96 protein-coding genes, 1 tRNA gene and 1 pseudogene (2 of these 98 cut by a window edge) are annotated in these 115070 nt (G+C 72.4%); 32 read left to right on the top strand and 66 right to left on the bottom strand.

Going from position 1 to position 115070, the window contains the following annotated elements; translation table 11 throughout:
- Together AC3CHW_RS18730 and dacB are read right to left on the bottom strand one after the other, a co-directional pair.
- Positions 1 to 863, bottom strand: the 5' portion of a protein-coding gene (locus AC3CHW_RS18730; protein WP_381160689.1) for a zinc-dependent metalloprotease. The gene continues 277 nt to the left of window position 1, outside the view; 863 of the gene's 1140 nt are visible here — the first part of the coding sequence; it begins with the start codon at positions 861 to 863; its stop codon lies beyond the left edge, outside the window.
- A 267-nt stretch (positions 864 to 1130) separates the two neighbouring features.
- Positions 1131 to 2789 (bottom strand): D-alanyl-D-alanine carboxypeptidase/D-alanyl-D-alanine endopeptidase, encoded by a 1659-nt coding sequence (gene dacB, locus AC3CHW_RS18725; RefSeq protein WP_488467214.1) that lies wholly within the window; start codon positions 2787 to 2789, stop codon positions 1131 to 1133.
- A gap of 86 nt (positions 2790 to 2875) precedes the next feature.
- Between dacB and AC3CHW_RS18720 the strand changes: the two genes are divergently transcribed.
- Positions 2876 to 3373 (top strand): inorganic diphosphatase, encoded by a 498-nt coding sequence (locus tag AC3CHW_RS18720; RefSeq protein ID WP_176166200.1) that lies wholly within the window; start codon positions 2876 to 2878, stop codon positions 3371 to 3373.
- 238 nt (positions 3374 to 3611) lie between these two features.
- Here the strand turns inward: AC3CHW_RS18720 and AC3CHW_RS18715 are convergent, their stop codons facing one another.
- Together AC3CHW_RS18715 and AC3CHW_RS18710 are read right to left on the bottom strand one after the other, a co-directional pair.
- Positions 3612 to 5333: a threonine/serine exporter family protein gene (locus AC3CHW_RS18715; RefSeq protein ID WP_398608056.1), complete on the bottom strand. Its 1722-nt coding sequence runs from the start codon at positions 5331 to 5333 to the stop codon at positions 3612 to 3614.
- 450 nt (positions 5334 to 5783) lie between these two features.
- On the bottom strand, positions 5784 to 7343 hold the full coding sequence (locus AC3CHW_RS18710) for a DedA family protein (protein WP_488467213.1): 1560 nt from the start codon (positions 7341 to 7343) through the stop codon (positions 5784 to 5786).
- A gap of 238 nt (positions 7344 to 7581) precedes the next feature.
- Between AC3CHW_RS18710 and AC3CHW_RS18705 the strand changes: the two genes are divergently transcribed.
- On the top strand, positions 7582 to 7950 hold the full coding sequence (locus AC3CHW_RS18705) for a YbjQ family protein (RefSeq protein WP_488467212.1): 369 nt from the start codon (positions 7582 to 7584) through the stop codon (positions 7948 to 7950).
- A 110-nt stretch (positions 7951 to 8060) separates the two neighbouring features.
- Here AC3CHW_RS18705 and AC3CHW_RS18700 read toward each other — a convergent pair whose 3' ends face one another.
- Positions 8061 to 8843, bottom strand: a complete 783-nt coding sequence (locus AC3CHW_RS18700) for a MerR family transcriptional regulator (RefSeq protein WP_488467211.1) — start codon at positions 8841 to 8843, stop codon at positions 8061 to 8063.
- Positions 8844 to 8965: 122 nt separating this feature from the next.
- Here AC3CHW_RS18700 and leuE point away from each other — a divergent pair, with 122 nt between their 5' ends.
- On the top strand, positions 8966 to 9739 hold the full coding sequence (leuE, locus tag AC3CHW_RS18695) for a leucine efflux protein LeuE (protein WP_488467210.1): 774 nt from the start codon (positions 8966 to 8968) through the stop codon (positions 9737 to 9739).
- A 180-nt stretch (positions 9740 to 9919) separates the two neighbouring features.
- On the opposite strand, the gene AC3CHW_RS18690 is transcribed toward leuE, so the two are convergent.
- Both AC3CHW_RS18690 and AC3CHW_RS18685 read right to left on the bottom strand, forming a co-directional pair.
- Positions 9920 to 10354, bottom strand: coding sequence for a DUF2267 domain-containing protein (locus AC3CHW_RS18690; protein ID WP_398608061.1), 435 nt, complete (start codon positions 10352 to 10354; stop codon positions 9920 to 9922).
- 295 nt (positions 10355 to 10649) lie between these two features.
- Positions 10650 to 11084 carry an Hsp20/alpha crystallin family protein gene (locus AC3CHW_RS18685; RefSeq protein WP_398608062.1) on the bottom strand — a complete coding sequence of 145 codons (435 nt, stop codon included), beginning with the start codon at positions 11082 to 11084 and terminating at the stop codon, positions 10650 to 10652.
- A 162-nt stretch (positions 11085 to 11246) separates the two neighbouring features.
- On the opposite strand from AC3CHW_RS18685, the gene AC3CHW_RS18680 reads away from it, so the two are divergent.
- Entirely contained in the window at positions 11247 to 11927 is a 681-nt protein-coding gene (locus tag AC3CHW_RS18680; RefSeq protein ID WP_488467209.1) for a type III effector protein, read from the top strand.
- Positions 11928 to 12204: 277 nt separating this feature from the next.
- Here the strand turns inward: AC3CHW_RS18680 and hemC are convergent, their stop codons facing one another.
- Positions 12205 to 13140 (bottom strand): hydroxymethylbilane synthase, encoded by a 936-nt coding sequence (gene hemC / locus AC3CHW_RS18675; protein ID WP_488467208.1) that lies wholly within the window; start codon positions 13138 to 13140, stop codon positions 12205 to 12207.
- Between the two features lie 205 nt (positions 13141 to 13345).
- Here hemC and AC3CHW_RS18670 point away from each other — a divergent pair, with 205 nt between their 5' ends.
- Positions 13346 to 13960 carry a nucleotidyltransferase domain-containing protein gene (locus tag AC3CHW_RS18670; protein ID WP_488467207.1) on the top strand — a complete coding sequence of 205 codons (615 nt, stop codon included), beginning with the start codon at positions 13346 to 13348 and terminating at the stop codon, positions 13958 to 13960.
- A 328-nt stretch (positions 13961 to 14288) separates the two neighbouring features.
- Complete coding sequence (gene wrbA / locus AC3CHW_RS18665; RefSeq protein WP_398608066.1) at positions 14289 to 14909, top strand: NAD(P)H:quinone oxidoreductase; 621 nt, start codon at positions 14289 to 14291, stop codon at positions 14907 to 14909.
- 109 nt (positions 14910 to 15018) lie between these two features.
- On the opposite strand, the gene AC3CHW_RS18660 is transcribed toward wrbA, so the two are convergent.
- From AC3CHW_RS18660 to AC3CHW_RS18650, 3 genes are all read right to left on the bottom strand, one after another.
- Positions 15019 to 15885 carry an ABC transporter permease gene (locus AC3CHW_RS18660; protein ID WP_488467206.1) on the bottom strand — a complete coding sequence of 289 codons (867 nt, stop codon included), beginning with the start codon at positions 15883 to 15885 and terminating at the stop codon, positions 15019 to 15021.
- A complete protein-coding gene (locus AC3CHW_RS18655; RefSeq protein WP_488467205.1) occupies positions 15882 to 16943 on the bottom strand; it encodes an ATP-binding cassette domain-containing protein in 1062 nt (353 codons plus the stop codon). The genes AC3CHW_RS18660 and AC3CHW_RS18655 overlap by 4 nt, the downstream gene beginning before the upstream one ends.
- Positions 16944 to 17099: 156 nt before the next feature.
- Positions 17100 to 17762: a PadR family transcriptional regulator gene (locus AC3CHW_RS18650; protein ID WP_488471099.1), complete on the bottom strand. Its 663-nt coding sequence runs from the start codon at positions 17760 to 17762 to the stop codon at positions 17100 to 17102.
- 118 nt (positions 17763 to 17880) lie between these two features.
- On the opposite strand from AC3CHW_RS18650, the gene AC3CHW_RS18645 reads away from it, so the two are divergent.
- A complete protein-coding gene (locus tag AC3CHW_RS18645; protein WP_488467204.1) occupies positions 17881 to 18654 on the top strand; it encodes a bleomycin resistance protein in 774 nt (257 codons plus the stop codon).
- A gap of 92 nt (positions 18655 to 18746) precedes the next feature.
- Here the strand turns inward: AC3CHW_RS18645 and AC3CHW_RS18640 are convergent, their stop codons facing one another.
- The 3 genes from AC3CHW_RS18640 to AC3CHW_RS18630 form a co-directional block, all read right to left on the bottom strand.
- Positions 18747 to 19298, bottom strand: coding sequence for a DinB family protein (locus AC3CHW_RS18640; protein WP_176162517.1), 552 nt, complete (start codon positions 19296 to 19298; stop codon positions 18747 to 18749).
- 313 nt (positions 19299 to 19611) lie between these two features.
- Positions 19612 to 21069: an aldehyde dehydrogenase family protein gene (locus tag AC3CHW_RS18635; RefSeq protein WP_459249576.1), complete on the bottom strand. Its 1458-nt coding sequence runs from the start codon at positions 21067 to 21069 to the stop codon at positions 19612 to 19614.
- Between the two features lie 86 nt (positions 21070 to 21155).
- A complete protein-coding gene (locus AC3CHW_RS18630) occupies positions 21156 to 22019 on the bottom strand; it encodes a helix-turn-helix domain-containing protein (protein WP_187089241.1) in 864 nt (287 codons plus the stop codon).
- A gap of 305 nt (positions 22020 to 22324) precedes the next feature.
- Between AC3CHW_RS18630 and AC3CHW_RS18625 the strand changes: the two genes are divergently transcribed.
- A complete protein-coding gene (locus AC3CHW_RS18625; protein WP_488467203.1) occupies positions 22325 to 22894 on the top strand; it encodes an ATP-binding protein in 570 nt (189 codons plus the stop codon).
- Positions 22895 to 23805: 911 nt separating this feature from the next.
- On the opposite strand, the gene AC3CHW_RS18620 is transcribed toward AC3CHW_RS18625, so the two are convergent.
- From AC3CHW_RS18620 to rpmG, 5 genes are all read right to left on the bottom strand, one after another.
- Positions 23806 to 24045 (bottom strand): DUF397 domain-containing protein, encoded by a 240-nt coding sequence (locus tag AC3CHW_RS18620; RefSeq protein ID WP_176162521.1) that lies wholly within the window; start codon positions 24043 to 24045, stop codon positions 23806 to 23808.
- Between the two features lie 104 nt (positions 24046 to 24149).
- Positions 24150 to 24386, bottom strand: a complete 237-nt coding sequence (gene rpsR, locus AC3CHW_RS18615) for a 30S ribosomal protein S18 (protein ID WP_176162522.1) — start codon at positions 24384 to 24386, stop codon at positions 24150 to 24152.
- 343 nt (positions 24387 to 24729) lie between these two features.
- On the bottom strand, positions 24730 to 25941 hold the full coding sequence (locus AC3CHW_RS18610) for a GTP-binding protein (RefSeq protein WP_488467202.1): 1212 nt from the start codon (positions 25939 to 25941) through the stop codon (positions 24730 to 24732).
- Positions 25941 to 26195: a type B 50S ribosomal protein L31 gene (locus AC3CHW_RS18605; RefSeq protein ID WP_488467201.1), complete on the bottom strand. Its 255-nt coding sequence runs from the start codon at positions 26193 to 26195 to the stop codon at positions 25941 to 25943. The genes AC3CHW_RS18610 and AC3CHW_RS18605 overlap by 1 nt, the downstream gene beginning before the upstream one ends.
- 64 nt (positions 26196 to 26259) lie before the next feature.
- Entirely contained in the window at positions 26260 to 26424 is a 165-nt protein-coding gene (rpmG, locus tag AC3CHW_RS18600; RefSeq protein WP_176162525.1) for a 50S ribosomal protein L33, read from the bottom strand.
- 101 nt (positions 26425 to 26525) lie between these two features.
- Between rpmG and rpmB the strand changes: the two are divergent.
- The 6 genes and pseudogenes from rpmB to AC3CHW_RS18570 form a co-directional block, all read left to right on the top strand.
- Positions 26526 to 26741 (top strand): annotated as a pseudogene (rpmB, locus tag AC3CHW_RS18595) (50S ribosomal protein L28); the annotation flags it as partial.
- 2 nt (positions 26742 to 26743) lie between these two features.
- A complete protein-coding gene (gene rpsN, locus AC3CHW_RS18590; RefSeq protein ID WP_488467200.1) occupies positions 26744 to 27049 on the top strand; it encodes a 30S ribosomal protein S14 in 306 nt (101 codons plus the stop codon).
- Between the two features lie 203 nt (positions 27050 to 27252).
- The gene (locus AC3CHW_RS18585) at positions 27253 to 28974 is read left to right on the top strand and encodes a bifunctional 3'-5' exonuclease/DNA polymerase (RefSeq protein WP_488467199.1); all 1722 of its coding nucleotides are present in this window, start codon (positions 27253 to 27255) and stop codon (positions 28972 to 28974) included.
- A 291-nt stretch (positions 28975 to 29265) separates the two neighbouring features.
- Positions 29266 to 30294 (top strand): rod shape-determining protein, encoded by a 1029-nt coding sequence (locus AC3CHW_RS18580; protein WP_398608080.1) that lies wholly within the window; start codon positions 29266 to 29268, stop codon positions 30292 to 30294.
- A gap of 365 nt (positions 30295 to 30659) precedes the next feature.
- Positions 30660 to 31007, top strand: a complete 348-nt coding sequence (locus AC3CHW_RS18575) for a hypothetical protein (RefSeq protein WP_488467198.1) — start codon at positions 30660 to 30662, stop codon at positions 31005 to 31007.
- Positions 31008 to 31098: 91 nt separating this feature from the next.
- Positions 31099 to 31554, top strand: coding sequence for a tellurite resistance TerB family protein (locus AC3CHW_RS18570; protein WP_398608082.1), 456 nt, complete (start codon positions 31099 to 31101; stop codon positions 31552 to 31554).
- Between the two features lie 217 nt (positions 31555 to 31771).
- Here AC3CHW_RS18570 and AC3CHW_RS18565 read toward each other — a convergent pair whose 3' ends face one another.
- From AC3CHW_RS18565 to AC3CHW_RS18440, 26 genes are all read right to left on the bottom strand, one after another.
- A complete protein-coding gene (locus AC3CHW_RS18565; RefSeq protein WP_488467197.1) occupies positions 31772 to 33157 on the bottom strand; it encodes an aldehyde dehydrogenase family protein in 1386 nt (461 codons plus the stop codon).
- Between the two features lie 3 nt (positions 33158 to 33160).
- Positions 33161 to 35557: an aminotransferase class III-fold pyridoxal phosphate-dependent enzyme gene (locus AC3CHW_RS18560; RefSeq protein ID WP_488467196.1), complete on the bottom strand. Its 2397-nt coding sequence runs from the start codon at positions 35555 to 35557 to the stop codon at positions 33161 to 33163.
- Positions 35558 to 35953: 396 nt separating this feature from the next.
- Positions 35954 to 36460, bottom strand: a complete 507-nt coding sequence (locus AC3CHW_RS18555; protein ID WP_398608085.1) for a DUF2867 domain-containing protein — start codon at positions 36458 to 36460, stop codon at positions 35954 to 35956.
- A gap of 149 nt (positions 36461 to 36609) precedes the next feature.
- Positions 36610 to 38421, bottom strand: a complete 1812-nt coding sequence (locus AC3CHW_RS18550) for an acetyl/propionyl/methylcrotonyl-CoA carboxylase subunit alpha (RefSeq protein WP_488467195.1) — start codon at positions 38419 to 38421, stop codon at positions 36610 to 36612.
- Between the two features lie 182 nt (positions 38422 to 38603).
- On the bottom strand, positions 38604 to 38885 hold the full coding sequence (locus tag AC3CHW_RS18545) for an acyl-CoA carboxylase epsilon subunit (protein ID WP_187087961.1): 282 nt from the start codon (positions 38883 to 38885) through the stop codon (positions 38604 to 38606).
- Complete coding sequence (locus AC3CHW_RS18540; RefSeq protein WP_187061895.1) at positions 38885 to 40492, bottom strand: acyl-CoA carboxylase subunit beta; 1608 nt, start codon at positions 40490 to 40492, stop codon at positions 38885 to 38887. Before AC3CHW_RS18540 ends, AC3CHW_RS18545 begins: the two co-directional genes overlap by 1 nt.
- Before the next feature lie 29 nt (positions 40493 to 40521).
- Positions 40522 to 41598: an ACP S-malonyltransferase gene (gene fabD, locus AC3CHW_RS18535; RefSeq protein WP_398608088.1), complete on the bottom strand. Its 1077-nt coding sequence runs from the start codon at positions 41596 to 41598 to the stop codon at positions 40522 to 40524.
- Positions 41599 to 41608: 10 nt separating this feature from the next.
- On the bottom strand, positions 41609 to 43183 hold the full coding sequence (locus tag AC3CHW_RS18530; RefSeq protein WP_488467194.1) for an MFS transporter: 1575 nt from the start codon (positions 43181 to 43183) through the stop codon (positions 41609 to 41611).
- A gap of 29 nt (positions 43184 to 43212) precedes the next feature.
- Positions 43213 to 44022 (bottom strand): alpha/beta fold hydrolase, encoded by an 810-nt coding sequence (locus AC3CHW_RS18525; RefSeq protein WP_176162538.1) that lies wholly within the window; start codon positions 44020 to 44022, stop codon positions 43213 to 43215.
- Complete coding sequence (locus AC3CHW_RS18520; protein WP_398608090.1) at positions 44019 to 45062, bottom strand: beta-ketoacyl synthase N-terminal-like domain-containing protein; 1044 nt, start codon at positions 45060 to 45062, stop codon at positions 44019 to 44021. Before AC3CHW_RS18520 ends, AC3CHW_RS18525 begins: the two co-directional genes overlap by 4 nt.
- Positions 45059 to 46351, bottom strand: coding sequence for a beta-ketoacyl-[acyl-carrier-protein] synthase family protein (locus AC3CHW_RS18515; protein WP_488467193.1), 1293 nt, complete (start codon positions 46349 to 46351; stop codon positions 45059 to 45061). The genes AC3CHW_RS18520 and AC3CHW_RS18515 overlap by 4 nt, the downstream gene beginning before the upstream one ends.
- A complete protein-coding gene (locus tag AC3CHW_RS18510; protein ID WP_277321349.1) occupies positions 46351 to 46827 on the bottom strand; it encodes a 3-hydroxyacyl-ACP dehydratase FabZ family protein in 477 nt (158 codons plus the stop codon). The genes AC3CHW_RS18515 and AC3CHW_RS18510 overlap by 1 nt, the downstream gene beginning before the upstream one ends.
- 52 nt (positions 46828 to 46879) lie before the next feature.
- Positions 46880 to 47398 (bottom strand): ApeI family dehydratase, encoded by a 519-nt coding sequence (locus AC3CHW_RS18505; RefSeq protein ID WP_488467192.1) that lies wholly within the window; start codon positions 47396 to 47398, stop codon positions 46880 to 46882.
- Positions 47395 to 48147, bottom strand: coding sequence for a 3-oxoacyl-[acyl-carrier-protein] reductase (gene fabG, locus AC3CHW_RS18500; RefSeq protein ID WP_308118261.1), 753 nt, complete (start codon positions 48145 to 48147; stop codon positions 47395 to 47397). The genes AC3CHW_RS18505 and fabG overlap by 4 nt, the downstream gene beginning before the upstream one ends.
- Before the next feature lie 41 nt (positions 48148 to 48188).
- A complete protein-coding gene (locus AC3CHW_RS18495; RefSeq protein ID WP_176162543.1) occupies positions 48189 to 48335 on the bottom strand; it encodes a hypothetical protein in 147 nt (48 codons plus the stop codon).
- 14 nt (positions 48336 to 48349) lie between these two features.
- Positions 48350 to 48991 carry a 2-hydroxychromene-2-carboxylate isomerase gene (locus AC3CHW_RS18490; protein ID WP_398608093.1) on the bottom strand — a complete coding sequence of 214 codons (642 nt, stop codon included), beginning with the start codon at positions 48989 to 48991 and terminating at the stop codon, positions 48350 to 48352.
- Positions 48988 to 50784 carry an alpha/beta fold hydrolase gene (locus tag AC3CHW_RS18485; RefSeq protein ID WP_488467191.1) on the bottom strand — a complete coding sequence of 599 codons (1797 nt, stop codon included), beginning with the start codon at positions 50782 to 50784 and terminating at the stop codon, positions 48988 to 48990. Before AC3CHW_RS18485 ends, AC3CHW_RS18490 begins: the two co-directional genes overlap by 4 nt.
- Positions 50781 to 51698 (bottom strand): beta-ketoacyl synthase N-terminal-like domain-containing protein, encoded by a 918-nt coding sequence (locus AC3CHW_RS18480; RefSeq protein WP_488467190.1) that lies wholly within the window; start codon positions 51696 to 51698, stop codon positions 50781 to 50783. Before AC3CHW_RS18480 ends, AC3CHW_RS18485 begins: the two co-directional genes overlap by 4 nt.
- The gene (locus AC3CHW_RS18475) at positions 51691 to 52902 is read right to left on the bottom strand and encodes a beta-ketoacyl synthase N-terminal-like domain-containing protein (RefSeq protein ID WP_488467189.1); all 1212 of its coding nucleotides are present in this window, start codon (positions 52900 to 52902) and stop codon (positions 51691 to 51693) included. Before AC3CHW_RS18475 ends, AC3CHW_RS18480 begins: the two co-directional genes overlap by 8 nt.
- Positions 52886 to 54058: a beta-ketoacyl synthase N-terminal-like domain-containing protein gene (locus AC3CHW_RS18470; RefSeq protein WP_359330830.1), complete on the bottom strand. Its 1173-nt coding sequence runs from the start codon at positions 54056 to 54058 to the stop codon at positions 52886 to 52888. The genes AC3CHW_RS18475 and AC3CHW_RS18470 overlap by 17 nt, the downstream gene beginning before the upstream one ends.
- A complete protein-coding gene (locus AC3CHW_RS18465; RefSeq protein WP_176162549.1) occupies positions 54055 to 55266 on the bottom strand; it encodes a beta-ketoacyl-[acyl-carrier-protein] synthase family protein in 1212 nt (403 codons plus the stop codon). Before AC3CHW_RS18465 ends, AC3CHW_RS18470 begins: the two co-directional genes overlap by 4 nt.
- A gap of 5 nt (positions 55267 to 55271) precedes the next feature.
- Entirely contained in the window at positions 55272 to 55532 is a 261-nt protein-coding gene (locus AC3CHW_RS18460) for an acyl carrier protein (protein WP_176162550.1), read from the bottom strand.
- 527 nt (positions 55533 to 56059) lie between these two features.
- On the bottom strand, positions 56060 to 56587 hold the full coding sequence (locus AC3CHW_RS18455) for a 3-hydroxyacyl-ACP dehydratase FabZ family protein (protein ID WP_232544131.1): 528 nt from the start codon (positions 56585 to 56587) through the stop codon (positions 56060 to 56062).
- 176 nt (positions 56588 to 56763) lie between these two features.
- Positions 56764 to 57144 carry a 3-hydroxyacyl-ACP dehydratase FabZ family protein gene (locus AC3CHW_RS18450; protein ID WP_187062451.1) on the bottom strand — a complete coding sequence of 127 codons (381 nt, stop codon included), beginning with the start codon at positions 57142 to 57144 and terminating at the stop codon, positions 56764 to 56766.
- A 629-nt stretch (positions 57145 to 57773) separates the two neighbouring features.
- The gene (locus AC3CHW_RS18445; protein ID WP_488467188.1) at positions 57774 to 58673 is read right to left on the bottom strand and encodes a recombinase family protein; all 900 of its coding nucleotides are present in this window, start codon (positions 58671 to 58673) and stop codon (positions 57774 to 57776) included.
- A gap of 531 nt (positions 58674 to 59204) precedes the next feature.
- On the bottom strand, positions 59205 to 59942 hold the full coding sequence (locus AC3CHW_RS18440) for a hypothetical protein (protein ID WP_488467187.1): 738 nt from the start codon (positions 59940 to 59942) through the stop codon (positions 59205 to 59207).
- A gap of 1009 nt (positions 59943 to 60951) precedes the next feature.
- On the opposite strand from AC3CHW_RS18440, the gene AC3CHW_RS18435 reads away from it, so the two are divergent.
- Positions 60952 to 61857, top strand: a complete 906-nt coding sequence (locus tag AC3CHW_RS18435; protein WP_488467186.1) for a GNAT family N-acetyltransferase — start codon at positions 60952 to 60954, stop codon at positions 61855 to 61857.
- Between the two features lie 145 nt (positions 61858 to 62002).
- Here the strand turns inward: AC3CHW_RS18435 and AC3CHW_RS18430 are convergent, their stop codons facing one another.
- Together AC3CHW_RS18430 and AC3CHW_RS18425 are read right to left on the bottom strand one after the other, a co-directional pair.
- Complete coding sequence (locus tag AC3CHW_RS18430) at positions 62003 to 63094, bottom strand: alpha/beta hydrolase family protein (RefSeq protein ID WP_488467185.1); 1092 nt, start codon at positions 63092 to 63094, stop codon at positions 62003 to 62005.
- 320 nt (positions 63095 to 63414) lie between these two features.
- Positions 63415 to 64368 carry an NAD(P)-dependent oxidoreductase gene (locus tag AC3CHW_RS18425; RefSeq protein WP_488467184.1) on the bottom strand — a complete coding sequence of 318 codons (954 nt, stop codon included), beginning with the start codon at positions 64366 to 64368 and terminating at the stop codon, positions 63415 to 63417.
- Between the two features lie 203 nt (positions 64369 to 64571).
- On the opposite strand from AC3CHW_RS18425, the gene AC3CHW_RS18420 reads away from it, so the two are divergent.
- Positions 64572 to 64901: a winged helix-turn-helix transcriptional regulator gene (locus AC3CHW_RS18420; protein WP_398608103.1), complete on the top strand. Its 330-nt coding sequence runs from the start codon at positions 64572 to 64574 to the stop codon at positions 64899 to 64901.
- A 520-nt stretch (positions 64902 to 65421) separates the two neighbouring features.
- Here AC3CHW_RS18420 and AC3CHW_RS18415 read toward each other — a convergent pair.
- The gene (locus tag AC3CHW_RS18415; protein WP_488467183.1) at positions 65422 to 66018 is read right to left on the bottom strand and encodes a TetR/AcrR family transcriptional regulator; all 597 of its coding nucleotides are present in this window, start codon (positions 66016 to 66018) and stop codon (positions 65422 to 65424) included.
- Between the two features lie 109 nt (positions 66019 to 66127).
- Between AC3CHW_RS18415 and AC3CHW_RS18410 the strand changes: the two genes are divergently transcribed.
- Positions 66128 to 67060, top strand: coding sequence for an SDR family oxidoreductase (locus AC3CHW_RS18410; protein ID WP_488467182.1), 933 nt, complete (start codon positions 66128 to 66130; stop codon positions 67058 to 67060).
- A 15-nt stretch (positions 67061 to 67075) separates the two neighbouring features.
- On the opposite strand, the gene AC3CHW_RS18405 is transcribed toward AC3CHW_RS18410, so the two are convergent.
- The 7 genes from AC3CHW_RS18405 to AC3CHW_RS18375 form a co-directional block, all read right to left on the bottom strand.
- Entirely contained in the window at positions 67076 to 67996 is a 921-nt protein-coding gene (locus AC3CHW_RS18405) for an RNA polymerase sigma-70 factor (protein ID WP_488467181.1), read from the bottom strand.
- 142 nt (positions 67997 to 68138) lie between these two features.
- The gene (locus AC3CHW_RS18400; RefSeq protein WP_217189662.1) at positions 68139 to 68657 is read right to left on the bottom strand and encodes a carboxymuconolactone decarboxylase family protein; all 519 of its coding nucleotides are present in this window, start codon (positions 68655 to 68657) and stop codon (positions 68139 to 68141) included.
- A 243-nt stretch (positions 68658 to 68900) separates the two neighbouring features.
- A complete protein-coding gene (locus AC3CHW_RS18395) occupies positions 68901 to 69461 on the bottom strand; it encodes a DinB family protein (protein WP_398608108.1) in 561 nt (186 codons plus the stop codon).
- 173 nt (positions 69462 to 69634) lie between these two features.
- Positions 69635 to 70852 carry an ATP-grasp peptide maturase system methyltransferase gene (gene tgmC, locus AC3CHW_RS18390; protein ID WP_488467180.1) on the bottom strand — a complete coding sequence of 406 codons (1218 nt, stop codon included), beginning with the start codon at positions 70850 to 70852 and terminating at the stop codon, positions 69635 to 69637.
- Entirely contained in the window at positions 70839 to 71816 is a 978-nt protein-coding gene (gene tgmB, locus AC3CHW_RS18385) for an ATP-grasp ribosomal peptide maturase (RefSeq protein ID WP_488467179.1), read from the bottom strand. The genes tgmC and tgmB overlap by 14 nt, the downstream gene beginning before the upstream one ends.
- Positions 71816 to 72079, bottom strand: coding sequence for a putative ATP-grasp-modified RiPP (gene tgmA, locus AC3CHW_RS18380; RefSeq protein ID WP_488467178.1), 264 nt, complete (start codon positions 72077 to 72079; stop codon positions 71816 to 71818). The genes tgmB and tgmA overlap by 1 nt, the downstream gene beginning before the upstream one ends.
- Positions 72080 to 72180: 101 nt before the next feature.
- On the bottom strand, positions 72181 to 72558 hold the full coding sequence (locus tag AC3CHW_RS18375; RefSeq protein WP_488467177.1) for a hypothetical protein: 378 nt from the start codon (positions 72556 to 72558) through the stop codon (positions 72181 to 72183).
- Positions 72559 to 73291: 733 nt separating this feature from the next.
- On the opposite strand from AC3CHW_RS18375, the gene AC3CHW_RS18370 reads away from it, so the two are divergent.
- Entirely contained in the window at positions 73292 to 73561 is a 270-nt protein-coding gene (locus AC3CHW_RS18370; RefSeq protein ID WP_488467176.1) for a hypothetical protein, read from the top strand.
- Positions 73562 to 73735: 174 nt separating this feature from the next.
- Here the strand turns inward: AC3CHW_RS18370 and AC3CHW_RS18365 are convergent, their stop codons facing one another.
- Positions 73736 to 74587: a hypothetical protein gene (locus AC3CHW_RS18365; protein WP_488467175.1), complete on the bottom strand. Its 852-nt coding sequence runs from the start codon at positions 74585 to 74587 to the stop codon at positions 73736 to 73738.
- A gap of 1073 nt (positions 74588 to 75660) precedes the next feature.
- Positions 75661 to 77013: a PP2C family protein-serine/threonine phosphatase gene (locus tag AC3CHW_RS18360; RefSeq protein ID WP_488467174.1), complete on the bottom strand. Its 1353-nt coding sequence runs from the start codon at positions 77011 to 77013 to the stop codon at positions 75661 to 75663.
- Positions 77014 to 77320: 307 nt separating this feature from the next.
- On the opposite strand from AC3CHW_RS18360, the gene AC3CHW_RS18355 reads away from it, so the two are divergent.
- Together AC3CHW_RS18355 and AC3CHW_RS18350 are read left to right on the top strand one after the other, a co-directional pair.
- Complete coding sequence (locus tag AC3CHW_RS18355) at positions 77321 to 77563, top strand: DUF1266 domain-containing protein (RefSeq protein ID WP_488467173.1); 243 nt, start codon at positions 77321 to 77323, stop codon at positions 77561 to 77563.
- A gap of 198 nt (positions 77564 to 77761) precedes the next feature.
- The gene (locus tag AC3CHW_RS18350) at positions 77762 to 79915 is read left to right on the top strand and encodes a protein kinase domain-containing protein (protein WP_488467172.1); all 2154 of its coding nucleotides are present in this window, start codon (positions 77762 to 77764) and stop codon (positions 79913 to 79915) included.
- Between the two features lie 132 nt (positions 79916 to 80047).
- Here the strand turns inward: AC3CHW_RS18350 and AC3CHW_RS18345 are convergent, their stop codons facing one another.
- The 4 genes from AC3CHW_RS18345 to AC3CHW_RS18330 all read right to left on the bottom strand — a co-directional run bounded on the left by AC3CHW_RS18345 (position 80048) and on the right by AC3CHW_RS18330 (position 84893).
- Complete coding sequence (locus tag AC3CHW_RS18345; protein WP_398608116.1) at positions 80048 to 80392, bottom strand: hypothetical protein; 345 nt, start codon at positions 80390 to 80392, stop codon at positions 80048 to 80050.
- 315 nt (positions 80393 to 80707) lie between these two features.
- On the bottom strand, positions 80708 to 81433 hold the full coding sequence (locus AC3CHW_RS18340; RefSeq protein ID WP_488467171.1) for a response regulator: 726 nt from the start codon (positions 81431 to 81433) through the stop codon (positions 80708 to 80710).
- Positions 81430 to 82647, bottom strand: a complete 1218-nt coding sequence (locus AC3CHW_RS18335; RefSeq protein ID WP_488467170.1) for a sensor histidine kinase — start codon at positions 82645 to 82647, stop codon at positions 81430 to 81432. The genes AC3CHW_RS18340 and AC3CHW_RS18335 overlap by 4 nt, the downstream gene beginning before the upstream one ends.
- Before the next feature lie 5 nt (positions 82648 to 82652).
- Positions 82653 to 84893 (bottom strand): MMPL family transporter, encoded by a 2241-nt coding sequence (locus AC3CHW_RS18330; protein ID WP_488467169.1) that lies wholly within the window; start codon positions 84891 to 84893, stop codon positions 82653 to 82655.
- A 697-nt stretch (positions 84894 to 85590) separates the two neighbouring features.
- Between AC3CHW_RS18330 and AC3CHW_RS18325 the strand changes: the two genes are divergently transcribed.
- The 7 genes from AC3CHW_RS18325 to AC3CHW_RS18295 all read left to right on the top strand — a co-directional run bounded on the left by AC3CHW_RS18325 (position 85591) and on the right by AC3CHW_RS18295 (position 95708).
- On the top strand, positions 85591 to 87105 hold the full coding sequence (locus tag AC3CHW_RS18325; RefSeq protein ID WP_488467168.1) for a glycoside hydrolase family 3 protein: 1515 nt from the start codon (positions 85591 to 85593) through the stop codon (positions 87103 to 87105).
- Positions 87106 to 88143: 1038 nt separating this feature from the next.
- A complete protein-coding gene (locus AC3CHW_RS18320) occupies positions 88144 to 89175 on the top strand; it encodes a phytanoyl-CoA dioxygenase family protein (protein WP_488467167.1) in 1032 nt (343 codons plus the stop codon).
- Positions 89176 to 89189: 14 nt separating this feature from the next.
- A complete protein-coding gene (locus tag AC3CHW_RS18315) occupies positions 89190 to 90500 on the top strand; it encodes a DUF6271 family protein (protein ID WP_488467166.1) in 1311 nt (436 codons plus the stop codon).
- 18 nt (positions 90501 to 90518) lie between these two features.
- On the top strand, positions 90519 to 91769 hold the full coding sequence (locus tag AC3CHW_RS18310) for a type III PLP-dependent enzyme (RefSeq protein ID WP_488467165.1): 1251 nt from the start codon (positions 90519 to 90521) through the stop codon (positions 91767 to 91769).
- Entirely contained in the window at positions 91770 to 92339 is a 570-nt protein-coding gene (locus tag AC3CHW_RS18305) for a GNAT family N-acetyltransferase (RefSeq protein ID WP_488467164.1), read from the top strand.
- Positions 92340 to 92344: 5 nt separating this feature from the next.
- Positions 92345 to 93718 (top strand): MFS transporter, encoded by a 1374-nt coding sequence (locus AC3CHW_RS18300; protein ID WP_488467163.1) that lies wholly within the window; start codon positions 92345 to 92347, stop codon positions 93716 to 93718.
- A gap of 199 nt (positions 93719 to 93917) precedes the next feature.
- Positions 93918 to 95708, top strand: coding sequence for a hypothetical protein (locus tag AC3CHW_RS18295; protein ID WP_488467162.1), 1791 nt, complete (start codon positions 93918 to 93920; stop codon positions 95706 to 95708).
- Here AC3CHW_RS18295 and AC3CHW_RS18290 read toward each other — a convergent pair.
- Entirely contained in the window at positions 95650 to 96081 is a 432-nt protein-coding gene (locus tag AC3CHW_RS18290; protein WP_488467161.1) for a hypothetical protein, read from the bottom strand. The genes AC3CHW_RS18295 and AC3CHW_RS18290 overlap by 59 nt on opposite strands.
- Positions 96082 to 97128: 1047 nt before the next feature.
- Here AC3CHW_RS18290 and AC3CHW_RS18285 point away from each other — a divergent pair.
- Positions 97129 to 99342 (top strand): tetratricopeptide repeat protein, encoded by a 2214-nt coding sequence (locus AC3CHW_RS18285; protein WP_488467160.1) that lies wholly within the window; start codon positions 97129 to 97131, stop codon positions 99340 to 99342.
- A gap of 535 nt (positions 99343 to 99877) precedes the next feature.
- On the opposite strand, the gene AC3CHW_RS18280 is transcribed toward AC3CHW_RS18285, so the two are convergent.
- Positions 99878 to 103009, bottom strand: a complete 3132-nt coding sequence (locus tag AC3CHW_RS18280) for a DEAD/DEAH box helicase (RefSeq protein ID WP_488467159.1) — start codon at positions 103007 to 103009, stop codon at positions 99878 to 99880.
- A 593-nt stretch (positions 103010 to 103602) separates the two neighbouring features.
- Between AC3CHW_RS18280 and AC3CHW_RS18275 the strand changes: the two genes are divergently transcribed.
- From AC3CHW_RS18275 to AC3CHW_RS18260, 4 genes are read left to right on the top strand one after another with little or no spacing between them, the layout of a single operon-like run.
- Positions 103603 to 104805: a PD-(D/E)XK nuclease family protein gene (locus AC3CHW_RS18275; RefSeq protein WP_488467158.1), complete on the top strand. Its 1203-nt coding sequence runs from the start codon at positions 103603 to 103605 to the stop codon at positions 104803 to 104805.
- Entirely contained in the window at positions 104802 to 105962 is a 1161-nt protein-coding gene (locus tag AC3CHW_RS18270; protein ID WP_488467157.1) for a restriction endonuclease-related protein, read from the top strand. The genes AC3CHW_RS18275 and AC3CHW_RS18270 overlap by 4 nt, the downstream gene beginning before the upstream one ends.
- Entirely contained in the window at positions 105959 to 109225 is a 3267-nt protein-coding gene (locus AC3CHW_RS18265; protein ID WP_488467156.1) for a hypothetical protein, read from the top strand. Before AC3CHW_RS18270 ends, AC3CHW_RS18265 begins: the two co-directional genes overlap by 4 nt.
- Positions 109219 to 111714 (top strand): RNaseH domain-containing protein, encoded by a 2496-nt coding sequence (locus tag AC3CHW_RS18260; RefSeq protein ID WP_488467155.1) that lies wholly within the window; start codon positions 109219 to 109221, stop codon positions 111712 to 111714. Before AC3CHW_RS18265 ends, AC3CHW_RS18260 begins: the two co-directional genes overlap by 7 nt.
- Positions 111715 to 111732: 18 nt before the next feature.
- Here AC3CHW_RS18260 and AC3CHW_RS18255 read toward each other — a convergent pair whose 3' ends face one another.
- From AC3CHW_RS18255 to AC3CHW_RS18245, 3 genes are all read right to left on the bottom strand, one after another.
- Positions 111733 to 112968, bottom strand: a complete 1236-nt coding sequence (locus tag AC3CHW_RS18255; RefSeq protein WP_488467154.1) for a toll/interleukin-1 receptor domain-containing protein — start codon at positions 112966 to 112968, stop codon at positions 111733 to 111735.
- A gap of 795 nt (positions 112969 to 113763) precedes the next feature.
- Positions 113764 to 113840, bottom strand: a tRNA-Thr gene (locus tag AC3CHW_RS18250).
- Between the two features lie 125 nt (positions 113841 to 113965).
- Positions 113966 to 115070, bottom strand: the 3' portion of a protein-coding gene (locus AC3CHW_RS18245) for an alpha/beta hydrolase (protein WP_488467153.1). Its footprint extends 614 nt past the window's final position; 1105 of the gene's 1719 nt are visible here — the last part of the coding sequence; its start codon lies beyond the right edge, outside the window; its stop codon occupies positions 113966 to 113968.

Here is a 115070-nt window from a genome sequence, read left to right as displayed (position 1 = left end):
GACGGCCCCACGCCGTCCATGACGAAGTCCGCGTGCCCTTCGAGCAGCGACATCACGGCCGTCAGCCGGGCCAGGATCTCGCGCTGGGTCGGGGTCTGCACCAGCTCCACGATGCTGCGCCCGCCGCGCTCGACCGGGCCCCCGTCGGGGTGCTCGGGGCGGTTTCCGGTCAGCGACTGGGCGGCCTCGCGCAGCCGCTCCAGGAGGGTGGCCGGGTCGACGTCGGTCTCGCCGAGGAACGCCTGGATCTCGGACTCCAGGTGGTCGCGCAGCCAGGGCACGGCCGTGAACTGGGTGCGGTGCGTCTCCTCGTGCAGGCACACCCACAGCCGGAAGTCGTGCGGGTCCACGTCCAGCTCCCGCTCGACGTGCACGATGTTGGGCGCGACGAGCAGCAACTGGCCACCGCCGGTGCCGCCCGGCAGGTCGCGGCTGGCCGGCGCGAACGTCTCGTACTGGCCGAGCACCCGGGAGGAGAGGAACGAGAGCAGCATGCCCAGCTCGACGCCGGTCACCTTGCCGCCGACGGCGCCGAGCACGGCCCCGCCCGGCGTGGCGGAGCGGCGGCTCTGCATCTTGTCGAGCAGCGGCCCGAGCACGGCGCGGAACCCGGCGACGTTCGCCCGCACCCAGCCGGCCCGGTCCACGACCAGCACCGGCGTGTCCGCGAACTCACCGCCGGCCGGCGCCATCCGGGTGAACGCGCGCACGTGCTCCTCCGACGCCTTGGCGTGCCGGCGCAGTTCCTGGACCGCCGCCCGCGCCTCGTCCTGGCTCACCTCGGGACCCGACCGCGCGAACCGGATGGCGGTCGCCACCGCGAGATTCCAGTCGACCATCTCGACACCACCGATGCTCGTCATGGCTTCACGGTACGTGGGCCTCCCCGATGTGGGGTAGCGAACGATGTTTCCGCTCGGCTGGCGGACATCCCGGCGGCCGGCCCCGACACCCCGCGTGGCCTGCGCCCCGACCGCCCGCCCGGCCCGGCCGACCCGCGCCGGGAGCGGCCGGCGCGTCGGCGGCGGGTCGGGGCGGCGGCGGGTCGGGGCGGCGGCGGAGCAGGACGGCGGTGTGCGGGCTCGGCGGCGGGGTGGGTCAGCGGCGGGGTGGGTCGGCGGTGGGCTGGCTCAGCGGCAGCCGCAGTTGGCCACCGCCGAGGCCAGCCGGTCGAGCACGCGCTGGGCCGCGGCCGGGTCGGTGCTGCCGTTGGTGAGGAAGGCGAAGGTCAGCAGCCGGCCGTCGGCGTCCACGACCGTCCCGGCCAGGGTGTTGACCCCGAACAGGGTGCCGGTCTTGGCCCGTACGACGCCCCGGCCGACGGACTCCTCCCCGTACCGGTCGCGCAGCGTCCCGGTGAAGCCCGCGACGGGCAGCCCGGTGAGCACGGGGCGCAGTGCGGGCTGGTCCGGGCCGGCCGCCCGCGCCAGGAGCTGGGCCAGCAGCCCGGCCGAGACCTTGTCGGCGCGGTCCAGGCCGCTGCCGTCGGCGAGGTGGGCGCCGGCCACGGGCAGGCCGAGCCGCTTGAGCCGGGCGGTGACCGCGGCGCGCCCGCCGGCGAAGCTGGCCGGGTGCCCGGTGGCGCGGGCGGTGTGCCGGGTCAGGGCCTCGGCGATGTCGTTGTCGCTGTACGTCAGCATGCGCTCGACCAGCGATGACAGCGGCTGGGAACGGACGCTGGCCAGCGTCCGCCCGGGCCCGTCGGCGCCGCCCCCGCGCGGCGTGCCCCCCTCGCCGCCCTTGCCGTCCTCGGCGCCGCCCTTGCCGTCCTTGCTGCCCTTGCCGTCCTCGGCGCCGCCCTTGTCGCCGCCCTTGGCGTCCTTGCCATCGCCCTTGTCGCTGGCGCCGGTGGGGCGGGGGTCGCCGGTGACCTTGACGCCGCGGTCGCGGAGCAGCCTGGCGAAGGCGCGGGCCGCCTCGGCCGCGGGGTCCTTCACCCGGTCGGCGGGGCCGCGGTCGGAGTCGTCGCGGCGGCCCTCGTCCACCATGAGCGCCGTGACGGGGGCGAGGTTCTCGTTCGGCAGGATCGGGTGCCGGCTGGTGCCGGTGTACAGCGAGGTGTCGTAGTCGAGCCGGACCGTGTGCTCGCCGCGGGCGCGCAGCGCGCGGGCGGTCTGGTCGGCCAACTGGCGCAGGCTGGCGGGGTGCGATCCGTCGGGGCCTCGGGTGGCCCGGGCGGTGAGGGTCGGGTCGCCGCCGCCGACCAGGACGATGCGGCCCGGGGCGTTCGGGGCGGCGGTGACGCGGGTGGTCAGGCGGTGGCCGGGGCCGAGGGCGGAGAGCGCGGCCACGCCGGTGGCGATCTTGATGGTGGAGGCGGGGATGGCGCCGGTGCCCGCCTTGGCCCCGTAGAGCTGCCGCCCGGTCGCCACGTCCACCACCGCGCCCGCGCGCAGCGGCCCGAGCGCGTCGTCCCGCAGCAGCGGTTCGAGGGCGTCGGCGAGGCCCGGCCCGGTGGGCACCGGGACGGACCGCTCGCCGGTGTCCGGGTTCGGGGACGCGAGGGGCGCGCCGAGCGGGGCGAGTACGGGGGACGCGCCGGGCGCCCGGGCCGGGTCCGGGCCGGGCCGGCCGTCGTCGCCCGGGTGCGCTCCGGAGGCGGCCCGCTGGCGCTCGGCCGTACGCTGGCCGGAGTCCCAGGGACCGGCCGCGACCACGCAGGTCGCCGCGACCGCGAGGCCGACCACGGCGGAACCCGCCGCGAGCAGACCCGTTCGACGCTGCTCCACGGTGGCCGCCCGCCACGGGTCAAACCACCCGCTCAACCGCCATCTGGCCTCGTCAGGCATCTTCGAGCAGCCCCTTTCGCAACCACACACCTGCGTGAGGGACACTTAACCACCCGAACTATGTGCTGATCATGGAGGAGCCACCCGTGGAGTTCGACGTCACCATCGAGATCCCGAAGGGTTCGCGGAACAAGTACGAGGTGGACCACGAGACGGGTCGCATTCGCCTCGACCGTCGACTCTTCACCTCGACCAGTTACCCGGCCGACTACGGATTCGTGGAGAACACCCTTGGCGAGGACGGTGACCCGCTGGACGCGCTGGTCATCCTCGACGAGCCGACCTTTCCCGGTTGTCTGATCAAGTGCCGCGCGATCGGCATGTTCCGGATGACGGACGAGGCCGGCGGCGACGACAAGCTGCTCTGTGTTCCCGCGTCCGACCCGCGCGTGGAGCACCTGCGCGACATCCACCACGTCTCCGAGTTCGACCGCCTGGAGATCCAGCACTTCTTCGAGGTGTACAAGGACCTGGAGCCCGGCAAGTCCGTCGAGGGCGCCAACTGGGTGGGGCGTGCCGAGGCCGAGGCCGAGGTCGAGGCGTCCATCAAGCGCCTTGAGGCGTCCGGCGGCGCCCACCACTGACGCTCCGGCGCGCCAGGCGCCGCGCTGGCCGGCGCGGCTCCGGCGCCCGCGCTGCCCGGCCTGGCCGGGCAGCGCACTGAGCCAGCACAGCGCCGATGGGCGGGACCCGAGCCGGGTTCCGCCCATCGGCGTGCCGGGCCGGCCCGGCGGCGCCCGGCCCCCGCTGGCGCCCGGCCGCCGGCCGGGACGGCGGCCACCCGCCGGAGCCCGAGGTCGTACGGGCGCGGCCACGTCCGGGCTAGAAGCCCCGCGTCCGCTTGGCCGCGCGGCGCAGCGGGCCGCCCACGTCCGTGCCGGGCACCGGCGCCCGCAGGAAGAGGCGGGCGATCTCGTTGCCGAGGTTCACTCCGATGGCGATGGCCAGCGCCAGCGAGGCCGCGCGGGTGAGCGAGGCGATGCCGGAGTCCATGTTCTTCTGGGCCAGCGCGAGCAGCCCGAAGTACGTCGCGCTACCTGGCAGCAGCGGCCCGATCGCGGCCGTGACGTACGGCAGCGCCGACGCGTACCGGTAGCGGGACAGCAACTGGCCGAAGAGGCCGACCAGGCCGGCGGCGGCGGCGGTGGAGGCCACCGCGGGGATGCCGGCCACGTCGTGCATCGAGCCGTAGACCAGCCAGGCCACGCCGCCGTTGAGCGTCGCGAACAGCACCGTGGAACGTTCCTGCTGGAGCAGTACGCAGAACGCCAGGGCCAGCAGCATGGCCGAGAAGAGCTGTACGACGGGCCGTTCGTCGCCGCGCAGCGCCGCCTCCGGGTTGAAGTTGGCGCCCAGCCGCAGGCCCACGTACAGCACCGTGAGCACCCCCACGACGATGCCGACGATCAGGTACATCACCTCGAGCAGGCGCGCGGCGGCGGTGATGTAGTAGCCGGTCAGGCCGTCCTGGACGCCGGCGACCAGCGCTCGCCCGGGGATCAGCGCGAACAGCCCACCGGTGATCACGGCCGAGCCCTGCACGTTGGCGTGGGCCAGGCTGAGCGCGACGCCTATGGCGCCCGGCGGCATCGCCGCCGCCACGAACTGGTAGAACTCCGGCAGCCCGCGCCCGGACGCCAGCCAGGCCAACCGGTCGCCGAGCATCGCGCCCAGCGCCGCCGCGACGAACACCAGCCAGCCGCCGCCGACCAGCAGGCTCGCCGCGCCCGCCAGCGCGCCGGAGGCCACGGTCAGCGCCCAGCCGGGGTACGGGTGCCGGTTACGGCGTATCTCGGCGAGGCGCCGGTACGCCTCCTCGGTGGTGAAGTCGTCCTGCGAGGTGATGTCGTCGACGAGCCGGAAGACCGCCGCGAGCCGCGTGTAGTCCACCGCTCTGCGCCGCACGGTCCGGCTGGCCGTGATCGGGTCGTCCACCAGCGAGGGCTGGTACGAGATGGACAGCAGCGTGAAGGTGACGGTCGGCTCGCAGCGTTCGAGGCCGTACGCGTGGGCCACGCCGAACATGGCCGCCTCGACGTCCTCGGCGCCCTCGCCGCCGGCGAGCAGGATCTCGCCGATCCGCAGCGTGATGTCGAGCACGCGGGGGACGGCGTGCACGGACTCCTCGTGCTTCTCGACCCGCTCGGGCGCCGGGCGCTCGCCCACCGGCATGCGCAGCATCGTGCGCATCCGGTCCTGCCAGGGCGTCTCCTTGGTCAGCCGGATGACGGGGATGCCGTGCGGGGGCGTGAACGCCGGGCCACGCGGGGCGCCGCGCGGCGTGCCGTGCCCGGAGGCGGTGCTGCCGATCGGCCCGCCGGTGGGCTGGTCGGCCGAACCGGGTGGCACGAACGCCGAGCCCTCGGCCTCGTTCGGCCCCTCCACCACCTCCGGCGGCAACCCGCTCGGTAGGGCGAACTCCGACGTCGGGTGCTCGTCCTCGGTCGGGTGGGAGGGCATCGGCAGACCGAGCGGCGGCGTGAACGCGCTGTGCGCCTCATCCGACTGAGGCTTGTGCTCCCCCGCCTCGTCTATGTCACCCATGCCCGACCTGCTTTGCGACTGTGACGCCACGTGCCCTCTCTCCTCGCCCGCCTTCCGTACCCTCGCCGACGCCTGATCATCGGCCCGGGGCACCCAGTGTGCAACGTCTTCCCGCGTCGGCCCGCGTCACCCGCCCCCGTCGGCGCGGGTGGCGGTACGGGCACGCTCCGTGACGGTGCCGACGCGCGGTGACGGCGCCGCGCGCTGTGATGATGGTTGCCCCGCCCGCGCCCCTCAGCAGCCTCAACGCGCCCGGCCGCGCCAGCACTGGGGGGTGGTCGACCCGCTAGGGGGCGGCCGGCCGCGCCCGCTCGCCGCCCCGCGCGGACGCACGAGCGCCGCCCGCCGGGGCGGGCCGTGGCGCACGGCGAGGGCGGGTCCAGGCCACCCGCCGCCGCCCATGCGTCGGCCCCCGGAGCACCGCCCCGGGGGCCGTGGGAACGCGTGGGTTCAGCGCCGCGCGTGACGCCCGTACGAGCCGGGCGGGTCCTGCGGACCGGGCGGGTCCTGCGGGTCGTACGGGCCCTGCGCGCCGTGGCCGCTCTGTCCGGCGTACGGGTCGTGCGGGTCCCGACCGCCCTGCCCGGCGTACGGGTCCTGCGCGGGGTGCGCGCCGTCGGGCTGGTAGGACCGCTGGTCGTGGGCCGGGTCGTAGGCCGCCGCGCCGGCGCCGTACCCCTGCGCCTGGCCGCCGCCGGGCGTCGGCTGCGCGGCCTGGCCCGGGTGCGCCCCGTAGCCGGGCTGAGCGCCATGGTCCGGCTGCTGGCCGTACCCCTGTCGCGGCTCGTACGCCCCCTGGTAGTCACCCTGCGGCACCACCTGGTCCGGGTAACCCGGCTGGGCCTGGTGACCCTGTTGGCCCTGGTAGCCCTGCTGGGGCTGGTGGATGTGCGGTGCCGGCTGGCCCTGGCCTTGGCCCTGGTAGCCGGGGCCGGGCTGGGGCTGCTGGCCGTGGCCGGCCGGGTAGCCGCCCTGGGCCCGTGGGGTCTGGTAGCCAACACCGGGGTTGTGCTGGGCCGGCGCGGGCCGCTGGCCCGAGTGCTGCGGGTAACCCTGCTGGGCCGGCCCGCCCGGGTGACCCTGCCCCGACTGCCCGGGCCGCTGCTGCTGGGCCTGCTGCTGGCCCGGCTGGCCCTGGTACTGCCGCGGGTGCTGCTGGCCCGGGTGCTGCTGCTGGCCCTGGTGCGGGCGCTGGCCCTGCTGCGGGGTGGCGCCGCCGGGCTGGCCGAACACGTCGGCGCGGGCGCCGCCGGGGCCGCCGAGGCCAGGGCCCGAGGGGCCGCCGCCGATCGGCTCACCGGGGGTCTGGGGCGTGTCGCCGGCGGCCTCGGTGGTGGAGGGCGCGGCGGCCCTGGACGCCGTGGCGCCGCCGTCGGCCGCGGCGGCCTTCTTGTTCTGGCTGCGGGCGCGCAGCACCTCGATGATGATCGGCAGCACCGAGAGCAGCACGATGCCGATGAGCATCGCCTCGATGTTGGAGTGCACCCATTTGACCTTGCCGAGCGCCGCGCCGAGCAGCGTGACGCCCGCGCCCCACAGCACGCCGCCGATGATGTTGAACGTGATGAACGAGCGGTAGTTCATCCGGCTCACGCCCGCGATGATCGGCGTGAAGGTCCGCACGATCGGCACGAAGCGGGCCAGGACCAGCGACTTGGGCCCGTACTTCTCGAAGAAGTCGTGCGCCTTCTCGACGTTCTCCTGTTTGAAGAGCTTGGAGTCCGGTCGTTTGAAGAGCGCGGGTCCCACCTTGCGGCCGAAGAGATAGCCGGCCTGGTCGCCGGCGACGGCCGCGACCACCACCAGGAGGCAGACGAGCCACAGGTTCATGTCGATCATGTCTGTGGTGACGAAGAGGCCGGTGGTGAACAGGAGCGAGTCACCCGGCAGGAAGAAGCCGATGAGCAGGCCCGACTCGGCGAAGACGATGGCGAGCACGCCGTAGATGCCGAACTGGTCGATCAGGTGGTCCGGGTCCAGCCAACTGGGGCCGAGCGCGAGAGTGGTCACGGGTGACGAGGCTCCTGGATCAGGGGGTGCAGGCGACGCGTGGTGCCCGGCCGCGGTCGGAGGAGCGGAACTGAGTGCGGCTGGGTTCGGATAGTCGGCCCAAAACTATCAACGCCAGACGCCGAGTACCGGTTCCAGGCCGGCCAACCCGGAGCGCCCCGCGTGCGTCATCTCACGCGGACGGGAAACCCGCACCTCACGCGCCCCAACCGGCGCGCACCTCACAGAAAGTAGGCGCATGGGCATCGAAGAGTACGGCGGCGGCCAGCAGGAGCACTCCGACGTCCTGGTCGTGACGACGAACGACGTACCGGGCCACGACGTCCAGCGGGTCATCGGCGAGGTCTTCGGGCTCACGGTCCGCTCCCGCCACCTGGGCAGCCAGATCGGCGCCGGCCTGAAGTCCATGGTCGGCGGCGAGCTGAAGGGGCTGACCAAGACACTGGTCGAGACCCGCAACGAGGCGATGGAGCGGCTGGTCGAGCAGGCCCGGGCGCGCGGCGCGAACGCGGTCCTGATGATGCGCTTCGACGTGGCGTCCGGCTCCGACGTGGGCACGGAGGTCTGCGCGTACGGCACCGCGGTCGTGCTCACGCCCAGGGTCTGACGGCCCGCCCCCGCCCCGCCGGACGCGCTGCCGCCCGGCGGGGCCCGGCCGACACCGACCGGGCCCCTGGACTGGCCGCCGCGCCCGCCCGCACCTGCCCCGGCGCGCGGCTAGGCGCCCTCGCGCCCGCCCTCGCCGCCGTGCCGCTCCGCGTTGGCCACGATGGCGTCCCGCAGGTAGCGGGCGAGCCCCGGGGCGACGGCCTCGTAGGTGGCGGTGAACCGCGGGTCCATGACGTACATCTCGCCCAGCGCGGTGTGCGTCCCGTACGAACAGTCGTAGTACCAGCGGCTGATCCGCTGCCGGTGCTCCTCCGCCAGGTCCATCGCGGCCGGGGACCCGGCCGGTTGCCCGGCGCGCAGCACGGCGACGGCGCGCCGCTCCCAGTCCGCCTCCTCCTCCTTGATCCGCAGCCAGTCCTCCTTGGTGTACGCGGCGGTCCTGCGCCGCGACTGCGCGTACGCCTCCGTCTGGCCCCAGCGGCGCTCCACCTCCGCCGCGTGCGCGTCGGGGTCGTGGTCCCCGAAGACCTCGAACTTCTCCTCGGGGGTCAGGTCGATGCCCAGTGTTCTCGCCTCCATGGCGCGTTCGACGGCGGCGACCATGGCCTGGAGCCGGTCGACCCGGGCGGTCAGCAGACCGTGCTGGCGCCGCAGGTGGGCCCGCGGGTCGGCGTCCGGGTCGTCCAACAGGGCCGCCACCTGATCGAGCGGGAAGCCGAGCTCGCGGTAGAACAGGATGCGCTGGAGCCGGTCGAGATCGGCGTCGGCGTAGCGGCGGTGGCCCGCCCGGCTGCGGGCGCTCGGCGCGAGCAGCCCGATCTCGTCGTAGTGGTGCAGCGTGCGCACCGTCACCCCGGCGAACCCGGCGACCTGTCCCACGGTGTAGCCCATCACCCCGCCCTTCCGGTTTCTCGGTACGCCGTCCACGGTGCGTCCTCACGCCGCGTGAGGTGCAAGCCCGCATGGCGGAAAGGGCTTGGGCGCGGGTCGGGCCGGATGGCATCCTGCGCTCCATGCTGGGGATAACGGACCTTCCGACCTACCTCGCGGGCCTCGCGCTGATCATTCTGCTGCCGGGCCCGAACTCGCTCTACGTGGTCTCCGTCGCCGCCCGCCGCGGCCCGCGCGTCGCGTACCAGGCGGCCGGCGGCGTGCTGTGCGGCGACACCGTGCTCATGGTGCTGTCGGCGGGCGGCGTCGCCTCGCTGCTGAAGGCCAGCCCGGTGGCGTTCACGATCGTGAAGTTCGCGGGAGCGGGCTATCTGACCTGGCTGGCGATCGGGATGCTGCGCGGTGCCTGGGCGCTGTGGCACCGGCGCGCGGAGCGGGCCGACCTCGCGGACGCGGCGCGCGGCGCGGACGGGGGTGCCGCCGCGGCGCGCGGCGCGGACGGGGGCGCCGCCACCGCGCTCTCCACCGACGCCACGGAGGCCGCCGGCGGGACGGCCGGGCAGGGGGCGGCGGTGAAGGCCCGGGCCTCCGGCGAGCGGCCGTTTCGGCGGGCGCTCGTGGTGAGCCTGCTCAACCCCAAGGCGATCCTGTTCTTCATCTCGTTCTTCGTGCAGTTCGTCGACCCCGACTACCCGCACCCGGTGCTGTCGTTCGTCGCGCTCGGCGCCTGGGCGCAGTTGTTCAGCATCACCTACCTGTCGATCCTGATCTTCAGCGGCACGTTCCTCGCGGCGACCTTCCGCCGCCGCAAGCGGCTGACCGCCGGCCTGTCGGCCGGCGCGGGCGCCGCCTTCCTCGGCTTCGCCGTCAAGCTCTCGCTGGCCAGCGCCGGGTAGCGCGGCCGGCGGGCCGGCGGGCCGGTGGGCCGGTGGGCCGATGACGGGCCCTCGCCCCCGTATCGCCCGCCCCGTACCGCTCGCCCCGCGTCATCCGCCCCGCCCCGCCCGGTCGGCCGAGTCGGGCGGGGGCCCGGTCGGCGCGGCCGGTGCGGGAGGCGGCGTGGGACGCGGCGCGGGTCAGGCGGACTGGGTCAGCTCGGCCCGGCCGAACAGCAGCGCGTACCCGGACGGAAGCTGCGCGAGGATGCGGTCCAGGAGGATCGGGCCGGCCACCTGGCCGACGACGGAGAGGACGGCCCCGGCGTCCCAACGGGTGGTGGCCAGCGTGCCCCCCGTACGCGTGGACAGGTCCTTGACGAACGCCCAGCCGGTCAGCGGCTTGAGGGCGGGGATCTCGTCGGTGAGGACGGTGGCGGCCTCGGTGGGGAGGCAGGCGGCGAGGTCGACGCGTTCGTCGCCGGTGAGCTGGCGCCCCAGGGCCGCGAGCACCGCCCGCGTCACGTCCTCGGCCCGCTCCCGGGTGGGGTACGCACCTTCGTAACGGATCTTCTCCAGCATCTGGTGAAACGTCATGCCGGTGGGGGCACTGGCCGGTTCACGCAGCGAAAGCATGAGGGGTCGCCTTTCTCGTCGTGTGGCGTCGCACTGCGCGAGGGCCGACCGGGCAAGCGCCGGCCGGCCCTCGCTGAGGTGAAAGGGAACTACGAAGGGGGATCTACGAAGGGGAACTGCGAAGGGGGAATCTCCGCGCGACCGCGCGGGACGTGCCGCGCGAGGCGTGCCGCGCGGGGTGCGGGGCCGCGAGGACGCGGCCCCGACCGACGACCGCGACGGGTTCGTGCCGCGCGGGAGGCGCCCGGCCCCGGGAGGCGGGCGCGGGTCCCGCGCGCTCGGCACGGGGGCGGACTCAGCCGCTCAGCTCCTTGTTCTCGCTCGCCCCGCCGATCTCGATCCGGCGCCGCTTGGCGCGCTCGGCGATCGGAATCCGCAGGGTCAGCACGCCCGCCTCGTACTCCGCCGAGATGTGGTCGGTGTCCAGCGTGTCGGCCAGCACCAACTGGCGCGAGAAGACGCCGAGGGGCCGCTCGGACAGCTCCATCCGCACGTTGTCCGCCTGCACGGCGGGGCGGCGCTCGGCCTTGACCGTCAGCATGTTGCGCTCGACGTCGATCTCGATGGCGTCCTTGGCGACACCGGGCAGGTCGAAGACGATCACGTACGTCTCGCCCTCGACGTAGGCGTCCATCGGCATGGACGAGGGCCGGGACCAGGTGCCCGAGACGCCGGCGAACTGCTGGGCCAGTCGGTCGAGTTCACGGAAGGGGTCAGTGCGCATCAGCATCGAGGAAACACCTCCAGGACTGGGACGAACTGCCAGTGCGCTTCGGCTGACACCGTTGTAACATGTCATCCAAACGATGACAAGCGGAGTGTCGTCCATCCGATGACGCCGACGGCGTCCCTTTCCGCGACACCCAGTGAGACGCTCAGCGAGAGGACTCCCGTGACCCCTCCTTCCGCACCACGCGAGCCCGCCGCGCCCGGCGATCCGCCCTCGTTCTTCGCCGCCGCGGCGGCGCTGGACACGATCAACGAAGCCGTCCGCACCGCCCAGCGCGACACACCCACCGACGACGGGACGGCGCGCGAGCACGGCCAGGCCAGCGCCGACCAGGCGCTGGCCGCGCTCCTGCTCCTGCGCGAGCTGCGCGAACAGCTCGCCGGATGGGAGTCCGCCCTGATCGAGACGGCCCGCGCCGCGGGGTCGAGCTGGGCGGACCTCGCCCACCCGCTGGGCGTGGCCAGCCGCCAGGCCGCCGAACGCCGCTACCTGCGGGTACGCCCCGGCTCCCCCGGCACCACCGGCGAGCAGCGGGTGCGGGCCACCCGCGAGGGTCGGGCCGCCGACCGCTCCGTCACCGCCTGGGCCCGTACCAACGCCGCGGAACTGCGCCAACTAGCGGGCCAGATCACCGCCCTCACCGATCTGCCCAGCCCGGCGCGCGCCCCGCAGTCCCGGATCGCCGACGCCCTCGGCGACAACGACGCCGCCAACCTGATCACACCGCTCACCGACGCCCACCCGCACCTCAAGGCCGACCACCCCGACCTCGCGGCCCGCATCGACGCCATCACCCACCACACCGACCGGCTCCGCAGCGAGGGCGGCAGACCCGCCGACTGACCGCCGGAGCCGGCCGCCCGGTCCGCCCGGTGCGTGACGGGCGCCGGGGTACGCCAGGTATCCGGGGCCCGCCAGACGTCCGGGGCGCGTCGGACGACGGCGGTGTGTCGGACGACGGCGGTACGTCGGACGACGGCGGTACGTCGGGATGCGTCGGGCGTCGGGTCACGTCGGGCGACGGCGGTACGTCGGGCTGCGTCGGGCGTCCGGGGCCGCGGCCGGCGGCGGGGGCGCGTCGACCGGGCGAGGCGCGGTGCCCACCCGGCACGGGTGCGGCTCAGTGCGGGATGGAGTCGATCAGCTCGCGCGCGCCCTGCCGAAGCAGGGCCACGGCCACCGAGGTGCCGAGCGTCGCGGGGTCGAGCGGGCCGGCCCATTCGTGGGCGTCGAGCACGGTCTTGCCGTCCGGCGTGAAGACCCGGGCGCGCAGCGAGAGCCGCCCGTCCCGCTCGGCCCTGGCGTACCCCGCGATCGGGGAGTTGCAGTGGCCCTGGAGGACGTGCAGGAGCATCCGCTCGGCGGTGGTCTCGCGCCAGGCGTCGGCGTCGCCGAGGCCGGCCACGGCCTCGATCGTCGCGCCGTCGTCCTCCCGGCACTGGAGGCCGAGCACGCCGGCGCCGATCGGCGGGCACATCGTCTCGACCGACAGCACCTCGCTGGCCAGCTCCGGGCGGCCGATGCGGGCCAGCCCCGAGACGGCGAGGAGCAGCGCGTCCGCGTCGCCGGCGGCCAGCTTCTCCAGCCGCCGGTTGGCGTTGCCCCGCATCGGTACGCAGGTCAGGTGCGGGTGCGAGACGGCGAGTTGGGCGACCCGGCGCACCGACGAGGTGCCGATCCGGGCGCCGGCCGGCAACTGGTCCAGGGCCAGCCCGTCCGGGTGCACCAGCGCATCCCGGATGTCGTCGCGCTTGAGGTACGCGGCGAAGACCGTGCCCGCGGGCAGCGGCCGGTCGGCCGGCACGTCCTTGACGCAGTGCACCGCCAGATCGGCCTCGCCCGCCAGCAGCGCCGCGTCCACCTCCTTGGTGAACGCCCCCTTGCCGCCGAGCTTGGCGAGGTCGCCCAGCCATCGGTCGCCGGAGGTCGTGACCGGCACCACCGTGGTCCGGATGTCGGGCCGCAGCGCGCCCAACTCCGCGCGTACCCGCTCCACTTGGGCCAGTGCCATGGGCGAGGAGCGGGAAACGATGCGGATCAGCTCAGCGTCGGCCATGTCATCCACGATAGGCCGTCACCGGCCGCGCGCCGCCCCGCGCCGCCCCGGCCGGCCCCGGCGGCTTCGCCCCAGCCGGCAGGGGGCGCACGCCCGCGCGGGCCGGCTCCGCGCGAGGCTCGGCCCCGCCCGCCGGGATCAGCCCGCACCGAGTCCCGCATCCGGGCCCGGGTCCAGGTCCGTCCTCGCGCGCGAGGATGGGGCCATGGTGCGGACCGAGACCCCGTGGGGGCCGTGGGAGCCGGAGACGCCGGCGGAGGTCGCGCGCCGGTTCGCCGGCGTGCCGACGCCGTGGTGGATCGCCGGCGGGTACGCCATCGAGCTGGCGGCCGGGCGCGCCGTCCGGGACCACGCCGACATCGACGTCCTGCTGCTGCGTCGGGACCAGCTCGCGGCGCAGCGCGCGCTGGCCGGCTGGGAGTGGTGGGCCGCCGACCCGCCGGGCACGCTGCGCCGCTGGGCGCCGGGCGAACTCCTGCCCGCCCCGGTCCACGACGTCTGGTGCCGTCCGGGGCCAGCGGAGCCCTGGCGCGTTCAGCTCATGATCGACGAGGCGGTCGGCGCTACGTGGATCTCCCGGCGCGATCCCGGGGTGCGGCTGCCGCTGGCAGCGCTCGGCCGCCGCACGCCGACCGGCGTCCCGTACCTCACCCCCGAGGCGCAGCTCTACTACAAGGCCGCCGCGCCGCGCCCCAAGGACGAGCGGGACTTCGCCGCCGCACTGCCCCACCTGACCCCGCCCCAACGGGCGTGGCTCTCCCGCGCCATCGCCCGCACCCGACCGGCCCACCCGTGGCGCGCCCGCCTGGCGGCGACCTAGCGACGACCTGGCGACGACACGGCGGGAGGCGCGACGGGTCGGCGTCGCGGCGGCGGGCGCGACGGACGCCCGCCACAAGCGAGCCCGGCGCGGCCGTACGCGAGCCCCACAAGCGGGCCCGACGCGGCCGTACGCGAGCCCCACAAGCGGGCCCACCCCGCCCCGCGCGTGGGCCGTACGCCCGGCGCGCCTGAGCCGTACGCCCAGCGCGCGTCAGCCGTACGCCCGCCACATGTCGCCCATCGCGCGCAGCAGCGGGCCCGTGCAGCGATATGCCCGTATTGTCTACTCGCGGCAAGGGAGAGCAGACCCGAGGGAGCATCGCGTCATGAGCACACCCGCATCCGTGAACGTCGCCGTCATCTACTACTCGTCGACCGGCACGGTCCACGCGCTCGCGAAGGAGATCGCCGACAGCGCGGAGCGGGCGGGCGCCGAGGTGCGGCTGCGCCGGGCGGCCGAACTGGCCCCGCGCGCGGCCGTCGAGTCCAACCCGGCGTGGGCCGCGCACGCGGACGCGACCGCCGACATCCCCGAGGCCACCGGCGACGACATGATCTGGGCGGACGCGGTGATCTTCGGCTCGCCCACCCGGTACGGCAACGTCACGTCGCAGCTCAAGCAGTTCATCGACACGCTCGGCGGCCTGTGGCAGCAGGGCAAGCTGGCCGACAAGGTCTACAGCGGCTTCACCTCGTCGGCCACCACGCACGGCGGCCAGGAGTCCACGCTGCTCGCGCTCTACAACACCATTCACCACTTCGGCGGCATCCTGGTCGCCCCCGGCTACACCGACCCGTCGAAGTTCGTGGACGGCAACCCGTACGGCACCTCGCACGTCGGCGGCCCGGAGACGCCCATCGACGACAACGCCCGCACGGCGGCCCGCGTCCAGGCCGAGCGCGTGGTCCGCTTCACCCGGGCGATCAAGCGGGGCCTCGCCGCCTGACCCGACCGGCGCCGCCGCCCCGAGCCGCCCGGGGGGGGCGCGGCCCACCCGGCACAGCCCGACCGCGCGGCCGGGCCCAGGTCAAGGCCCGGGCCCGGCCGCGCCGGTGTCAGCCGCCGAGGCGCTGGTAGCGCCGCACGGCCAGCGGGGCGAACACCACGATCAGCGCCAGCGGCCAGACGACGGCCAGCAGGCCCGCGTGGTCCGCGGCCCAGGAGTCGCCGCCCCAGCCGGGGTTGTCGAACAGGTCGCGGACGGCCGTCGCGGTGGCGGACATCGGGTTCCACTCCGCGATGGCGCCCAGCCAGTCCGGCATGGTGTCGGCCGACGTGAACGCGTTGGACAGGAAGCCGACGGGCCAGACCAGGATCTGCACCGCCTGCACCAACTCCGGCTTCCCGGCGGCCATGCCCAGGTAGATCCCCACCCAGAGCATCGCGAAGCGCAGCAGGAGCAGCAGCCCGATCGCCGCGACGCCGGCGGCGAACCCGCCGTGCCAGCGCCAGCCCATCAGCAGCCCCGCCACCAGCAGCACCGACACGCTGACCAGCGACTCGATCATGTCGGCCGCGCTGCGCCCGACGAGCACCGCCGACCTGCTCATCGGCATCGCCCGGAAGCGGTCGAGCACGCCCTTGTTGAGGTCCGTGGTGACCGACACCATCGTGGACTCGATGCCGAACGCCATGGTCAGCGCGAGCATCCCGGGGAACAGGAACTCCTTGTAGTCCCCTCCCCCGGCGACGTGCATGCCGCCGCCGATGAAGTACGCGAACATCACCAGCATCATCACCGGGAAGACCAGCCCCACGACGAGCTGCACCGGCTGCCGGGCCCAGTGGGCCAGCTCGCGCCGGGTCATCGTCCAGGAGTCGGTCAGCGCCCAGCCGAGCCGCCCCGCCAGCCCCGTGGGCCGCGCCATCATGGTCAGCTCCCGCGCGTCCGTCCCCCGCGCGTCCGTCGCCGTCGCCGTCATTCCGCCGCCTCCCCTTCGTTCCGTACGCCCCGCTCGCCCGCCGCCGCCCCCGCCAGGGCGGCCCCCTTCTCCGCCCGGGAGCCCTTCTCCGTCCGGGAGCCCTCCTCGTCCGGGCGCGCGCCCGTCAGGTGCAGGAAGACCTCGTCGAGGGTGGGGCGGCGCAGCGCGATGTCCCTGGCCTCGATGCCGGCCGCGGCCAGCGCCCGTACGGTCTCGGTCAGCGCCGCCACCCGGTCCGCGACGGGGGCGCTGACGCGCAGCGCGTCCTCGTCGGTCTCGACGCCGTCCGCGCGCGCCGCCATGGCGAGGACGGACGCGGCGGCCGGGAGGTCGTCCGCGTGGTGCAGCACCACGTCGATCCGGTCCCCGCCGATGGTCGACTTCAGCTCGTCCGCGGTGCCCTCGGCGATGGCGCGGCCGTGGTCGACGACCGTGATGCGGTCGGCGAGTTGGTCGGCCTCCTCCAGGTACTGGGTGGTGAGCAGCACCGTCGTGCCGTCGCCGACCAGCGAGCGCACCGCGTTCCACACCTCGCGCCGCCCCCGTGGGTCGAGCCCGGTGGTGGGCTCGTCCAGGAAGAGGACCTGGGGGCGCATGATGAGCCCTGCCGCGAGGTCGAGCCGGCGCCGCATGCCGCCGCTGTACTGCTTGATGGCCTTCTTCCCGGTCTCGGCCAGGCCGAACTGCTCAAGGAGTTCGCCGGCCCGCCGCCGGGCCCGGCCGGCCCCGAGGTGGTAGAGCCTGCCGAACATCTCCAGGTTCTGGAAGCCGCTCAACTCCTCGTCCACCGCCGCGTGTTGCCCGAGCAGCCCGATCCGGTACCGCACCTCGTCGGGGTGGGTCGCCACGTCGAACCCGGCGACGCGGGCCCGCCCGCCGTCGGCCCGCAGCAGCGTCGCGAGCACCCGCACGCTGGTCGTCTTGCCGGCGCCGTTCGGGCCGAGCACGCCGCGTACGGTGCCGCGCGGCACCACCAGGTCGAGCCCGTCCAGGGCCCGGTGTTTCCCGTACCGCTTCTCCAACCCCTCGACGACGATCGCGTGATCGTGGTCAGCCAATGCCTTCCCCTCCAGCCGCCGACTGCGGGACGCCGCCGCCCCGCACTCCAGTAGTCAAGTTTGACTAGGAGCGCAGAAGGTACTGCCCGCCCGCGCGGTTAGTCAAACTTGATTACCGAACCCGCGCCCCCGTCGCACCCCGGGGGCGCCCGGCGGCTACTCGCCCCGCGGCGGCCCGCCCGCCGCCGCGTCGCCCGGGTGCGGGACCGTGCCGTACGGGTTCTCGACGCCCTCCGGGAGCACCGCCCGGAACCGCTCGCCCTCGCCCGCCATGACGTACGCGCCGCCCTCGAGCCGCTCGATCAGGGCGCGCGTCCAGGCCGTACCGCTGTCCACGGCGGACAGCCACAGCTCCATGATCTCGGCGATGTGCCCGATCGACTCGGCACCCTCGGCCGGCACGTACGACTCCGTCACCGCGTCGTGCCAGTCCTCCAGGCCCTTGAGGCGCTGCCGCAGGAGTGCGATGGCCTCCTCGCGCGGCAGGTCCACGATGAACCCGACGCCCGCGCTGAGCACGTCGAGCTTGGGGTTCCAGCTCGACAGCGCCTCCCTGAGCAGGGCGAAGAAGACCTCTTCCCCCTTGTCGGTCAGCTCGTACTCGGTGCGCGGCGGGCCGCCCGCCGTGCTCGGCGCGACGTCGTGGGCGAACAGCAGGCCCTGCTTGGCCATCTGCTTGAGCGCGTGGTAGATCGACCCGGGCTTGGCGTTGGACCACTCATGGGCGCCCCAGAACTCCAGGTCGTTGCGCACCATGTAGCCGTGCGCGCGCCCGTGCTGCCGCACCGCCCCGAGCACCAGCAACCGCATCGCCGACATCGCCCGCCACCCCATCTCCACGCCACACACGCGCCCGCTTGTCAACACCAAGATTAGACGGCCGCCGAAGAGCTATTCAATTTTGACTAGTCCCGCTCCGGCTGGGAAGCTCGCCGGCATGACGGAGACGACCACGCCCGTGTTCCCGTGCCGCTCGATCCCGGAAACCCTCGACTTCTACCGCGCCCTCGGCTTCGAGGTCAGCTTCGAGCAGACCAGCCCCAACCCGTACGCGGTGGTCCAACGCGGCGCGATAGCCCTGCACTTCTTCGGGATGCGCCGACACGACCCGGCCACCTCCTACAGCACCTGCCTGATCTCCACCGAAGCCGTGGACGCGTTACACGCGGCGTTCCGCGCCGGCCTGCGGGCGGCGTACGGCAGGGTGCCCACGCGCGGCATCCCGCGGATCGGGCCGCTGCGGGACACCACGTACGGCGTGCGGCAGTTCCTGGTGACCGACCCCGGTGGCAACTGCCTGCGGATCGGCCAGCCGACCGGCGAGAGCCGGGAGCACGGGCCGCAACCGGACGGGGCGTTCGCTCGCGCGCTGCACCTGGCGGCGCTGCTCGGCGACGCCAAGGGCGACCACCGGCAGGCGGCTCGCGTGCTCGACCGGGCGCTGGCCAGGGCGGAGGCCGCCGCGCCCGAGGAGCCGGGCGCCGACGCGGCCGGGGAGCGGCCGACGGCGCCGGAGTGGGTGGCCGCGCTGGTGCTCCGCGCCGACCTCGCGATCCGGCTGGACGAGCCGGAGCGGGGCGCGGAGTCGCTCCGCCGGGCCGACGACATCACGCTCACGCCCGAGGAGCGGGCGAGCGTGCGCGACGCGCTGCGCCGGGCCGACGAACTGCGCGAGGAACTCGGCGGCGAAGCGGGCGCCGGGCCGGCCTAGTTCGCCCCCGGTGACCGGCCGGGCCGGCCCCGGCGCGGGCGGGCGCCCCGTACGCGAGGGGGTACGGGGCCCGCCCGGCGCGGGCGCGCGGCTCACACCGCGCCGTCGCCCGCCTCGTCCACCAGCACGAACGCGGTCTTCCCGTCGATCGCCTCCCGGATGATGTCCGCGTGCCCCGCGTGCCGGGCCACCTCCTGGATCATGGTCAGCAGAATCCAGCGCGCGGAGCGGTCCCGGTCCTGCGGGTACCAGGGCGCCTCCGGCAGCGTGACGACGACGTCCAGGTCGGGCAGCGAGTTGACGTACTCCTCGGTCTGCCGGGCGACCTTCTCGTAGTACGCGAGCAGACCGGCCACCGTCTCCTCGCCCACCCGGTCGAAGGACTCGTGCCAGTTCTCGAACGTCCGCTGCACGGTCTCCTCCGGGCGCCCGGCGAGCGTGCCCATGATCCAACCCTGCTCCACCTCGGCCACGTGCTTGAGCAGGCCGAACAGCGACAGCTCGCTCACCGTCGGCTTCTGGGTCGCCTGTTCGTCGGTCAGTCCGAGCAGGGCCCGCCGGATGCCGCCGCGCTGGGCGGCGAGGTAGTTCAGCAGCGCGGTGCGCTCGTCGCCGCGGGGCTCGGCGTCAACGAAAGTGGGCATGGGGTCCGCCTCTCCGGTGGGGCTCTCCGATGGGGCCGGTGCGTTCCCCGGCCTCGTTGAAGAACACGCTACGCAGCCTTGCGGACAGGTTCTGTCCGCAAGCGGACGCGGCCCGAAGCGCCTTGTCAGCGCCGTCCTCCTACCGGGCCCGCGCCCGCCCCGCCCCGCCCCCGCCCATACGACGGCCCCGCCGGGACCGAGGTCCGGGCGGGGCCGGGGATGCGGGTGGGGCCGGGGATGCGGGTGGGGCCGGGGATGCGGGTGGGGCGCCGGGCGCGGGTGGTGTGGGACGGGCCCGGTGCGCCGGAGCGGGTCAGAAGGGGAAGCTGGTGCGGCCGTGCTGGATGGAGATCCACTTCGTGGTGGTGAAGCAGTCCACCATCGCCTCACCGTTCAGCCGCCCGACGCCGGAGGACTTCTCGCCGCCGAACGGGACGATCGGCTCGTCGTGCACGGTGCCGTCGTTGACGTGGATCATCCCGGTACGCACCTTGCGGGCCAGCCGCACGCCGCGCTCGATGTCGCCGGTGTGCACGGCGCCGCTCAACCCGTAGCTGGTCTCGTTGGCGATGCGCAGCGCCTCCTCCTCGCCGTCGAAGGGGATCAGCATCACCACGGGGCCGAAGAACTCCTGCCCGTACACCGACGATTCGGGGTTGACGTCGGTGAGCACGGTCGGGCTGACCATCGTGCCCTCGACGGTGCCCCGCACCAGGGCGGTCGCCCCGTCGGCCACGATCTGCTCCACCATGCCGCCGATCGCCTCGGCCTGGCCCTCGTTGATCAGCGGGCCGATGTGGGTCTCGGGGTCGCGGGGATCGCCGACCTTGAGGGCCTTGACCCGGGCGACGAACTTCTCGGTGAACTCGCGCTCGATGGAACGGTCCACGAGCACCCGGTTGGCGGCCATACAGATCTGCCCCTGGTGCGCGAAGCGGCTCACGACCGCGGCGTCCACCGCGTAGTCGACGTCCGCGTCGTCCAGCACGATCATCGCGCTGTCGCCGCCCAGCTCCAGCACGGTGCGCTTGAAACCGGCCGCGGCGACCGTGGCCACGTGCCGGCCGACCTTGTCGGAGCCGGTGAAGGAGATCACCTTGGGCACCGGGTGCTCGATGAGCGCGTCGCCGATCTCGGCGATGTCCGTGATGACGACGTTGAGCACGCCGGCCGGCAGCCCGGCGTCCTCGAAGACCTTGGCGACCAGCCCGCCGCCGCACACCGGGGTGTTCTGGTGCGGCTTGAGCACGACCGCGTTGCCGAGCGCGATGGCCGCCGCCACCGACTTGATCGACAACAGGAAGGGGAAGTTGAAGGGGCTGACGACGCCGACGACGCCGACCGGCTCCCGGTAGACGCGGTTCTCCTTGCCGTCGATGGGCGAGGGCAGGATGCGCCCCTCGGGCCGCAGCGCGAGCTGGATGGCCTCGCGCAGGAACTCCTTCACGATGTGGAGTTCGAACCCGGCCTTGGCCTGCGTGCCACCGACCTCCGCCGTGATCGCCTCGGCGATCTCGGCCTCACGGTCCTCGACGATGCGCAGCGCCCGCTCGAACACCTGCCGCCTGGCGTACGGGTTCATCTCGGCCCAGCCACGCTGCGCCCGTTCGGCGGCGCGGTAGGCCAGGTCGATCTCCTCGACCGTGGCAATGGTGATCGAGGCGAGCTTCTCCCCGTTGTACGGATCGAAGTCCACGATGTCCCACGAGCCGCTCCCGACCCGCCACTCACCGTCGATGTACTGATAGGCCAACTCGGAGAAGTAGGACATGCCATCCCTTATCTGAAGGCCGGGAGGCGGCTGGCCACCCGGGGGCTGGGCGGGGTCTCCTGATGGACCGTCATCGTAGTGAGGGCTCACAGCAATTGGAGACGGGCCCTCAGCAAATCCCGGGATTTGGCCGGAGACAAGCTGTCCGAACGCAGCCGCTCCATCGCCCGCTCGTATTGCGTGACCTCTTCGCGCTTGTCGAGGTAGAGCGCGCTGGTGAGTTGCTCCAGATACACGATGTCCGGCAGGTCGGGTTCCGGAAAGCGCAGCATCGTGAAGGCCCCGCTCTCGCCGGAATGGCCACCGAAGCTGAACGGCATGACCTGGAGCGTGACGTTCGGCTGCTCGGACACCTCGAGCAGGTGCCGCAGTTGGGCGCGCATCACCGTCGCGTCACCGTACGGCCGGTGCAGCGCCGCCTCGTCCAGTACGGCGTGAAACTCCGGGGCCCGCTCGGAGACCAGCAGCTTCTGCCGCTCAAGGCGGAGCGCCACCCGCCGGTCCACCTCGCTCGCGCACGCGTCGCGCTGCCCACGGGCGACGACCGCGTGCGCGTAGTCCTCGGTCTGCAACAGGCCGTGGATGAACTGCACCTCGTAGACGCCGATATGGGAAGCGGCGCCCTCAAGGCCGACGTACGTCTGGAACCAGCCGGGCAGTACGTCGCCGTAGCTGTGCCACCAACCCGCCACATTGGCCTCCCGGGCGAGTCCGAGCAGCGCCGAACGTTCCGCCTCGTCCGCGACCCCGTAGAGCGTGAGCAGGTCCTCGATGTCACGTGCCTTGAAGCTCACCCTGCCCAACTCCATGCGGCTGATCTTGGACTCGGAAGCACGGATCGAATAACCAGCCGCCTCACGCGTGATGCCACGCGATTCGCGGAGTCGTCGGAGCTGAGAGCCCAGGAGGATGCGGCGCACTACCGATCCACTCGACTCACTTGTGGCCATTTCCGTGACCCTCCCTGTACGTTCCGTACCCGCCCGGGCACGCCCCCACGGACCCTCGGCCGCGAAGTCTGCCACTTCTAGGCTCCGTTGAGTGCGCATCTCATTACCCAGATGTGAGATGGACGCAAGTGACCTTGAGAAGAATTCCCCGCCAACGAGCCCAGTTCGGAGCAAACCGGCCACGTGCACGTGCATCTGCCCTTGCATCTGGTCCGGACATTGGGAATCCTGGAGCTCGCGCACGTGCACGCTGTTTGCAGATCCAGCCAGGGTCGTCACGGCCACGAATGCCAGGAGTGCCTCGCATGGGGATCAAAGGATCGACCATGGTCGAGCCGTTATGGCAGGGCCTGCCTCCCATCGACCCCTCGGCGCTCTCCAACTCCGCGTCCTGCGCGCTGGCAGCCCGCTACGACGCCGTCAAGGGCGCTCGCGAGTTCACCCGCGCCACCCTGCACGGCTGGGACCTGACCCAGCTCTTCGACGACGTGGCGCTGGTCGTGTCGGAGCTGGTCACCAACGCACTGCGGCACGCGCTGCCCGGCGAGGACCGCGAGAGCCTCGGCTCCCGCCCACAAGCAGGCCATGGGGTCGGTCACGGGGGCGGCCCCATGGCCGTTGTCGAACCGGCCGTGCGGCTGCACCTGATGCGGTGGACCTCGCGGCTGGTGTGCGCGGTGCGCGACCCGAGCGAGGTCAGCCCGGTCACCGGCGACACGGCCCTGTTCCCCGAACTCAACGGGGCGGCCGAGTCCGGCCGCGGGCTCTACCTGGTCGAGTCGTTCAGCGATAGTTGGGGCTGGCACCCGCTGGCGGGAACGCTGCGCGGCAAGGTCGTCTGGGCCCTGTTCCAACTCCCCCGCAGCGAGGGCTGACCCCCGCGACCGCCGCCCGACACCGCCCCGCGCCCCGAACCAACGGCGCGGGGCTGTCCGCCTGCCCGGCGCCACCCCGCCGGGGCGGGCCCTCGCGGGGCGGGGTCTGGCCGGGCGGGTCCTCACGGGGCGGGGCCCTGCCGGGCGTACGGGTCTGGCCGTCCCGCCACCGCGCGCCCCGGCGCGGTCCCGGTGGGGAGCGCGGCGGACAGCGCGGTGGGGCCGCGAGGTTGGCGCATATGACTACGGAAGCCCCGTGCGGTCCGTGCCGGGCCACGGGGGCGGCTGAGTGGCCGGGGCCGGGCCGCGCGCGGGACGGCCGGGGCGGGGCCTGTCCCCCGACCGGCTGACGCTCCAACGGCGCCATCACCCCATAGAGCGACCCGAAGCGGCGCCAACGCACCGCGCCCACGAGCCCGACGGCCCCGCCCACGGGACCCCTTCGACCCCGTCCACCGCGCGTGGACGCGCGGCGGGGAGAAGCCGGGGCCCGACGACGGCCCGGCGTCCGCGCGTCCCGTCGGGCCGACTCCCTCCAGCGTCTACCGCCCCCACCCCAACCGCACCAGTACGGGCTACGTCGCGCCCGGTTCCCCGGGGCCGGCCAGCCCGGCCGGCCCCGAAACGCGCCGCGCCGCGCCCCCCGGCCGGCACCGGCTCGCGAGGTGGCGCGGGGCCGGCGCCGGGGCCGCTCGGCGGTCGCGGGTGGGACGGCTGCGGGCCGGCGGCCGGTGCGCGGACGCCGTCGGGCCGCCCCGGCTCATCGCCCCACGCGCACCGGAAATGCCGCGATCGGGACGCGCAGCCGACCGGTTCGCCCGGGCGAATCCCGGGATTCCGCCGCCCGGTGGGCATTCAACGGGCCCGGGCGGGGGCCGGCCAGCGACGCGGCGGGCTCAGCGCGATAGGGGTCAATCACCCACCAGGTGGTCAAACTCCCCGTCCTTCACGCCCAGCAGCATGGCCTCGATCTCAGCGGGCGTGTAGACGAGCACCGGACCGTCCGGATAGCGGGAATTACGGACGGCGACGTTTCCACCCGGCAGTCTCGCGAATTCAACGCAGGAACCCTGTGAATTGCTGTGCCTGCTCTTCTGCCAGGCGACCCCCGGGAGGTCCGTCGCCGCCATGCCGTTATACGCGTGGTGCACAGAACTCTCCGTGGGTGATTGCAGTCGTCAACTACCCCGGATCATAGTCCCGTTCATCTGCTGATGCATGAGCGGATGCACGTGCACGCGGCGTACCCGAATGATCACCGCGCGGCGTAAGGCAACAACGCCATCTCGCGGGCGTTCTTGATCGCCCGCGCCAACTGCCGCTGCTGCTGGGCGGAGACGCGCGTCACCCGGCGACTACGGATCTTGCCACGATCGGAAATGAACTTACGGAGCAGGTCGGTGTTCTTGTAGTCGATATACGAGACGCCAAGCACGTCCAAGGGGTTGGGCTTCGGCTTCAGGTTTTTGCGGAGCTGTGCGGAACGAGCCATGGGAAAGAGCGGTCCTTTCGGGAGAGTTCGGGCGAATTCAGCGATGCGGGAGCGCGCGGAAGGGCGCGGAAGGTAGCGATCCGTACGGCTAAGTACGGGGACGCGTACTCCGCGTGGTGGCGCCACGTACCGCGGAGTCGGCGTACGCGTTCTCATGTGCCCCGCGGTTATCGCGGGGTGCCGCGCGGGGCGGTTCGGGCCGGAATCGGTAAGTCCAGCACGGTGGGCGTGGAGACGGGCACGCTCGGTGCGGACGCATTCACATGCGGATGTGAATGGAGGTCTTCGCTGAGACGCGTATCACCGGCATGGGTACGTGAATCGCGGGTAAACGAGAGCGAATTCAGAGAACGGGGTCGAGGAGTTCGTCGAACGCGCCCGGCAGGGAACGCCACGCCGCGTGGCCCGCCGCGTATTCCGCGTCCGTCAACAGGCACGACTCGAGCAGCGCGACCAGCCCGGCACGGTCGAGCTCCGGCGAGGTGAACGTCAGGTGCTGGGCCCGGTCCCCGTGTTCGGGGTGCCAGTCGAGCGCGGCGGCCACCCGGCGCACCGGCGGGACCAGCTCCCAGGCCGCGTCCGGCAGCCCGGCCAGCCACGGGCCGGCGCTCTCCACACACAGCGCGCCGCCCGCCGCGTCCCACGACAGCAGCGTGTCCGGCCGGTCCGCGAGCCAGAACCGGCCGCGGCTGCGGGCCGCCGCGCAGGTCAGGTCCTCAAGGGCGGCGTACAACCGCCCCGGGTGGAAGGGGCGCGTCCGGCGCCAGACCAGGGTGGCGACCCCGTCCGCGTCCGCCTCCTGCGGCAGCAGTGCGCACGCCGGGTGCTGCCGGCCGGCCGCCGCGTCCACGTCGAAGGCGGCGAGCGCCGCCGCCGCGAGGTCGCCCACCGCGTCGACCGACACCAGGCGGGCCGTCGGGTGCAGTTGGGCCACGAGCGCCCGCCCGGTCGCCTCCTCCGCCGCCACCTCCTCGGGTGAGTCCGCCGCCGCGCCCTCGGCGTCCGCGTCGCCGGGCACCAGGGCCAGCACGGACGGGTACTCCACCTGTCGCGCCCAGGTGTCGCCCACCGTCCGCTGGTCGGACTCCGCCACCGCGAGGCCGGCCTGCGCCAGGTCGTCGCCGCAGGACAGGTACGGCACGACGAGCGCGGGATCGACGGCCGCGAGCACGCCGCCCAGGCGCAGCCCTGGCTGGTCCGGCGCCGCCTGCGCCGCGGCCACGGCCTCGGCCACCGACTGCGGCTCGACCGCGTCCCACAGCTCCACGACGGCCAGCGAGAACCAGCCACCCGCGGCCAGCCGCTCCAGCGTCGGCACCAGGTCGGCGCGGAGCGCGCAGCAGGCGCAGTCGTTCACCATCGGCGCCGTGCCGTGCTCCAGGACCTCCCGGTGGTCGCGCACCGTGCGGCGCACCGCGCCCTCGCCGGCCGTCGCCAGGTCGTGGTGGACGGCGACGCTGCCGGGCACGGCGCGCAGCAGTCGCTCGACGGTCGCGCGGCGCGCGTCCGCGTGCAGCCCGGCGACGATCGCCACGGTCAGCGCGTCCCGGCCCATCAGCGGGCCCCCCGCCTGCCGTACCGGCGCTCGAACCGCTCCACCCGGCCGGCGGTGTCCAGGACGCGCGCGGTGCCGGTGTAGAAGGGGTGGCTCGCCGAGGAGATCTCGACGTCGATGACGGGGTACGTGTTGCCGTCCGGCCAGTCGATGGTCCTGTCGCTGGTGGCCGTGGACCGGGTGAGGAAGGCGTAGTCGGCCGCGCGGTCGCGGAAGACCACCGGGCGGTACGGGGGGTGGATGCCGGGCTTCATGGCGGGACTCCTGGTGTGGCCGGGCGCGCGGCGGGGCCGCGGGCGGTGGGTGGTCGGGGGCGGGTCAGCGCTCTTCCCGGAAGGTGACGTGCCGTCTGACGAGCGGGTCGTACTTCCGGAGCTGGAGCCGGTCGGGGTCGTTGCGGCGGTTCTTGCGCGTCACGTAGGTGAAGCCGGTGCCGGCGGTGGAACGCAGTTTGATCACTGGGCGTAGTTCGTTTCGGGCCATGGCGACTACTATACAGAAATGGTTTCCATTTTCATTAGGCCGATCGAGCCCGGTTCCGGCCCCGTCCGAGGAGGCGACCCGCCAGGTCGGCGCACTGCCAGTTGACGGGCCGCGCGCCCGCGTTCGGCCGCTCCATCTCGCACTCGCACCGGCGCACGCCCCGCCGCTTCGACCCCACCATCCAGCGCAGGCGCTACTGGCTGCCGAGCGAGCGGCGCTTCGTGCGGCTCACGCTGAGCGCCAAGGGGGTCAAGACGGTGGACGCGCTGGGCATCGAGGCCGCCGTGGCCCGCGTCCGCGCCCGAGGGGAGAAGGTCCGATGGCCAAGCAGAGCAAGATCGCCAAGAACGAGCGGCGGCGCCTGGTCGTCGCGCGGTACGCGGTGCGGCGCGCGGCCCTCAGGGCCGTGATCCGCGACCCGCGCACCCCCGACGAGGAGCGCCGCGTCGCGCGGCGGGAGCTGAGCCGCCAGCCGCGCGACGCGAGCGCCACCCGGGTGCGCGACCGGGACAGCGTCGACGGCCGCCCGCGCGGCTACCCGCGCGCGTTCGGCCTGTCCCGGCTCAACCTGCGCGAGCGGGCCCACGCGGGCTACCTGCCGGGGGTGCGCAAGGCGAGCTGGTGACCGGTCCCGCGCCCCGGGGCGGACAATCCCGGGGCGCGGCCACTCCGGGCCGCACGGCCTCGGGGCCCGGGGCGGCGGGGACGGCCCAAGGCACCGCACGCGACCCGCCGGGCTACGGAAAGAACCAGGTCAGACGCCAATCGGCGTAAGGGGCTCCGGTTCTGGCCACGGGATTGTCAGACCCCCCTGGGAGACTCCGTGGCATGAGATGGGCGGTGGCAGAGGCGGACGACGGGGGTGTGCGCCTCTGCCCGCTCGACGACGCGGGGCGGCCGAGCGGGCCGGTCCACCAGGCGCGCGACCTGGTGTCCGCGGTGCGCGAGCGGCCGGAGGTGACGCGGTGGGTGTGGCGGTCCACCGCCGAGGTGTACGGCCGCCTGCTCGCCGCGGGCGTGCGGGTGGAGCGGTGTTACGACGTGGAGGTCGCCGAGACGCTGCTGCTCGGGTACGCGGGCCAGTGGGGGCGGCAGCCGCGCTCGCTGGCCGCGGCGTGGGCGCGGCTGCGCGGGCTGCCGGTGCCGGACGACCCCCCGGTGCGCACGGCCGACACGCAGCCGTCGCTGTTCGAGGCGGGCCCGCCGCCGCTGCCGCCGGGCACCGACCCGCTGGAGGCGCTGCTCGCGGTCTACGCCGACCAGGTGGAGCGCACGGCGGCCGTCGAGCGGCCGGAGCGGATGCGGCTGCTCATCACGGCGGAGTCGGCCGGCATGCTCGTCGCCGCCGAGATGCGGCGGGCCGGCGTGCCCTGGCGGGCCGACGTGCACCGGCAGGTGCTGGCCGAGCTCCTGGGCGAGCGGTACGCGGGGGGCCAGGAGCCGCGGCGGCTGACCGAGCTGGCGGACGAGGTCTCGCGGGCGTTCGGCAGCCGGGTGCGGCCCGACCTGCCCGCCGACATCGTCCGGGCGTTCGCGCGCGCCGACATCCGGATCGGCTCGACGCGCGCCTGGGAGCTGCGGGAGATAGACCACCCGGCGGTGGAGCCGCTGTTGCGGTACAAGAAGCTCTACCGGCTCTACACGGCGCACGGCTGGTCCTGGCTCCAGTCCTGGGTGCGCGACGGGCGGTTCCGGCCCGAGTACCTGCCGGGCGGCACGGTGTCCGGGCGCTGGACCACCAACGGCGGGGGCGCGCTCCAGATCCCCAAGGTGGTGCGGCGCGCGGTGATCGCCGACCCGGGGTGGCGGCTGGTGGTGGCCGACGCGGAGCAGATGGAGCCCCGCGTGCTCGCCGCCATCTCGCGGGACCGGGGGCTGATGGAGGTCGCGGGCAGCGCGCGCGACCTGTACGCGGCGCTGTCCGACCGGGCTTTCGCCGGCGACCGCGCGCAGGCGAAGCTGGCCCTGCTCGGCGCGATCTACGGGCAGACCTCGGGCGACGCCCTCAAACACCTCGCCGACCTGCGCCGCCGCTTCCCCGCCGCGGTCGCCTATGTGGACGAGGCGGCCCGCGCCGGCGAGGAGGGCCGCCTGGTGCGCACCTGGCTGGGCCGTACCTGCCCCGCCGCCTCGGAGGGGCTCGACGCCGGGTCGGACGAGGCGGGGCTGCCCCAGGCGGAGGAGACCGCGCCGGCGGAGGGCGCGGGGCCCGCCGGGGCCGCGGGTTCCGCGGGGGCGTACGGGGTCGGCGCGCGGGCGCGGGCCCGTGGGCGGTTCACCCGCAACTTCGTCGTACAGGGCAGCGCGGCCGACTGGGCCCTGCTGATGCTCGCCGCGCTCCGGCGCGAACTGGCCACGCTCCAGGCCGAGTTGGTGTTCTTCCAGCACGACGAGGTGATCGTGCACTGCCCGCTGGAGGAGGCGGCCCAGGTCACCGAGGCCATCCAGGCCGCCGCGGACCTCGCGGGCACCATAGCCTTCGGCACCACCCCGGTCCGCTTCCCGCTGACCCCGTCCGTGGTGACCTGCTACGCGGACGCGAAGGACTGAAAGGACCGAAAGGACTGAAGGGCTGAAAGGGCTGCGGCGGACACCCGGGGCGGATGAGGGCGCGCACCGGGGCGGGGTCGTCGCCGCGCGGCACGCGGCCCGGACCGGGGGTTCGGCACGCGGCCCGGGCCGGGGTTCGGCGCGCGGGGCGTGGGCGGGCACGGTGATGAGGGGTCATGCGGGCGGCGTAGTCCAGCGCGCGCGGGGGCCGGGGGGCTCGGACGATGAGCGTGGGGCCGCCGGGCGGGCGGCTCCGGTGTCGCCCGGGCGAGTGGGATAAGGGAGTGCCTCGTGAGCCTCAGCCTTGAGCAACTGTGCCGCTGTTCGGTGGCCGTCGATCTCGGCGCCGCCCGGACCCGGGTCTACCTCAAGGAGGTCGGGCTCATCGTCGACCAGCCGACCGTCGCCGCGGTGAACACCCGTACCGGCTCGCTCATCGCCGTCGGCTCGCTGGCCGAGCGGATGACGGGCCGCACGCCCGGGCACATCCGCGTCGTGCGACCGGTCAGCGGCGGCACCGTGGTGGACATCGACATCGCCCAGCGCATGCTGCGGTTCTTCGTCGGGAACAAGGTGCGCCGCGCCTGGCGGCGCAAGCCGCTGCTGCGGGCCGCCGTCTGCGTCTCGCACGACGCCGACCCGCTGGCCCGGCGCGCCGCGGCCGAGACGCTGGCCGGGCTCGGGGCGCGCCGGGTCGAGCTAGTGGACACGCTGATCGCCGCGGCCGTGGGGTGCGGGCTGCCGGTGGAACGGCCCGAGGCCACGATGATCGTCGTCTGCGGCGCGACGACCACGCACATCGCGGTGCTGTCCATGGGCGCGATCGTGGCCGCGGAGAAGATCCCGGTGGGCGGCGACATCATCGACCGGGCCGTCCTCGAACACCTCCGAACCCGCCACGAACTGCTGCTGCCCGGCCAGAGCGGGCACCCGTTGCACGAGGTGCTGCGCGGCGCCGACCCGTCCGTCGGGGGCGCCGAGGTGCACGGCAGGGACGTGACCACCGGGCTCTCCAAGTCCGTCTACGTGGACGCCGCCGACGTACGGGCCATCGTGCGCTCGCCGCTCACCGGCGTGTTGGACGCCATGCGGGCCGTGCTCCGACGCTGCCCGCCCGACCTGGTGGCCGACCTCGCCGACCGGGGCGTCGTGCTCGCGGGCGGCAGCGCGCGCCTGGCCGGCCTGGACGAACTGCTCGCCCAGGGCACCGGCATGCACACGCACGTCGCCGACCGGCCCGACCTGTGCGCCGTCGAGGGCCTGGGCGCCCTCCTGGAGGGCAAGGTCCAGCCGCTTCCGCTCGGGCCGCTGAGCCACTGAGGTAGCTGAGCCACCGAGGTACCGGGCGAGCGCGTTCGGCCGCGCGGGCGCCGGGCGGCTCGGCGCCCGCGCGGGACCGCCCGGCCGGCGCGAGCACGCGACGGCGGCGCGAGCGGACAACGGCGGCGCCGGCGGATTGTTCAGGCGCGGGCGCCGCTGGCTGAACAACCCTCATGGGCAGTGGACTTGAGCCGTACCCGCCGTGCGACGAGGGGCGGGTCCGGCCTCGCCCGGAGCGCGCACCGCTGCCCCGACGCGTGCCCCGGCCGTGCCGTCGCGCACCGCCACCGCCCCTCGTGGACACGGCCCCACCGCGACACGGGCTCCGATCGCCGAGGCGCGCCGGGCCTAGCAGGGAGAGCGTCATGGACACCGTCGTCGGCATCCTCATCATCGCGCTGTTGGTCATAGCGCTCCCGGTGCCCGCGGTCATCACCTGTCTCAAGGGCAAGTACGGCATGTTCGTCCTCGGCTTGTTCGCCCATCCCTGCTGGTGGTTCGCGACCTGCCGGCTGGCCCGGCCGGACTCGTTCTGGGCGCGGCACTACTACGACGAGGAGAAGTTCACCTGGGCACGTCACCGGTACGACGAGCCCGGTCTGCCCCACCCGACGTTCCCCGCGCCCGTCTCGCCCGCCGCCCCCGAGGGCGGGCGTCGCTGGCGGACGCCGGAGGCGGGGGCCGGGCGGGGCGGACACGACGAGGGGACATAAGCCGCACAAGGCGCAGCGGGAACTTCCGAAGGGCGTTCGGTGGTTGTCTGGGTGGTTCAAGCCCCGATGCGTAGCGCGCAAGGAGACAGTCATGGCCCTGTGGGACCGGTTGAAGGACTCCGCCCAGACGATGCAGACGCAGTTGCAGGCCAAGAAGACCGAGCTCAAGAGCGGGGCGTTCCGCGACGCCAGCATGGCGATGTGCGCGCTGGTGGCCGCGGCGGACGGGTCCGTCGACCCGGCCGAGCGGCAGCGCGTGGCGGCCCTGATCGCCTCGAACGACGTCCTGCAGAACTTCCCCGCCGACGACCTCCAGCGGCGCTTCGACGAGTACGTGGGCCAGTTGACCCGCGACTTCGCGATGGGCAAGGTCGGCGTCCTGCAGACGATCGGCAAGGTGCAGAAGAAGCCGGTCGAGGCGCGTGCCGTGCTCCAGATCGGCATCGTCATCGGCGGCGCCGACGGCGACTTCGACAAGACGGAGCAGGGTGTGGTCCGCGAGGCGTGCTTCGCGGTGGGCATCGACCCCTCGGAGTTCGACCTCTGAGGGTCGCTCCTCGGCGCGTTCGGCGTGCCGAGTGGCGCGTCCTCGCGCCGGTGGCGCGTGCGCGCGCCGTCCGTATCGTGCCCGCCACCGCGCACGCGCCCCCTGGGTGAGTGCGCGGCGGCGGGCACGCGTGCTTCCGCGCTCCGGCGGCTCCCCGGCCCGGCCCGGCGGGCGGGCCGCTGACCGCCGCCGGGTGCCGTGCCGTGCCGTGGCGTTCCTACGGCGGCGTCGGCGCCCGGTGCGTGAACGTCTTGCTGCGCATCAGGAAGTCGCCGAGGTAGCCGTCGTGCGGCAGCCCGGGGACCAGCACGTGCGTCGGGTGGTCGCCGACGTGCAGGTTGCGGATGGTGGGCTCGTCCAGCAGCCGGGCGATCAGCTCCTGGTCGGAGGTGAGGGCCGTGAGCACGATCGTGTTCCGCAGCGGGCCCACCCCGTCCTCCCGGCTCCACGGCGCGACCCACACGCACGGGAACGGCAGCTCAAGCCGGGCCTGCGGCGCGTTCGCGTGCGGCAGTTCGAACACCGCCGGGCGCAGCACCGCCGCGCCGTCGCCGAGTTCGTCGACCACGGTGTCGCCGCCGAGCCACGCCGTGGCGCCCGCGGCCTCGGCGTGCAGGAACTTCTCCAGCTCGCGCGCCGCGTCCACCCGCCGCACCGGCAGGACGGCCGCCGCGGACTCCGGCGCCAGCGACGGCAGCCCCGCCAGCCGCTCGGCGATGGCCCGCGCCACCGGCGCCGGGTCGCCCTCGACGAAGACGGCCGTGGTGTTCACGCAGGCGGCGCCGGCCTGTTCGCTGACCGAGGCGACGATCGTGTCCAGGTGGCGCGGGACGTCGGCGTCCGCGGTGACGAGGATCTTGGCCCGGCCCGGCCCGTGCGGCAGCACGGTCGTGCTCGCGCGGTACGCGTCCACCACCGCGTCCCCGCCGTACACCATGGCCAGGTCGGCGCCGGCGACCAGGTCGTCGGCGACGCCGTGGTCGCTGGGCAGCAGGACGACGCGGTCCGTGCCGAACCCCGCCGCGTGCAGCGCGGAGACCAGCCGGTGGGCGCTGAGCGGCTCGCGCCGCGAGGGGCGTACGGCGACGCGGTAGCCGAGGGCCAGCGCCTCCGCCCACTGCTCGTGGATGCCGGGGTGGTTGCCGGCGGCCAGCACGGCGAGCACGTCACCCCGCCGGATCCACACCGCGTTGCTGGCGCCGTACGAGGTGTCCCGGCTGCCGCGCGGCCTGGCCTGGCCGGCGAAGCCGTACGCGCCGGCCAGGCCCGTCGCGACGGCCCGGGTCGCCTCGCGCACGACCGCGATCGGCAGGCCGCTGACCCGGGTGACGGCGTGCTCGTACTCCTGGACGGTCAGGCCGTTGACGGTGGCGGAGCCGAACAGCCGGCCGGCCTCGGCCAGCGCCGCCGTCCGCTCGCCCACGGGCAGTGGCCGCGCCCGCCGCAGCGCCGCCAGGCCGCGCCGTACGTACAGCCGGGGCACCAGGCTCAGCTCAGCGACCGGGTGGCCGGTGACGTCGTGGACGGTCTCCCTCGCCTGCGAGCGGTAGGGCCCGTTCGGGCCGAGGGCGTCGAGGTGGATCAGTTCCGGGGCGTCGGACACGGGTCAGTACACCCCCTCGACCACGGCCGTGCCGGCGAACGTCGGGACCGGTCTGATGTCGGCGACCGCGTCACCGCCGAAGCCCGGGGCGCCCGGGAGGCGCAGCGCGGTGTCCCGTTCGAGGTTGTTGGGGATCAGCATGGCGCGGCTGACGTGGTTCATGACCACCTGGCCGCGCTCGCCGTACGGCACCGTCTCCCCGGTGTCCGGGTCCACGACGCGCATGCTGAGGAACGGGTACGGCGGGTCGAAGGTGGACGGGGCGTCGGCGGCAAGACCGGCCCGCTCGTACATGCCGCCGCCGACCATGGTGCTGCCGTAGAAGCCGAGTAACTGGGCGTCGGGGAACACCTCGTCTCGGAGGAGGCCGCGGGTGTCGACGCTCATCGAGGCGCCGCCCCAGATGAGGGTGCGCACCTTGCGGTTGATGAGGTCGGCCATCTCCTCGTGGTCGGCCAGTGCCTCAAGGAGCGGCGGCGTGGTGAAGACGACGCCGACGTCCTGGCTCCGCAGGATCCACTCGACCTGGTCCAGAACGTGTTCCAGGTATCTCCTGGTCTCCTCGGACCTGCCCTGCGCGACGCACTTCTTGGCCCATCGCGGGTCGAGGTCGACGGAGAACGGAACGCCGCCCCGGCGGTGCGCCATGGTGCGGCTTATCGGGCCGAATATGTGCGGGCCGCTCGGGCCGATCGTCAGCCAGTTCACGTCGCGCGGGACGCCTCGGTCGTCAAGGACCTCGCTGTGCCAGGCACACAGCCGCTCGTGGTGGTCGGGAAGCCAGGCGACGCGTTTGGGAGAGCCGGTCGTGCCGCCGCTCTCGTACACGTCCAGTGGAATGCGTTCGTCCCCGTATCCGCGCGGTACGAGATCCGCTATCCGGACGTCACGTAACTCGTCCACGATGTTCGGGAAAAGCGCGAGATCGGCCTCGGTGCGAATGTCCGCGCGCGGGTCGAAGTCCAGGGTTTTGGCCCGCTCAAGCCAGAAACGGGAACCCGTTTTCGGGTTGAAGTGCCATTCCATGGCGGCGGCGAGCAACTCCGACATGGCCGGCGGTTGCGACCAGGCCGCGTCGAGCACCGAGGGGGCCGGCGTCGCCGGTACGGCCTTTCGGTGGGTGGATCGGGTGGCCCGCTCGGTGAGCACGTCGGCCACCGCCGCCGCCACCCGGTCCGCCTCGTCGTGGCTCATCACCAGGGGCGGGCTGAGCAGCACGGCGTTCGGGTTGTTGCGGACGATGACCCCGGCGCGCTCGCGCACCAGCGGCGGCACCCACGCGGCGGACGGCGGCTCCCCGGTGTCCGGGTCCCGGGTCAGCTCGACGGCGATCATCATGCCGACCTGCCGGACCTGCCCGACGATGGGCAACTCCTCCAGCCGGCGCAGCCGATCCCCGAGGTGGCCGCCCACGTCGGTGGCGGCCGTGAGCAGGTCCTCCCGCTCCACGATGGCCAGGTTCTCCAGGGCCACCGCGCAGGCGGTGGGGTGGCCGCTGTAGGTGTAGCCGCCGACGAAGCCCTCGTCGCGGGTGACGACGTCGGCCACCCGGTCGGCCACCAGCAGCGCGCCCAGTGGGACGTAGCCCGAGGTCAGTCCCTTGGCCGTGACGATGAAGTCGGGCGCGACGCCCAGCGCTTCGGCGGCGAACCACCGCCCGATCCTGCCGAACGACGTGATGACCTCGTCCAGGATCAGGAGAATCCCGTGCGCCGAGAGGAGTTCGCGCACCCGAGGCCAGTAGTCGGCGGGCGGCTCGACCACGCCGGCCACGCCGAGGATCGGCTCGCCGATCATGACGGCGATCCGCTCGGCGCCGATCTCCTCGATCGTCTCGCGCAGTTCGCGCAGGCAGAACTCGGTGGGGTCCTCGCCGCCGTACAGCTCCGGGTGGAAGGGCATCGGCGGCGTCAGGTGCCGTACGTTCGGCATCATGGGGCCGAAGCCCTGGTGGAACATGGGGAATCCGGTCGCCGCCGCGCCACCGTACGTGATGCCGTGGTAGCCGAGGTTCCGGGCAAGCACCCAGGTGCGCTCCGGTTCGCCGCGCCGGTGGTGGTAGAGCCGGGCCATGCGGAGCGCGGCGTCGACCGCTTCGGCGCCGCCACTGGTGAAGTACACCCGCTCCATCGGCGCGGGCGCCAGCTCGATCAGCCGGTCCGCCAGGTGGATGGAGGGCGCGTTGGTGAACTCGTGGAAGCTGCTGTAGTAGGCCAGTTGGGACATCTGCCCGGCCGCGGCCTCGATGAGTTCGCGGCGGCCGTGGCCGACGTGCGCGAGCATGAGCCCGCCGGTGGCGTCCAGGTATTCCCTGCCGTGCGCGTCGCGTAACCGACAACCGTCACCCTCGACCATGACGACGCGTTCCGTGGAATCGCCGGGCAGATGGGGGTGGATCAATCGGGACTGGTCCTTTTTCACCAGTGCGTCTGCGTCGATGAGCGGAGGCGTCGCATTGAAGGGCTTCATCGCATCCTCACGTCAATAACGGGAGCAGAAAGTTCCATTCCTAGCGCATTGTGCGGAGACGCCCAGTGTGCAGCAGCGGGGCGGGAAAAGGCAGAGTTCCGGGCGACGGGTCCATCATGTGGAAGTCCCCACGCCTGTCTTATCCGGGGCGAATTACTGTGAATTCCCCGTTCCGCCGTCAACGGCCCGATCCGCCGCCCACGGGCCCCACAGACGCCGCCGGCCGCCGTCCCCGGTGGAGGGGCGGCGGCCGGTCGCGGCCCGCGAAAGAGACGGGGCTGGGGTGAGAAGGGGCTGGGATGAGAAGGGGCTGAGGTGAGACCGGGCTCAGGCCAGGGTGGCACCGCCGCGCCGGGCGAAGCTGGCCATGATCGTGTTGTGGAACGGACGGATGACGGTGAAGTACCGCTTGCCCGAGGGCTGGTTGTAGCGGACGACGGTGCTGCACGCGCCCTCGGTGCCGTGCGCCCCGTCGCGTACGACGAAGATCACCCGGTAGCTGAGGTGCTTGTCGTCCTTGCCCGCCACCACCTCGTCGGCGCGGACGTCGATGACCCGCATCGGGCCGAGCTTGGCGCCGGGGACGACCTCGCCGGGCTCCTGCACGGCGCCGCCGCGCAGGCCGAACGGCTTGACGATCTTGTCGCGCAGGGACATCAGGGCGATGACCCACTTCGGTGGCGAACTCATCATGGCCTTGGCGAACTCGGCCGGGGTGGTACCGGGGGCGACGTCCACCGCCACCGTGTCCACGTGATCGACACCGCCCAGGCTCTTCTCCCCGCTCGGGCTCACGGCCTCGGCGGACTTGCGGACGACAGGTCCTCGCGCCACGTCGCTCTCCTTCTGCGTGCCTGCTGGCTTGTTTCGGTCTCGGCCCAAGGCTCGCACGCGCGCGCCCGCGCGCTCCGCGCACGCGCACACCGCTCGCCCCGCTCCCCCGGCGCCCGCCCCACCACAGCGGGCGGGCGCCGCGCGGTCGCTCACACGGTGGCGAGCTTCTCGTCCTTGATCTGGCAGATGACGGCACCGGCCGACACGGAGGCGCCGACGGCGGCCTCCAGGCCGTGGATGACGCCGGCGCGGTGGGCGTTGAGCGGCTGCTCCATCTTCATGGCCTCCAGGACCACGATGAGGTCGCCCTCCTCCACCCGCTGGCCCTCCTCGACCGCCGCCTTGACGATGGTGCCCTGCATCGGGGAGGCCAGCGCGTCGCCGGTGACCGCGCTGCCCGCGCTCCTGGTCTTCTTCCGCTTGGTCTTGCCCGCGCCGCCCGCCGCGCCGTTGCCGTTGGCGGTGGTGGGGGCGAAGCCGAGTGAGGCGGGGAGGGAGACCTCAAGGCGCTTGCCGCCGACCTCGACCACCACGGTCTCGCGGCCCGCGCCCTCGCTCTCGCCGTCCTCACCAACGCTCTCGCCGGGGACGAAGGGCTTGATGTCGTTGACGAACTCCGTCTCGATCCACCGCGTATGCACCGTAAACGCATCCGTCGAACCCGAGCGCTCGGGGGCGAACGCGGGGTCGGCGACCACCGCGCGGTGGAAGGGCAGCGCGGTGGCCATGCCCTCGACCTCGAACTCCTCCAACGCCCGCGCGGCCCGCTCCAACGCCTGCCGCCGCGTGGCACCGGTGACGATCAACTTCGCCAACAACGAGTCCCACGCCGGCCCGATCACCGACCCCGACTCCACGCCCGCGTCCAACCGCACCCCAGGACCCGAGGGCCCCGCGAACCGCGTCACCGTCCCCGGCGCCGGCAAGAACCCACGCCCCGGGTCCTCACCATTGATACGAAACTCGAAGGAATGCCCCCGCACCGGCGGATCGTCATACCCCAACTCCTCACCATCGGCGATCCGGAACATCTCCCGGACCAGGTCGAGACCGGTGACCTCCTCGGTCACCGGATGCTCCACCTGAAGACGCGTGTTGACCTCAAGGAAGGAGATCGTGCCGTCCTGACCGACCAGGAACTCACACGTGCCAGCGCCCACATACCCGGCCTCACGCAAGATCGCCTTCGACGCCCGGTACAACTCCGCGTTCTGCTCCGCGGACAAGAACGGCGCCGGGGCCTCCTCGACGAGTTTCTGGTGCCGGCGCTGGAGGGAGCAGTCACGGGTGGAGACCACGACCACGTTGCCGTGCTGGTCGGCCAGGCACTGGGTCTCCACATGCCGCGGACGATCCAGGTAGCGCTCCACGAAGCACTCACCGCGCCCGAAGGCGGCCACGGCCTCACGCACGGCCGAGTCGTAGAGTTCGGGAACCTCCTCCAGCGAGCGGGCCACCTTCAACCCACGCCCACCGCCACCGAAAGCCGCCTTGATCGCGATCGGCAGGCCGTGTTCGCGAGCGAAGGCCACCACCTCCTGCGCGCCGGAGACCGGGTCGGGAGTACCGGCGACCAGGGGCGCGCCGGCGCGTTGGGCGATGTGGCGGGCCGCGACCTTGTCGCCCAGGTCCCGGATGGCCTGCGGCGGCGGACCAATCCACGTCAACCCCGCGTCCAGTACCGCCTGGGCGAAGTCCGCGTTCTCCGACAGGAAGCCATAGCCGGGGTGGACCGCGTCCGCGCCGGACTCGGCCGCCGCGGCCAACACCTTGCCCATGTCCAGGTAACTGGTGGCCGGAGTGTCACCACCCAACGCGTACGCCTCATCAGCAACCCGCACATGCAACGCGTCCCGATCCGGGTCCGCGTACACCGCCACACTCCCGATCCCGGCATCCCGACAAGCACGGGCAACACGGACAGCGATTTCGCCACGGTTGGCGATGAGCACCTTGCGCATGGGTCTCCGATTCCCTCTTCCCACCGGCCGCGTCACCCGGTTCGGGTGCGTCGGCTCCGCTGACGGCGCCGCCAGCGTCGTCACCTTCGTCAACGGCCGAGTGCCGTCAGGCGTGCCGGCCGCGGCGGGTCGACCGCCCGCCGCGGCGGCCCGCGTCCCGGGCGCCCCGGGTAAGGCGCCGCTCATGAGGTCCACGACCCGGGCGCGCGGTAGCCGAGGGCGCCGGCGCGGCCGGGGCCCGGGTGGTCCCAGCTCACCCGGGGGCGGCCCGGGCCGCGCGCAGGGCCGCGGCGCGCGCCCTGGGCCAGGGCGGCGAACACCGCGGCGAGCGCGGCGACTTCCTCGGCGCCCGGCGCGCCGCGTACGACCCGCAGGTGGGCGTCGGCGGCCAACTCGGACGGGGTGCCGGCGGTGGGCTGCTCGTGGACGGCGCTGGGCGCGCCGCCGTGCCTGGTCGCGCCCATCACACCGGCGGGTTTCCGTGCTTGCGGGAGGGCAGGTCGGCGTGCTTGGTGCGGAGCATGGCCAGCGAGCTGATCAGCGCGGAGCGGGTCTCGCGCGGGTCGATGACGTCGTCCACCAGGCCGCGTTCGGCCGCGTAGTACGGGTGCATCAGCTCGGTCTGGTACTCCTTGATCTTCTGCTGGCGCACCGCGTCCGGGTCGTCGGCGGCGGCGATCTCGCGGCGGAAGATGACGTTGGCCGCGCCCTCGGCGCCCATCACGGCGATCTCGTTGCTGGGCCAGGCGAGCGAGACGTCCACGCCGATGGAGCGCGAGTCCATGACGATGTACGCGCCGCCGTACGCCTTGCGCAGGATGACCTGGACGCGCGGGACGGTGGCGTTGCAGTACGCGTAGAGGAGCTTGGCCCCGTGCCGGATGATGCCGCCGTGTTCCTGGTCGACGCCGGGCAGGAAGCCGGGCACGTCCACGAGGCTGACCAGCGGGATGTTGAAGGCGTCGCAGGTCTGTACGAAGCGCGCGGCCTTCTCGCTGGCGTGGATGTCCAGGACGCCGGCGAGCGAGGCGGGCTGGTTGGCGACGATGCCCACGACGTGGCCGTCGAGCCGGGCCAGGGCGCAGATGATGTTGGTGGCCCAGGTGGGTTGGACCTCGAAGAAGTCGTGGTCGTCCACGATCTCCTCGATGACCTGGCGCATGTCGTACGACCGGTTGGGGTCGCCGGGCACCAGGTCGAGCAGCGCGTCGGTGCTGCGGTCGGCCGGGTCCTCGGTCTCCTCGACGGGCGCGGTCTCGCGGTTGTTCTGCGGCAGCATCGACAGCAGGTAGCGGACCTCTTCGAGGCAGCTCTCCTCGTCGTCGTAGGCGAAGGCGGCCACGCCGGAGACGGAGGCGTGCACGTCGGCGCCGCCGAGGCCGTTCTGGCTGATCTCCTCGCCGGTGACGGCGCGCACGACGTCGGGCCCGGTGATGAACATCTGCGAGCTCTCGCGGACCATGAAGACGAAGTCGGTCAGCGCGGGGCTGTACGCGGCGCCGCCGGCGCAGGGGCCGAGCATGACGGAGATCTGCGGGATGACGCCGGAGCAGCGGGTGTTGCGCTGGAAGATGCCGCCATAGCCGGCGAGCGCGGTGACGCCCTCCTGGATGCGGGCGCCGGCACCGTCGTTGAGGGAGACCAGCGGGGCGCCGGCGGACTCGGCCAGGTCCATCAGCTTGTGGATCTTCTGCGCGTGGGCCTCACCGAGCGCGCCGCCGAAGATCCGGAAGTCGTGGGCGTAGACGAAGACGGTGCGGCCGTGCACGGTGCCCCAGCCGGTGATGACGCCGTCGGTGTGCGGCTTCTTGTGCTCCAGGCCGAAGCCGCTGGCGCGGTGTCGGCGCAGCGTCTCGATCTCGTGGAAGGAGCCCTCGTCGAGGAGCAGGTCGATGCGCTCGCGGGCGGTGAGCTTGTTCTTGGCGTGCTGGCGCTCGGTGGCGGCCGGGTCGCCCGCGTAGATGCCTTCCTTCAACTCCCGGAGTTTCAGGAGCTGTTCGGGCAGTCCGCCGGTGCTCGGGTCCTCGGGCAGGTCGTCGGTGGTGATCCGCCGATCGTCGGTGATGCTCATGGTGCGCGTCCCCCTGGGCTTTGCTGGTGTCAGGCCGCTACGGCGGCTGTGGGTGCGAGGGCGTCGAGGGTCTTGGCCAGTCGGCGCTCGTCGTTGGTGGTGAACGACGCGAGGTCGGGCACGATGCGTCGGCACAGGCCGCTGAGCACCTTGCCGGGGCCGACCTCGACGAAGTGGGTGACGCCGGAGGCGGCCATCAACCGCACCGAGCCGGTCCACCGCACCCGGCCGGCGAGTTGGCGGCGCAGCGCGTCGGTGATGCCGCGCGCGCTGGTGGCGTAGTCGGCGGTGACGCCGGAGATCACCGGGGTGCTGGGCTCGCGGAAGGTCACCTGGTCCAGTTCGGCGGCGAACTCCTCCTCGATGCCGCGCATCAGCGCGCAGTGGAAGGGCGCGCCGACCGGCAGCGCGATGGCCTTGACGGCGCCGGCCCGCTGCGCGGCCTCGCGGACCTTCTCGATGGCGCCGGCCTCGCCGGAGACCACCGACTGGCCGGGCTCGTTGTCGTTGGCGACTTCGGCGACCTGGCCGGTCTCGGCCGCGACGTCGGCGCAGATCTCCTCGACGGTGGCCAGGTCCAGGCCGAGCACGGCGGCCATGGCGCCGGGCACCTCCGCGTTGACGCCGGCCATCAACTGGCCGCGGCGGCGCACCAGGCGCAGCGCGTCGCGCCAGTCGAGGACGCCGGCGGCGACCAGGGCGGTGTACTCGCCGAGGCTGTGGCCGGCGACGACGTCGGGGTGCACGCCCCGGTCGCCGAGCACGTCGAGGGTGACCAGGCTGGTGAGGAAGACCGCGGGCTGGGTGATGGCGGTGTCGCGCAGCGCGTCCTCGGGGCCCTCCCAGCACAGCGTGGAGAGCGGGATGCCGAGGATGTCGTCGGCCTGCCGGTAGTAGGTCTCCACGAGGTCGGGGCGGGTCGCGATGACGTCGAGGCCCATGCCGACCTTCTGGGAGCCCTGGCCGGGGAAGAGGAACGCGGTCCTGCCGCGCTCACCCTCGGCCTCGCCCGCGCCGGAGGCGGCCGGGGCCGTCGCGGTGGCCGTGGCTGCCGGGGCCGTGGGGGAGGCCGTGGCCGCGGGGTGCTGGGTGTCGGTGTGCGTCATGGCGTTCTCCTCACGCGCTCGGCAGCTTGCTGAGGCGCATCGTGTCGTCCGGGCGGGGCCGCGGCGGGGCGGTCGGCGGGGTGGCGGGCTTGGTGTCGCGTACGAAGAGGACCACCAGGACCGCGCCGACCAGGGTGATGGCCGCGGCGTACCAGGCGCCGTTCTCCATGCCCTCGGTGACGGCCTTCTGCTTGAGCGCGGCGGCGGCCTCGGCGGTCGCCTCGCCCTTGCGCTGGAGGTCGATCATCTCCTCGGTGGCCGCGTCGGTGCGGTTGCTCATCAGCGCGCCCATGATGGCGATGCCGACCGCGTTGCCCACCTGGCGGATCATGGTGCCGGCGCTGGCGGCCACGCCGACCTGGTCCTGCGGGGCGGAGGAGATGGTCAGCTCGGAGGCGACGGGCATCGCGACGCCCATGGCCAGGCCGGTCAGCAGCATGCCGGGCAGCAGCAGGGTCCAGGAGCCGGAGTCGCCCTTGGGGTCGGCCAGCGTGTAGAGCGCGATGCCGACGGCCATCAGGGTCATCGCGAAGATGAGGGCCTTGCGCACGCCGGCCTTGGCGACGATCCGGCCGCCGACGGGCGCGCCGATCATCAGCATCAGCGTCATCGGCAGCAGCCGGACGCCGGTCTCCTGGGCGCTGAGGTCCAGGCCGGTCTGGAGGTAGATCGACAGGTAGAAGATCACCGAGAACATGCCGGCGCCGAGCAGGAACGAGGTGGCGATGCTGCCGCCGAAGGACGGCCGGCGGAACCAGCTCAGGTCCATGATGGGCGCCTTGGAGCGGGCCTCCACGGCCAGGAAGCCGGCCAGCAGGACGAGGCCGCCGGCGAGCAGCCCGAGCACCTTGGTGGAGGTCCAGCCCCAGGAGTTGCCGTTGATCAGGGCCAGGTTGACGCAGAGCAGCGAGGCGCTGAGGGTGACCAGGCCGGGCAGGTCGATGGAGTTGCCGGTGCTGGCGCGGCGCTGGTCGGCGCCCATGCCGGCGAGGGCGGCGAAGATGACGACCGCGCCGATCGGCACGTTGATGAGGAAGATCCACTCCCAGCCGGCGTGGTCCACCAGGAGCCCGCCGATCAGCGGGCCGAGCGCGGTGGCCAGGCCGCCGACGGCGCCCCACATCATGATGCCCTTGGCGCGCGCCTTGCCCTCGAAGGAGGAGTAGACGATGGCCAGCGTCAGCGGCATGACGACGGCGCCACCCACGCCCTGGACGACGCGGCCCACGTGCAGGGTGGTGATGTGCTCGGCGCCGAGCAGGGTGATCTCGCCCGCCGCGGCGCACAGCACCGAGCCGGCGAGGAAGACGACCACGCCGATGACGTAGATCACCCGCTGCCCGTACAGGTCACCCAGCCGGCCCGCGGTGACGATGAGGACGGCGAGGGCCAGCATGTACGCGTTGGCCACCCACTCCAGGTCGTCGAAGGAGGCGTCCAGGTCGTCGCCGATGGTCGGCATGGCCACGGTGACGACGGTGACGTCGAGCAGCGCGATGAACAGGCCCAGCAGCGCGGCCAGCAGGGTCAGACCGGGCTTGTTGCGCGGTGGCAACGCCCGTAGGTGCAAGGTGTTTCCCGACATGAGGTGTCCTCGTGCCCTTCGTCTCGGTGTCAGCCCGCCCGTTGGCGGTCCACGAACGCGATGATCAGATCGGCCACTTCCTGCGCCTGTTCCACGTGGCAGAAGTGGCTGAAGCGGGGGTCCATGCACAGCTCGGCGCTGGGCATGTCCGCCTGGAGCGCATCGGCACGATCGCCCAGCATCCCCGGGTCGTTGGGGCTGCCGATCACCAGCGTGGGAACCGATACGTGGGACAGCGCGAGCGAGGACGCCGCGCTGTACTGGTCGAAGAGGGCCAGGAACGCCTGGGGGCCCATCTTCTCCAACATCTTGCGCACCATGGTGTTGAAGATGTCGGGGTCCATCGTGTGGGCCCGCGGGCCCAGCCGGGTCTGGAGTCCGGCGGTCATCACGGCCGCGAACTGCTGCCGGAAGCCGTCGAAGATCGCCCAGTCCACGGGTTGGGTGGGCGACCAGTAGAAGGGGGAGAGCAGGATCAGCGCGTCCAGCTTGGGGTTGGCGCCCGAGGCCAGCCACTGGAGCACCGAGTTGGCGCCCATGGAGTGCGCGATGAGCACCGAGACCGGCTCGGGCATCATCTGCAGGCCGCCCTCGATCCACTGGCCGCTGGTGGCCCGGGCGCGCCAGCGGTAGGTGCCGCCGGAGCGCCAGGGCATGTCGAGCGGGAAGCTGCGGAAGCGCCCGGACAGGAGCTGGCTCAGCTTGGTGTAGCTGCTCCAGTCGTCCTCCAGGCCGTGCACCAGCGCGGCGGCGGGCAGCTCGGCGAACCGGTGGACGGCCAACTCCTCGCCGTACAGCAGCGACGCCTTCACCGGGGCGGGTCCGGACTCGGGGCTCATGCCCGGCTCCGGGGCGGCTCGACGCGCAGCAGGGTGAGGTTGCCGCGCGGGCCGACCGCGCCGACCACGGCGCTCTCGCGCACGCCGCGCACCAGGTGCTGGGCGAGGCCGAGCACCGGGGTCGCCGACGCCTGCGGGGCGCCGGTGGTCACGGTCAGGGCGGTGGCCGCGCCGCGCGCCTTGGCCCAGTCCTCGGCCGCCTGGGCGACGTGCGCGCCGCCCTCGGCGGGCAGCGACAGGTGCAGCACGCCGGGCGGGGTGCCCAGCGCGTCGAGCGCGGCGGCCAGGACGCGCTGGGCGGCGGCCGGGTTGCCGGGGACGGTGCGCCGCGAGCCGCCGGTGAGCAGGGCGTGCACGGTGGCGCCGCGCTCGGCGGCGCGCTCGGGGCGCTCCAGGTGCAGCAGGCAGGCGCCGGCCGCGTCCACGCCGGGACCGGTGACGGTACGGGCGGCGGCCGGCGGGCGGCCCTCGACGGCGCCGACCAGCACCGCGTCGGCCCGGTCGGCGGCCATCGCGCGGGCGCCGACCAGCGCCGACTCGAGGCCGGCGGTGAGCAGGTTGACCAGTGTGATGTTGAAGGCGCGCAGGCCGTGCGCGATGCCGAGCCGGCCGGCGGGGACGTTGACGGAGAAGTTGGGGCACTCGACGGGGCTGATGCCGGCGATGCCCTCGGCCAGCAGGGCCCGGTCGATGCGGTCGACGACGGCGTCGACGGCGAAGTTGGTGCCGAGCGCGACGCCGACCCGCTCGGGGGCGTGTTCCGTGGCGCCGTCGGCGGCCTCGTTGGCGTGGGCCAGGGTGAGCTGGACGGCGGCGAGCGCGGCCCGGGTGGCCTCGGGCAGGAACCGCCAACCGCGCTTGCCGAGGAACTCGGCGGGCGCGAAGTTGTCCAACTCGGCGATGGTCCAGGGACGTTCGTCGTCGGTCGGCTCGGTGCGCCAGAGGTCGGCGGCCCGGGCCAACTCCCGTGCCCCGATGGCGGGGCGGCTGATGGCGCCGACGCCGGTGATGGCGACCGGTGCCGCGGTGGACACGTTCACGCTGCTCCCTCCCGCGAGGCCACGGGGCGACCGGGCCCGGCGGCCCGCCCGTGGGTCTCGGTGCCGCCGCCCGGGCCCGGGTCGACTGGTTCGGCTGGGTCAGCCGGGTCCAGGGCCGCGATGGCGACGGAGATGTTGTTGCCGCCGAACGCGTACGCGTTGACGAGCACCGCGCTGCCGGCGCTGGCCTGTGGCACCTCCCGGACCACCCGCAGCTCGCAGGCGGGGTCGAGGGTGCGCAGGGTGCCGACCGGCGGCACCGTGCCGTCCCGCAGCACCAGGGCCGCGGTCAGGCAGGAGAACGCGCCGGCGGCGCCGCCGCTGTGGCCGAGGGACGCCTTGATGGCCGTCACCGGCACCTCGGGCGTGCGCGGGCCGAGCAGGGCGGCCGTGGTGCGGCTCTCCACCGCGTCGTTGGCCGGCGTTCCGGTGCCGTGGCAGAGCACCGCGCCGATGTCGTCCTGGCCGAGCCCGGAGCGGTGCAGCGCCTCGCGTACCGCGCGCAGCGCCTGGGTGCCCTCGGGGTCGGGCGCGGTCTCGTGGAAGGCGTCGCAGCTCCACCCGGAGTCGAGCACCCGGGCGTAGGGGCTGGCGCCCCGGCCGCGCGCGTGGGCGGCCGACTCCAGGACGAGGAAGGCGGCGCCCTCCCCGTACACGGTGCCGGCCCGGTCGGTGTCGAAGGGGCGGCAGGGGCCGGGCTCGGCGGCGCCCAGGCGCAGGAACGCTCCGACGGCGGGCCGCGAGACGGCCTCGGTGCCGCCGACGAGGACCACATCGGCCTCGCCGGCGCGGATCATCTCGGCGCCCATGGCCACCGCGTAGGCGCCGGCGGCGCAGGCGGTGGAGACGGTCAGGCCCGGGCCGTGCAGCGCCAGCCGCTCGGCGAGCAGGCCCTGGGTGTCGTACGGGTACCACTGGAGGCCGGTCAGCTCGCGGCTGCCGTCGCGTTCGGCCTCGCGCAGGTCGCTGTCGCCGTTGCCGGTGCCCACGACCATGCCGACGCCGTCGAGGACCGTGGGCCCGGCGTCCGCGAGGCCGGCGTCGCGGAGCGCGTCGCCGGCGGCGGCCAGCGCGAAGCCGCTGGCCCGGCCCGGCTCGTCGCCGGCGTGCGGGGCCGGGCGCGGGGCGTCGGTGACCGGGTAGGTGTGGGTGCCGTCGACGGCGGTGCCGGGCGCGACGTGCGGGCGCACCGGGACCTCGCCGCGCAGCAGCCGCTCCCAGTACTCCCCCGGGTCGTTGCCGAGCGGCGAGACGACCCCCAGTCCGGTGATGACGACGTCGGTGGTCATCAGGAGGCCCAGGTCAGTTCGTCGGACGGGCGCATGACGGCGATGGCGTAGTCCACCTTGGAGACCAGCTCGTCGTCCACGTAGCTCTCGCCGCTCATGATCACGTTGTCGCCGACGAACTGGTCGATGCGGACCTCGTGGCGGAGCGTGTCCCCCGGGTAGACGGGGCGGCGGAACTCCATGCCGCGCGCGGCGGCCAGGATCAGCCCGCCGTTGCGCTCGCGCGCCTGGGACCTCACGTGCCGCATCCACAGGAGCGCGCCGCCCTGACCCCAGGACTCCATGAGGAGCGCGGGCGGGTAGGCGAAGGCGCGGGTGGGTGCCCCGGGGGCGATGCCCGCGTAGCACGGCTCGCTGCCGGTCACGGTCTTCGCGGTGGTGATCCGGTCCGGGGGTGCGATGTCGAGCACCTTGTCCACGAGCAGGATCGGGTGGGCGTGCGGTATCAGTTCGCGCAGCTCGGCGTAGTCGATCATGAAGTCCCCGTACGTTGGGTGGCCTGGCGGCCGGTGGGCCGGCGGTGGCCGGTCAGGCGGCGCCCGATCCGGTCGGTTCCTCGGCGGGAAGCACGCGGAACGCCATCTTGACGAGTGCCGCCTTGGCCTCCCCGTTGGTGCAGTGCGCGACGACGCGCACGGTGTCGTTACCGGCGTCGTCGTGGCCCGGCTGGCACACGCAGCGCACCTGGAGGGTGTCGCCGGGGCGCAGGGCGGTGGTGAACCGCACCGAGGAGATCTCGGCCGGCTCGACGAAGGTCCGCTCGCCTCGGTGGGCGCGCACCAGGCGCAGCACCGCGTCGAAGACGGACTCGATGATGAAGGCGCCCGGGTAGACGGTGAACTCGGGGTAGTGGCCTTCGAGGTACGGGTCGTCGTCGCGGACGGTCTTGCGGACGACGACCTCCGTCTCGGAGATGACCGCGATCTCGTCCACCGGGTCGATGGGCGTGGCCCGCAGCCTGCCGGTGACCGGCGTGAAGGCCGGCCCGGCGGGGGCGGCTGTGTCGCCGCCGGCCGGCCGGGCCCCGGCCTGCTGGGTGGTGGTCACAGCGACACTCCGCCGTCGACCTCGATGACCTCGCCGGTGATGTACTTCGCCCGGTCGGAGACCAGGAAGGACACCAGGTAGGCGACCTCGTCGGCGCCGCCGTAGCGCTTCATCGGGATGGACTTGAGGGCCTCGGCGCGGATCTTCTCCGGCAGCGCCTCGGTCATGTCGGTCTCGATGAAGCCGGGCGCGACCACGTTGACCCGGATGCCGTACCCGGCGACCTCCTTGGCCAGCGAGGCGCTCATGCCCTGGATGCCGGCCTTGGAGGCGGAGTAGTTGGACTGGGTGGCGTGGCCGTAGACGCCGGAGATGGAGGACATGTTGACGATGACGCCCTCCTTGCGCTTCATGAAGTCGAAGACGATCGAGCGGCAGAAGTTGAACGTGCCGTTCAGGTTGGTGTCGATGACGGCCTGCCAGTCCTCGTGCGGCATGAGGACCATCGGGTTGTCCCGCACGATGCCGGCCGAGTTGACGAGAACGCTGACCGGGCCGAGCGCCGCCTTGGCGTCCTTGATGAACGCCTGCACCGCGGCGTAGTCGGCCACGTCACAGGGCGCGTGGTAGACCTGCGCACCCTGTTCGCGGATGAGCTTCTCGGTCTCGGCCGCGGCGTCGTTCCCGCTGCGGTAGCAGAACGCGACGTCGTAGCCGTCGGTCGCCAACTGGACGGCGCAGGCGCGGCCGATGCCGCGCGAGCCGCCCGTGACGATCGCCATGGGGCGCTGGGTGTCGGTCTCGGTCACTGTTCTCGTCCTCTCGTCCGTGCGATCGGGGCGACGCGGCGTCAGCCGCAGCCGCCCGCGGTGTCGTGGTCCATGGAGCCGTGCCGCTGGATGAGGTCGGCGGGGATGTCGGCCAGCGGGTCGGGGCCCCACTCGGCGTCGACCAGCGGGTAGTTCTCGGTCTGGGTCTCAGTGGCTACTGCGGTCATCGCTCAGCTCTCCTTCACGCGGCCTTGCTCGCGGCGGTGGCGAGCGCCTCTTCCAGCGTGGTCACGAAGTCGTCCAGCCGGTCCAGGCCCCAGAAGCGGTGCCGGCCGACCTTGAAGTACGGGACGCCGAACACGTCGTCCTCGTACACGCGCATCAGGGCCTGCACGCCCGCCTCGCGGATGTGCGCCTCCTCGGGCGCGTTCACCAGGGCCTCGGCGTCCAGCCCGGCCTCGACGCACACCCGGCGCAGCGTGTCGCGGTCGCAGATGTCCTCGCCGCGCTCCCAGCGGGCGGCCATCGCCGCGGTGTAGTACGCGCGGTGCACGCCCAGCTCCTTGGCCTTGATCCAGGCCAGGTGCGGCAGCTCCCACCACTCGTCGCCCTTGTCGATCGGCCACTTCATCGGGTAGCCGTACTTCTGCGACAGGCGCTTGGTGTCGTTGAGGATGTACAGGTGCTTGGCCTTGCTCATGGCCACGTAGTGGAACTCGCCACCCTGCTCCTCGAGCGCCTTGCTGCTGATCGCGTCGGGCTCGAAGAACGGGATGTACTCGATGAGGTCCTGGGCGTTCGGGACGCGCTCCTCCAACTGGCGCACCGCCATCCAGCTGAACGGCGAGCGCAGCGAGAAGTACAGGCGCGGCGGCTTCCTCACGCGGCACCCCCGAGCAGCGTCGCCTGGGTGGCCTCGTCCAGGACGGCGACCGTGCCGGCCTGCTCGCCCCGGCTGATGGCGTACCCGTGCATGATCGTGCCGGTGGCGGCGCGCTCCAGGGTGTCGCCGCGACGCACGTAGCAGTCCATGCGCGCGGTGTACATGGTGTCCTTGAGGATGTCCTCGACCTTGAAGACGGTGTGCACCGTCTCCTCCATGTAGATGTCCGAGAGCATCTGCACGCGGGCCCGCGAGACCACCGGGATCCAGCCGCGCTCGTCGAGCAGCGTGCCGACGGCCAGGCCACGGTCGGCCAGGAAGCGGTCCACGACCTCCTCCATCGTGCGGATATACGCGGAGTGCTGGAGCCGGTCGGAGAAGTGGCAGTAGTAGTACGGCGCGCGCCAGTCCCACAGGTAGGCGCCCGAGCCCTCGGGGGCGAGCACGTCGGCGACGGTGCTCCCGGCGGGGATCTCCAGCGTGGCCTTGGCCGAGTTGGTCAGCGCGGCCACGTCCGGCACCACGTACGGCTCCAGGATGGCCGGCACCGGCTCGGAGCCCGAGCCGTCCTTGACGGCGACCAGGGCGACCTGCACCTTGCCCTTGAGGACGGTCACGGTCTCGCCCTCGCGCTCGACCGTCAGCGACACGTTGAACGGCGCGCCCTGGCCCGGCTTCGGCTTGCCGGAGACGACGGTGGCGTACACCTGCTCCTCGGCCTCCAGGGCCACCGGCAGCTGCACGGAGGAGTCGACGATCTCCAGGCCGAGGCCGTAGCGGTGGTAGATGTCGCGGGCGCCGACGCCGCGGTCGCGGAAGTACTGCAGCACCCCCTCCTCGACCAGGTACATGAAGTGCTTGAACCCGATCCAGGTGCGGATGTTGGCGCCCTCGTAGCGGGGCTGGCCGACATAGCTGGTCGGCTGTCCGTCGAGCAGTTCAGTCACGGTTGTTCCTCCTTCGGATGAGTCAGCGGCGGACCGGGGGTCGCGGAGGAAGTCGGCGACCTCCGCGGTCATCTCCTCGGCCCGGTCGATGTGGCAGAAGTGGCCGTAGCCGGGGCGGCTGCGCAGCGTCGCGGCGGGCACGGCGTCGGCCAGGGCGCTCGCGCGCATCGGCGTCAGTCCCTCGTCGCCGGGCCCGACGTAGATCAGCGTGGGCACCGTGACGCGGGACAGGTCGAGGTGGCCTGACTCCTCGAACGCCGCGTAGAAGACGGGGAACGCGCTGGGCACGGCCCGCTCAAGCAGCTTGCCCTCCATCAGGGCCAGCACCTCGCGGTCCATCCGGGCGGCGCGCGGGCCGAGCGAGACCCGTAGCCCCTCCACCAGCACGCGGCGCAGCGCGGCCACCGAGCGCGTCCGCAACTGGTCGCTCAGCGGGAACCCGGCCGGCCGGTAGAACGGCGCGACCAGCACCACGGCGTCCAACTCGGCCCGCTGGTCGCCCTCGCCGGCCTGTTGGGGCAGGTCGGCGAGGTGGGCCAGGATGGCGTTGGCGCCGAAGGAGTGGCCGAGCAGCGCCCGGGGGCGCTCGGGCAGCAGCGCCAGGGCGCGCCGCAGCCAGTCGGCCGGGCTGCCCTCGGCGGTCCACGCGTAGTCGGTGCCGCCGCACCAGGGCAGGTGCAGCGAGTACGGGGTGTACCCGTGCAGCGCGCCGAGCACGGTGCGCCAGCTCTTCCAGCCGTCCTCCATGCCGTGCGCGGCGACGATCGGCGGACCGCTCCCGGGGCCCCGCCACACCTGCACGGGTCCCTCGGTCGCGACCAGCGTCCAGCCGTCCACCACGGTCATGCCGCGGCCCCCGCTTCCCGCCGGGCCCCGGCACGGGTCACGTCCACGGTCAGCCAGGCGTCGTCCGCGTCACCGCAGCGCACGGTGGTGGCGGCGCCGCCGGCTCCGGCGTCGGCATCGGCGCCGGCCAGCATCGCCGCGGCAGCCGCGAGCCGGACCACGCCCGCCGCCCCGTACAGCTCGCCCACGGCCGGCTGGCCGTCGGCGGTGCCCGGGTCGCTGGTGTGGCGGACCACCGGGCCGACGGTGAGGCCGGTGTCGGTGGGCCAGGCGCCGGGGCGGCCGAGCAGCACGCAGCCGGCGCCGGCGATCAGCTCGCCGGGGTCGCCGGGGCGCAGCGCGGCCAGCGCGCGGGCCACCGGGTCGGCGGGTTCGACGCCGACGACGACGGCGCGCTCGGCGCGCCCGGCGAGCAGCAGCAGCCGGGCCAGGCGCACGGCGTCGAGCCCGGCCGTCGCGCCGGAGCACACGGCCAGGTTGGGGCCGGTGAAGCCGTACCTGATGGCGATCGAGGACGCGATGACGTTGCTGGACGCGTTGGGGGCGTCCAGCGGGCTGACGACGTTGCCGCCGCGCGAGCGCATGTCGTCCAGGACCGTGCTCACCGTCTCGACGTTGCCGAGGTTGGAGGCGACGACGACGGCGGTGCCCGGCGCGTACGGCAGCGGCTCGGCCAGCTTGCCCGGGGGCAGCCCGAGCGCGCGGTGCGTGGCGCACAGCGCGAGCCGGGTGGACGGCTCCTTGCCGAGCAGGCCCTTGCGGCCCAGCACGTCCTTGGCGTCATCGGGCCCGCAGGCCGGCTCGGCGGGCGAGCCGGGCAGGTCGGCCTCGGTCAGCCCTGGCACGTGCACGGCCCAGCCGGCGACGGACAGCGGTTGGTCGGCCGCGTGGGCTCGGGTGCGGGTCTCAGGCATCGACGGCCTCCACGATCGTGACGGCGTTGACGCCGCCGAAGCCGAAGGCGTTGATCTGCGCGATCCGCGGCCGGGCGGCCAGCGGCTCCCCGATCACCAGGGCCAGCTTCTCGGCCTCCGGGATCGCGGTGCGCAGCCCGGTGACCGGCGGCACGGTGCCCTGGCGCATGGCCTGGCAGGCGACGAGCACGCTCATCAGGGCCGCGCCGCCCGAGGTGTGCCCGATGGCGCCCTTGATGGCGGTGACGGCGGGCGCGTCGGCCGGCGCGACGTCGGCGAAGAGTTCGGTGAGCGCGGTGGCCTCGGTCGGGTCGTTCAGCGCGGTGGAGGTGCCGTGCGCGACGACCAGGTCCACCTCGCCGGGCTCGATGCCGGCGCGCTGGTGGGCCTCGCGCATGGTGGCGAGGACGCCGCCCGGGTCCGGCGCCGTCTCGTGGAACGCGTCGCAGCCGATGCCCACGCCCCGTACCAGGCCAAACGCCGGCTTGTCCGAGGGCGGTTCGAGGACGACGGCGGCGGCGCCCTCGCCGAGCAGCACGCCGTCCCGGTCGGTGTCGAAGGGGCGTACGGTCTCGGCCGTGGTGGTGCCCACCCGGCCGATCATGGTGAGCATCGACTCGGTGAGGGTGTCGCAGCCGGCGGCCACGACCGCGTCGGCCTCGCCGAGTTCGAGCAGGTCGGCGGCGAGCGCGAGGGCGTAGCCGGAGGCGGCGCAGGCGTTGGCGAGCGTGTGGACCTCGGTGACGCCGGGGGCGACCGACCGCACGGCCTCGTTGAAGTGCGTCTGGGCCAGGCGCAGCGCCGCGTCGTCGCCGTGCCACTGCTCCACGGCGCGCAGCTCGCGCAGCCCGGTGCCGACGATGACCGCGACCCTGCTGGTGTCCGGGTCCACGCCGGCCTCGGCGAGCGCCCCGGCGACGGCCTGGGCCAGCCAGCGCCCGGAGAGCCGCACGTCCTCGCCGACGCCGTACGGGTGCGCGCCGGCGGCGCCCCCCGCGACGCCGCTCGCGCTGACGGCCTCGGCGACCGACGCGCGGTAGGCGCGCTCGGTGGCGTCGTCGATGCCGTACCCGTGGGTGACGTTCAGCTTGGCCGGGTCGCCGGCGCGCAGCGGGGAGGCCCCGCTGCGCCCGGCGAGCAGCGCGTCGAACGTGGCGTCGAGATCGCCGTGGCAGCTCACCATGGAGCTACCCGTGATCGCCACCGGCACGACTCCACCCCCTGACGACGGCCGCCCCGGCCGCGCCTTCGGCGGACCGCGTGGTGATCAGCGACAGTTCGCCGTCCCGCGCGGGCTCCGCCCGGTGCCGGGCGAGCAGCGCGGCGAGCTGGAAGGCGCCGGAGGCGCTGAACGCCTCGCCGGTGGCCTCCTTGACCCGCAGCCGCTGGGCGCCCTCGCCGACGATCGCGCCGATGGCGCGCTCCTCGGCGTCGTCGAGCAGCGTCATCCCGTTGGCGGCGGTGGCCACCGTGGTGATGTCGGCCGCGGTGACGCCGGCGCGCTCCAGGGCGCGGCTGATGCACAGGCCGAGGCCGCGGCTGAACTCGCCGTCGGGGCCCGGCGGGTCGAAGACCCCGACCTCGACGGAGAGCACCTCGGCGTCCGGGGTGCGCCCGGCGGCCCGTACGGCCTCCGCGTTCTCGACCACGAAGACGGCCGCGCCCTCACCGGGTGCCGCGTCGCCGCCGTAGACGGACTGCGCGTAGTGCACGGCCCACGACTCCTGCGGGCTGAACTCCTCGACGGCGCCGGCCAACAGGGCGTCGGCGTAGCCGCAGTTGATGAGGTTGCGGGTGTAGCGCAGCACGTTCAGCATGGCCATCGGGCCACCGGCGATGGTGGCGTTGGGGCCTTGCAGGCCGAACTTGATGCCCGACTGGCCGGCCGCGCAGTTCATCACCGCGTTCGGGAACAGCAGCGGGTTGACCAGGTAGGGCCGGTCCTGGATGAACGTGTCCTTGCTGTAGTCGCTGGTGGACTTGGCGCTGCCGGCGGTGGTGCCGAGCGTGATGCCGATGCGGGCCCGGTTGTCGTCGTTGATCTCCAGGTCGCTGTCGGCCAGCGCCTCCTTGCAGGCGACCATGCCCAGCGAGGTGGAGCGGTCGAAGAACGAGGTGCCCTTGCGGCCGAGGTGGTCGCGGACCTTGAAGTCCACCAGCGCGTGGGCCTCGTTACGCGGCAGCTCCTCCTCGAACATCTCGCTGACGTCCACCGGTGCGGCCGGCGCGGCGAGCGCGGCGGCCAGCGCCTCGGGGCCGATGCCGGCGCCGGAGAGCACGCCGAAGCCGGTGATGGCCAGCGCGGTGGAGCGGGTGCCGGGCGTCGTGGCCGCCGCGGCGGGTGCGGTCGCTGTGCTCACTCGGGCCTCCCCAGCATCACGATGGCGTTGTTGCCACCGAACGCGAAGCCGTTGACCTGCGCGATCCGCACGTCCGCGGCGCGTGCCTTGTTCGGCACGGGGTCGATCTTGGGCATGTCCGGGTCCGGGGTGTTGAAGTTGATGGTGGGCGGCAGGAACGAGCCCGCGATGCCGAGCACCGACGCGATCGCCCCGAGCCCGGATGCCGCGCCCATGGTGTGGCCGAGCATCGACTTGGTGGAGCTGATCGGCGGCGGGTTCTCCCCGAAGACGTCCACGACGGCGCTGGCCTCGACGAAGTCGTTGGCCGGCGTGCCGGTGCCGTGGGCGCAGATGTAGTCGACCTCTTCGGCCTTGACGCCCGCGTTGGCGTGCGCGATGCGCATGCACTCGGCGATGCTGTCCCGGTTCGGGGCGACCATGTGGTTGGCGTCGCAGTTGAGCCCGTAGCCGAGCACCTCGGCGTGGATGTGCGCGCCGCGCGCCTGGGCCGACTCCAGCGACTCCAGGAACATCGCCGCGCCGCCCTCACCGGTGATGATGCCGGAGCGGTTGGCGTCGAACGGCGAGCACGCCTTCTCGGTGAGCGCGCCGAGCCGGTAGAACCCGGCGTGCGACCAGCGGCCGACCGAGTCCGCGCCACCGGCGATCATGTAGTCCGCCTCGCCGGTACGGATCAGGTCGTACGCGTAACCGAGCGCGTAGTTGCTGGCCGAACAGGCGGTGGACAGGGTCACGGCGTCGCCGGTCAGGCGCAGTTCGCGGTTGACCGCCTGGGACAGCCGGGCGCTGGAGACCTGGCGGATCAGACCCGCGTCCAGGCCGCCCATGCCCGCGGTCAGCGAGTCCTCGGTGAGCTTCTCCAGCACCTGCGACTCGCCGCCGGTGGTGCCCATGCTCGATCCGGCGCGGGAGGCGGCCAGTTCGTCTTCGTCGATCCCGGCGTCCGCGACCGCGAGGCGGGCCGCGGACGCCGCGAAGAGGCTGGTACGGCCCCACTCGTCGACAGACAGCCGCCGGACCATGTCCTCTGGCCGGAAGGCGTGGACTTCGCCGGCCATGATGTAGGGGAATCCGGTGGGGTCGAAGCAGGCGATCGGCGAGACGCCGTTGACGCCTTCGCGCAGCCCCTCGCTGTACGCGGACGCCCCGATCCCGATGCTCGACACGGGCCCCAGGCCGGTGATGACTACCCGTCGGAGTGACATGAGGCTCAGCCCTGCCAACCAGCGTGCTCGGCGAGCACGTTGTAGACCTCGGTGAGGTTGATCATCTTGGGGAGCTCCGACTGCGGGATCTCCACCTTGTACTTCTTCTCCAGGCGGGCGAGGATCTCGATCGCGCGCAGCGAGTCGGCCTCGTGCTCCTCGATGAAGTGGCTGGTCTCCGAGATCTCCTCGGGCTCAAGCTCCAGCACCTCCGCGACGATTTCGCGGATCTCGTCGAGCTGCTCCTGCTTGGTGGCGGTCGACATTTATGGACACCTTTCTCGGGCTTCTGAGGGGAATTCAGAACGCCGATCTCCCGCGTTCCGACACTTCGATATTAGGCAGCCAGAAGGCGCCTGAGCCACCATCGATGGGTGTTCACAGATAGCCCAACAGCGCTTTTTCCAAGACTCACTTGGGCTCCGTTGTGCGCCACACCACAAAGGCCGTTCAATAATGAATAAGTCGTTACTCGCGAATAACAGAACCGCGATATCTGTTGCCGTTCAGTGACATCTCCAGGACCGCCGCCGTATTTCACCGCCCCCGGCATTGCCCGGATTTCCGTCGCGGCTGCGGGCGCGACGGAGTCCCGGTTGCGTACGCGGCTGTGGTCGCGGCCCTTCGTCCGCGCGCGGCCCGGGTTCTCGGTACGCCCCCACACGCACCGGCGCCGGCCCGGCCGGTGCGCGCCGTCGTGACGACGACCTCCGGACGGACCGGCGCTGGGGAGCGGCGCTCGGGTGGTGCGGGGGGGGGCGGCGCCGGGGTGGAGCCGCCCTCGGTACGCGGGTTACGCGTCGGCCGCGGCGGCGGCCGGCTGCTCCTGCGGCGGGGCCAGCACGGAACTGGGGCGCATGGCGGTCATCACGGACTCCACGCGCAGCACCTCGCGCCCGTCGTCGGTGGTGGTGGCGCCCTCGAAGAACCAGGTGCCGGCGAAGGCGCGGCTGATGCGCACCTCGTGCCGCAGCACGTCACCGGGCAGCGCCCGCCCGACGACCTCGATGCCGCTCATCCCGCCGAACAGCGCGACCTGGCCGTCCGTCGCCTCCGGGTCCTGGTCCCAGGCGGCGAGCAGCGCCGCGCTCTGGCACCAGGACTCGATGAGCAGCGCCACCGGGTAGCCGTACCCGGCGTCGGGCGTCGCGTCGGGCAGCTCCTGGTACCAGGGCTCGTTGACCGAGACGGCCTTGCGGGTCACGATCCGCTCGCCGGGGGTCACCTCGTCCACCCGGTCCACCAGCAGGATCGGGAAGCGGTGCGGGATCAGGGTCTTCAGTCGGTGCGGGCCGATGGGCCCGAACTCGGTGTCGGTCACTCGAACCACACTCCGTCGGATCTCGTCCCGGCGCGCGGCCAGGTGCGTGGGCGGTGCGGCGCTGCGCGCCGTCGGTCAGGCGGTACGGGCGGGGCGTCGGCCCGCGCGTCAGGCGGTACGGGCCCGGTCGTCGGCCCGCACGTCAGGCGATACGGGCGGAACAGGGGGCCCGCGCGTCAGGCGGCGTCGCGGTAGCGCAGCCGCAGCGTCGACGCCTTGTCGCGGTCGGTGCGGCAGCGCACCCGCACGTCGCGTTCGCCGTCGTCGCCGCGCTTGACGGTGCACTCCACAGTCAGCACGTCGCCGGGGAAGACCGGCGCGGCGAAGCGCACCGAGCGCACCTCGGCCAGCTCCGTACGCGCCCCGTCGGTGCGCTCGGCGTGCAGCCGCACCGCGTGGTCGACCGCGTCCAGCGTGAACACCCCCGGCAGCAGCGGGAAGTGCGGATAGTGCCCGGCGAACACGGGAGCCGACGGGTCGATGGTGATTCGGGTGTGGATGGTGCCGGCGTCGAGGCTGACCACCTCGGCGCCGGGCAGCAGGTCTACCGCGCTCATTTCAGTTCGCCAGCTTCCGCACGATCAGGTCATGGACATCGGACGGCCGATCGGCGTCGGCCGCTTCTCGTTCGCGTTCGGTGGTTCTCGTACGCGTTCGGTGTTTCCCGTTCGCGTCGTCGTTCGCGGCACCCGGCCGTGGGCGGCGCACCGGTGCGGGTGCCCGCCATTTCGGCACACGAGGCCGTATCCGGAATTTCTTTTCCCGCCGGCCCCCACCGGCTTCCCCCGGGCCCGCGCCGACTCCGGCCGACTCCCGCCGTGAGCCCCACCGCACGGCCAAGCCCCCGCTTTTCCCGTTCGGCGCCCCACCACAAACGCTACGCGATGCCGCACCGGGCTCCGTGCCACTCATGGGTGTTGGGAAAAGCCGAATTCCCCCACGGAGCGCCGACGTAGGTATACGCGGCGCACCGACGCACGGGCATGCGGACGTACGGGCATGCCGACGTACGGGCGAACGGTCGCACGGGCACGCGTCCGCGCCTCCGGCCGCTCGGGCAGGGGCGCGGGCACGGCCGGCCCCGCGCCTCGGCGGACCGAACGGCCGGGAGGACGGGAAGACAGGAAGGCGGGAGGACTGGCGGTGACGGATGGCCGGGTGGGGCGGGTGGAACAGGCGGCTGGGGTCAGAGCGCGAGGGTGCCGCGCAGCACGGTGCCGTCGGGGCCCGCCGTCGCCTTGACGCGCAGCAGCCGGGTGGAGTCGTCGTAGACCATGCGCAGTTCCATCGCGCGGAACGCGTCGAGCCGGGCCTGGCCGTCGGCGGTGCGCAGCGGCGGCACGCGCCACTGCGGCGCCGCCACCGAGCGCAGCCAGGAGGTGAGCGGGGCGAGCACGCTCTGCTCGCGCAGGTAGACGTTGCGCGGGTGCTCGATCTGGTTGGCCGTCGCGTACTCGGCCGGGAAGCGACAGCGGTAGTAGGGCTCCGCGTTGTTCCAGGTGCCCTGCATGAGTCGGTTGCAGCGCCCGCAGCGGACCATGCCGCGCAGCGCGTACTCGCGGGACGTCGTGGACCCCGCGTCCCGCTCGGGCCGGGCGCGGCGGGCCTCGAAGCGCGCCCGCACCCGCTCGAAGACGTCGGTGGGCAGCACCGGCGTGCACAGGGCCGCGCCCTTGCCGCCGCCGCCGGTGGCCGCGTGGCCGGCGTAGCGCGGGTTGACGAGGATCGCGCGGACCGCGCTCTTGGACCAGGCCGCGGTGCCCTCGCCGGTGCGCGGGCCGTGCGAGCCGGGGCTCGGCACCTCGTCGGCGGTCAGGCCCTCGGCGATGATCTGGAGGCCGCGATCGTCCAGGTACTCGTCGAAGATGCGCCGGACGATCGGCGCGGTGCGCTCGTCGGGCACCAGGCGCAGCCCGGTCCCCTCCGGGCCGGCGACGGCGCGGTAGCCGTACGGCGGGCGGCCCCAGATGCGTGGCTTGCCGCCCCGTTCGGGCGCGTCGGTGGCGTGGGTCCCAGCGGTACCGGCGACGGCCCGCTGGGCCCGCTGGGACGATATTCGGTCATGGACCGGCGACGACAAATGCATGAAACTCCCCCGTAGTCATGTACGTCGTGTGATCGTGCGGAGCGCGGCGAGCGCGCGCCGCTCGGGCAGTGGCGTTCGAACGGTGTCTCGTGGCGTGCGGTGCCCCTCCCGCTCCCGTGGACCGCGTCGTTGCGGCACGGCGCCGGGTGGTGGTGGGGCGGTACGAGCTGGATGGGCCTGACCAGGGCCCGCGGCGGGATGGACCGGCCTTCCGGAGAGGCCAGATCGGCGTGTGTCCCGCGATGCCCTCACGCTAGGTCGGGCGCGTGGCACGGCACAACGCGGAGTCCACAAGATGCCAGCGGCGAAAGGCGGTTTCGGCAGGCCACAATTCGCGGTGGCAAGTTGTTGTCTCCGGCCCGGAGATGCGGTACAAGCCGCCCCACAAAAACGGCGCAGGATGCTCCGGAAAACCGGTACAGCGTGCACCATAAAAGCGGTACAGCCTGCTCCACATCACTGGTACAGAATGCCCCGGAGGGCTGCCGCGCAACGCGCGACAGCCCTCCGTTCCGCCCTTTGCGCGGCCCGCTACAACAGCCCCATCCGCAGCGTGTACACGCCCGCCTGAAAGCGCGAGGTGGCGCCGAGCGCGCGCATGATTTCGGCGACTCGGCGCCGGTAGGTGCGTACGGAAACCGACAATTCCCGGGCCGCGGCCTCGTCGGTGTAACCCTCGTAGAGAAAGCGCAGGATCTGGGCCCCGGAGCCGCCGCGCAGATACTCGCTTATCTGCTCGTATTCGGTGAGCGGGATAGCGCGCCGCCAGTTGCTCATAAACATGTCGTGCAGCGCCTTGACCACGACGGGGGCGCGGACCAGCGACGCCTGGTTGTCGCCCGCCTCGGGGTCGGAGCGCACCAGCGCGACCCGGTTGTCGATGATGACGAGCCCGCGCTGCGACTCCCCCGCGAGCCGCACCTGGACCGTCTCGGCGGCGTCACCGGCGCGCTCGATCTCCCCGAGCCGGTGCGCGACGGCGACCTCCGGCGAGCAGATGAGCCGCACCCGCACCGCGCCGGCCCAGCGCCCCGCCAGCTTCTCCAGCACCCCCGTCAACACCTTGACGGCGGTGGAGTTGGACGGCACCAGGACGGACACGGCGTGCTCGGCGCCGGCGACCAGGCGGTCGAGCGCCTGCACCGCGGTCTCGGTGTCCTCGGTGGTCACCAGGAGCGACTGGTCGAGCGTCCTGACCTGGTGCCGGTTCACCACCGTCTCGATGAGCGCGCGCACCTGGTCCAGCGCGTCGTCGACGTCGTCGGCCACCTGTGACCGCGCCAGCGGCATTTCCGGCGACGGCGGCCGGCCCGGTGGATCGGGAACCGCAGCGATCGACCTCGAAGTCGACATTTTCACCCCGTTGAACACCTGTGAATCCTCATTGTGTCGAGCGCGAACTCTCGACGTGAGGTAGACCTCGGGGTAAATTCATGGTCAATTCGCGATTTCATGGCAGCCGATACCGACCGGTAAGCGGATCACCGGACGCCGCCCGCACGTTGATGAAATCGTGCGACCGCCCCCGTGGTAACCGCACAATAGGTCACTAAACCTACACGGCTACAACTTGCGACGTCAACAAAAACTATCCATTTCGAGATTCAACAATAGTGGTCTGAAATATCCATCCGGTTGCCAGCGACTCCCCAGTCGACCGGGGTACGCATGACGCCTTCCACCCGGCTCAGCTCGCACGACACCCCGTAACCGATTGCTCACGGAGATTCCGCATTCCCCGCGCGCCACTCACCACCGCGCGCGAACACCCGCTCCCCACACCGGAGTTCCGGTCGCCGCAGCGCCTTTTCGCCCACGCAGCGCACCCGACGGGCCCGGCCCGCGCCGCCCGGCACGTCGTACGCCACCGTCGCCCGCCTGCCGCCGACCGCCGCCATCCGCCACCCGCCACCCGCCACCCGCTGGCCGGCACCGTCTCGCCGGTTGCCGCTGTGCCGCGCGCGGTCGTGCGCCGCCCGCTGGTGGTCCCACGCGCACGCGCCCGGGCGCGCGACGACGCCCGCCTCGCTCCGGGTGTTTCGCCAACGCCGTGGCGCTGCCACGATATGGGCCATCACACGGCGCGTTCGCCGCGTGCCCCACGGCCCGGCGGAGGCGACTGCCGAAGCCGGTCCCAGCGGTCCCCCTCCGGGGGGCGCGCACGGGCGGCTCAGGGCTCCGGCCCGAGGGGCGGGGCACACGCCCGAGGGGCGGGGCGGCGGAACGCGGCGGGGGACCTCAGAGGTACGACACGGGTGGGTAGGGCGGGGAGGAATGCGTGGCCGAGGTGTTCCTACGACGGTTGACCAGATGGCAGGCCGAGCAGCAGCGGGAGGCCATCGCTGACCTGTACGTCACGGCGTACCGCGAGCCGCCGGGCGCGGCCCCGCCGCCCGGGCCGACCGCCGACACGGGCCCGGTCGCCCACGCGGCGCCGGCCGGGGCGCCCAGCGCGGGCGCGGGCTTCCCGGACGCCCCCGGCCCGGGCCCCGGCGCCGCCGGCGGCGGGCTGGCCGAAACCGGTCGGCCCGGCGGCGGCCGACCGGAGGGCGGAGCCCCGGGCACCGGGCTCGCCGGCGGCGGGCGCACCGGCACCGGGCTGCGCGCCGGCGAGCGCGCCGGCGGCGGGCACACCGGCAGTGGGTTCACCGGCAGTGGGTTCACCGGCAGTGGGTCCTCCGGCGGCGCCTGGGACCGGGAGGCGGCCGAGCGGGCGCGGGCCGGGGCGGAGCGGCACGGTCGGCGGGCGTTCCTCGACCGCTTCGCGGAGCACGTGGGCCAGCCCGAGTTCGAGATGATCATCGCCAGCACGCCCACGCTGGTCGGCTTCACCTACGGCTTCCAGGCCGACCGCGCCCGCGTGTGGCACCCCGGGTTCCAGACGGGCATCCCGCCCGAGATCGACGAACTCACCTACTCCCGCCCGGTGTTCAGCCTCGCCGAGCTGTGCGTGCTGCCGGCGCACCGCCGCCAGGGGATCGCCACCCGCCTCGTCGACCAGCTCCTGACCCGCGCGACGGGCCCGCTGGCGACGGCGACGGTGGACGCGACCAACCCGCCCGCGCGGCACGCGTTCGCCTCCTGGGGCTGGTCGCGCACGGGCGCCCTGCTACCGGCCGCCCCGCTCCCGGACGCGGCGCGGGAGCCGGACCGCGAGGCGTGGAGCCGCCGGCTGGGCCGCTGACCACACACCACGCCACGCCACGCGACGCGGCGGCCCCGGTCCTCGCGACGGGGCCGCCACCCGGGCCCGGCCGGCTGACTGGCCCGCTGACTGGCCGACTGGCTGGCTGACTGACTGACTGGCTGGCCCGGCCGGCTCCGCCGTACTACCGGCGACCGTCCGTCGGGACCCCCACCAGGTGCTCCGCCAGGAACGCGCCCAGCACCGACCGGACGGCCGCCAGGCCGTCGCCGGGCGGCAGGGTGCCGAAGCTGAACGGGGTGTCCGGGTCGTCGGGGTCGCGCAGGCCGAGCGGGTCGGCCAGCACGTCGAAGTCGGTGGCCGACATGTGCCCGGCCCCGGGCACCCGCACCCGGTCGCGCGGCCCGCGCAACAGGGGCCAGACCCGGTCCCAGCCGGCCAGGATCTCCGGGTCGTCGGGGTCGTCCGGGGTCAGGGCGCACAGCAGCACCGGCACCGCCAGCCCCCGCGTCAGCACGGGCCCGTACAGCGACCCGTCCACCACCGCCGCCGCGGCCACCCGGTCGTCCCGCAGCGCCAGATCCAGCGCCGCCGCGCCGCCCAGCGAATGGCCGGCCACCGCGACGCGGCCCGGGTCGACGCGCTCCCGCCACGGGCCGTCGGCGGCCAGCAGGTGGTCCAGGACGAAGCGCAGGTCGTCGGTGCGGGTGGCCAGGTAGCGGGCCTGGAGGTCGTGCGTGTCGCCCTCGTGCCGGGACTCCGGCTCACGGTGGGCGACGACGCGTCCGTCGGGGAAGGCGACGCCGGCCGCGTCGTACGGATGGTCCACACCCGCCACCCACAATCCCCGCGAGGCCAACTCCTCGGCCATTCCGGTCAGGCCGGCCCGGTACTCGCCGAGCCCCGGCGACAGCAGGACCAGCGGCGCGGCGGCGCCCGGCAGCGGCCGAGCGCCGCCGAGCGCCGCGCTCCGCACGCCCGCCAGCGTCTCGGCCACCTCCGCGCCGAGGTCCTCGCCTTCCTCCGCCCAGCCGTCGAGCACCAGCCGCGCCACCGGGAGCGGCAGGTACCCGGCGCGGGCCGGCGCGGGCCCGTCGCCCCGGGGCGGCTCGGCCGGGTACCAGAGCTGCGCCATCACCTCCCGGCGGCGCTCGCCCTGCCAGGGGTCCGCGCGGGAGGCGTCCACGAGGTGCAGGGCGCGCGTCCCGACCGCGTGCGGGCCGCCGGGCGGCGGCAGGCTCAGTCCGCTCGCGGAAACGTGGGAATGGATCGTCACGCCGGCTCTCCCTGTCCGTCCTGCCTCTGCCCTGCCTGCCCTGGCTGGCCTGCCTCGCCCCGGCCGGCCCGTCCTGCCCGCCGACCGGAACGGCACTGATCCAACAACGCGCCCCGGGCCGCACGCAGCGGATTTGTTTCGGCCTCGCGACGGCCCGGCGATCCTCGGCTCGCGCGCGCAACCTCCCCGCGCCGGCGTACGCGGCCCGCCCTCTGCCCCGTACGCGCCCCTCGGGCAGAACTCACCCCTCCCCGGGCAGAACTCGCCCTTCCCCGGGCAGAACGCAGCCGCCCTCCCCGCCCGGCGGCCCGGCGCCGGGCCTACTTCGCGGCCGGCCCCGGCTGCGGCAGCTTCAGCACCTCCGTCAGGGCGGAGATGCTGTGGTCGCCGTGGCCGGCCTCGACCGCCCGCCTGAGCAGGTCGTGGAAGGGCTCGTGCCAGGTGACGTCGAGGTTGGCCTCCGCGCCGAGTTCCGCGTCGTGCGCCGCCCCGGCCAGGAACAGGTTCACCGAGGACGCGGGATCGCCGTACTCGCCCCGGTCGATCTCGTCGGCGAAGACCGGGAGGATCGAGTTGATCATCTCGAACCACTTGGTGCTGAACCGCACCATCGAGGCGACCGGCAGGCCACGGGCCTGGAGCGCCGCCGCGCCCTGGAAGAAGCCGACGAGCGCGGGCAGCAGGGTGCCGCCCACCGCCATCTCGTACAGCGCCGCCAGGTCCGGATCAGCGCCGAGGTAGACGGTGTCGCCGCCCAGTACCCGCAGCGTCGGCGCGAACTCCTCGAAGACGTCGCCGTCTCCGCCGTAGTACAGCAGCGTGTCCGGGGCACCCACGGCGGACGGCACGTTCTTGACCGCGCCCCCCAGGTAGCGCGCCCCGTGCCCGCGCGCCCACTCCGCCATCTGCCGCGCCCCGGCCGGCGAACCGCTGTTGAGCGTGGTCAGGGCCCGTCCCCGGAGCGCGTCGGCGGCGGGTTCCAGGGCCTCGATGGTGCTCTCGTACGTGGTCAGACAGGTGACCACCAGCGGGCTCGCGGCGATCGCGGCGCCCACCGTGGGGGCGTGCTCGGCACCCTTGGCCACGAGGGGCGCGGCCTTGGCCGGGGTGCGGTTCCAGACGGTGGTCGGGTGTCCGGCCGCGAGGAACGCCTCCGCCAGCGCCCTGCCCATCGAGCCGAGGCCGACGACGGTCACGGGGGCACGGCCCTGCTCGGTCGTACGGTCCTGCTCGGTTGTACGGTCCTGCTCGGTTGTACGGTCCTGCTCGGTCATTGCGTTGCTCCTGCCAGACGCCGAATTACCGGGAGCCGACAAAGAGGCTCAACACCGGTTCCCCCGCACGGAATTGGTCCGCCGGTACGCGGATTCGCGGGGTGCGCGGTGCGAGGGCTGTTCCATGCTGCGCGGCACACCGTCACTTCGGCAAGTACCTACAATTCTGTCTGGTACCCACATTTTTGTGAGGGGAAGGGCCGATGAAGAAGCGCACGTACACCTGTGGCCTCGACGCCGCGATCGACGTCATGGGCGGCAAATGGAAGGGCCTGATCCTGTTCTGGCTCGGCGAAGGGCCGCTGCGGTTCGGCGAGTTGCGCCGCTCGGTGGAGGGCATCAGCGAGCGCATGCTCATCCTGCACCTGCGCGAACTGGAGGCCAGCGGCCTGGTGCACCGCGAGGTCCACCAGCAGGTGCCGCCCAAGGTGGAGTACTCGCTGACCGACTTCGGCCACACGCTCCTCACGGCCCTCACCCCGCTCGGCCAGTGGGGCGAGGACCACATGGAACGCCTGCAATCCATCCCGTAAGGCCGGGCATTTTCCCGCCCGCCGGGCCGGGCAATTTCCTCCCGCCGGGCCGGCCTTTCCCCTCCCTGGGGCCGGGCACATTCGCCCCGCCCCGGGGACGGCGATTCGCCGCACGGTCCGGCCCATAACCGCCGCCCCGGCCGGGCCTCACCCTCCGCGAGCCAGCCCTACGCCCCCCGTAAAACCAGGCCGCATTTCGCGCCGCGGGTCGAGCCGTATTCACCCTGCGGAACCGGACCGTATGCGCCCACGCGCGATACCGCGTTCACCCCGCGAGCCGGGCCGCGTTGACCCCGCACCCCGGGCCGCATTCGCCACGTACCCCGGGCCGCATTCGCCACGCGGGCCAGGCGTACGAGCCCGGTTCGGGCGACGCGCGTTGCCGAGATCGAGCGTACGAACCCGGGGTCGCGCCGAGATCGAGCGTACGGTCACGGGGTCGCGGCCAAGGAAAGCCGCGCGTCGACCGGCCCGTGGCGTACGCGTCGGCGCCCGCCGGGCGGGGCGACGGCGGGCCCGGTCACCCGGCGTCGGCGACCCGTCGCGAGGTCTCACCGCCCGCGAACACGCCCCCCAACTCGTCCAGCGCCTCCCGCACCACCTGCGTCACATCGACCTCCTCGGGCCCCGCGAGCCACAGGTCGAAGCCGACCCTGAAGGCGGCGATCCCCGCCTCGGCGGCCAGGGTCGCGGTCGGGTCGGCGACGCCGCGCCGGCGCAGGGCGTCGGCGAGCGCGGTCGCCATCGCCGCTAGCTTGGTCAACTCGCGCTCGCGGAGGCTGGCGTTGGCCGCGATGACGGCCTGCCGCCGCCGGGCGTGCTCGTGCTGCTCGGCGAAGATCCCGGCCAGCGCCACGAGCCCCGCCGTCAGCGCCCGCAGCGGCGTCGCCGCCGGTGGCGCCGCGCCGACCGCGCTCGCCAGCACCTCGTACATCTCGTCCGACGCGCCGAACAGCACCTCGCGCTTGTCCGCGTAGTGCCGGAAGAAGGTCCGCTCGGTGACGCCGGCCCGCTGCGCGATCTCCGCGACCGTGGTCTGTTCGTAGCCCCGCTCGGCGTAGAGCTCCAACGCCGCCCGCGCCAGGCGACCACCCGCGTCCGGCTCCCATCGTCCCATGGGCCGATCCTACGCGACGACAGTCCCTGACATCAGATGCTACGTTGATGACACTGACTGACATCAACTGACTGACATCAGTCGCCACTCAACGTCTGGGGTTCTTCGCATGCGCATCTTCGTGACCGGCGCGTCCGGTTGGATCGGCTCCGCCCTCGTCCCCGAACTCCTCGCCGCGGGACACCAGGTCACCGGGCTCACCCGCTCCGACGCCTCCGCCGCCGCGCTCGGCGCGGCCGGCGTCGACATCGTCCGCGGCACCCTGGACGACCTCGACGTGTTGCGGAACGCGGCGGACGGGGCGGACGGCGTGATCCACCTCGCGTTCAAGCACGACACCGCCTTCGCCGGCGACTACCCGGGCGCCGTCGCGGCCGACCGCCGCGCCGTCGACGCCTTCGGCGACGCGCTCGCCCACTCCGACCGGCCGTTCGTCCTCGCCAGCGGCCTGGCCGGCGTCGCACCCGGGCCGGTGCTGACCGAGGCCACCCCGCCCGCCAGCGGCGACTCACCGCTCGCCCACCGGTCGGCCACCGCCCGCGCCGCGCTCGCACTCGCCGACCGAGGCGTGCGGGCGAGCGTGCTCCGGCTCGCCACCACCTGCCACGGCGACGGCGACCCCGGCCTGCTGGCCGCCCTGATCGCCACCGCCCGCGCCACGGGCGTCTCCGGCTACCTCGGCGACGGCTCCCAGCGCTGGCCCGCCGCGCACCGCGTCGACGTGGCGCGCCTGTTCCACCTCGCGGTCGAGCGGGCACCGGCCGGCGCGGTGCTGCACGGCGTCGCCGAGGAGGGCGTCCCGATCCGCGCCATCGCCGAGTCGATCGGCCGCCACCTCGACCTGCCGGTGACCTCGGTGGCCCCCGTGGCCTCCGACGCCGCGGCCGAGCACTTCTCCTGGCTGAGCCCCTTCCTCGGCCTGGACTCCCCCGCCTCCAGCGCCCTGACCCGCGACCTCCTCGGCTGGCAGCCGACCCACCCCGGTCTGCTCGAACAACTCGACCAGGGCCACTACTTCCGCGCCCCGGCCGACGCCGCCTGACCGGCCCCCGGCCGGTCACCCGCCCCGTCGCACCCGCCTGACCTGGCCGTCGATGGCCCAGACGTCCGCGAGCGGCCCGAGGTGGCCGAGCTTGTCCGGGTTGATGACCGAGCGGATGGCCTGCACCTGACCGTCCCGTACGTCGAGCGCGAGCGTGTTGAGGACCCTGCCGTCCCGGTCCCGGAAGATGGCGCCGGGCTGGCCGTTGAGTTCGCGCGGCTCGAACGTCACCTCGACCCGGGCCAGCAGCGGCATGACCGAACCCAACAGCCGGGCCACGTTGTCGGCGCCGGCCACCGCCCGGGCGAGCTGCGGGGCCTTGCCACCGCCGTCGCCGACCATCTGCACGTCGGCGGCGAGCAGGTCCCGCAGCCCGGCGACGTCGCCCCCGCGCAGGGCGTCGAAGAACCGGGTGGCCAACTCCTGCCGCTCCCGCCGGTCCGCGGCGAACCGTGGCCGCCCGGCCGCCATGTGCCGCCGCGCCCGTACGAGCAGTTGCCGGCACGCCGACTCCGAGCGCCCCACCGCCGCGGCGATGTCCGCGAACCCGAAGGCGAACACCTCCCGCAGCACGAACACCGACCGCTCCAACGGGCTCAGCCGCTCCAACAACAGCAGCGCCGCCATCGACACCGAGTCCGACAACTCGGCCGAGCGCTCCGGGTCCTGGTACGGGTCGTTCAGCAGCGGCTCGGGGAACCACGGCCCGACGTACTCCTCCCGCCGCACCCGCGCCGAGCGCAGCACGTCGATCGCGATCCGGGTCACCGTGGTGGACAGGAACGCCTTGGCCGACGCGGGCACGGTCGGCGAGCCGTCGAAGCGCAACCACGCCTCCTGCACGGCGTCCTCGGCCTCGCTCACGCTGCCCAGAATCCGGTACGCGATCGAGAAGAGCAGCGGTCGCAGCTCCTCGAACTCCTCGACCTTGTCCACTCCACCTTCCCCTTCACCTGCTCCGACCCGCCCGTGGCGCGCGACACGGGCGGGTACGTCATGGCGACCGTACGGCGGGCGGGCCGCCGCGGCCTGTCGTACGGGCTGGTCGTGTCGTACGGGCTGGTCGTGTCGTACGGCCCTACGGAGCGCTGGGCGTCTCGCCCCGGGCCAGGTCGGCCTTGATGCGGTCGGCGAGGCCGACCTCGTAGGCGCCGGCCGGCTGCTGGGCGATGATGTTTAGCCGGTTCGTGGTGTTCATGAAGGCCACCAGCATCACCAGGGCGGTGAGCTGGTCGTCGTCGTAGTGCTTGGCGGCCCGCGCCCACACCTCGTCGCTGACGCCGGTGCCCGCGTCCGCCACCCGGGTCCCCTGCTCCGCCAGCTCCAGCGCCGCACGCTCGGCCTCGGTGAACACCGTGGCCTCCCGCCACGCCGTCACCAGGTGCAACCGCACCGCCGTCTCACCGGCCGCGGCGGCCTCCTTGGTGTGCATGTCGATGCAGGCCGCACAGCCGTTGATCTGGCTCACCCGCAACGCCACCAGCTCCTGCGTCACGGCCGGCAACGACGACTCCTTGAGCGCCTTCCCCGCCGCCATGAAGTGCTTGATCGCCTTGCCGGCGCTCGGGGCGGCCAGGTAGTTCAGTCGCGCGTCCATGGTGTGCTCCTCCGTGCTCGTCGGTGGCTTACACACCCTGGGACGAGACAGCCCCGCCGCCTGTGACACGGCGGCGGGTACGGAGGCCGAGCCCGGGTCCGGGGGGCGAGCCCGGGGCCGGGGGGCGAGCCCGGGGCCGGGGGGCGAGCCCGGGGCCGGGGGGCGAGCCCGGGGCCGGGGCTCCCTGCGGGGGCGGACGCCGAGCGCCGTCGGGGCCGGGGCGCCGCCCGGACCCGCGCCCGGCTACTGGCCGACCCGCCCGTCGACGCACTCGCGCAACAGGTCCGCGTGGCCGCAGTGCCGGGCGTACTCCTCGATCCGGTGCACCAGCAGCTCCCGCACCGCGATCCCGTCCTTCCCCAGCCGCTCGCCGAGGTCCGGGTGCCGGGCCAGCGCGGCATCGGTCGCGGCCTGCTCGCGCTCCAGATCCGCGAACGCCGCGTCGACCTGGGCCTGGTCGGCGACCGCCTCGTCGAAGTCCGCGTCCCGCCTGCCGTACAGCTTCGGCAGCGGCTCGCCCTCGCTGATCCAGTTCCGCCAGTCCCGCTCGTCCTCGGCGAGGTGCCGCACCAGGCCGAGCAACGACATCGTGGACGGCGGAACCGACCGCCGGGCCAACTGCTCCGCGTCCAGACCCTCGCACTTCATCCGCAGGGTCATGCGGTACCCCGACAGGAAGTCCGCCAGCGTCGCCAGCTCCCCGTCCGGGCTCACGCCATCGCTGTTGCGCGGATCGTCGTCCGGGTCCGCCCACATGTCGGGATAGACGGACGCCTGACTCCACCGCTCGGGTCGCTCGCTCATGCCGCCATGTTCGGCGCGTGAACGCGAACCCGCCAGCGAGTTTCACCCACGGGCTCCAGTCCACCAGCCCCGAGCCCGCCTGCGCGACGTTCCTCCTGCTCCCCTTACTCCTCCTGACGCCCCCGACTGGCTGCGAGATCGGCGCGCGCGATCGCGGCCGACGATCACAGCCCTCAGGCGACCCGATCTACCCAACGCAACGGACCTACGACGCCGCCCGGCGGTTGCTCCACCGGGTTGCCTCCGGTCCCGTCGCTACCGATCCAGTACGTGTGCGCGCGGTCGGTGATGTGGAGCCGGACCGAGTCCACGTCGGGACTGCCGGCGGCCCGCCACGCGATCAAGGTGGCCTCGACGCGGTCCCACAACGCCACCGGGCCTCCCTGTCTGACCACCCACCCGGCGGCACCTTCCCTGAACGAGGCGAAGGACTCACGCTCGTTGTCGAGCAGGTACAGCACCGGCGCACCCGTGCTGTCGGCACCGTGGACGAACTGGCTGCCGGGGGCGGCGAGCTGTGCGAGGAACGCCGGCATCCACTCCTCCAGCGCGCTGGGCAACACCCGCGTGGCGCGTTCGGTGTCGGCGTACGCGGCCCGCGCCTCCAGGTCCCCCAGGTGTGTCGGAGTGGCCTGCGAGCGGGCTTGCATGAACGAGGAGCGGCCCACTATCCGTCCCCGTGCGGTGCCGTCGCCGTGCACGGTGACCTCGGCCAGGCCGGTGCCGTACGCCCAGGAGCCGATCGTGGCCAGGATGCGACCATCAACCCTGGTTTGGCGTATCCATGTGTACGGGATGCGGCGAACCGCGCAGGTGGCGATGACACGGTCGTACGGTGCTCGCCAAGGGTGGCCCACGAGCCCGTCGCCGGTCACGGTCCAGGTGGAGTAGCCGGCCGCCTCGAGCGCGTCGTCCGCGCGGGTCGCCACCTGCGGATCGACCTCGATGGTGGTGACGTTGTCCTCCCCCAGGCGGTGGCACATCAGAGCCGTCGAGTAGCCGGTGCCCGTGCCGATCTCCAGCACCGTGTGCCCCTCGGTGAGCCCCAGGGCTTCGATCATGCTCACGACGGTCGCGGGCACAGTGGAGGACGAGGTGGGAGTTCCTCGCACCAATCCGCCCACCTGGTCGGCGGTCAGGTGGCCGTCGAGCTGGGTGGCCAGCGACCGGTCGCTGTACGCGATGGCAGCCCACTCCTCAGGCGCCGTCCTCGCGGCGATCACGGGCCGCCAGCGCCCCTCGCCCTCGGGCAGGAAGATCCCCGGTCGCAGGAACGCCTCGCGCGGCACGTCCTCCACCGCCGCGCGCAGTTCCGAGCTCGACAGGACGCCGGACCGCGCCAACCGTGCGGCCAGCGCCCGACGTTCGCCCGCCGTGTCAAACAGGGTCATCACGTTCTCCCTGAGCGAGGAGGTCCGCGAAGGCGCCAGCCATGTCCAAGCCGGTGCCCTCCTGCAGGAACCCCCATTGGCCGTTGGGATTCAGCTCCAGCCAGTGGAAGGCGCCGTCACGCCCGAGAGCCATGTCGAAGCTCCCCGAGGGGAGGCCGAAGTGATCCAGGTAGACCAGCAGGGCTTCCGACAGGGTCACAGGAAGATCGATGACCCGGTAGGACAACGCGGAGTAGTCCCTGCGCCAGTCCAGCAGATCGGAGTCGATCCGTACGGCGAAGACTCGCCGGCCGACCACGAGCACCCGCACATCAGCCTGTTTGTCCACCCGCGCCTGGAAGAGGTGCGGGGCCACGCGGATCGACTCGTCCACCTCGTCAGCGCTGACAAGATCGGTCCAACTCGTCATGGCTGTGCCGTCGCGCTCGTACGGGGTCCATCGCAGTGTCTTGTAGACCACCTGGCCATACGTCGTGATGAACTCTCTCGCCACGTCGGGATCGTTGGTCACCACCGTGGGCGCGATCGTGAGGCCCATCCGGCGAGCGACGGCGAGTTGATGCGGCTTGTAGTCCGCGGCCAGGTTCCGCAGAGGGTGGTTCAGCCACAGACACCCTTCCAGCGCATGCAGGACGCCACCCAGCCCAAAGCGCGTCTGCGCCGCGGCGAACTGAGCGTCAGCATCGTCCAGGTGCTCATAGGCGGGCCAGACGGGGCGGCGCCAGTACACCGATCGCGCGTCCTCCAGGGCAACGCGACGCGATGGCGTACGCAGCCACCCTGTCACCGGGGCATCGCCGGCGCCGAACCGGGCTGTGACAGTCAGCTCTCCGCCGGCCATGTCGGCGGGATCGAACCTGACCACGGGCACATCACGCTGATTGAGCCGATCGATCACCATGTCCGCCGTGACGTCGGCCGCCTCGGTAGCCACCAGGACGGGCCTGGGCTCCGTCGCGGCCATCAGTCCTGAGCGCTGTCTTGGTCGTGCCCCTGGTCCGGCTGCGAGTCGAGGTTCGTAGCGGTGGGCGTCTCGGTGCCCTTACTCGTCCCGTGCTTCCCCATCTCGACGACCTGCCCGCGCTCATCGCGGAACACTCCGAGTTGTGTCTTCGCGTCAATCCGCACCGAGGCGAACGGCATCATCACCCTCGACGGGTACGGGCTCATCCGCCGCGCCCCCCAGGGGCGGAATCCGGCGGTCTCGGCAGAACCAGGTGTGGGCACGGGAACCTCCTCGCCACGGGCAACGCTCAGTAGCACCCACCGTAACGCTCTGCTACGACACGCGGGGCGCCCTTGTGGAAAACGGCCGCCGGCCCGCCTGCTCAGGGCGCAGCGCTCGGCGACTCACCCCCGGAGGGCGTCAGGCCGGCGGAAGGTGTCGCGTCAGTGGAGGGCGCCACACCGGCGGAAGGTGTCGCGTCGGCCGAGGACGTCGCGTCGGTGGTCGGTGTGTCGTGGTCGGGCTCGTCCCAGGGGTAGGTCGGGTTCTCGTTGATCGACGGGCTCCAGGGCGTCTGCTTCGGTGGCTCGAAAGGGCCCTTTCGGGCCTGTATCAGGTACATGAAGACGGCGAACACGACGCAGCTGATGATGATCAACGCCAGGCCGATGGGGTTGTTGGCGTTGTAGACGTACCGATTCGTGCCCCATTGGCTCTTCTTGAAGACCGGCTCGTAGTCGTCTTCGTCACGCTGCGGCATGGACTCCCCCGAGAAATCGCTGTCGGTGACCGTGGCGGTGATCGTCGCATACGAGCCAACGCCGGGCCGGAGTCCGGCCCTCTCCCCGGCAGCCCCGGACCCTCCAGGGCCTCTCCGTTCCGCGCCGGAACAACTGCCCAATTCGGGCTGGCTGATGAGACGGCTTGGCGAAGGCCCAGACCTGCCCCACCACACATCGGAGAGCGACACTTGGGACACACACCGTGAGGAACGTTCGCAACGAACGTCGTCAAGTTCAGGAAGCCCTCCACGGTTAATCCGAAACGCGGCACACCCGACCGCGTCTCCACCCCCGCCGAATAACTACCGCCGGGTAGCGAACAGCGCCTTTCGCTGAACGAGTTGTGGCGACGCCTGGGCACGTGCTCAGCGCGAGTGCGCGCGCGTCTCACGCGTCGGGAGCGGTGGTGACCGCGTTTCGCTCCTGACTGCGCCAGGAAGCGTTGCGGCGGGTGGCGTGGTGGCGCCTGTCCGGCCGTGTCTCGTGGCCGATGCGGCTGGTCAGCGTGCGCGGCAGGTGGCTGTGCGCGGAATCGGTCGAAAGCGGCGTGGGCGCACAAGAAGCGTTTCTGCGGCCGCGTTTCCACCTGGCAATTCAGCGGGCGTTAGAGAGGCGTTGTTCCAAACGGGGAATAGAGACCGCGTGCCGATCCCGATACGCGAGCCCACTCGAACCTCCTTACGACCACGACGCGAAAGCGAAAGGGGACGCATGACCATCAGAATGACCGACTCCGGATATCACGGCCCGAAGCCGGGTGAGCGCGTGTACGACCCGTTCACCGATCGGATCGGGGTGTTGCAATCGGTCCACAGCGTGGAAGATCTCCTGTTTGACCCCGAAGTCGACGGAAAACGTGTCGCCTTTCTCCGCCCCGTGGGTGGCGGTATCGAGTGGACGGCCAACGCCGACGGGCTCCGTTTTCCGGAGTCGGAACACGGCCAGCAGGCCGGTCAGTCGACCGTCGTCACGAATACCTGACCCGGTGCACCGTCGATGCGCGCACCCGCCCGCCCGAAGCGCGGGCCGCGTCGCCGCGTCGGGCGCGTGGCGCCCTGTCCCGTGGGAGAGGTGCACCCCGTCAGGTCGAAGCCGTAGAGCGGGCGCAGTGATCCGTACGGCCGGTGCGTGGTACGCCCCGGCCCGCGTGCCCGCCTACGTGGCGTCCGTGGCGTCCGTCGCGTCTGTGGTGTCTGTGGCGCCCGCGCTGTCTGTGGTTTCTGTGCTGTCTGTGTCGTCCACGGTGTCTGTGGCGTGTGCGGTGTGCGTGGTGTCCGCAGTGTGCGCGACAGGCGTGGTGTCGGCGACCTCCGTAACGGGGGTGGCCGCCGTGTCGGCCGTCGGTTCGGCCGGCACCGTCGGTTCGGCGGCGGCCCGTCGGGCGCGGCGGGCCAGGATCAGGGTGCCGCCGAGCGCCGCCGCGAGGGCGACGCCGCCGCTGACGTAACGCGGCAGTTGGTCGGGGCGCGTGTGGCCGGGCTTGGTCACCAGCCGGGTGGCGCCGTCGGGGCGGCCGGTCTCCAGGACGCGGTTGTAGGTGATCTCGTCGTCCGCGCCGAACAGGTCGTTGTGCGCCCGGAAGTCGTCCATTCCCCCCTCGTACGTCCGCCCTTCGGTGTCGATCACGGTCGGGGTGCCGTCGGGCGTGAACGTGCCGTACAGGGGCGCCAGTTCCATCCGCCCGTTCGCCCGGGCGACGAACAGCATGGTGACGAACAGTCGGGCGCCCTGGTCGGCGTGTTCCTCGGCCGCCGCGAGTTGCTTGGCCGAGGGGCGGGGAAAGTCCTGCGGGGAGTCCGTCCGTGGGACCGACACGTCCAGCGTCAGACCGGCGGGCCGGGACGCGAGCGGGCGGGCCGGTGAGCCCTGGCGCGTTTCCGCACTCACCACCAGGCCCAACACGACGAAGGCGACCAGCGAGGCCGCGCCCAGGGTCAACACCGTGCGCCGGCGCGGCGGGGCCGCGTCCCGCGTGGCCCACCGCGCCCAGCCGCCCGGTCGTCGCACGTTTCCGTCCACAGACCCGCCCTCCGTTGTGCGCACTCCGCGATCCGGTCACCCACACGGCGCGTTCCGCCCCGGGGCATGGCGTCTCCCGGAACGGTGCGGCCAGGCGGTCGGGAGGGGTCTCGTCGTGCCCGTGGCCGCCCCTGGTCGCTGGTGATCACCGGAACTACGGTGGGCGGGCGACGGCTGGTCCGCCGGCCCCCGTTCGCGAGGGGTGCGGCGCCGCGCGGGCGCCGTGTTCGACCAGCACAGGACACCGAGGGGGAGCCCGCGTGCCGAACGACGCGACGCCGACTGATGTCATGTTGGAGTAGTCAGCGGCCGAGGGGCGAGTCCGTGCGCCGCAGCGCGGCGGCCGGGTAAGCGCGTGGGGCGTCCGCCTGGCGGAGGCGGGTCCGAGGGGGCCCGAGGGGGCGTCCCTTGGGCCGGAGGCCGTGTGTTGAGGGTCCCGGCTGGCGACGCCAGGACCCCCAACACGTCCCGCCGGGAGTGGAGGCGACGTGGGCCTCCCCGGTCGGGGATCCAACGGGTCCGGTGCGTGGCGGGCGCGCCTGACCCGTTGCCCGCCCTGAAAGCATGCGGGAACACCACGGTACGGGCCCGCCTGTGCGGACCGCATCGGTCATCCGGCTGATCTCGTGCGTACCGCACCGGGTGTAGCGCGCGGCCACGCCCACCCCCGCCGGTACGAGCACGGTTCAGCCGATGTTCGCCGTACCCCCTCCCCTCATCTACGGGGGTCGCTCTACGTACCAGCCAACTCGCGGTGTGTCCCTCGCACTTGGCCTGCTTCGTTCGGGCCGTCCCTGATGTCGGTGCGGTCGCCCGGACGCATCTGGCGGGAAACCTGGTCCGGCGCGGCGAGCGGGGATGCGCGGCCGGGGGTGGTACGGGCGGGGGCGCCGACGGCCGCGCGCACATGACCGAAAAGGGAGGGGTACGGCCGACCCGACGAGCCCGACGAGCCTCGACGTCCCCGAGCGAGCCCCACGCGCTGAGCGAGCCCCACGGGCCGAGCGGGCCGAGCGGGCCGGGGGGGCGAGTGGGCCGGGCAGTGCGACGGGCGGGGCGGGTCAGGCCGGTGGGCAGCGTTGCCACTCGGTGGCCGGCGCGGGGGTCGGGCGCCGGGGGCGCGGCGGGCTCGCGGGGGCGGTGGGGCCGGGTTGTGGGGCGGGGCGGGCGGCGGGCTGTGCGGCGGGCTCGGCCAGGACCAGGGTCAGGTCGTCGGCGGAGGTCGGGCCGGCGTGCGCGGCCAGCAGGTCGAGCAGCCGGCCGAGCGACGCGTCCGGGGTCGGGCCGCGCAGCGCGGTGTGCACCTGGTGGTCGAGCGGGAACAGGTCGCCCTTGGCGTCGCGCGCCTCGGCCAGGCCGTCGGTGTACAGCAGCAGCCGCTGCCCGGGCGCGAGGGCGACCCGTTGCAGCTCCGGCGCGGGCGCGAGGCCCAACGGCGTGGAGGCGCTGGGCGGTTCGAGCGTCTCCAGGTGCCGGCCGGCGCGCAGCGGCGGTGGGTGGCCGCAGTTGACGAGGCGCACCTCGCCGGGCGCGAAGTCGGCCAGCAGCAGCGTGACGAAGTCCTCGGGGCCGAGTTCCGCCGCGATGCGGGCGTCGAGGGTGTGGGCGAGTCGGACGAGGTCGGGTTCGTCGGCCGCCGTCTGCCGGAAGGCGGCCAGTACCGCCGCGCTGAGCCGGACCGCGTCCAGGCCGTGTCCCTTGGCGTCGCCGACGATCAGGCGCGGCCCGGTCGGGGTGAGGATCGCGTCGTGCAGGTCGCCGCCGATCAGGGCGTGTTCGGTGGCCGAGCGGGTGCGTACGGCCAGCGTCAGGTCACCGATGGCCGACGGCAGCGGGCGCACGATGGCCTGCTGGCTGACCTGGGCGATGCGGGTCATCCTGGCCAGCGCCCGGATCGCGTCGCGGTGCGCGCGCTGGGCCGCGTCGCGGGCGTGCTTCGTGCGCGCGTGGACGCGCTGGACGTGGGCGAGCACGCGGCGGGTGCGCAGCAGCGCGTGCCGGGTCGAGGCGTACGCCGCGCGCGTGCGCGCGTAGGCGCGTCGGGTGCGGGCGTGCGTGCGGCGCATCCGGGCGTAGCCGCGCCGGGTGCGGTCCTCGGCGTGCTCGGAGCGCGTGCGGGCGCGGGCCACCAGTGTCGCGCTGAGCCCGCCGATGGCCGCCGCGAGCACGTCGTTGACGTACTCGGCGCGCGCCGGCTGTGTGGCCTCGGCGCCGCTGAACGGCAGGGCCGCGGCGAGCAGTACCGCGAGGCCGGCGACCGCCGCGGTGGTGCCCGTGGTCAGCCGGTACGCCGCCAGCAGCGGGCCGACGACGAGCAGCGCGCCGAAGGCGCCGCCCCCGAGCAGGACATGGGCCACGGCGACGAGCGCCTCGGCGAGCACCGCGGCCAGCAGCCAGCCCCAGTGTGAGCGCACCACACACCTCCGCGAGGGCGCCATCGGCCCCACGGAGGGGCCGGACCGTAGTCACCCTGGCAGACGCCGACGACACAGGTAGTCACTTTCTTACTTTCTGTGACGCGGTACGGGCAGATGTGGCCGACTTCGCGCCCTTTCGTCACGTCTTTCGTCAGACCTGCGTCGGGAAGGCCGCCGGGGTGCCGGGCGTCGCGGGCCGGGCGCCAGGCGTCCGGGGGGCGCTCGGGCGCGCTGCGGGATGGCCGGGGGCGGCTCGCGGCGCGCCGCCCGTGGGCGCTGGTGGCCTGCGAAGTCGCGTAGTGATGTGGGGAGTTCCACGGATGCCCGGGCGTGGTCGGCGATCGCGGCGGCCGTGGAGCTGACGCGGCCGGCGTACGCGGCGTGGGAGGAATTCAACAGGAGTTTCCTCGCTGGCCGCATGTTCCGGCAGCTCGACACCGAGCGGTTCGGCCAGCGGAAAGCCCAGGGTGACGGCGGGATATGCGCCTCCGCGGCCGAGCACCCGCTCGCCAGGGACGACCGTCCCTGGCGACGTCTTCCCTGGTAACGGGGGTGGTGGGGCCGATCGCGGAACCGCCACCGGCCCCGGGAGCGGCCCGCGTCGGGCGGTCCGTGGGGCCGGGTGTGCCGGCGTGGGCGCCGGCACACCCTCCTGTCCGGGCGACCCGCCCATGACGCATCCTTCTGTTGGCGTTGACGGCGTCACTGGCGCACCGCGGAACACCCGGGGGAAATCGTGAGACGAGTGATCGACGACCGCTTCGAGTTGGTGGACAGACTCGGCGGCGGCGGCATGGGCATGGTGTGGCGCGCCCGCGACCTGGCCCTCCACCGTGACGTGGCGCTGAAGGAGGTGCGCCCGCCGGACCCGGCGCTCGCCGAGTACGACCCGCAGGCCGCCCGCACGCTGCGCGCCCGCGTGCTGCGCGAGGCACGCGCCCTCGCCCGCGTCGACCACCCCAATGTGGTGACCATTCACCACATCGTGGACGGCGGCGAGGACGCGTACCCGTGGATCGTCATGGAGTTGGTCTCCGGCGGCTCGCTCCAGGGCCGCCTGGACCGGGGGCCGATGACGCCCGCCGAGGCGGCCCGGCTCGGCGACGGCATCCTGGCGGCGCTGCGCGCCACGCACGCCGTCGGCATCGAGCACCGCGACGTCAAGCCCGCCAACGTGCTGCTGCGCAAGGACGGCCGGCCGGTGCTCACCGACTTCGGCATCGCCGCGATCCGCGAGTCCACCAGCCTCACGGCCACCGGCTCCATCATCGGTTCGCCCGACTACATGGCCCCCGAGCGCGTCCGGGGCCAGGCCGGCGGGCCCGCCGCCGACTTCTGGTCGCTCGGCATGCTGCTGTACGTCGCCGTGGAGGGCCACCACCCGCTGCGCCGCGCGAACACCCTCGCCACCCTCGCCGCCGTGCTCAACGACGAGGTGCCGCCGCCGCGCAAGGCCGGCCCGCTCACCGAGATCCTGACGCTGCTGCTGGTCCGCGACCCGGGCGCCCGCCCGGACGCCGGCACCCTCGACCGCATGCTCACCACGGCCATCGCCCAGGGCGAGGCGACGAGCGCGGGGAGCGCGAGCGGCGCGGCGTGGGCGGGGAACGGGGCGGGGGCCGGCCGCGCCGGCGCGGCGTCGGCGTCGGCGACCACGGGCCCGATGAGCACCGCGGACCTGGGCGACACGGCCCCGGCACCCGGCCCCGCCGACACGACCTCGGGGGCCCGCCCGGGCCCGCACCCGTCGGCGACCGGGTCCGGACCGGTGCGGGACTCCTCGGTCACCTCCTTCCCGCTGGCCCCACCGAGCGGCGAGAGACCCGGCGCGGGGCAGGGCACGGCCGCGCGCCGGGGCGCGGAGACGAGCGGGAGCACGGGTACGGGCGCGCGGGCCGGCGCGGGCACGGGAACGGCTGACGCGGTCCCGAACAGCACGGGCACGGGAACGGCTGACGCGGTCCCGAACAGCACGGGCACGGGAACGGCTGACGCGGGCGCGACCGGCTCGGGAACGGCGGGCACGGGCACGGGTACGAGCGCGCGGGCCGGCGCGAGCACAGGCGCGCGTACGACCGGCGCGCGTACGACCGGCTCGGGAACGGCCGGGCGGGGCGGGCCCGGTGGCGGCGCCTCGTACCGGATCAGTCCGCCGTCCGCCCCGGACCCGGACCCGGACGCCGCGCGGCGTCGGGTGCGCACCCGGAAGTGGGCGACGGTCGGCATGGTCGCCCTCGCCGCGGTCCTGACCGGCGTCCTGCTGTACGTGCTGCTGCCCCTCCCGGACGACAGGGACGGCGCCCCCACCGCCCGCGAGACGCCGGGCCCCGGCACCTCGGCGACGGCCTCCGGGCCCGCCGCGCCCCAGCGCGACGCCTCGGCCGCCCCGCCCTCGCCCTCGTTCGGCGACGCGGGCGACGGCGACGCCGACGCCGACCAGCCGGAGACCAACCTGCTGACGCCCGCCGGAATCCGGCAGGCGCTCGCCGAGTTGCGGCCCCTGATGGACAGCGGCAAGGTCATCAGCCTCGTGGTCTACCCCGAACACGTCTCGGCCGAGGCGCTCGTGAAGGGCAGCACCAAGCGGTACGACCGGTTCAGCTACCGCGCGGACAGCGGGGCGACCCGGGACGGCGCGGGCGGTACGAAGACGACCGGTACCCAGCCGGTGGACCTGAACGCCTTCGACTGGGACGCCCTGCCGGCGCTGATGCGCAAGGCGGACCAGGTACTCGGCGTCGACCAGCCCACCAGCCGCTACCTCGTCGTCCGCGCCCCGTCCAGCGTCTTCGACGAGGGCCAGAGCATGAGCGTCTACCTCTCCGACGCCTACGGCTCCGGCTACCTCAAGGCCGACCCCAAGGGCAAGGTCATCGCCACCTATCCGCAGGACAAGTGATCCCCCGCGACGGAGCGGAGGGGCCGGTGCCAGGCGGTGCCAGGTGGTGCCAGGCGGTGCTGGGCCGGTACCGGGCGGTGTAGGGCCCGTGCCGGGCGGTGCTGGGCCGGTGCGTCCCCTGGAAGGCGCCGATCAGGAGGAGTTCACTTCACCGTTGCCACCGCACGTCTGACAGGGTGCTTCGTGGTCCCACCCCTCCTCGTCGGTCCACTCGACCTTTCCGCTCCCACCACACGATGAGCAGAGAGGCATCGCCGCGCCCACCCCGATTCGGCTGTATCGCACGTCCTCGTCCAGGAGGACGGCTCGCACTCCCGGTAGCGTCTCCTTGACGAGCCTGATCCGTAACCGGCCCTCCCACGTCCCGGCGACGACGCCTTCGACGCCGTTGACCCACCCTGACGCGCTGTCCTCCACGCAGATCATGTCGCCGTCCTGGACCCGCGGGTTGCTGCCGTGCCCCACTTCTTCGGTCATGTGCCGCACCTCCTCCGCGTCATGCTGTCAGTTCACCCCGGCGGACGTCGGCGCCTTCCCCGGTCGGGTGGGGGCGCGGGGAGGCGCACCCGACAGCGAGCAACAGGCTCCGCGCGTCCCGCGGCGCGGCGTGCGAACCGGCGCTGACCCGCGCGGCCTCGGTGAACGCCCGGGCCGCTGCCGGCGCGGCGCCGCACAGCGGCTCCAGGAGGACCGCCCGCACGGGGGGTTGGAGCCCTGGCGACTCCTCGCCCCCGCCCGCGTGCGGCAGCACGTCCCGTACGCCCCCGTACGCCACCCGCGCGGGCCCGGGGGTCAGGGCGTGGTCGGCCCGCCGCGCGCGTCGGGGCGGACCAGGAGGCCGCGGTCGAGGGCGACCACCACCGCGTGGGTGCGGTCGCTCACGTCCAACTTGGCGAAGACCCGCAACAGGTGGGTCTTGACGGTGGCCTCGCCGATGACCAGGCGGCGGCCGATCTCCGCGTTGGACAGGCCGTCGGCCACCGCCGTCAACACCTCCAGCTCGCGCCCGGTCAGCGCGACCGGCGCCGGCCGGCGCATCCGGGCCACCAACCGCTCGGCGACCTTGGGGGCCAACACCGTCTCGCCCCGGGCCGCGGAGGCGATGGCGGCCACCAACTGCTCGCGTGAGGTGTCCTTGAGGAGGTAGCCCACCGCCCCGGCCTCCACCGCCCGCTCGATCTCCGCGTCGGTGTCGTACGTCGTGAGGATGAGCACCCGGGTCGACGCCCCGCTCGCGACGATCCGCTCGGTCGCGCTCACCCCGTCCATCACCGGCATCCGCAGGTCGAGCAGGGCCACGTCGGGGGCGAGCGCGCGGACCGCCGCGACGGCCTCGGCCCCGTTCGCGGCCTCGCCCACGATCTCCACGCCGGGCTCCGGGGCCAGCAGGGCGACCACCCCCGCGCGCATCACCGTGTGGTCGTCCGCCACCAGCACCCGGATCCCGCGCCCCGCCGCCGCACCGGCGGCGGCGCCGGGGTCCTGGTGCGGGCCAACCCCGTCAGCCGTGTCCGTCATGTGCGCCGCGCCTCCTCGTGTTCGGTGGTGGGGACCGTGGCGAGCACCCGGGTGCCGTCCCCGAGGGAGCTGGTCACCTGGAGTTCGCCGCCCAGCTCGGCCAGCCGCTTGCGCATTCCGTCGAGGCCGAAGCCCTCCGCGTCGGCGACCACGAATCCGCGCCCGTCGTCGGTGAGTTCCAGCTCCACCCCGTACGGCCGCGCCGCGAGCACCACGCCGACCGTGGTCGCCCCCGCGTGCTTGCGCACGTTGGCCAGCGACTCCTGGGCGCAGCGCAGCAGCGCGATCCGGGTCCGCTGGTCGCAGGCCACGTCGGGCAGTTCGGTGGTGACGGTGAGCCCGGTGTCCTGGGCGAACCGGTCCAGCGTGCGGCGCAGTGCCTGGGCCAGCGTGCCGGGCGCGGCGCCGGTGCGCGGGGCGGCGCCGACCAGCGCGCGGGCCTCGGCGAGGTTCTCGCGCGCCGTCCGCTCGATCGAGTCCAACTGCTGGGCGCTGCGGTCGGGGTCGGTGCGCACGCCCGAGCGCGCCGCCTCGGCCAGCACGATGATCGAGGCGAAGCCCTGGGCGAGGGTGTCGTGGATGTCGCGGGCCAGCCGTTCGCGCTCGTCGGCCGCGCCCTGGCGCTGGTTCGCCTCGGCCAACCGGGTTTGCGCGTCGGCCAGTTCGGCGGCGAGCGCGTCCGCCCTGGCCTGGGTCAGGCCGACGAAGCGGTAGAGCCACCGGCCGATGGCCACGCCCGCCGCGTAGGCGAGGAGGGTGGCGACGAGGTTGCCGGTGAGCAGGTGCGGGCTCCACCCCTGGGGCAGCACCCCGCCGAGCGCCGTGCACGCCGCCGCGAGGCCGCTGAGCTTGATCGCGGAGCGTGGCCCGGCCGCGAAGACCCAGAACTGCGGGAGGGCCACCACGAACAGCGCGGCGGCGCCCTCCAGCACGTACGACACCGCGCCGATGTGCAGTCCGAGCAGGGCCAGCAGCACGGACGGTACGAGCGCGGCCCGCGGTCCGGGGGTCGCGCGGCGGGCCGCGAGCAACAGGGCCCCGTAGTCGGCGGCCAGCAGCGGCAGCAGCACCGCCGCCGCGTACTGGTCCGCGCGCGAGGCGTCCCGCACGGCCAGCGCCGTCGGCCCGAGCCCCACCGCCAGCCAGGCGATGCCGTACCAGAGGTGGAACCTGGCGGCGAGGAACCGGTCGGCGGGCTGGGGCAACGGGACCATGCGGATCAGCCTACGGTTCCGAGCGCGGTCGGCTCGGGCTCCGGCCGGGCGCCGGCCGCCGGCGTGACCTGGTGCTGGGCCCGGCGCATGCCGCGCGAGGGCCACCAGTTGGCCTGGCCGAGCAGCAGCATCAGGGCCGGCAGGACCAGCATTCGGATGACGAACGCGTCGAGCAGGACGGCGACCGCGAGCACGTAGCCGATCTGCTTCATCTCGATCAGGTGCAGCCCGACGAAGCTGGCGAAGACGGTGACCATGACCACGGCCGCGCTGGTGACCACGCCCGCCGAGCGGCCGATGCCGTCGAGGACGGCCTGCCGGGTCGGTACGCCGGTCAGCGCGGCCTCCCTGATCCGGCTGACGACGAAGACCTGGTAGTCCATGGACAGGCCGAAGAGGATCACGAACAGGAACAGCGGTACCCGGGAGCCGATGGAGCCGGTGGAGTCGAAGTCGAGCAGGCCCTCGGCCCAGGAGGGTTGGAAGGTCAGCACGAGCACGCCCAGCGAGGCGCCGGCCGACAGCAGGTTCAGCGCCACGCCCACCAGGCCGAGCACCACGGAGCGGAACGCCCACACCGTCATCGCGAACGTCACGACCAGCAGCGCCCCGACAACCAGCGGCAGCTTGTCCTTCTGGTGCTCGGGGTAGTCGGCGTAGCGGGCGACGTCGCCGGTGACGGCGGTCTCGACGCCGGCGACCTTCCCGATGGTGGCGGGCACGTGCTCGGCGCGGATCGACCTGAGCGACTCCTGGGCGGCGTCGGTGCTCACGTGGTGCGGCACCTGGAGTTGGAGCATGGTGATCCGCTTGTCCCGTGAGGTGCTCAGCGTGCCGTCGCCGGACAGCCGCGGGTCGCCCTTGACGTCGCGGGCCAGCTCGCGCAGGGCCGCGGTGACCTCGGCCGAGCGCTCCGCGTCGGCGCGGACCACGATCTGGTGCATGGCCTTGAGTTCGGGGAAGGCGGCGTTCTGCCGGTCGTAGACCTGCATGGCGCCGATCGCCCGGGAGTGCGTCTCGCGGCCCATGTCGGTCAGGTTCAGGCCGAGCGCCGGGGCGGCGACGGCGAGCATCCCGAGGACGGAGGCGGCCAGCGCCACGGCGGGCCGCCTGCTGACGCCGCGCAGCACGACCGCGGTGGCCCGGCCGGGCCCGCTCCGGCGCGGGGCGCGCTGACGCAGGGGCTTGCCGCCCGCCGCCGCGCGGGCCGCCCCGCGCTCGGCCCGCCGCTCGGCGCGCGCCCCGAGCACCGCGAGCAGGGCCGGCAGCACGGTCAGCGAGCTGAGGACGGCGACCAGGGTGACGACGATGGCGCCGACCGCGATCGAGGAGAAGATGACGTCGTCCACTAGGAAGAGCGTCGCGGACGAGACGGCGACGGCCAGGCCCGAGAAGACCACGGCCCGCCCGGAGGTCGCGGCGGCCAGCTCCACCACGGCCGCCGGCGAGAGCCCGCCGCCGGCGCGCGCCCGTTCCTCGCGCTCGCGCTTGAGGTAGAAGAGCGTGTAGTCCACGCCGACGGCCAGTCCGATGAGCAGGATGACGTTGGTGCCGATGCCGGCGTCCGGGAAGGCGTGCGAGGCCAGCATCGACAGGCCGATGGACGCGGCGATGGAGGTCAGCGCGAGCAGCACCGGCACCAACGCCATCGCGACCGAGCTGAACACCAACAGCAGCGTGATCAGGGTGACCGGCAGCGCGATGATCTCGGTACGGGCCAGGTCGTCGCCGCGCTGCTGGTCCGTGCCCTTGCCGATCGAGGGCGAGCCGGTCTCCTCGACGCGCAGTCCGGGGTGGGCCTCCTGTACGGCGGCGGTCTGTGCGAGCAGCGGGTCGACGTGCTCCTTGCCCTCCCGCTCGTCGCCGAACATCGTCACGTCCACGCGCACCGCCGAGCCGTCCGCCGAGCGCACCGGGGCGGCCACCGCGCGCACCTCGGGCAACTCGCGCATCCGCTCGGCGACCTCGCGGGCCGCGGTGTCGGCCGCGGCCCGGTCGAGCCGCCCGGTGCCGGGGGCCGCGGTGATCAGTACGCGTTCCACGGGCCGCTGTTGCAGCCCGCCGTCCTCGGCCATCGCCTCGGCCCGTCCCGCCTCGCCGATGCGGTAGTCCGCGGCGGTGGCCGGGTTGCCGCCGACGGCGATGCCCGTCCCCAGGCACAGCACGACGAACACGAACCAGCCGACCATCGCGCGCCAGGGGTGCCCGGCGCTCCATCGAGCCATCCGAACTGGAAGATTCTTCATGGCGTTCATGCTGGTCGGCGGGGTGCCGGCGGCGACAGCGGCGACCGGTTGAACCTGGGGTCCACCAGTCGGTGGACCCCCGCCGCCCCGAGCCCGACCCGGCGCGCCCCGGGCGGCCCTCCCAGATCCACCCACAGAAGACCGCCCGGCCCGCGCGCTCACGTGGCCACCCAAGCCCGTCCGCGCGCTCCCCCGCGTACCGCGCTGCCCCCGCGCGTCCGCCCGCGCACCCCGTGCGCGCTCTCCCTGCCCTGCTCCCCTGCCCCGCGCGGCCGGTGCCGCTGCCCCGGGGGGCGGCCCCGCGTGCGCGCGGGGGCCCCGTCGGGGGACGGGGGTTGGGACCGCCGCGACGCGAGGCCGCGCCGTCGCGCGTCCGCGCGGACGCGGACCGCCAGGTGGCCGCCCACGGGGTGCGTACGTCACGCTGGCAGGGCCCCTCGCAACCCGCCCCGCGGGCGCCTCCTGTCAGCCACCAGCGCGCCGGCGGCGCCCCGGGGCACGCTCGGTGGATGGCCCACCGCGCCCCGCGGGCACCTCGGGGCGTCAACCCCCACGCTGACCTCCCATTTCCCGGCAAACCCCGGCACACCCGTTCCTTGACATCCCGGATTGGTACAGGCCAATATCCGGCTGGTCTGCTCCAAGTCGCCCGGCCGTCCGATCCGTCGGCCCACACCCGCACCTCGGAGGTCCCCTCATGGCACGTGGCAGCCACCCGGAACTCATCAGGTTGGCCAACTCCGTCCTTCAACCGGGCTTCGTCGGCACCACCGCTCCTGACTGGGTGCGCCGCCGCATCGCCGACGGGCTCGGCTCCGTCGTGCTGTTCGGGCGCAACATCGAGACCCCCGAGCAGGTCGCCGCCCTGACCTCGGCGCTGCGCGAGGAGAACCCCGAACTCATCGTCGCCATCGACGAGGAGGCCGGCGACGTCACTCGGCTCGACGTACGCACCGGCGCCTCCTGGCCCGGCAACCTCGCGCTCGGCGCCATCGACGACCCCGACCTCACCGAGCAGGTGGCCCGCGACATCGGCCGCGCGCTGCGCGCCATCGGCGTCTCCCTCGACTACGCGCCGAGCGCCGACGTCAACTCCAACCCGATGAACCCCGTCATCGGCGTGCGCTCCTTCGGCGCCGAGACCGACCTCGTCGCCCGGCACACCGCCGCCTGGGTGCGCGGCCTGCAGAGCGCGGGCGTGGCCGCCTGCGCCAAGCACTTCCCCGGCCACGGCGACACCAACGTCGACTCGCACCACGGCCTGCCGATCTTCACCGCCGACGCGGAGACCATCACGCGCGTCGCGCTGCCGCCGTTCACCGCGGCCATGGAGGCCGGCGTGCGCACCATGATGACCGCGCACATGCTCATCCCGGCCTACGACCCCGAACTGCCCGCGACGCTGAGCCCGACCATCATCAACGGCGTGCTGCGCGACCAACTCGGCTTCACCGGCCTGGTGGTGACCGACGGCATCGAGATGGGCGCGGTCTCCGGCACGTACGGCATCGCGGGCGCCACCGTCAAGGCGGTCGCCGCCGGCGCGGACGCCGTGTGCGTGGGCGGCGAGAGCGCCGAGGAGTCCACCACCGTCGACCTCGCCCAGGCGCTGGTGGACGCCGTCGTGGACGGCACGCTGTCCGAGGAGCGGCTGGCCGACGCCGCCGACCGGGTGCAGAAGTTCGCCGCCTGGTCGGCCGACCTCGCCCGGCAGGCCGACACCGCGACCGACGAGTCCGACATCGGCCTGGTCGCCGCCCGGCGCGCGGTGCGCGTGAGCCGCCGACCCGGCACCGGCGCCGAACTCCCGCTGGCCGGCGCCCCGCACGTGGTCGAGCTGTCGCCGACCATGAACCTGGCGATAGACGGCCGCACCCCCTGGGGCGTGGCCGACCCGCTGCGCGCCCTGCGCCCGGAGACCACGTCGGTCCGGCTGACCGAGGCCGAACTGACGGACGCCGGCGACCTCCTCGACCGCACCGTGCTCGCCCCGGCCAACGGCCGGGAGCTGGTCATCGTCGTCCGCGACGCCGCCCGCCACCGCTGGATGTCGCAGGCCCTGGCCGGCCTGGTCAGCCGGCGCCCGGACGCCCTGGTGGTCGAGATGGGCGTGCCCGTCGACGCCCCGCTCGGCGCCGTCCACCTGACCACCTACGGCGCCACCCGGGTCTCCGGGATCGCGGTGGCCGAGGTGCTCACCGGCGCCGCCTGAGCCGCGCGGGGCGACCTCCCCGAGGGTCGCCCCGCAGCCCCACACCCTCCCGCCGACCCGGCCCGACCCGGCCCGGCCCGGCCGCGCGCCGCGACGCCCCCGCCCCGTACGTCCCGCGTGCCGGCACGCCCCGCCGACGCCCGGCCGGGACCGCTTCCCCACGTACGCCCCCGCGCGCCCTCGCGCGCCCGCGCCCCCGCGACCCGCCCGCGTGTCGCCCCGTCGCGCCCGCACGTCGCCCCGTAGCGCCCGCGACGCGACCGGTTCGGTGTGCCGCGTGACCGGTCGGGTGACGGTTGAGGCGACCGTGACGAGCGACCTGTCGTGTCGTCATGTGGGGCGCGTGAAATGGGGGTTGACACCCAAAGTTGGTCTAGTCCATCTTGGGGAAAGCGCGTTCGGCACGGTGGGCGAGCCGACCTGGCTCCACGCCGCCTCCCAGCGCCGGCCGACCGGAACCACCACGTCCGCCGCGGGTCACGCCACGACCCGGGCCGGACACCGAGTACGACGAGGTAAGGAGACCCGGCTCTGGCGCCACGGCGAACCACCACCTCCACGACCGGTGTGCGCGGCCCGCACCCGGCGCCCTGACCACTGCCGAGTGCCCCCTTCCCGCGAGTTCACCGCGGCCCCCGCGACGCCGGATGGCGGCCATGACCCACCCGCCGCACTCCGCCGCCACGAGCCGCGGGCGATGGCTCTCCTTCTTCTCGTCCCGCCATCGCCCCCGACGAACCCGCGCGCGACACGGCAGCCGCCGAGGACGCTCCCGCACCGCGCTCCGTCGTGGAAACGCCCGCCCGCGCCCCCCGCAACCACCCTCCCCGCCCCCGCGCCCACCGGGCGCGACGGGACGGGGGCACACACCCGGGAGGACCGGGCCCGCCGACCGCACCACACCACGGCGGGCGACGCGCCGACGCCGGCGCCAGTGCGGCGAACAACGACGTTCCCGCCCACCCCGCGGCGCCGCCGGGCCCGAACCCCGAGGGTGCGGCAGACCCTCCCAGCACCAGCACGCCCAGGAGACCTCGCATGCCCACGCCCGACGGATATCTGTACCGAGCCGCATCGGACCGGCCCTACTTCAGCGCGGACGGCGACACCTACCTCGCGCAGACCCCGCTCAAGGACATCGACAAGTCGTTGCCACTGCGCGTGCTGTCCAAGGAAGACCTCGCCTTCTGGCAGACGTACGGCTACGTCGTGGTCAAGGAGGCCATCCCGGCCGCCGCCGCGAGCAAGCTGCTCGACTTCGCCTGGGAGTTCCAGGGGCTCGACCCCGACCGCCCCGACACCTGGTACACCGAGCGCACCTTCCGTACGGACCTCGAACGCGACCTGTACATCTACGGCTTCGTCGAGGCGTACCACCACCAGCTCATCTGGGACAGCCGGCAGAGCCAGCGGGTCTACGACGCGTTCGTGGACGTGTGGGACTGCGAGGAGCTGTGGGTGACGCTCGACCGGCTCAACCTCAACCCACCCAACCGCGGCAACCGCTCCCGCTCCCTGATCGAGCCCACCGACGAGGGCTTCGACATCGAGCTGCACTGGGACGTCGACTCCACCCGCAGCGTGCTGCCGCAGCGCGTACAGGGCATCATCGCGCTCCACGACACCCAGCCCGAACTCGGCGGCTTCCAGTGCTCGCCCGAACTCTTCCGCCGCTTCGACCGCTGGAAGCTCGACCAGCCCGCCGACCGCGACCCGGTCCGCCCGGGCGTCGACCGGGCCGAATTCCCCGTCGTACGTCCCGAGTTGGGCGCCGGCGACCTGTTGATCTGGAACGGGATGCTGGCGCACGGCGTCGCGCCCAACACCTCCGAGCGGGGCGTGCGGTCGGTGCAGTACCTGTCGATGATGCCCGCCCTGGAAGAGCACCACGAGCTGCGCACCTCGCGCGTCGACTCCTGGCGCCACCTGTCCACGCCCACCTGGAACAAAACCCTGGTCGGCGACGCCACCCGGCACGAGTCGCTGCGCTACCCGACGGCCGACCTCACCGACCTCGGCGAACGGCTGCTCGGCCGCACGTCCTGGAACGGCATAGCGACCGAGCGGTGAACCGGAGAGACGGAATGCGCGCCATCTGCCTGACCCTCCCGACCAACCGGCCCTCCGCGCCCATGGTCACGGCCATCTGCGCCGAGGCCGCCTACGCGGCGCGGCACTTCCCCGTCGAGGTACACGTCCTCGTCCTGGACTCCGCCGCGCCAGGCGCCCGCGCGGAGCACGCCGCCGCGCTGGCCGCCGTACGCCCCGCGCCCGGGGTCGTCACGCACCACCTCGACGAGGACGCCCAACGCGCCTTCCTGCGCGCGGCGATCGCACGCGCCGGGCTGCCCAAGCCCGAGCTGATGCTCGACCTCATGCTGCCCGCCGACGTCTCCTACGGCGCCTGCACCAACCGGGCCTTCCTCATCGCCGCATCCCTCGGCTGCTCGTCCGTCCACCGCCGGGACTCCGACAGCTCGTACCAGGAGCTGGCCGGCGAGCCCGTCTACCCCGTCCACCACGAGCTGACCTCGCTCGGCGAACGGGCCCGCGACGCCGCGCCCCGGGTGGACGCGACCGACCTCGACGCGGCGCACCTGGACAAGCCCGTGGTGCTGGTCGGCGCGTCGTTCGTGGGCGAACTGTCCGTGGACATCAGCGAGATCCGGCAGCTCGACGAGGACGTCTACCGCGACGTCGTCGGCCTGTGGGCGCCCGCCGACTGGAGCGCGGAGCAGAAGCGGGAGCTGGCCGACGAGTCGTTCACCGGCGCCGGCACCGCCCCCTTCACCGGCGACCACGCGCTGCTGACCCTCGTGGACCCGATGCGCCTGGACATGTGCAACATCAGCTTCCAGCAGGTGCACGAGCGGGTGCCGCTGCCACCGGCGACCAACACCATCGGCAGCGACTACTTCCTGATGCACCTGGTGCACGACGCGGCCCTGCCCGGCGTCCTGCACAACCGGCACATCGTGAACTTCTACACCACGGAGCGGCGCACCGACGCCGGCTTCATGGCCTACCAACTGCGCTTCACCAAGTTCTTCCTCTCCATGCTCTACCTCAACGCCGTCTACGCGGCCATGGCCGAGGCCGGGCCCGCCCTGCTGGACGACGCACACCAGGTGCGCGCGGAGCGCGTCAGCGAGCTGGTCTGGGACAGCACCCGCCTGCCGGTGACCGAGAACGAGGAACGGCTCGACGTCCTGGAGCGCTCGTACCGCACGCTCGGCGGCCGGTACGCCACCTTCGCGCAGTCCCTCGCGCCGCGCCGCCAGCAGTTGCTGGACGAGGCCCGCCACGACATGGAGGACTTCGCACGGCTCATCGACGCGTGGCGACCCCTGGTGCGGGCGAGCCAGGCCACGCGCATCCACCCGCTCGACCGGTAGACCCCCGGGGCCATCCACATGTACGTCAACGTCACCGCACCCCTGCGCGCCGCCCTGGCGGCTGCGACCGAGGACCAGATCATCTACGACCTGGCCGGCGTGGCGCGCCGCCACGCGACCCTGCTGCGCGAACTGCCCGGCGTCCGCGTCCGCTTCGCCATGAAGGCGTGCCCCGTGGACGAGGTGCTCACCCGCCTCGTCCAGCAGGGCGCCGGCTTCGACGCGGCCAGCCCCGCCGAGATCGCGCAGGCCCTGCGCGCCGGCGCGCCGCTGGACGCCCTCCACTTCGGCAACACCATCAAGTCCGACCGGCACATCGCCGAAGCCCACCGGCTGGGCGTGCGCGACTTCGCCACCGACAGCGTCGAGGACGTACGGGCCATCGCCCGGCACGCGCCCGGCGCCCGGGTCTTCTGCCGGCTGGCCACCGACGGCGCGGGCGCCCTGTGGGGCCTGAGCCGCAAGTTCGGCTGCACGCCGTCGGACGCCGTACGCGTCATGGAGGCCGCCCGGACCGCCGGCCTCACCCCCGCCGGCCTCTCCTTCCACGTCGGCTCCCAGCAGATGACCGCCGAGGCATGGCGGGGCGCCATCGACCGGGTGGCCGGCGTGGTGACCGTACTGGCCCGGCGCGGCATCCACATCGACCACGTCAACCTCGGCGGCGGGCTGCCCGCGCCGCACGGCACCGACCGTGGCGGCAACCCGCTCGACCCGCCCCTGGACAAGATCTTCGCCGTCATCCGCGAGGGCATGCACCAGTTGCGCACCGTCGCCGGCGGACCGCTGGACTTCCTCATCGAACCGGGCCGCCACCTGGTGGCCGACAACGGTGCCATCCGCGCCCACGTCGCCCGCCTGACCGCCCGCGAGCAACGGGGCGGCGACCGCGCGCACTGGCTCTACCTGAGCTGCGGCAAGTTCAACGGCCTGTACGAGATGGACGGGTTGCAGTACCCGCTGCTCTTCCCCAGCCACCCCGAGGACGCCCCGCGCGTGCCCGCCGTCATCGCCGGGCCCACCTGCGACAGCGACGACGCGTACGACCCGGCCGGCGCCCCCGTCCACGTCCCGGCCGGCCTCGCCTCCGGCGACCCGGTGTGGATCGCCTCCTGCGGCGCGTACGCCACCAGCTACACCACCCAGGGCTTCAACGGTTTCAGCCCGCTGCCCTACACCTGGATCGACGGCGACCGCGCCGGCCGCGGCGCCCCTCACCCGGCGGCCCCACCGCTGGCGGCCCCGGTGGCGCTGGGCGAGGTGGCGTAGGTGAACGACGTCCGCATCCGCCCCGTCGCCGACGCCGACTGGCCCGCCCTGGCCGCCCTCGAGGAGCGCACCTACGCCGGGCTCGGGCTCTCCGAGGGCGAGGCCGCGCTGCGCTCGCGGGCCCGGGTCTCGCCCGCCACCTGCACCGTCCTGGACCGCGCCGGCGACCTCGTGGGCTACCTGCTCGCGCTGCCCTACCCGCCCTTCCACAGCCCCGACCTGTCCCACGCGGAGACGGTGACCGCCGCCGTCCCCACCCGCAACCTCCACCTGCACGACCTGGTCGTCGCCCCGGAGCACCGCGGGGCGGGCCTGGCCCGGCGGCTGCTGCGGCACCTGACGGCGGCTGCGCGGGGCGCGGGGCACGAACAGATCTCCCTGGTCGCCGTCGCGGGCAGCGCGCCGTTCTGGGCGGGGCACGGGTACCGCCCGCACCCCGAGGTGCCGCTCCCCGACAGCTACGGCGCGGACGCCGTCTACATGTCCGCGCCGGTGCCGGGGCGCCCCCCGACCCCCGGACGCGCCGGCGACGCGCGCCCCGGGACACCCGTGACCGACGAAGTGGGCTGATGCACATGTTGGGTGTTCGCGACGATTTCCGCCGGCGGCTGCTGGCGATCGCGGCGCTGTTCTGCGTCCTGGGCTTCCAGTACGCGACCTGGGCCGCGCGGCTGCCGGCGCTCAAGTCCGACCTGGACCTGAGCAAGGCCGAGGTCGGACTGCTGCTGATGGCGGCGGGTGTCGGCGCCGCGATCTCCTTCCCGCTGGTGGCCGTCTTGACCCGGCGCCTGGGCTCGCGGCGGCTGGCCGTCGTCTCGGGCCTGTTCCTCGGCGCGGTCCTGCTCGGCCTCGCCGCGGCACCCAACTACCCGCTGGCGCTGGCCGTGATGTGCCTCGACGGCCTCGCCGTCGGCTGCCTGAACGTCGCCATGAACGCCCAGGGCGCGGCCCTCGAAGCCCGCCACGACCGCACGGCCATGGCCAAGCTGCACGCCGTCTTCAGCGCCGGCTCGCTCTTCGCCGCCCTCCTGGCGTCCGGCATGAACGCGCTGACCGACTCCGTCGCCGCGCACTTCGGCGCCGCCGCCGCGATCATCGCCCTGCTCGTCGTCGCCACCCGCTCCCACCTGCTCCCCGACGAGGGCCCGGCCGAACAGGCCGGGGGCACTGCGGAACAGGCCGGGGACGCCGCCGAACAGGCCGGGAACGCGGGCCCGGCCGTCCCGGCGGTCGAGGGCGACACCGGCTCGACCGCCGACTCCCCGGCCACGGGCGCGACGCCCGACGCCGACGAGCCCGACACGCCGCGCCGCCGGCTCAGCCTGCCGGCCACGGCCACGCTGTGGATGGGCGGCGCCATGGTCTTCGGCACCGTCACCGAGGGCGCCATGAACGACTGGTCGGCCCTGTACCTGGAGGAGGTCGCCGGCGCCTCGGCCAAGGTCGCCCCGCTGGGCATCGCCGTCGTCTCGGTGATGATGGTGGCGGCCCGACTCTTCGCCGACGGCTGGCGCGCCCGCTGGGGCGACGGCCGCGTCGTCCGCGTCGGCAGCGTCCTGGCCGGCACCGGCCTCGCCCTGGCCCTGCTGGCCGGCGGCGTCGTCCCCGCGCTGCTCGGCTTCGCCTGCATGGGCCTCGGCATCGCCGCGGTCACCCCGTGCGTGTACGTCGCCGCCGCCCGCCAGGGCTCCGACGCGCTCGCCCTGGTCGCCGCCATGGGCACCACGGGCCTGCTGGCCGGCCCGCCGGTCATCGGCTTCATCGCCCAGGGCAGCAGCATGACCTGGGGCATGGGCGCGGTCGCGGCCTCGGCCGTCTTGGTCGCCGCCTGCGCCACCCGCATCCGCTGGACCGCCACGGCCCAGGACACCCGCAAGCCCACCGCCTCCACCCCCGCCGCCCCCGCCGAACCAGCCGCCGCCGAACCCGTCGAGCCCGCGGCCTCCTAGCCCCGAACGCACCTCACCCCTTCCCGCCCGCCCCCGCGCACGCGCCCGGAGGCGGGCGGGCCCGAAGGCAGGCCGGCCCGGAGGCAAGACGGCCCGGGGAGGGCGAGCGGGCCCGTCTCGTCGCCGCGCCGATCGCCTGGTTAGGGTGACCCACCGGGCGAGAACGCGCGGCAGCCGACAGGCCGACGGGAGGTGACACGTGCAGTCACCCGACCCCGCGGCCCTACGCGTCCCGGTCGGCGCCGACGCCCACCGCTGGACCACCCGCTCGCCCCTGCGCCGGGTCCTCCTGGTGGCCCACAACGTCACCTCGGCCGGCCGGCTGCTCGACGTACTGCCCCTGTTCCACGACGACTTCCGCGTCCAACTCCTCGTCACCACCACCGGCTCCTCCGCGTTCCAGGGCGGCCTCACCGACCTCTTCGCCGACCTCGCCCTCCCCGTCCTGCCCTGGCACCAGGCCCTGGCCACCCCCGTGGACCTCGCCATCTCCGCCAGCTTCGGCGGCCAACTGCCGCTACTCGACGCCAAGTTGACGGTGCTCTCACACGGCGTCGGCTACACGAAGAGACTCGCCACGGCCGACCACACGGGCACGGAGCCCACGTTCGGCCTCTCGCCCGAATGGCTGCTGGCCGACGGCGAGCCGTACGTCGACGGCCTCGTACTCTCCCATCCGGAGCAGCGGGAACGGCTGCGCCGGGCCTGCCCCGAGGCCGAGAAGGCGGCGGTCATCGCCGGCGACCCCGCCTTCGACCGGATGCTGGCCGCCCGCCCACACCGCGAGCGCTACCGGCGCGCGCTGGGCGTACGCCGTGGCCAACGGCTCGTCGTCCTGAACTCCACCTGGAACCCGGAGGGCTTCTTCGGCGACGGCGGCGGCCAGGACCCGCTGCCCGGCCTGCTGCCCCGGATCGCCGCCGAACTGCCGGCCGACGACTACCGGCTGGCCGCCGTGCTGCACCCCAACATCTGGCACGGCCACGGCCCCGGGCAGATACGCGTCTGGCTGGACCGGGCCCGGCGCGGCGGGCTCGCGCTGATCGACCCCGTACACGGTTGGCGGCAGGCCCTGCTGGCGGCCGACGCGGTCATCGGCGACTTCGGAGCGGTCAGCTACTACGCCGCGGCCCTCGGCACCCCCGTCCTCCTGGCCGCCCACGACCAACGGCGCTTGGACCCCGAGGCCCCGCTCGCCGACTTCGTACGCCAGGCGCCCCGGCTCGACCCCGCCGCCCCCCTGCGCCCCGCACTGGAACGCCTGCTCGCCGAGCACCACCCACTCCCGGGCCCGGCCGAGTTCACCACCTCGGCACCGGGCGCGTCGGCCACCCTGCTGCGCCGGCACTTCTACGCCCTGCTCGACCTCCCCGAACCCGCCACCCCCGCCCTCCTCGAACCGCTGCCCCTGCCGCCGTACGACCCACCCCACCGCACCGCGCCACTGCGCGTGCGCACCCGCGTGCGCGGCACCGACATCGGCATCGAACGCTCCACGGACCACCCGTACGCGGCCGGCGCCGCACAGCTCACCGCCCACCTGGCCGTCCACGAGGACACCCGCGACCCGAGCGACCTGGCCCTGGCCGACGTCATCGTGCGCGACGACCCCCCGGACGACCCCCGCCTCGGCGGCCCCGCCGCGTGGACCGCGGAGGTGCTGGCCCGCCACCCCCACGCCACCCTCGCCGGCTACGCGACCGGCCCCCACCACTGCGTGGCCCGCACCCGCACCCACGGCCTACTCACCCTCACGGCAACCCCGGACGCCGACGCCGACCCGGCCGCGTACGCCTCGGCCCTCCACGCCTGGCTGACCACCGGCGGCACGCTGCCGCCGGACGGCGCCACGCTCCGGGTGCACACGGCCGGCGGCGTGCACCCGGTACGGGTACGCCCGGCACGGCCCTACTCGGCGGGAGAGCCCCCGGTCACGCCACCGCCTGACAGCGGCGACGCAACTGGTCGAGGTAGCGGAGGTGGGGGGTAGCGCGCTGGGGCGTCAGGAGGCGCTCGGCCTCGTCGACCGCCGCCAGCGCGGCGCCCGTGTCACCCCCGTCGAGCAACGTCTCGGCGAGATCGGTCAGGGCACGGGCCTCGTTGTAGGGCTCGCGCTCGGCCCCGCTCCCACCCGCGAAGAAGTCCCGCGCCCGCTCCAACCTGACCCGCGACTCCGCCAGTCGCCCCATCCCGCGCAACGCCCGCCCCTGGTGCCGCGCGACCAGCGCGAGCGCACGCCCCAGGTCGCCGGCGCCCTCCTGCTCGGGCCCGACGCGCCGGTAGACGCGCTCCGCCCGCACGAAGTGCTCGTACGCCGCCTCGTACGACCACCGGTTCAGCCGCAGCAGCCCCTGCATCTCCACGCACGACGCCTCGCCCAACAGGTGCCCGGCGGCGCGCTCAGCCAGGAGCGGCCGGAAAGATTGGTCTGGAGTACCGCAGTCGCTAGTGGGAGACAGACGAACTCATCTACGGCGGTGTCACTCCGACTGACAACGACCTGTTCACCATCTGGCACCCCTCGCACGGCTGTCAAGGAAGCCGTGGAACCGTCACAGCTACTACAACGCGTTCGAAGCAGCCGAGGCGTACGGCAAGCTTTCCACGCCGATCGAGAGCAGCGGGCGGTGAGCCAGGGCGTGAAGATTCACGGCGAGACATACCGCACCGCGCTCGCCTCCTCATTCAGCGTTGCCTGGCACCGCACCCCGTTCATCGGAGACGGCTGGCCGGCTCGCCCTCGCAGACCAGGCCGGAGTACCGGACGCTAAACCAACCGGCAGGGCACGCCTACTTCGCCGGGGACTGGCTCAGCCACCCCATTGCCTGGCAGCACGGGGCACTGACTTCGGCCCGCAAGGTCGTTACGGACATCCACACGAGGGTCCTGGCCGGGTGATCGTCAGCCGCCTCCCGCGCGCACGTCAGCGCCCCCGAATAGCACCGCGTCGGTAGCCCCTACGGGCCGGAGGCTACCGATGGCGCCAGAGGCCACTGGCCACCATCACGGGCCGCCCCATGCGTCATTGGCCGCCGCGTGAAGGGCGGGCACACCGCGGTCGAGGGGGAACGGAGCCTCGGGCACTCCAGCCCTCGTTGCACTGCCCGACGAAGCTCTCCAGGAGATTATCGGGGGGACGGCCCTTTCCCTGCTCATCTACTCCCCCAGAGCGCGGTCGACGCCTGCAAGCTGGAGCGTGTTTCCAGTTTCCTCTTCTCGTCGAAAGCAGGAAACATCCAACTCGCCAGCTAAGCCCGTGGGATGCTTCCTCTGATAAGGCACTGCCCATACTTACAACCGATCACCTAGCTGTCCATCCGTAGCGCCGAAATGCCTCACAAGCTATGCCCCTCACAGTCTCATCGACACGTCACTGTCGACGTGCCACGCAACAGAGGAACTAGGAATCATGAAAAGGGAAACTCTCAATTTCGGTAGCGAGCTCCGCCGGAGGCGTAACGAGAAGAAAATCACCCTAGGCGCTCTCTCCGAAAAGGTGTTCTGCAGCCCAGGCCACCTCAGCAAGGTAGAGACGGGAAAAACTAAAGCAAACCTTCGATTGGGTATGCTTTGCGACGATGCGCTGGAAGCACATGGCGAGCTAGCAGCGCTCCTTGAGGTCAACGAACCAATGGGGACACGTCCCGTCGACATCAATTCGATTTCTGGCCTCCCTGCTCCACCCTCTCATTTCGTAGGACACTCGCAGGAGCTGAGAAGCATCGCGGGTCACCTCACTGGCGCGCTCGAAGGTAACCTGTGCGTAATCAGCGGTATGGCCGGCGTGGGGAAGACCGCTCTGGCGCTACAGGGAGCCTGGGAATCGTCGGAGTCTTTTCCCGACGGGTGCGTCTTCCTCGATTTAAGCGAAACGTCGCCGCACGGCACGCGAGAAGTGCTCAGCTCCTTGCTTCTGCTGATTGGCATCCCTGAAGAACGGCTTCCTGCCCGGGCCGATGCCCTGGCCAACCTCTGGCGAAGCAGGACTCGCGGCAAGCGCCTGCTGCTCGTACTCGACAACGTGCGCAGTGCGGCGGACGTCGCTCCGCTCCTCTCGTCCGAGCCGGGCTACAAGGTGATCGTCACCAGTCAGAAACGCCTCAGCGCTCTCGATGAGGCGACGCACGTGCCCGTGGGGGTGCTGACCGATGCGGAGGCCGGGGCGTTGTTCCGTACGGCCGGAGGGGAGCGGGCAGCATGCGCTCCCGAAGCAGTGGTCCGCGCCGTCGTCGAGCACTGCGGCCAGCTACCACTCGCTATCCGAATCGCCGCCGCCCGGCTCCGTAGCGGATCGATGCGGAGCGTGGCCGAGCTCGAAGTGAGGCTGTCGCACGAGGCTCACAGGCTTGAGCTGCTCGATGACGGTGACCGCAGCGTGACCGCTGCGCTCACCGTGTCGTGCCACTATCTGAGCGGGGAGCAGCGTCGGGTTCTCGCGCTGCTGGTATTGCATCCAGGGTCGGGCATCGACCTTCACGATGTGGCGGTCCTGGCAGACATTGACCCGCTTCGCGCGACAACGCTCGTGGACAGCCTTGTGGACGCTCACCTGGTGAAGCACGAATCGTCGCGCCGTGTGACCATGCATGGTCTCGTACGACAGTTCGCCCGGGACGAACTCCTAGCCCATGTACCGGTAGAGGAGCAGCACGCTGCCCTTCGGCGTCTGTTGGAACATAGTCTTCGTCTCGCAGTGGCCGCAGACAAGTTGCTCACCCCCCAGCGCTTCCGGCCGCCAGTCATCCTTGATGACTTCCCCGAGGGAGCATGGGCGTTCAGCGATCGAGCAGCAGGCGTCCTCTGGCTGGAGTCGGAGTGGCGGAGTCTCGTTGCGCTGTGCGGGACAGCCGTCGAACTGGGTTTCCACTCCTTGTGTTGGCAGCTGGCATTCGCCCTGCGCGACTTCTTCTTCCTCACGAAACGGTGGGGCCCTTGGATCGAGACCCATACGAGGGCAGTCGCATCCGCTCGTGTGGCGGGGGCTCGTACGTGGCTGGCCATCAGTTTGAGCAACCTCGGCGTCGCACACTCGGACCGGGGCGATCTCACCATGGCTGTCGGCTATTTCAAACAGGCATTGGCGCTGTACCAAGAGGTGGGCGATGACGATGGTGTGGTGAACTCCGTCTCCAACTTGGCCTGGGCCGAGCTCTACCTGGGCGAATACGAGAATTCCATGGATGGCCTGCGTACGGCGCTGAAGTACTACCGGCGAACGGAGAACAGGCGGAATGCCGCCATTACACTCCGCGGAATCGCGCTGCTGGAGGCGGAGCTCCAGCTCTGGCCCTCCGCCGTCAAGCACGCACAGCAGGCCCGCGCCGAATTTCATGCCCTGGGACTGGAGCTGGATGCCGTGATGGCGGTGAACTGCGCCGCATGGGCTCATTTCCGATCGGGCGACCACCAGGCCGCCTCCGCCAGCTACAAGGAGGCCCTGGCCCTGGCCGAAAATTGTGCCAGCAGCTACGAGGGGGCACGTGCTCTGACCGGGCTCGGCAACATCAATGGGGCACGTGGACACCACGAAGCGGCGGCTGAGCTCTGGGAGCGCGCCGATGCCCTCTACGGCGGACTCGAACCAGTGATGCTCGGGGAAGCGCGTGTCCGGCTCGCGTCCTGATGTGACACGTCAGCTCTCCGATGCGGAAGTACTGGCAGGTCTCAAGGCGCTCCGCAAGGGCTTCGGCATCGAGGATCCCGGAGCCCTGAGCCGCACGGGCCGCGCCCTGCGACGAGCCGCCGGTATCACGGATGGCAAGGGGGCCGCGGAGGGGCGGGCCTTGCTCAGGGGCTACTTGCGGGAGCTGATCGACACGTTGCCACCAGACATGGCCGCGCTCGGTGTGGCAGCACTAGCCCTCGACGGACCCGGCAACGAGCGCTTCGGGCAACGGCTGATGCGGATCGCCGCGCACCTCGACCGTGGCCCCCGAACCGCACGTCGGCGTGTCGACGAGGTATTCGAACGCCTGGCGGAGACGGCGACGGTGGCCGCCTCACGGAACGCGCACCGGGCTGGTGAGCACGAGGTTTTGGAACGGACCGGTGACGTCCATCTGGGCCGCGCCCCCGGCTCGTGCTCCCCGATTCGCGGCGGGACGCTCGGCCGACGGGCCTGGGCTCCCCCCGCTTCTCGGTCCGGGCCCCGCCCGAGGTCAGTCGCGCAGGGGCGAGAACGGACTCCGATGACCGCCCTCATCGGCTTCTGCCAGCACGATCGCCGCTGCGTTCCTGACCGCGCTGTGCCGCTCAGGGACACCGCCGACACAGTCGAGGAGGAGTCCGGCGTCGGCCGCGACAATGCCCGCGGGCGAGGTCAGCCCTGCCCGCGCCAGACTGAGGTAGACAGGCCGGCCGAGCGGGATCTCCGTGTTCCAAGCGATGGGCACCAGACCCTCGACGATGCCCAGTTCGAGCTGGGTGGGCAAGGTGTCAGGCAGGTCGCCCAGATCGACGATCGGATGGATCAGCAGGGCGATCTCGATGACCGTCGCGATCACATCGGCGGCTCGCTGCGCCGCGTACTGGACAGGGCCGGGGAACTCCGGCCGCGTGAGTTTCGTCTGGTCGGCGATCGCGCGTTCGATGCCGGCGAGGCTGATCCCCTCCGCCCACATCAGACAGGCGACAGCGCGCCGGCCGGGGCCCACGCCGCTGCCGCTCCTGGAGGGCGGGCCGATAAGCCTGGAGCACACCGTCTCGGCGACACTGCGCTTCCTCAGCCATGCGGCGAGGCGGGCATGTTCCTTGTACGGAGAGCGAGGAACTCGAGCAAACCGGAAGTCGCGCAGTTCAGCGGTGAGTTGAGCGGCGCAGATCAGCGTGGCGCGGTTGACGCTGTCCGCGGGTACAGACCTCAGCGCCTCTGCAACGGAAGACACGGAGTCGACGCCGAGACCGCTTCGAACGGCCAGTTCCCCCAGTTCCGTCAGCAGGAGCCCGTGCGGCATCTCCCCGACTCCTGCCGGCGTTCCCTTGAGGAATCCGCCGGAGGTGAGTTCGCCCACCATGCGTCGGATCTCAGCACTCGGGAAGGGGTCCGGCGAACCGCTCGCCCTGGATTGGTGAGCGGCGAAGGTTGCCGCCAGGAACCGTTCGACGTCCGGCCCCGAGCGTCTGCGGGTGAAAGAAGCGGGTTCCGCCAGACTGGCGAGGAGCACACCGCGTACATCGATGGCCGGATCGAGCAGCGCCGACCGCACCGGCTCCGGTTCCCCCCGTACGTACCGTTGCCACTTCTGTTCCGCGTCAGCCCTGCCCCGCGCCAGGATGACGGCGCGCCCCGGCCGCTCCCTCCGGCCGGTCCGCCCCGCCCGACCGGCCATGTTCTTGTACTCGGCGACGGAATACGGCCGACCGTCCCCAGGGTGCTCCAAATCGCCCATGACCACGGAGTCCGCGGGCAGATTGACTCCTTGGGCCAACGTGGTCGTGGCCACGAGTACGCGCACCTCGCTCTCCTGGTTCCGGAAGGACTCCTCCAGCAGGTGCCGTTCCTCCGTTGTCAGGTCCGCGATGTGGAATCCCACCCCGCCCTCCAGACAGGTGCGCAAGAGGTCCGCCGTCCGCCCACCGTCCCCACTGGACAGTCTTGCGAGTGTCGTATGGGCAGGGGGCAGAGCGAGTGTGCCGGCGAGCTGCCGCGCAATCTCGCGAGCACCGCCACGTGTTGCCTGAAAGACGATGACCTGCTGGCCCTTCGCCACCAGTTCGGCCACCAACCGTGTCAGCTGGTGGCTCTCTCCGACCATCCCGGCCGGGTCCTCCGGCTGCACCAACTGCTCGGTCGACTCCGCGCCTTGCCGGTCCTGGTACCTGTGCAGACCGTCCGGTCCCATCACGCCTTCGAGCAGCTGCACATCCCGGCGAGTGATCGTCACGAGGTTCGCACGCAGCCAACGAGCGAACTCACGCGGTTGACCCAGGACCGCGGACAACCCCACGATCTGAGGCGTATCCGTGGAGCAGTCCCTCACCCGCAGCCAGGTGAGCAGGGTCTCCAGCAGCGGACCCCGCTCGGGCAATCCGAAGGACTGGATCTCATCGATGACCAGAGCACCCACGTTCAGCAGCCCTGGGCTCCTGGGCAACAGTCCGATGAACTTCTCATAGGTGAGAACGGCGAGGTCGAACTCGCCCTTAACCAACTGCGGCATCTGGTCGCTCAGCTCACCCGTGGCTCGGATCACTCTGAACCCAAGAGGTTCATAGCGCTGCCGAAACCCTTCGTACTGCTCACTGACCAGGGCACGGGTGGGAACCAGGAAGACCGCTTTCCTCCCGAGGGCAACCGCTCGCATGGCGCCCAGCTCGCCCACCATGGTCTTGCCCGTCGCGGTGGGGGCACTGACGAGGACGTTCATGCCTTCCAGCAGAGCGCCCTCGTTGATGGCATCGACCTGCAGGCGATTGAGCTTGCCCAGGCTTCTACCCCACGCTTCCAGGACCGGGCGCGGAATCCCGTATGCCTCGAGCGACGAGAGGTCCGCGGTGGCGGGCAGCGGCCTTGTCGCGTCAGCAGTCGACAGATAGCGCGCACCCCGCACGAAGACATGCAGAGAGAAATTCGAGGAACTGCCGCCCAAGACGGGCTTCTGGGCCTCGTGGCCCTTTCCCCGCCCGTGCGAACTCACACTCTTCGAGACATAGTGAGCCAACTTGAAGATATGCACCTGGCCGTCGTCGACAGCATCAGGGTGGCCGAGCAGTCCCTGAATGAGATAATGACTGAGCAGTCCATGGCGAACGTTCTGCTCTTCGAAGGCTTCTTGGTCCCGGCCTGCGGCGGCGATGACGAAATACCCATCTTTGCGCAGCTCTTCGAGGCTTTTCGTCGCCGAGACAGAGCCATTGCGGCTCGTAAAATCGTCGCGCGCAATATGGAGAACCTTGTCCGCGGCATGACCCGAGAAGCAGCAGTCCAGCACCAGGAGCAGCGCTCGCGCCGGAATTCGACGGATCACTTCGGCGAGATCATCCAGGGGCAGGGAGCCCTTGTTGGCATCGTCTGGCGAGACATCGTACGCGGCCAGAGCGCCACCGAGGACGCCATGCCCGGAGAAGGCGATCACGACAAAGTCCTCATCCGTACTGACCTCTGCCAGGCACCGCAGTTCTGCTACGAGCCTCTCCTTGGTGGCATCGCTGTCGAGGAGCAGGGTCGACCTTCCCTCAAGGTTGTCATCGAAAAGCGCACGGAGCGCGACAGCATCGCGCTTCGCGAATCGCAAGCTCCCAAGATCCGACTCGTAGTAGTCGATACCAATGAAGAGCCCGTAGAACGCCATCCCACTCCTTCAAACAGTCAGCCCCCGCTGTCGATACATTCCCGTAGGCTCCAGGAGGACGTCGGGAGAAACGTACGATACGGCAACTCGATCAGGGAGGGCAGGGAAATTCAAGAAACCGGAAGTGCACCGAAGCCCCCCAAGAGGAAAGGGTCATGATCATTTCGCCTGGTCTCGAGGAACCACCCACAAGTGGCGGCCTTGTTCGCATCAAACTCGCCAATGTACGAGGCATCGAAAGGCGGTGCCCTCAAAGGCTGGCGGCTCAGATACGTCCCGACACTCCCCGCCCTCGCCGCCCCACGACCGTCCGTCCCCTGGTCTCATGGGCTCCAGGCCCTCTCCACGCCGTACTGGACCTTGTCGAGTTCGAACACCTGGCTCCGGAAGATGCCTTGGCCACCTGGCGGTCCGCGCCCGGGCGCCCCGTTCACCCCGGACTCGCCAGGTGGACCGAGCACGCCGTCCACGGATATCTCGCCGCAGCCGCAGCTCTACCGGCCCCCGCCGACTCTCCCCTCGGGGAGCCTCTGGAGCCGGTGTCGCGTCTGTGGGCCCGGCAGCGTGGGCCCCTGAAGCCCGGCGCCCCGGACGTGTACGAGGAGATGGTGGACGACCGACGCTATGCCGGGCACGGAGTCCGTGAACTGCGCATCTTGCGTACCGACTCCGTGGAGAACCTGCCTCGGGACGATGTAGAGATCGCCATGGCGGTGGGCGTCCTGGCAAGTGCGCGCCCGGTGCTCTCCTCCCAGTGGGACAAGAAGCCGCTCCGGCTCGGGCCATTCGAACCCGCGCGACTAGTACGCCTCGTGGAGATCGGCTGCACCGACTCCTCCCACCGCGTCCTCTTCGAAGGCACTCCCCAAGAGGCGTACGCACGCTACGATTCGGCCGTCGAGACGCATATCGACCGGATGATCGCGGGTGGCTCCTACCGCCCTGGCAAGGACTGCGGCAGATGCGACGCCGTTGCCACCTGCCCCGCGGTCCCGTCCGCACCGGGCCTCCTCGGCATCAGCGGATCGGGGCTCCCGCGCCGCTCGTGGTCGATGACAACAGGGCGCACCCACCATCGCTGCCCGGCCCGTTCACACCTGGAATCTCTCTTCCTGCCGAAGGACGGCCTGGCCGAGGAGACCGATGCGACCGTGCGCGGCAAAGCCGTACACGCGTGGATCGAGAGCCGGCACCGTCGCACACCGCAGCGACCCTGCGCAGCCGACGATGTACCAGGCCCACCCGAGGCATGGCAGTACGAGGGATGGTCGTTGACCGGGCTCCAGGCCCGACTCGGCATCCAGATGATTGGTGACCACTCCCTCGTCTGCCCCTTGCGAAACCGGCCCGAGGACGTGGAGGTCCACCCGGAACTGTCAGTCGCCGTATACGACCCGGATGCCGACACGGTCGTCGTCGCCAAGACCGACCTGCTCTACCGCGTGGGCGATCGGTGGACCTTGCGCGAGACGAAGACCAAGAGGGTCCTCGACGAAGGAGACCTGCTGGATCAGTTCCCTCAACTCGCGCTGGCCGTCTTGCTCGCCCGGGCCGGAACTCTGCCTGGGAACGGACACTGCGCGGTGGAAATGGAACGGCTGACCGCCAGCGGTCCCGTCGTGACCGAAATCGATACCGCCGCCCCGGATGTCGTCGCGCGGGCCAGAAGCGTCCTGGAACCGTACGTCACGCCGTGGCACGCCGACGCCCGGTACCCGGCTAAGGCGGGCAAGGCATGCGAAGACTGCCCGTTCACGCGCTGGTGTCCCGACGCTACCGAGAGGAGGGGAACATGACCCACTGGCTGACCGGTCCACGGGACGAACTGGCGGAGCGCGCCCACCGTGTGGTGGCCGCAGCCTTGCGAGCCGCCTACGCGTGGACGGTTCGACACCGACAAAGCGACGCCATGCGGGAGGTCGCGAGAATGACCGGTGTCGTCATGGAGGCACACGGGCCCGGTCTCGGCCCGACGACACCCCTGGACTTCATCGCCTCGCTACGGCAGCGTCTCGGGCTGATGCCGGTGCTCGCCACGAACGCGGACGAGGCGATCGCTCGGACGGTGCTACTCGACGGCGAGGATCGGCTCACCTCTGACGCGTACGACCTGGCGTGCGAGTACGCACTGCCGGTGGGCGGACCATCCGCATCGGCATGGCTGCCCACCTGGACGAGAATGCGCTCCGACCGAATTCGTGACGAAACCTTCAAGACGCTGATCGAAGGCAACGGCCAGGAGGGATACACAGCTTCGCGCCGCTTCCTCATCGAGCACCCCGCCGGTTCAACCGTCGAACTACGGGCACTGGTCAGCGAGACCGGAGTGAAGCTCCCCCCACGGGGATACACCGACATCCCGGCCGATCACCTCCATCGGTCGGCCGACGGCGAGACATGGTGGTGGCCGTGCCCCGTGTGCCACTGGCCGATGGCGGTGACCGGTACGACCGTACGCTGCCGGTACGTCCCCCACGCCAACGTCTACCGACTGGTCGAGGCCAAGACGTCCCGGTCCCGCCCGGCTCTGAGGAGAGTCGACGAAGGACGGCCGCGATCAGCCACGCCAGCGGTCCGGCGGGGCGCCGGCTCCCGGTGTGTGGAATACGGCGTCTGGCGATTCGTCGTCGTTCCCGGGGCGAGCGAGCTCCGCGTCAAGCAGCGCCTGGAGAAGCTCGGCGCGACCGTCGAGCTCTGGCCCAAACTCGACCGGTACGACCTGCACGTCAGGGCAGGCGGCACAGAGTTCAAGATCGACATCAAAGAGTATCGCTCTCCCCACCGGCTGATCGCCGACCTCCGGGCGAAGGCCCCCAGCGCCCGGATTCTCCTGCCGCAGACGCACGAGTATCAGTGGGAAACCCTGAGGGTCTCCCTGCCGTCCCTGCAGATCACCACCGAGACGAAGTTCCACGCCGAAGTACGACGAGCGCTGAGGACACCACGAGCATGACCGTGCCCGGCTCCGAGAAGGTGTTCCCCCGCATCATGGGCGCCGCGATCGGACTAGCCGCCAGCTTCTTCCCTATCGAGGACAGCGGTGGATTCAGACGTACGACCACTCGTGACGACGTGCTCTACGTGCTGGACGGCCACATCGCGGACTGGTCCGGCTGGCATGACCTCACCGACGCCGACGCGCAGCGTTTCACCAAGCTGCTGCGCCGGCGCCCCAACCAGATGGCCAACGCGGAAGCCGCGGGCCCCATCCTCGACAGCCTGCTCAGCAGTGGCCAGATCCCCGGTTGCAGCCTGGCCGACGACGGCCAGGAGGAGAGCGGCGGGCAGATCTCCGTGGACCCCGGCATGCCGCTCCCCGCCTACGTCGACGGCTTCCTGCGGCAGCTCGACGAACTGCACGCGGCGAAAAACCGTGTGCTCGCACCTGCCCAGGCGGGTGCGCACATGACCACGACCGGCATCACCGGCCCGGACGGCCACCAGCAGACATTCATCGATCTCCACTACGAGATCCAGCCCCACCATCTCGACACCGGGCATCCGTTCCCCGTGGTCCGCGATGCGCCGGCTCTCGGGAACTGCTGGGTTCCCTTCGATGAGTTGAAGGAGATTGCCCAGCGCATCGACCTAGACGAGCAAGAACTCGGCAAAAGCGCCTACCACGAGAAGGCGGTGGACCGCTTCGCTCAGCGTATTCGCTCTCGCGGCAATGAGAACGTTAAGGGGCTGGACCTGACGGCCGGCAACCTCAATGAGCTCCTCGCCTATACGGGCTTCGGCAAGTCGGTCGTCCTCATCGAGACCTTCGCCTGCTGGGCCGTTCGTCGGCAGATCTCGGTGGCCTTCGTCCTGCCGACCAACGCCAACGTCGTGCAGGCCGTCCACGGCATCGAAAGAGCCATGAAAACGTACGGCGTGGAGCCGAGGGGCGGAGTCGTACCGCTCGTCTCACCCCGGTCGCTGATCAAGGTGGCCGAGACCGCAGCCGCTCGTGCCACCGGGGACGGCCCGGACGCGGATTGGATCTGGAAGCGATTCGGATACGGCTGCGCACTCGCCGCGCTGGCGGGATCCGACGAGGCTATTGACCGGTGGCAGCCGGGCAGTGAGCCATGCGCCAAGCTGCGAAAACCGTCCCAGGGCCGCCGGAAGGCCACTACGGTCTCCTGCCCTTGGCGGACCACATGCGGACGCTATCGGGCCGTTCGTCAGGCATGCACCGCGGATGTCATCGTCACCTCTCATGCGAACTTGTTGCTCGGAGTGGTTCAGGCACCGGTGGAGGGTGGTTACGGCGGTGATGACCGCTTGACCGTGGAGGAGTTGCTGATGCGACGCTGTCAGATCGTCGTCATCGACGAGGTGGACAGCTTCCAGAACACGGCGATCGACCATGCGGGCCGTCATCTCGTCCTTGACCACGCGGGACGGACTAACACTCCCCTGCGCAAATTCGATCAGGACTTCGCGGCGACGTCAGGACGGCTCAGGGACGAAGTCGATGCCAGTGTCCGCGACGCCTATCTGACCCTTCGCTATCTGTCCGAGAACTATGTCAGCCACCTGACCTATGAGCGCCTCGGTGCCGCGACTCCCATCAAAGGGCGTCGCCCGCGCGGGCCGGGTCGCTACTGGATGGTGCCTCGGCGGTGGGACAACTGGCTGACCGCTCGGCTTTTCGGACTCGATACCGAGGAGGTCGACACCAAACAACTGGAGATGTTCCGCTCGCTCTTCCTCGACGAGATGCCCCCTCACGACGACGAACCCAAATCCTTCGGAGCCGCCCGGAAGCACCTCGCATCGGTGGTCACCGGAGGCTCCGGAGGGCTGTCCCTACCCATGGCACGGGACGCCCTGGACCAACTCGTCAAGGACCTGCCCGAGGAGCACCGGGCCCGGGTCGTCAACCGGATCCTCCGCCGAGCCATTCTCGAACGCATCAGGATTTTCCTGCACCAGCTCATGGCGAACAACGCCCAACTGGTCGACATCGGAGTCGAATCCGCCCAGGACATCGCGGACGCCCTCGGCACCTACGGCCGTTGGCGCATCACGCCGACCGGCCCCTTGGGAAGACTCGTCTTCGCCTTCACCGAGTACTACGACGACACGGGAGGGCAGGCGGCACGTCTGTCGACGGCAGCGTTCGGCGGTGATCCGCACACCTACACCGTGGGGCTCGGCGACACCACCGCCCTGGGCCACGCCGGAGTGCGCCGCATCGTTCTCGGGATGTCGGCCACCTCATACTTTCCGTACGCGCCGCACCACCACATCCACACCACCCCGAAATGGTGGGTGGCGGACGAGCAGAAGGATGCCGTGCGCGTCCTCCCGGCACGGATCGATGGCGACGAGGGCCGACCGCGCCGGATCTCCGGTCTGGAGGGAGCCGAACGTGCCATGGCGACCCAGCAGATCGCCACGGCGTTGTGGGGCCAATACCTACGGCCCGAACTGGAACGGCTCACAACCGAGAAGCCAGGGCGCGCCCGTGTACTTCTCGCCACGACGTCCTACGAGGCAGCACGGCACGTCGCGGAAGGTCTGTTCACCGCTGGTGTCGACGCCACTCGCATCTGCCTGGCGGTGCGGCCGGGCTCCTATGCGGACGGCCAAGAAGCAGCCGTGGACGTCGGCCGATGGCGGGAACTACCGGCCGACCGGTTGGAGGGCTTCCCCGCCGTCGAGGGAGCCGACATCCTGATCGCCCCCCTGGCCAGGGTGCAACGGGGGGTGAACATCATCGGGGAAGGTGACAAGTCCGCCCTGGGGTCGGTGTGGCTGATCGTCCGGCCGATCCCCCTGATCGACGAGCCGGCGGAACTCGTCGCTCACATCCAGGCACGAGCACTGCGCGAGCACCGCGGCCCGTCCAGCGACCCCCAGGCTCTGCTAGCACAACGCCGCAAGGTGGCCGGCCAATTCCTCGACGAGATCATCCGCCGCCCGCCCTACTTCCAGGCCCAGCCCCTCGACGTCAAGCTCAGCGTGGTGGCCGAGATCATCAATGGCGCCGTACAGCTCATTGGCCGTGCACGGCGTGGCGGCACCGACGCCACGCTGCATCTGGTGGACGGAGCCATGCTCGACCCCGAGGGCGGCACCGACCTGGCGACCCTGATTCTCAAGTTGCGGGACAGGTGGCGCAACGAGGGTGTCCTGCCCGCAATGCAGCGGTACTACGGCACAACCCTCAATGCCTTCTTCACATACGCGGAACACCCCAACGACGGAGGCGTCCAATGTTGATCACCCTCGCCTACCGCGTTCCACGGCAGGACATGGACTCTCTACTGGGCTCCATCACCGCCTACCCCCTCACCGCGGACTTCGAGGAAGCGTGGGCGGGCCTGCCCAAGCGGGAGAACCAGCGGCAACCGCGCTACTCTGCCCTGGCCACCGGGCTGATTGCCGCTACCGGACAACCCGTCAGGTTGTTCGGGGAGCGCGATCTCACGGAGGAAGAACAGTGCGCGGGCAGCCGCATGTTGCTCCTCACTAGTGACGCCGCTCTCGACGACCGGCTGCGGGTTGCTGTGCGAGCCTGGGAAAGACATATTTGTGACGGGATGAGGTCTCCTCTCCTCCCCGGGTTGCTGCCCGCGCCCGAGAAGGCCCGCTCCTTCGCGGACTTCGTGAAATTCCGTCCAGGCCGGGTTCCGGTCATGCCCGGCTGGGTGTTCCGTACGGCCGAGTGGCAGGTGATGCGGCAACTGGCCAGGGTGCCCCTGCGGATCGATGGCCGAGAGCCAGTCCGTCTATCCATGGATACCGACGGGTCCCTCTTGGCCTGGGAACCCGGCGATCTCCTCGCCAACCGTGCCGGATCGGCTTTCAGCATGCACAAGGTGACCGCACGACTCACCACGCGGGCCGGCGTCGAGGACCCCGTCCTCTGCTTCGACGCTCGACTTTCCAGGATCTCGCCCCAAGGGGACTGGGCGAAGAACGTGTGGATCGCGCGGAACGAGGACGGCTCTCCCATCCTCAAACTCCCGCTGCGGCGCCGCCTGGACAAAGAGACCGGCGAGTGGCGCAGCCATCTCGATCCCGCCATCGCGAAGATCATCGAGGCATGTCAGTTGTCAGCACTGGACATTCCGGATGAGCTACCACGCATTCCGGGCGCGATCAGGCCCCAGATGGCGAGCACCCGGTTCCATGCGCTGGGAAGCGGCCCCGGCCCCAGATTCATGCTTCGACTGCACGAACACATCATGTCCACTCTGCCCCTGCTCGTGCCGCTGCCCTACGAGGTGGACAAAAGGATCAGGCTCGCGCCTCGCGTAACGAGCTACCCTCCCGACGGCCTCCCCGCCTCCGCAGTCGGACCGAGCGGATTCCAGAAGGTCACTTTGGCCTGCGTCCACGCCACACCTGCGGGGCGCGACCGCATGCTGGCCGAACTCGAGGAGCTGACCGGAGGGCCTGTGCAGCCAGGGCCCGGGGGGCAGCTCACCCACGTCAACGCCCGCATGGACGTGATTACCCGCTACTGTCCGGAGCTGCTCGCTCATGACACCGTGAATCGTGCGGCCTCTCTTAGGTCGCTGAACCTTCCATCTGATGACGACCACTTGGTCGCGGCCTGGCTGGAGACCGAGTACCACCCCGACGCACCGCGTCCTGAGATCGATGCAAAACCGCATCTGAGGCGCCTGTTGGGGCACCTGGGGGTACCGACCCAGTTCCTTGCCACCGAGCCCACCGTTCTCCCGCCCAAAGTCAACCCGTCCAGTACCGAAACCAAGAAGCACTCCGCCCGGGCCGCCCTGCGCGACCTGCTTCGGGCCTCAGGAGTCCTGGACCGCCGGCTGCTGGACTCCGTGATCGCGGGCGGCCGACCCCACGGGCTCGCGAGGAAGGCTCTGCTGGTCGGCATCCACGCCCGCAGACAGCAGACGGGAACGGAAGGCAAGCCACTGGTTCTGACCCTGGTGGCGCTGTACATCGACCCCGATGACCTGGCGAGCTGCCAAGTGCTGGTCCACAGCGACCGGAGGCAGGCATGGGTGCGTGGCGCCGAGGGTGTGGCGGACTTCCACTCCGGCGCCATCGGAACCACCCGCTTCGGGCGCACAGGGGAGAAGACGGAGCTGACAAGGGATGTGATCGAAACCAGACTCGGCGAACTTCTCGCCGTGGCGCCTGACAGCACGCCCATGGTGATCTTCGTGGACACCCAGGAGACCCGGACTATCTGGCCGGGGCTGCAGAACGCACAGTTGAATGACGGTCCGCTCCCCGGGGACAAGCTGCGTGGAGGCGGTGCCGACGTCGCGGTCGTACGCCTGAACACCGAGCTCAGTGAGATCGGACGCCCTGTTACGCGACGAGAGAAGGCGAACATGCCGAGCGACCCGGCTAAGCCCGCCGCACCGGACCGCAAGGTGTACCGGCTCCCGAGCGCCGACGGGCGCTGCTGGCTCTTCGCCGGCCGATCCGCGTCGATCAAGGCCAAGGGCGGAGACCGGGGCGCTTCCTACACCCGATGGACTCTGCCCGACGGGCTCACCTCCCAGCTCGCCGTCCCGTGGCACTCGTACACAGGGAAGGAGATCGTGGTGGTGAGCCCGGGATCGTGGGCTCCTGAGCAGTTGGCGGGTCTGACGGCAAGCCTCTGCGAACAGGCCATCTCCTGGGACGAACGGACACAGATGCCCGTCCCGCTCCATCTGGCAACCGTCATCGACTACGACCACCCCGACTACCGGGTGTCGGGGGACGAGGATGCCTGAGGGCTCCGATACCGCCGGTTAGGACTCAGTACCGCTCAACGGCCTGAGCACTCCGACCGGCAACTGACCGAGCGGTGGCCGGGAGTGCTTCGGCACTCCCGTCATCGCCCGCAGCAGGTCATCGATGCCGTCCGGGGTGAGTTCCGTGACGTCGTAATGGTCCGCCGTCCATGGCTGCAGCATCTCGGGGATGTTGTCCACCAGTTCATGAGGCAGGACAACGGGCAACACCTTGGCAGTCCACTCGTCCCGGCACACGTGAAGCCGCTCATTAATGAGCCGTGACTCACTCCGGATCCCCGAATGCTCGCGCCCGCGCAACTCACCGTCGAATGCTTTGCGACAGATAGCGGAGGCAAGAACGATGACAAAATCGACCTCGTCGATGAGCTTCCTCGCCCACATGGCCCAGTCTCCGCGCTTGCCTTCTTCATAGCGGTCCATGTGCACGTCGACGCCATTCTCAACAAGCAGGTTGCCGAACTGCCTGGCAGTTTCCTTGTGTTGCGGCGAGTCGTGCGCGTAGCAGATGAAAACGGAAGGATGATATTCCTGGCTCTGCTCCTCGGTGGCGGCTGAGAGCGAAGGCGCCACGCCTCTCAGTCCCTCCCGAGGCGCAACCAGACTCAGCCAAAAATCGACTGGCACCTGTGTGGGCCGGTATTCGATATCCGGGAAGGCCGACAGATCGTATCGAGCGGAGCATGCAACGCGTTGCTCAACCTGTCCGGCGGGGGTGAGCAGGACTACCCAGGCTGCGTAGGAACCCGGACGCACGCCCGTCTCGTCGAGCGATACATGCCTCCACCGCACGCTGCTACCGCCAGCCCCGAACATGTCAACCCTGTCCGTCGTCGCTGGAAGCAGAACCTGCGCGGACGCATCGCCTTCACTCGGGACGAAATTCAGGAACCTGTTGAGCACGTAAGGCTTGGAGGTCTCCGGAGACGTACCGAAGCGAGGAAGAGCATCAATAACAACGGTCTGAGCGCCCGCCTCTCCGGAGAGAAATTCGAAAGAGATTTCGAACCACGGCATCCCCAGGTAGGCGGGGTCGATTTCGAGGTCATAATTGATCTTGATCAGATAGGCGTCATACGCCTCAAACATACCCACGGGGGCGTCAATGCGGTCCACCTGCCAGCTACGCAGATGCGTCGCGCCGACAGTGACACCATTCGGTGTTGCGTCCATCCTCCTACCGCCCTCGCGCACAATAGTGAGGTCGATGTCGACGCGCCTCTGCGGTTCCACTGGTGCACCTTTCGATGGTTCACTGCAATGGCGCCACACTAACGGCACTTCCCACCTCACAGCCCGCCGTCGCTCAAATGTCAGATATCTGTCAACTTTCGACCGACTCCAAATGAGTGGCACCTCTAGCAACAGCAGTATCAGCCAGCCCCCGCATGGAGCCGCGCTGTTGGACTCGACCACCAGAGCAGCTTCGCCACTACATTCCGCGACGTTCGGAATTCGCCACCACGGCAAAGACCAGCCGCACCGAACAGCCCGAAAGGCTCCCGTAGCGCGCCCACTGACCCAACAGGCATGCCAGCCTCGTACAGCCTCAGACACAGGGCCGAGCCAGGTCTCCGCCTCAGCAAAAATGGGCAATTCGCCCGACTACTCACGCGCTTCGCTCGAACCGCAGCCAAGTTGGTGCCGAAGCAACAGCAGCAACCTGTGCCTAAGTGCCAGGCCGCTGAGCTATCCCACGACAGGCGAGGGAGCACCATGGAGATCATGAAGGGCGACCGGACGCCGATGAAACGGCTCTGCTGGCGGCGCACCCTGCTTCGGGAGCACGTGACACGGGTAGACGTTAAGGCACCACAAGCCCGAGATCGCCAAGCCCAGGCCACGGACAGCACAAGCGGCGATCAAAACATCAGGTCGAAGCCTCGCGGCCTGCGAATCGACTACGGCGAGTGCATCTATAGCTTACGCATTGTGATGCACAGGCTGTGGATGGGCCGAATAGCCCGGACTCTGAGGTCGATGGCAACAGGAAACCCCAGGTCAATGACTATCTGACCTGGGGTTTGATGGAGCCGCCTTCGGGATTCGAACCCGAGACCTACGCATTACGAGTGCGTTGCTCTGGCCAACTGAGCTAAGGCGGCATGCCGTGCGAACCTGATCGGCGGCGACGGCGGAGCCAAGTCTACACAGTTTCGCGGGGTGCTCCGTACGAGGTGGTGTTCGGGGGCCCCGCGCAGGTCAGGCGGGTCGCGCGGGGCTGGGGCGATCAGGTGCAGGTGGTGCCGGGGGCGGGGAGCCGGCCCGTGAGGAGGTAGGTGTTGATCGTGCGGTCCGCGCACTCGCTGCCTCGCCCGTACGCCGTGTGGCCGTCGCCGTCGTAGGTCAGCAGGCGGGCCGAGGAGAGTTGGGCGGCCAGGGAGCGGGCCCAGCGGTAGGGGGTGGCGGGGTCGCGGGTGGTGCCGACGACCAGGATCGGGGCGGCGCCCCTGGCCTCGATGCGGTGGGGGCGGCCGGTGGCCTCGACGGGCCAGTAGGCGCAGCTCAGGGCCGCCCACGCCAGGGTCTCGCCGAAGAGCGGGGACGCCTTCCGGAAGGCGGGCAGGGACCGGCTGGCGTCGGCCGGGCTGTGGAAGGCCGGGGGCAGGTCGAGACAGTTCACGGCCTGGTTGGCGACCATGAGGTTGCTGTACGTGCCGTTCTCCGACCGCTCGTAGAACGCGTCCGACAACTGGAGCAGTTCCGTACCGTCCCCGCGGATCGCCTCCGCGAGCCCCGTGCGCAGCGCCGGCCACGCCCCCTCGTCGTACATCGCCGACATCACCGCCGTCGTGGCCAGCGACTCCGTCAGCGTCCGCCCCTCCTCGGTGCGCAGCGGCCGGGCGTCGACGCGGTGCAGCAGGTCGCCGAGGAGGCTGACGGCCTCGGCGGCGGCGTCCGTGCCCAGCGGGCAGTCCGCGCGCCGGACGCAGTCCGTCATGAAGGCCGTGAGCGCCGTCTCGAAGCCGGCGGTCTGCTCCAGGTTCATCTGCTCGGCGCCCAGTGACGGGTCCATGGCCGCGTCCAGCACGAGCCGGCCCGCGCGGCCAGGGAACAGCCCGGCGTACGTGGCCCCCAGGAACGTGCCGTACGACGCGCCCACGTAGGTCAGCTTCCGGTCCCCGAGTGCGGCACGCAGCACGTCCATGTCGCGGGCCGCCTCGCTGGTCGACAGGTGGCCGAGCAGCCGGCCGGAGCCACGCTGGCAGCCGCGGGCCAGCTTCTCGTACGCGCGCACCAGGCTCCGCTGCTCGGCCGCGTCGTCCGGGGTCTGGTCCGTCCGCACGTGGGCGTCCATCTCGCGGCCCGTCAGGCACCGCACCGGCTCGCTGCGC

This window comes from Streptomyces sp. MGP-BFMKR1, from assembly GCF_057766585.1.
The sequence above is the reverse complement of the archived record's forward strand: the minus strand, read 5'-3'. Positions and strand labels throughout refer to the sequence as shown.

What these genes read in the sequence shown, in the direction of transcription:
- dacB (WP_488467214.1), bottom strand. Translation starts at nt 2,789, where the DNA reads ATGCCTGACGAGGCCAGATGGCGGTTGAGCGGGTGGTTTGACCCGTGG.
- AC3CHW_RS18715 (WP_398608056.1), bottom strand. Translation starts at nt 5,333, where the DNA reads ATGGGTGACATAGACGAGGCGGGGGAGCACAAGCCTCAGTCGGATGAG.
- AC3CHW_RS18705 (WP_488467212.1), top strand. Translation starts at nt 7,582, where the DNA reads ATGGGCATCGAAGAGTACGGCGGCGGCCAGCAGGAGCACTCCGACGTC.
- AC3CHW_RS18700 (WP_488467211.1), bottom strand. Translation starts at nt 8,843, where the DNA reads ATGGGCTACACCGTGGGACAGGTCGCCGGGTTCGCCGGGGTGACGGTG.
- leuE (WP_488467210.1), top strand. Translation starts at nt 8,966, where the DNA reads ATGCTGGGGATAACGGACCTTCCGACCTACCTCGCGGGCCTCGCGCTG.
- AC3CHW_RS18690 (WP_398608061.1), bottom strand. Translation starts at nt 10,354, where the DNA reads ATGCTTTCGCTGCGTGAACCGGCCAGTGCCCCCACCGGCATGACGTTT.
- AC3CHW_RS18685 (WP_398608062.1), bottom strand. Translation starts at nt 11,084, where the DNA reads ATGCTGATGCGCACTGACCCCTTCCGTGAACTCGACCGACTGGCCCAG.
- hemC (WP_488467208.1), bottom strand. Translation starts at nt 13,140, where the DNA reads ATGGCCGACGCTGAGCTGATCCGCATCGTTTCCCGCTCCTCGCCCATG.
- AC3CHW_RS18670 (WP_488467207.1), top strand. Translation starts at nt 13,346, where the DNA reads ATGGTGCGGACCGAGACCCCGTGGGGGCCGTGGGAGCCGGAGACGCCG.
- wrbA (WP_398608066.1), top strand. Translation starts at nt 14,289, where the DNA reads ATGAGCACACCCGCATCCGTGAACGTCGCCGTCATCTACTACTCGTCG.
- AC3CHW_RS18660 (WP_488467206.1), bottom strand. Translation starts at nt 15,885, where the DNA reads ATGACGGCGACGGCGACGGACGCGCGGGGGACGGACGCGCGGGAGCTG.
- AC3CHW_RS18650 (WP_488471099.1), bottom strand. Translation starts at nt 17,762, where the DNA reads ATGTCGGCGATGCGGTTGCTGGTGCTCGGGGCGGTGCGGCAGCACGGG.
- AC3CHW_RS18645 (WP_488467204.1), top strand. Translation starts at nt 17,881, where the DNA reads ATGACGGAGACGACCACGCCCGTGTTCCCGTGCCGCTCGATCCCGGAA.
- AC3CHW_RS18640 (WP_176162517.1), bottom strand. Translation starts at nt 19,298, where the DNA reads ATGCCCACTTTCGTTGACGCCGAGCCCCGCGGCGACGAGCGCACCGCG.
- AC3CHW_RS18635 (WP_459249576.1), bottom strand. Translation starts at nt 21,069, where the DNA reads ATGTCCTACTTCTCCGAGTTGGCCTATCAGTACATCGACGGTGAGTGG.
- AC3CHW_RS18630 (WP_187089241.1), bottom strand. Translation starts at nt 22,019, where the DNA reads ATGGCCACAAGTGAGTCGAGTGGATCGGTAGTGCGCCGCATCCTCCTG.
- AC3CHW_RS18625 (WP_488467203.1), top strand. Translation starts at nt 22,325, where the DNA reads ATGGGGATCAAAGGATCGACCATGGTCGAGCCGTTATGGCAGGGCCTG.
- rpsR (WP_176162522.1), bottom strand. Translation starts at nt 24,386, where the DNA reads ATGGCTCGTTCCGCACAGCTCCGCAAAAACCTGAAGCCGAAGCCCAAC.
- AC3CHW_RS18610 (WP_488467202.1), bottom strand. Translation starts at nt 25,941, where the DNA reads ATGGGCCGGGACGCGCTGACCGTGGCGATCGTCGCCGGGCTGCACGCG.
- AC3CHW_RS18605 (WP_488467201.1), bottom strand. Translation starts at nt 26,195, where the DNA reads ATGAAGCCCGGCATCCACCCCCCGTACCGCCCGGTGGTCTTCCGCGAC.
- rpmG (WP_176162525.1), bottom strand. Translation starts at nt 26,424, where the DNA reads ATGGCCCGAAACGAACTACGCCCAGTGATCAAACTGCGTTCCACCGCC.
- rpsN (WP_488467200.1), top strand. Translation starts at nt 26,744, where the DNA reads ATGGCCAAGCAGAGCAAGATCGCCAAGAACGAGCGGCGGCGCCTGGTC.
- AC3CHW_RS18585 (WP_488467199.1), top strand. Translation starts at nt 27,253, where the DNA reads ATGAGATGGGCGGTGGCAGAGGCGGACGACGGGGGTGTGCGCCTCTGC.
- AC3CHW_RS18575 (WP_488467198.1), top strand. Translation starts at nt 30,660, where the DNA reads ATGGACACCGTCGTCGGCATCCTCATCATCGCGCTGTTGGTCATAGCG.
- AC3CHW_RS18570 (WP_398608082.1), top strand. Translation starts at nt 31,099, where the DNA reads ATGGCCCTGTGGGACCGGTTGAAGGACTCCGCCCAGACGATGCAGACG.
- AC3CHW_RS18550 (WP_488467195.1), bottom strand. Translation starts at nt 38,421, where the DNA reads ATGCGCAAGGTGCTCATCGCCAACCGTGGCGAAATCGCTGTCCGTGTT.
- AC3CHW_RS18545 (WP_187087961.1), bottom strand. Translation starts at nt 38,885, where the DNA reads ATGGGCGCGACCAGGCACGGCGGCGCGCCCAGCGCCGTCCACGAGCAG.
- AC3CHW_RS18540 (WP_187061895.1), bottom strand. Translation starts at nt 40,492, where the DNA reads ATGAGCATCACCGACGATCGGCGGATCACCACCGACGACCTGCCCGAG.
- fabD (WP_398608088.1), bottom strand. Translation starts at nt 41,598, where the DNA reads ATGACGCACACCGACACCCAGCACCCCGCGGCCACGGCCTCCCCCACG.
- AC3CHW_RS18530 (WP_488467194.1), bottom strand. Translation starts at nt 43,183, where the DNA reads ATGTCGGGAAACACCTTGCACCTACGGGCGTTGCCACCGCGCAACAAG.
- AC3CHW_RS18525 (WP_176162538.1), bottom strand. Translation starts at nt 44,022, where the DNA reads ATGAGCCCCGAGTCCGGACCCGCCCCGGTGAAGGCGTCGCTGCTGTAC.
- AC3CHW_RS18515 (WP_488467193.1), bottom strand. Translation starts at nt 46,351, where the DNA reads ATGACCACCGACGTCGTCATCACCGGACTGGGGGTCGTCTCGCCGCTC.
- AC3CHW_RS18510 (WP_277321349.1), bottom strand. Translation starts at nt 46,827, where the DNA reads ATGATCGACTACGCCGAGCTGCGCGAACTGATACCGCACGCCCACCCG.
- AC3CHW_RS18495 (WP_176162543.1), bottom strand. Translation starts at nt 48,335, where the DNA reads ATGACCGCAGTAGCCACTGAGACCCAGACCGAGAACTACCCGCTGGTC.
- AC3CHW_RS18485 (WP_488467191.1), bottom strand. Translation starts at nt 50,784, where the DNA reads ATGACCGTGGTGGACGGCTGGACGCTGGTCGCGACCGAGGGACCCGTG.
- AC3CHW_RS18480 (WP_488467190.1), bottom strand. Translation starts at nt 51,698, where the DNA reads ATGCCTGAGACCCGCACCCGAGCCCACGCGGCCGACCAACCGCTGTCC.
- AC3CHW_RS18465 (WP_176162549.1), bottom strand. Translation starts at nt 55,266, where the DNA reads ATGTCACTCCGACGGGTAGTCATCACCGGCCTGGGGCCCGTGTCGAGC.
- AC3CHW_RS18460 (WP_176162550.1), bottom strand. Translation starts at nt 55,532, where the DNA reads ATGTCGACCGCCACCAAGCAGGAGCAGCTCGACGAGATCCGCGAAATC.
- AC3CHW_RS18450 (WP_187062451.1), bottom strand. Translation starts at nt 57,144, where the DNA reads ATGAGCGCGGTAGACCTGCTGCCCGGCGCCGAGGTGGTCAGCCTCGAC.
- AC3CHW_RS18445 (WP_488467188.1), bottom strand. Translation starts at nt 58,673, where the DNA reads ATGCATTTGTCGTCGCCGGTCCATGACCGAATATCGTCCCAGCGGGCC.
- AC3CHW_RS18425 (WP_488467184.1), bottom strand. Translation starts at nt 64,368, where the DNA reads ATGACCGAGCAGGACCGTACAACCGAGCAGGACCGTACAACCGAGCAG.
- AC3CHW_RS18420 (WP_398608103.1), top strand. Translation starts at nt 64,572, where the DNA reads ATGAAGAAGCGCACGTACACCTGTGGCCTCGACGCCGCGATCGACGTC.
- AC3CHW_RS18415 (WP_488467183.1), bottom strand. Translation starts at nt 66,018, where the DNA reads ATGGGACGATGGGAGCCGGACGCGGGTGGTCGCCTGGCGCGGGCGGCG.
- AC3CHW_RS18410 (WP_488467182.1), top strand. Translation starts at nt 66,128, where the DNA reads ATGCGCATCTTCGTGACCGGCGCGTCCGGTTGGATCGGCTCCGCCCTC.
- AC3CHW_RS18400 (WP_217189662.1), bottom strand. Translation starts at nt 68,657, where the DNA reads ATGGACGCGCGACTGAACTACCTGGCCGCCCCGAGCGCCGGCAAGGCG.
- AC3CHW_RS18395 (WP_398608108.1), bottom strand. Translation starts at nt 69,461, where the DNA reads ATGAGCGAGCGACCCGAGCGGTGGAGTCAGGCGTCCGTCTATCCCGAC.
- tgmC (WP_488467180.1), bottom strand. Translation starts at nt 70,852, where the DNA reads ATGACCCTGTTTGACACGGCGGGCGAACGTCGGGCGCTGGCCGCACGG.
- tgmB (WP_488467179.1), bottom strand. Translation starts at nt 71,816, where the DNA reads ATGGCCGCGACGGAGCCCAGGCCCGTCCTGGTGGCTACCGAGGCGGCC.
- AC3CHW_RS18375 (WP_488467177.1), bottom strand. Translation starts at nt 72,558, where the DNA reads ATGCCGCAGCGTGACGAAGACGACTACGAGCCGGTCTTCAAGAAGAGC.
- AC3CHW_RS18370 (WP_488467176.1), top strand. Translation starts at nt 73,292, where the DNA reads ATGACCATCAGAATGACCGACTCCGGATATCACGGCCCGAAGCCGGGT.
- AC3CHW_RS18345 (WP_398608116.1), bottom strand. Translation starts at nt 80,392, where the DNA reads ATGACCGAAGAAGTGGGGCACGGCAGCAACCCGCGGGTCCAGGACGGC.
- AC3CHW_RS18340 (WP_488467171.1), bottom strand. Translation starts at nt 81,433, where the DNA reads ATGACGGACACGGCTGACGGGGTTGGCCCGCACCAGGACCCCGGCGCC.
- AC3CHW_RS18335 (WP_488467170.1), bottom strand. Translation starts at nt 82,647, where the DNA reads ATGGTCCCGTTGCCCCAGCCCGCCGACCGGTTCCTCGCCGCCAGGTTC.
- AC3CHW_RS18330 (WP_488467169.1), bottom strand. Translation starts at nt 84,893, where the DNA reads ATGAAGAATCTTCCAGTTCGGATGGCTCGATGGAGCGCCGGGCACCCC.
- AC3CHW_RS18325 (WP_488467168.1), top strand. Translation starts at nt 85,591, where the DNA reads ATGGCACGTGGCAGCCACCCGGAACTCATCAGGTTGGCCAACTCCGTC.
- AC3CHW_RS18320 (WP_488467167.1), top strand. Translation starts at nt 88,144, where the DNA reads ATGCCCACGCCCGACGGATATCTGTACCGAGCCGCATCGGACCGGCCC.
- AC3CHW_RS18315 (WP_488467166.1), top strand. Translation starts at nt 89,190, where the DNA reads ATGCGCGCCATCTGCCTGACCCTCCCGACCAACCGGCCCTCCGCGCCC.
- AC3CHW_RS18310 (WP_488467165.1), top strand. Translation starts at nt 90,519, where the DNA reads ATGTACGTCAACGTCACCGCACCCCTGCGCGCCGCCCTGGCGGCTGCG.
- AC3CHW_RS18300 (WP_488467163.1), top strand. Translation starts at nt 92,345, where the DNA reads ATGTTGGGTGTTCGCGACGATTTCCGCCGGCGGCTGCTGGCGATCGCG.
- AC3CHW_RS18285 (WP_488467160.1), top strand. Translation starts at nt 97,129, where the DNA reads ATGAAAAGGGAAACTCTCAATTTCGGTAGCGAGCTCCGCCGGAGGCGT.
- AC3CHW_RS18280 (WP_488467159.1), bottom strand. Translation starts at nt 103,009, where the DNA reads ATGGCGTTCTACGGGCTCTTCATTGGTATCGACTACTACGAGTCGGAT.
- AC3CHW_RS18270 (WP_488467157.1), top strand. Translation starts at nt 104,802, where the DNA reads ATGACCCACTGGCTGACCGGTCCACGGGACGAACTGGCGGAGCGCGCC.
- AC3CHW_RS18265 (WP_488467156.1), top strand. Translation starts at nt 105,959, where the DNA reads ATGACCGTGCCCGGCTCCGAGAAGGTGTTCCCCCGCATCATGGGCGCC.
- AC3CHW_RS18260 (WP_488467155.1), top strand. Translation starts at nt 109,219, where the DNA reads ATGTTGATCACCCTCGCCTACCGCGTTCCACGGCAGGACATGGACTCT.